Here is a 106,160-nt window from a genome sequence, read left to right as displayed (position 1 = left end):
CGCAACCGGATCGGAGAGCTGAAGCGCCAGCTGGAGGAGGTTACCAAACACCGCAAGCTGCACCGGGAGCGCAGACGCAAGTCCGGCGTGTACCAGGTAGCGCTGGTGGGCTACACCAATGCGGGCAAATCCACTCTGCTGCGCCAGCTGACCGCTGCCGATGTGCTGGTGGAAAATCAGCTGTTTGCCACACTGGACCCCACCTCCCGGACGCTGGAGCTGCCTAACGGCAAGGAAGTGGTGATAACCGACACCGTTGGCTTCATCCAGAATCTGCCCCATGATCTGGTGGCTGCTTTCCGCGCCACGCTGGAGGAGGCCAACGAGGCCGATCTGATCCTCCATGTGGTAGACAGTGCCATCGATATGCGTGAGGAGCAGATGAAGGTGGTGCTTGAGGTTCTCGAGGAGCTGGGCGCCCGCGGCAAGGAAATGCTTACCGTCTTCAACAAAATTGATCTGTGCCAGCCGGGACAGGTGGAGCTTTTGACTCCGGGAGAGGGAGATTTCATCCGGCTTTCCGCTTATAATCCGGCTGACTTGGAGCGGCTTAAGCTGCTGATTCAGGATAAAATGGCAGGAGGCCTCCATTCCTTCCGGATTCCCGCGGTTCAAGGGGACAAGATTTCTCTGGCTTACCGTCTGGGAACGGTAGTAGAGACGGAAGTGGACGGAGAGGACATGGTCATTTCCGTGGATGTGAATGCGCAGGATTATGAAAAATTCGGATATTTGCTGGCCGGATGCGAAGTGAATACAGGGGATATAGACAAGGGAGAGCAAATTGAAGGATGAATTTCACAGAGACGATCACCAAAGCTGCACAACAGGCAGAAATCAAGGCGGAAGCAAAGCTGAAGGAAATCGACAGGCTGATCGACGAAAACCAGTGGAAGGTGATCGAAGCTTTCCAGAAGCATCAGGTCAGTGATTTCCACTTTGCAGGCTCCACTGGCTACGGGTACAATGACCGCGGCCGGGAGGTGCTGGATCTGGTGTATGCGGATATTTTCGGGGCGGAGGCCGGATTGGTCCGGCCCCATTTTGTGTCCGGTACCCATACCATCTCTACGGCACTGTTCGGGTGCCTGCGTCCCGGGGATGAGCTGGTTTATATTACAGGACGCCCTTATGACACCCTCCATAAAGTAATCGGCAAACCGGCGGATGGGACAGGCTCCCTGCAGGATTACGGCATCCATTATGGCGAGGTGGCTCTGACGTCTGCAGGGAAACCCGACTGGGAGGCCATCAAGGAACGGCTGACCTCACGGACCACCATGGTGGGCATCCAACGCTCCCGCGGTTATGACTGGCGGCCCGCCTTCACTGTGGAGGAAATCGGGGAAATGGTGCGTTTTGTAAAAAACCTGTATCCCGGAATGATTGTGTTCGTGGACAACTGCTACGGCGAATTTACGGAGCTCCTGGAGCCCACCCAAGCAGGTGTGGACCTGATGGCCGGCTCCTTAATCAAAAACCCCGGCGGTGGTGTGGCATCCGGCGGGGGATATATTGTCGGACGGGCCGATTTGGTTGAGAAAGCGGCCTACCGTTTAACGGCACCGGGGATCGGCGGTGAGGTAGGCGCTACTCTGGGAACATTGCGCGGCATGTATCAGGGGCTGTTTCTGGCGCCTCACACCACGGGACAAGCCATCAAGGGCAGCGTGTTCGCATCGGCAGTTTTTGAGGACCTTGGCTTTGATACTCATCCCCGCTGGCAGGATACCCGGACGGACCTTATTCAAGCCATCCGGTTTACAGGCGCCGAGCATTTGATTGCTTTTGTACAGGGGATTCAGAAGGCCTCTGCCGTAGACGCCCATGTGGTACCGGAGCCGTGGGACATGCCCGGATACGAGCATCCCGTGATCATGGCTGCAGGAACCTTCATCCAAGGAGGCAGCCTTGAGCTGTCGGCAGATGCGCCGATCCGCGAGCCTTATATCGCCTATATGCAGGGGGGGCTTACCTATTCCCACGCCAAGCTGGGAGTGCTGTGCGCTCTGCAGAATATGGTGGAAAAGGGCTTGCTTCAGCTGGATTAACCATTGTAATTAAACCTAACACAACTTGACAAGTTCTTGTTATAGTGATACGATCATAACATAAAGTGTCACAGGGGTGATAAGGTATGAGTGATGACATCCGCAGGAATATGGCGCTTTTCCCCATTGGTATCGTGATGAAACTGACGGATTTAACCGCTCGCCAAATCCGTTATTACGAGCAGCACGAACTGGTTATGCCGGCCCGTACAGGCGGCAACCAGCGGTTGTATTCTTTTAATGATGTGGAGCGTCTACTGCAGATTAAGGATTTGATTGAGAAGGGTGTTAACATCGCGGGGATCAAGCAGGTGCTTCTGCCTGTGGACCAAACCTCCGAGGAAGCCACCGTATTAAACGAGCAAACGGAAGTGAAGCGCAAGGAGCTCACTGATTCCCAGCTTCACAAGATGCTCAAGCAGCAGCTGATGACCGGCGGCAAACGTCCCGGCCAGGTATCCATGATTCAGGGTGAGCTGTCCCGCTTCTTTCATTGATTCAGCCATATTGTACATAAGGGAGGAGAACTCGAGTGTATTCCAATTACACGAAAGAAGACATTCTTCGTATTGCCAAGGAACAGAATGTCCGGTTTATCCGGCTGCAGTTTACCGATCTTCTGGGCGTCATCAAGAACGTAGAAATTCCGTTAAGCCAGCTTGAGAAAGCGCTTGACAACAAGATGATGTTCGACGGCTCCTCCATTGAAGGCTACGTGCGGATTGAAGAGTCCGACATGTACCTGTACCCGGATCTGAGCACCTGGGTGGTTTTCCCTTGGGTGGCCGAGGACCGGATCGCACGGCTGATCTGCGACATCTATCTGCCGGACGGCCGTCCGTTCCCCGGTGACCCCCGCGGGATCCTTAAGCGTATGCTGAAGGAAGCGGAGGAGATGGGATATACCGCCATGAATGTGGGTCCTGAGCCGGAATTCTTCCTGTTCAAAACCGACGAGAAGGGCAATCCCACTACAGAGCTGAACGACCAGGGCGGTTATTTCGATCTGGCACCGATGGATCTGGGTGAAAACTGCCGTCGCGAGATCGTACTGACTCTGGAGGAAATGGGCTTCGAAATCGAAGCATCCCACCATGAGGTGGCTCCAGGCCAGCATGAGATCGACTTCAAATATGCCGATGCCTTGAAGGCAGCCGACCAGATTCAGACCTTCAAGCTGGTGGTGAAAACGGTAGCCCGTCAACACGGACTGCATGCCACCTTTATGCCCAAACCTCTTTTTGGGGTGAACGGCTCCGGTATGCACTGCCATCAATCCCTGTTTAAGGGCTCCGAGAATGCTTTCTACGATGAAAAGGACAAGCTGGGCCTGAGCATCGACGCCCGCTATTATATGGCCGGCATCCTGAAGCATGCCAAGGGAATGGCCGCCATCACCAATCCGATTGTCAACTCGTACAAGCGCCTGGTGCCCGGTTATGAAGCGCCTTGTTATGTAGCCTGGTCCGCCAGCAACCGCAGCCCGATGATCCGTATCCCGGCATCCCGCGGCCTGAGCACCCGTGTTGAGGTCCGCAACCCGGATCCAGCCGCCAACCCATACCTGGCGCTGGCCGTTATGCTGGCTGCCGGTCTGGACGGCATCCGCCACAAGACCTCCCTGCCTGCTCCTGTGGACCGGAACATCTACGTCATGACCGACGAAGAGCGGGAGGAGCAGGGTATCCCCAGCTTGCCGATGGATCTGAAGGAAGCCCTTGGCGAGATGATCCGCAACGATATCATCGTCAATGCGCTGGGCGAACACGCCACCGCATACTTCTATGAGCTGAAGGAAATTGAATGGGACATGTATAGGACCCAGATCCACCAGTGGGAACGGGATCAGTACGTGACGCATTATTGATGGAAAGAAGTAAGAAAAGGGCGAGCAGGATTCCGCTAGACGGAGTCCTGTTTGTCCTTTTTCTACTGAGCGCATGTTTCAACTCCCCTCTTTCGCGAGTATAGAAGGGTAAGGAGTGTGATCAGCTATGAACCCCATTGAATATGCCCAAGCCAAAGGCTGGGACAAAATCAAGGTCCATATTGAGCCCCAGCGGTACTCCGGTTTTGTTGACGGGAAGGATGCCATCGCTCCGGAGGAGCTGCACGACAGCGGCTTAAAAATGGAAACAGCCCGGTTGGCGAAAGAACATGAAGATAAGGAACGCGCAGTGTTTTGGGTGGACCTGGAGCAACTGGAGCCTACCAACCAAACCAATGTAGAGCTCACCATAGAACCGGCTAAATAAACACCCCGACGGGGTGTTTTTCTTTACTGAAGCTTGCATGAATCAGCTATACCGGCTATAATACTGAATAAACGTTCAGTATTATTCCGCAACCGAGGTGAGGCCGTACGTGAATAAGAAAAAGCTGCAAACCGAGCAGACGAAGAAGAAAATCGCCGATGCGTCCAGGGCCTTGTTTATTCAAAAGGGCTATAAAGCTACTTCTATTGAAGATATTGTGAAGGCTACCTCCTGCAGCGCCGGCAACATTTATTATCATTTTAAGAGCAAGGAAAGCCTGTTCCTTTATTTAATTGAGGATTGGAACCGGGAATGGGAGGAAACCTGGTTAGTTAAAGAGCCAAATTTTCCCACGGTGGTTGATAAGTTATACGGTTTGGCGGATCATCTGGCATTGGACCAGTTGAATCACCCTTTAACCAAAGCGATAGACGAATTCTACAACAACACCGAAAAGCCTACGGAAGTGGAAGACCATATTCATGAAATTGTCCAGGATTATCTGGCTTTTAACCGGCAATTGCTCCAGCGGGGGATCGATAACGGGGAGCTACAGGGGTTAGATCTTAACGGGCTGGCTGTTATTTTGGATAGCCTTTTTTTGGGGTTGAGTCAGCATACCCGAAACATGAGCCGGCAGGAAACATTGGATATGTACCGTCTGGCCATAGATGTTTTTTTGCGCGGTGTAGCCACCGCTTAATTTTTTGTGAAGATCTAGAATGAAAATTCAGTATGTTTCGTACATCTTTGGAGGAAAAACGTATGTCGATTATGTTGAAGAAACGGGGAGCCATCCTCATCCTGATGTTGAATCTGTTCCTGGTGTTTACCGGTATAGGACTGATCATTCCCATCATGCCCAAGTATATGGATAACTTGGGGATTACGGGAAGCACGGTTGGTCTATTAGTGGCGGCCTTTTCATTAACGCAGCTATTATTTTCGCCTTTGGCGGGACGTTTTTCTGACCAATTCGGAAGAAAAAAGATGATTGTGTCAGGGATGGTCCTTTTTGCTTTTTCGGAGGGATTGTTCGGATTGGCAAGCGATACGCTTCTGCTGTTCCTCGCCCGTATGCTTGGCGGCATCAGTGCCGCGATGATTATGCCTGCGGTTATGGCGTATGCAGCAGATGTAACAACCAACGAGGAACGTGCTGCCGGGATGGGGTATATTAATGCCTCAATCACCACAGGTTTTATTATTGGTCCGGGGATTGGGGGATACATCTCTGAATTCGGAATCCGGGTGCCTTTTTATTCCGCGGCAGCAGCCGGATTGGCAGCGGCCTGTATTACCTTATTCGTGCTTAAGGAATCCTTGCCGGAGCGTAAGGAGGAGGGTTCAGAAATTCAGAAGCCCCAGGTACGGAGCAGTTTTTTGAACCAATTGATGTCCTCCTACCGTGAACCCTACTTTTTAAGCCTCATTATTGTGTTTGTGCTTTCATTCGGTCTGGCGAACTTCGAAACGGTATTCGGATTGTTCGTCGATCATAAGTTTGGGTTTGGACCGAAGGATATTGCGTTTATCATTACCTTTGGTTCAATCAGCGGGGCAGTAGTGCAAGCAACAGCCTTTAGTTGGATATTAAACCGCTTCGGAGAAAAACGGGTGATTTCCGTATGTCTGCTTTTCGCCGGGATCTTTATTCTTCTGACCCTATTTGTCCATAAGTTCTGGCTTATTTTTGCCGTAACCTTTATTGTATTTCTGGCCATTGATATATTGCGGCCTGCAATCGGAACCCAGATGTCCATGCTGGCTAAGGATCAGCAGGGGTATGTCGCCGGCTTGAACTCCGCCTTTACCAGCCTTGGCAATATCGCGGGGCCCATTGTCGCGGGATTGCTGTTCGACTTGAATGTGAATTATCCTTACAGCCTGGCAAGCATTGTGCTGCTGTTGTGCTTTGGTTTGTCTCTGCGTGTCGGCCGTAGAGAGGTGCGCCCAACTGCCGTGAAGGTTTAAGCGCCCCGTTATGGCCAAGTGATAAAAAAAGCGTATCCCTTTGCGGATAACGCTTTTTTTACTTTTTGCTGGACTTCCTTTTTCTGCAATTGCGCCCCGCCTTTGAAATTTGGTATGATAAAACCCTTCGAGCCTTCTATGTGAAGAATCCGGTTGAAAATGAATGCGGATAATTTTATATTTTAAAAAACGACATAAATATGAAATTGGCACTCCCATTCTTGTCAATTTCGTGATATATTTACTGCATAGCATGTAATTGTCACGCAAAGTCAATGCATAAAATAATTGCATCGTGATTGCATTCCATTTGAATCGGGTGAAAACAATGTCGTATTCCATTTTAATCGTGGATGATCACCCTCTGATGGCTCAGGCGACGAAGGTTATGCTGGAGCAACTGGAGGATATTCAAGTCATCGGAATCGCCCCTACCGGCCAGGATTGTTTGAATGTGGTCGGTGATTTAAAGCCGGATTTGGTGCTGCTGGATTATTTGCTTCCCGATATGGCAGGCACGGATGTTTGCGAACTTCTGAAGAAGGAATACCCGGATCTCAAAATCGTGATCTTTACGGGGATGGAGACGGAGGCATTGCTGCCTAAATTCCTGGAGATTCATGCCAGCGGAGTGATCTCCAAAGGAATGAAGCAGGACACCATCAAGCATATTATTTACTGTGTGCTTGCCGGCAATGTGGTGATCCCCCAGAGCGGCCTGCAGCTGCTCAGCAGACAGCCTCTCACCACTGTAGAGGTAGAGCTGAATGCGGAAGAAGCGGCGATTATGAATATGATTATGAAAGGGTATACCCAAGAGCAGATTGCGGACCAGATTCATATGAGCAAACGGTCCATCGACAATTACCAGCGGAGAATTTATGATAAGATGGGCGTCCGCAGCCGGGTTCAAGCCATTGAGACCTTTGTCCGGTCCAAGTATTACAGCGGCTAATAGGGCATACATAAAAGCTTCCGCCTTCGGCAAAAGGGCGGGGGCTTTTTTCTGTGCAGCTTCTGTAGACCGCTTGGCGGGATTGATGATGTGCCGGAGGTTTTCCCGTGATGGGCAGTCGCGCTATAGGGCTGGGGGCAGAATTTGGGCGTGTACGAGGCATGTACGAAAATCTGACGGAACCCAGCGACCCTTAGAGGCTAAATTAAGCAATGGAAGAAACCTAACGGAACTCAGAAGCTCTTACAGGGCTATTTTGCCTGCTTGGGGAGCGAAATTGCTTTCTAACAGTCGCTAAGTTCCGTAAGAAATGTAGACTCGCGAATTTTCGCCTTTAAGTGCTTCTCAGTTCCGTAAGAGCTGTGGATGCCTTTCTTTTTAAAGCGGCAGTGAAGAAAATGGGAAGTTAGATGAACATTATAATGTAGAGAGATAGAAATACATTATTAAAAACGGAAAAATTGAAAACTATATAAAATATATTAAGCATTATGTACAATAAGGCTTAAAAAGGAGTGGGAGAAATGGATGCGATGGACCGGCAAATTCTTGATTTGCTGAAAACAGACGGGCGGATGAGTCATTCGGAGATCAGCAAGCATATTCATCTGTCTCTGCCTGCGGTGTCGGAGCGGATCCGCAAGCTGGAGGCCTGCGGCTGCATTGACGGTTTTACGGTGAAGCTGAACAGAGAGTTTATGGGGCTGGGGCTGTTGGCCTTCATCTTCATTACGCTGGAGCGACCGGAGCATATACCGGCATTCCAAGCTGCTATTCTGGAGGAGGAAGCGGTTCTGGAATGTCACCACCTTGCTGGAGAGTTTGATTATCTGCTAAAAACAGCAACAGGAAGCACCAAACAGCTGGAGGAATTGATTTCGCTGCGGCTGAAGCAAATTCCGGGTGTGATCAAAACCAATACCATGATCGCGTTGTCAAGCGTTAAGGAGGAGTAGCGGATGCCAAGCGTGTTGTTCGTAAAGAGCTTGCTTTTGGGCATATCCGTAGCCGCGCCAATCGGGCCCATCGGGATGATGGTCCTCCAGCGCACCTTGAAGCTTGGCCTAAAAAAGGGACTGGCTTCCGGTCTGGGGGTGGCCTTGGCCGACATGATCTGTGCCGCAGCCGTCAGCGCCGGTATTGCAGCCGTTCTTCTGCAGGCAGGGCCATTGGCCTGGACGCTAAAGCTTGCAGGCGGGATGTATTTGGTGGGTATCGGCTTACGTACTTGGAAAGCTGCTGCTGATTTGGCAGGAGAGGAGAAGGATCTGAAAGGGGAGGGAGCCCTGTCCATACTGCTGCTGACATTGGCCAACCCGGGAACGTGGATTGCCTACGCAGGCGCCTATGCAGCTATCCATTCAGATCTAGGCAGCGGTTGGGGGCTGGATTATGTGCTTGGTGTTGGTCTGGGCTCCGGTTTGTGGTGGTGCTTTCTGAGCTTCTTCGCCGGGTGGCTGCGGACCAAGCTGGACCGGGGGATGAAAAGGGTGATGTACCGGATTTCCGGCGCGATGATCATATTTTTCGGTCTTTGGGGAGTTTTTCAGCTTTCATAAAGCAGGGGCTGTCCATGCAGACGAAAAAGCCGGCAATTCCATCAGGAATGCCGGCTGTGCTGCGTTGGGTTCGGATTAATGAATATCCCGGAAGAGTCCGATCACCTTGCCTAATATGGTAACATTCTTCAAGCGGATCGGCTCCATGGTGGGGTTCTCCGGCTGCAGCCGGATATGATCCTTCTCCTTATAGAAGCGCTTGACGGTAGCTTCATCCTCTTCGGTCATCGCTACGACAATTTCCCCGTTATGGGCATTGGCCTGCTGCCTGACGATTACAAAATCCCCGTCGCGGATGCCGGCATCGATCATGCTTTCGCCCATAACGCTCAGCATAAACACCTGGTCGTCATGCACCATATGTGCAGGTAGCGGGAAGTAGCCTTCGATATTCTCTGTAGCCGTAATGGGAACGCCGGCTGTGACCTTGCCCACCAGCGGAACCTGCTTGATGGAGTGGGAGAACATCTCCAAACCTTCATCTTCACTCCCCAGTATCTCAATGGCCCGGGGTTTGGTCGGGTCGCGGCGGATCATGCCCTTCTTCTCCAGCCGTTCGAGATGTCCGTGCACAGTAGAGCTGGATGCCAATCCAACGGCTTCTCCAATCTCACGTACGGAGGGGGGATAGCCTTTATCGCGGACTTCATTCTTGATAAATTCGAGGATCGCTTGCTGCCGATTGGAAATCCTGCTCATTCTGATCACTCCAGTATGGAAATAATTATTAAAATTATAACACAGAACCGGAGTTCGCACAAACATAAGTTCGAATAGATAATTTACGAACATTTGTTTGTTTTTCGTTGACACAAACATTTGTTCGTGATATTCTGATTCCAGAACAAATGTTTGGGAGTGATGAGTGATGAAGATGAGTCCGAATCGGTTGATGAGACGATTGATTATGATGGCCGGGATTATAGTGTCCGTGTTGTCTGTTGCCATATTGCATGCTTATGCGGGGAATGAAGCGGAGGGGGAGCCTGCTCTCTCACAAGGCTACAGATCCTCTACAGCGGCTTCCCTTACCGTTCACACCGTTGCCTTTAAGCAGCCCTCTAAAACCGTCTATACAGTAGATGTATGTCCGGGAGATACCTTGTGGGGGATCGCGGCATCCCATCTGCCGGAGGGAGAGAGCGTACGTTCGTATATCAACAAAATTAAGAAAACGAACAACCTTAAAAACTCGGATATCCGGGCAGGCCAAATTCTTGTTCTTCCATAAAGAAAATCAACGTTACATACACAGTGTTACATTAGCCTTCCCGGAAGGAGGTTGGGGGTTATTCCCACCTCCCGGGGAAGGTTTCTTTGTGTTTTTTGCCTGACTCTTGACAATCCACGAGTGGAATGGCAAAGTTAAATAAGCTTGTATCGAAGGAATTCGGGCAACGATTTAAACAGATGGTCAACAGGAGGAGCAAAACATGGAAGAACTCATCCAGAGGATTAATGAATTGGCTCGCAAGGCCAAAACCTCAGGACTAACGGATGCAGAATTAGAAGAACGCAATGAGCTTCGCCGCAAATATATTGATTCCTTCAAAGCGTCCATGAGGGATCAACTGCAGTATGTCAAATATACGGGCGATGAAGAAACCAACGGTAAGGCATAACATCTCTACTAATAGAAGGGGTCGTCAACGTGTCGCGTAAATGGGAACGTATGGTCATTAAGAATCAGAAGACAGTAAACCGCAGCCGCAAAAAGAGCGGGATAGCCACAATTGAAGAAAGCAACCGTAAGAAGGATGCCGATGTGATTATTAAAGGACGCAGTTGGATGTTTGCCAGCCTGTTGGCTGTATTCGGCTTGTTCTATCTCATTACCTCGGCTGTGAACGGTGTTGCAATGAATGGAATATACTGGTTCACCGGAATCAGCTATGTCCTTCTGGGTGTACTGATTTACCTGGTCCGCAGACCGGTTATCGGGATCGGCAAAAGCTACATTACCGTCCGCCGTTTTGGCGGGGATAAGCGTATCGGTTCCGAAAGCATTGAAGAGCTGACCATGAACAACGGCCATATCATCATCCAACAGAAGAACGTCAAGAAAAAATATATCTACACCAAGCTTCAGCACCGCTTCCCCATGGACGAATTGAACGCCAAGCTGCGTGAGTTTGCCATCCGGGAGAGAGTTCCCTTCAAGGATGAAACCAAGTAACCTTTAGCGGAAGGAAGAGAGACATTGGCCTTAAAAGCTGTTTTGTTCGATTTGGATGATACCCTGCTGTGGGATGACCGCAGTGTGAACGAAGCGTTTCACGCAACCTGTATGGCTGCCGCAGAGAAATATCCGGCTATCCAGGCTTCGGAGCTGGAGGCCTCTGTCCGGCAGGAAGCCCGCGCCTTGTATGAAAGCTACGAGACCTTCCCCTTCACCAAGATGATCGGCATCAATCCGTTTGAAGCCTTCTGGGCGCATTTCTCTGAAGGAGAGCATGAAATGTTCCGCAAGCTGGAGCAGCAATCTCCCGCCTACCGGATTGAAGCCTGGACGAAGGGCCTATTTGGAATCGGTATCGACGATCCCGCATTGGGCAAGGATCTGGCAGAGCGCTTCCCAGTAGAGCGCAGAAAACGGCCTTTGGTATACGAAGAAACCTTCCGGCTTTTGGACGGCTTGAAGGGAAGAGTAAAGCTGCTACTGCTGACCAATGGCGCACCTGATCTCCAACGGGAGAAAATCGCAGGTATTGCCAACCTGGAGAGCTATTTTGACCATATTGTTATCTCCGGGGTATTCGGGGAGGGCAAACCGGCGGAATCCATCTTCCGGCATGCGGCAGAGCTTTTGGGCATTGAACCAACGGAAGGGCTGATGGTTGGCGATAAGCTGACTACCGATATTCTGGGCTCCGGACGGGTGGGTATGCCGAATGTGTGGATTAACCGTCACGGCATTACCCGCACCGATGAGATTGTGCCTACCCATGAGGTTGCCGATTTGGAAGAATTAATTGTTCTTATTGACTCTCTTCTTAAATAAGCTTAATTCTAAAACGCCGGCCGCCCCTGGGGAGTCTGGCGTTTTTGACCACATATTTCCGTTTATAAGGGCGGTTCCGGATGAACCCGGGCTTCGCAGCAGAGAAAGGGATGACTCTTGATTATGAAACCAACGCTTGAAGCACAGTTAAAGAAAAAAATTATGATTTTGGACGGCGCCATGGGCACGATGATTCAACAGGAGGATCTGACTGCTGCGGATTTTGGGGGAGAGGATCTGGAGGGGTGCAACGAGTATTTATGCGTCACCCGACCGGATGTGATCTCGAAAATCCATGACGCTTATTTTGAGGCAGGGGCGGATATCATTGAAACCAACAGCTTCGGCTCCACCTCCGTGGTTCTGGCTGAATATGGTCTGGAGGCCAGGGCGCGGGAGCTGAATCTGGAAGCGGCAAGGCTTGCTGTACAATCCGCCAAGAAATATACAACGGCAGAGCAGCCCCGGTATGTGGCGGGTGCTTTAGGCCCCACCACCAAAACCCTGTCGGTTACCGGAGGCGTTACCTTCGACCAGTTAACGGACAGCTACTACGAGCAGGCACTGGCCTTGATTGAAGGCGGCGTGGATGCACTCCTGCTGGAAACCTCCCAGGACACATTGAATGTCAAAGCAGGAAGCATCGGCGTCCGCCGGGCAATGGAGGATTTGGGGTTAACCCTGCCCATCATGATTTCCGGAACCATTGAGCCCATGGGAACCACATTGGCCGGTCAGTCCATCGAGTCCTTTTATATTTCGCTGGAGCATCTGAAGCCGGTTTCCGTCGGTTTGAACTGTGCCACAGGCCCAGAATTCATGCGGGATCACATCCGGACCTTGTCACAAATCGCCTCCTGCTCCGTAAGCTGCTATCCCAACGCAGGGCTTCCTGACGAAAATGGTCAATACCATGAAACCCCGGATACACTGGCCAAGAAGATGGCCGGTTTTGCCGAGCAAGGGTGGATCAATATCGCCGGCGGCTGCTGCGGCACAACTCCCGCACATATCAAAGCGATGGCGGAGTTATTGGCCCGTTATGCTCCCCGTGCCCAAGAGGGCTCCCATCCTTCCGCGGTATCGGGTATCGACACCGTGTATATTGAATCCGAGAACCGGCCGTACATGGTGGGAGAGCGGACCAATGTGCTGGGGTCCCCCAAGTTTAAGCGGCTGATCGCCGAGGGCAAGTTTGAGGAAGCGGCGGAAATTGCCCGGGCCCAGGTGAAGGGCGGAGCCCATGTCGTGGATGTCAGTCTTCAGGATGCCGAGCGGGATGAAGTGGCGGATGTGGAGCTTTTTATGCAGGAGCTGGTCAAGAAGGTAAAGGCGCCAGTAGTCATTGATACCACCAATGCCGCGGCGGTAGAGATCGCCCTGAAGTATACCCAAGGCAAAGCCATCATCAACTCCGTCAACCTGGAGGAGGGGGAGGAGCGTATTGAGAACATCGTTCCTTTGGTCCACCGGTACGGGGCTGCGCTTGTGTTTATGTGTATTGATGAGGACGGGCAGGCTGTATCCAGCGATAAGCGGTTCCAGGTGGCCAAACGAGGATATGAGCTGTTGACGCAAAAATACGGCATCGCCGCGGAGGATATTATTTTCGATCCGATGGTGTTCCCTGTGGGAACCGGAGACTCCCAATACCTGGGGTCTGCCAGCGAAACCATTGAGACGGTACGCAAAATCAAAGCAGCCTTTCCGGAGACCAAGACCATCATGGGCGTCAGCAATGTTTCCTTCGCCCTTCCTCCTGCCGGCCGTGAGGTGTTGAACTCCGTTTATCTTTATCACTGTACCAAAGCAGGCCTGGATTTCGCCATCGTGAACACCCAGCGGCTGCAGCGTTACCCGTCCATCCCCGAGGAGGAACGGAAGCTGACGGAGGACTTGATCTTCAACACCAACGATGAAACGTTGGCAGCCTTCGTGGCTTATTTCCGCGAGAAAAAAGTGGAGAAAACCGTCAAATCCTCCAATATGACGTTGGAGGAGCGTCTGGCTGCTTACGTGGTGGAAGGCACCAAGGAAGGGCTGCTGCCCGATTTGGAAATTGCTATGGGTACCTACAGCCCCCTCGAAATTATTAACGGCCCCTTGATGGCGGGGATGGAGGAAGTTGGCCGGCTGTTCAATAACAATGAACTGATCGTTGCCGAGGTGCTGCAGAGTGCAGAGGTGATGAAGGCCTCTGTTACGTATCTGGAGCCATTTATGGAAAAGAACGAATCTGCTGTCAAGGGCAAGATTATTCTGGCCACCGTTAAGGGTGACGTGCATGACATTGGCAAGAATCTGGTGGAAATCATCCTCTCCAACAACGGCTACCAGATTGTGAATCTGGGCATCAAGGTGCCGCCGGAGCAGCTGATTGAAGCGTACCGGAAGGAAAAGCCTGATGTGATCGGACTCTCCGGCTTGCTGGTGAAATCCGCTCAGCAGATGGTGACCACAGCCCAGGATTTGCGCAACGCGGGAATCGATGTGCCGATTATGGTAGGGGGCGCCGCTCTGACCCGGAAATTTACCAAAAACCGGATTGCTCCGGAATATGACGGAATGGTATTGTACGCCAAGGATGCCATGGACGGACTGGACCTGGCCAACAAGCTTAGTGACTCGGCTGAACGCGCCATTCTGGCGGAGGAGCTGCGCAAAGCGAAGGAAGCCCAATTGGCGGAGGCGGGCAAAATTGAGCAGGAGCTGCCTCAAGCCGTACGTGTACGGAACACCACCATTAACCGGGAGCTTCCCGTTTATCTCCCGCCTGATCTGGAACGGCATGTGCTGCGGGATTATCCCATCTCCCATCTGCTGCCGTATATCAACTTCGAAATGCTGCTGGGCCGGCATTTGGGTATCCGCGGCTCTGTGGAGGAAGCTCTTAAGAACGGAGAGCCCAAGGCGCTGGAGATTAAAGCTGTAGTAGACGGCATCCTGCAGGAGGCGGTCAAAAACGGCATTATCCGGGCCCAGGGGATGTACCGGTTTTTCCCGGCGCAATCGGACGGCGATACCATCCTGGTATATGATCCTGCGGATACGGGGAAAATATTGGAAACCTTCCAATTTCCCAGACAGGAAGTGGAGCCTTACCTGTGTCTGGCCGATTACCTCAAGCCGGTGGAAAGTGGCGTGATGGATACGGTGGGTTTCCTGACGGTCACCACCGGACGGGGAGTCCGGGAGCTGGCCGAGGAATGGAAAGGAAGCGGGGATTATCTGCGCTCCCACGCCTTGCAAGCTACGGCGCTGGAGCTGGCGGAGGCTTTCGCCGAGCGCATTCACCAAATGATGCGGGATGTGTGGGGGTACCCCGATCCGGCTGATATGACCATGAAGCAGCGCTTCGGCGCCCGTTACCAGGGCATCCGGGTATCCTTCGGCTATCCCGCCTGCCCCAACCTGGAGGACCAGGAGCAGCTGTTCCGGCTGATGAAGCCGGAGGACATCGGAGTGGAGCTTACGGAGGGCTGTATGATGGACCCCGAGGCATCCGTAACGGCTATGGTGTTCTCCCATCCCCAGGCGCAATATTTCAACGTAGAAAAAGTGCAGCGTTAGGCCGTGTTTGCAAACACACCCTAGTCTGCTTTTAAAAAGGAAACGAGAACGGAGCTGTGGGGTATGGAATTGGTTTTTTTGGGCACCGGGGCAGGAATGCCCTCGCGGCGCCGCAATGTGACCTCCATCGCGCTGAACCTGCTGGATGAAACCGGCGGGTTCTGGCTGTTCGATTGCGGGGAGGGCACCCAGCAGCAAATTCTGCAATCCCCGATCCGGCTCGGGCGGACGGACAGAATCTTCATCACCCATCTCCATGGTGACCATTTATATGGGCTGCCGGGTATCCTGACCAGCCGCTCGTATCAGGGAGGGGAAGGAACACTTACCCTGTACGGGCCTGTAGGGCTCCGGCAATTTACGGAAACCGTGCTGACCTTAAGCCAAGCCAAGCTGTCCTATGAGCTGGATATCGTGGAGATTGTGGAAGAAGGGATTATCGCTGAGGACGAGATGTTCCGGGTGGAGGCCAGACGCTTGAACCACCGGATTGAAAGCTTCGGCTACCGGATTGTGGAAAAGGATAAGGAAGGCAAGCTGGACGCCGCCAAGCTGAAGGAGCTGGGTGTCCCCTTCGGGCCGCTGTATGGAGCCTTGAAGCAGGGTAAGTCCGTTACACTGGAGGATGGCCGTGTCATAAACAGCGCGGACGTGGTGGGTCCTGCCGTACCAGGCCGGATTGTGACGGTTTTGGGGGATACCCTCAAAACGGATTCAGCCGTCGAATTGGCGAGAAATGCCGATGTGCTGGTTCATGAGGCCACCTTCGACCGGTCCAAGGCGGACATGGCCTCGCGGTTCCATCACTCCACTACGGAGGATGCTGCCCAAACCGCACTTCAAGCCGGCGCGCAGGTGCTGATCATGACGCATATCAGTTCCCGCTATGGGGAAGAGGAAACGGAAATGCTGCAGCAGGAGGCCCGGGAAATTTTCGCGAATGCATTTGTAGCCGAGGATTTCTGGTCCTACCGGATCCCTTACCGGATCACGATGGAGTAGGGTGATTGGCACCGAAACCAGCACTGAGCGGAAGCGGCAGGAGTTTTTCTCAGCTTTTTCATGAAAATAGGCTTATTGCTCATTGACGAAGCCCTTGTGAAAAGTTATAAATAAATATGTGAAAACATATAATGGCCTATTCTGGAGCAGGAGTTAACATACACATGAAATGGTTACAAGTAGAATCCTCCGGCCCGTTGTCCGGTTCCGTACATATTCAGGGATCCAAGAACAGCTCCTTGGCCTTGCTGGCAGCCGCCTGCATGTCCGGCGAACCTGTTGTTCTGCAAGGAATCCCTTACCTTTTGGATATGCAAGTGATCAAGAGCATAACAGCCTCCATCGGCATCCGTATGGAAAGCCGGGAGAACGGCGATATTTTTATAGATGCAAGCGGTATGCGTCACTCTGATCTGGACCGGAAGGGGACCTCGGCCTATCGGGCTTCCTATTATTTTATCGGCGCATTGCTGGCAAAAACGGGGAAGGTCACCATCGGGTATCCCGGCGGGGATAACTTTGTATCCCGTCCGATTGACCAGCATCTCAAAGCCTTGAAGGCCCTTGGGGCCACCATCGAATTGAACGAGGATCATTATGTTGTCCGGGCAACCAGACTGAAAGGAGCCTCCATTTTCTTCGATACCATCACGTCCGGCGCCACCATCAATGCGATGCTGGCTGCTGTGCTGGCCGAAGGCAGAACGGAGCTTCATAATGCAGCGCGGGACCCGGAGGTGGTGGATACCGCCAATATGCTGAACCGTATGGGTGCCAGAATTGTAGGTGCAGGCACGGATTGTATCCGCATTGAGGGTGTTCGGGAGCTCTCCGGCTGCACCTATTCCGTCATCCCGGATCGGCTGATTGCCGGAGCATTCCTGATGGCCGCCGGGATTAATGGGGGCTCCGTTACCGTCGAGGATATTATTCCCGAGCATCTTGGCTCATGCCTGGCGAAGCTGAAGGAAGTCGGTCTGGAGCTGGAGGTGCGTGATTCCAGCATTACCGCATACGGTGGAGGACTTTTGAAGGCTACCCGCATGCGGACCGGCATGTACCCTTTGTTTGCCACCGATTTGCAGCAGCCGTTAACCGCCTTGCTCTTATTTGCCCAAGGAAGAAGCATCGTATCGGATAAAATCTACCCCGAACGCTTCAGTCATGTGCCCCAGCTGCGCAGGATGGGGGCGCAGATTGAGGTGCGCTCCGGCAGCGCATTTATTAAGGGCGGGCAGCCCTTAACAGGCAGTCATGTCCATGCCACGGATGTCCGTGCCGGCACATGTCTGATTCTGGCAGGTCTGGGAGCCGAAGGGAAAACCTTCATCTCCGGCGTTGAGCATATTGAACGGGGCTATGCGGATGTCATCAGCATGTTCCGCACCCTGGGAGCCAAGGTGGAGCTTCTGAGCAATGCTGCCGCTGAAGCTGTTGTAAGCAGAGCGTAAGCTTTCGCGTGAATTTGTGGGCCTTCCCGGCAATCCGGGAGGGCTTTTTGTGCGTCAATTAATAGAGTTGTGGGCGTTGGAAAAATATGTGTAGCGGTAAAACGCAGGCTTTGGCCTGCCGCGGCAGGCTGACCGGTTAATCTTGAAGCATCTTGTCATCCGGCAGCGATATTTTGAAAAAATGTCGGAATCAGCACATCTAAATTCCAAATACTGTGAGAAATGATATTGACGCAAAAGACAGCGGGATGGTTAAATAGACATAGATCATTACTCCTTATTTTTTAGGACAATTTGACTAGGGCCTACATGAAACCCTAGGAGTCTGTCCGAAAAACAAAAGAGTGAAAAAATATTTATGAAATGACTGGGAGGGAAGGAGTGACTTGAGGGCGAGTTTTTTGGCGGCTTTGAACCCTTATGAGTTCCATTCCATCAAGGCCGACAAAACGTGTTTGAGCATCCAAGGCACTCCTTTCCGGTAAGGAATGAAACAAAGTAATATTTTTTCACTCAAATTAAACGTCGGACAGACTCCTATAATGCGAATGGAGGGATCGGGTGGCGCTGCGCAAAAGAATCGGCGACTTGCTCCTGGAATCGGGATTGATTACGGACGAGCAGCTGCTCAATGCGTTGAAGGAGCAAAAAGAGCTGAAAATGCGTCTTGGTGATGTGCTCATTTCCCGGAATTATATTACAGAGCAGCAGCTGATCGAAGTTCTTGAAGTCCAGTTGGGAATCCCTCATGTCCAGCTTTACAAACAAAAGATCGAAACTAAGATTATTAATATTATTCCCCAGCGGATTGCGGAGCAGCATCAGGTGCTACCCTTACGGACCGAAGGCAACAAGCTGATTGTGGCCATGGCCGACCCGCTGGATTATTACGCCATAGATGAGCTGCGGATGACCACCGGCTTCCGTATTGAGCCTGTGATTGCATCCAAGGACGAGCTGTTCCGGGCTATCCGGAGATATTACGGGCTGCAGGAAACCGTCGACCAGATCATGCAGAACCTCGACCAATGGGAAGGCGAAGACAAGATTCAACAGAATATGGACGCCGATTCCCCGGTGGTCAAGACGGTGAACCAGCTGATTTACCAAGCTGTTCAGACAGGTGCATCGGATATCCATATCGACCCCCAAGAGGACGGTCTGCGTATCCGGTACAGAGTGGACGGTATGATGAGAACGGAACGGATATTGCCTCCCCACATGCAAAATGTGATTGTGGCCCGCATCAAGGTGATGTCCAGCCTGAACGTGGCGGAGCGCCGCCTGCCCCAGGACGGGCGGGTGGAGATGGAGGTGGATTTCCGCAAGGTGGATATCCGGGTTTCCACATTGCCCACCATTCACGGCGAGAAGGTTGTGCTGCGGATTCTCGACCTGAGCAATGCTTTGACGGATCTGGACAGGCTGGGCTTCACCCAAGCCAATATGTCCCGGCTTCTGAAGGGAATCGGCAAGCCTTACGGCATTATCTTCATTTCCGGGCCTACAGGCAGCGGCAAAACCACCACCTTATATTCCACCCTGTCCCGCCTCAGCAGTGATGAGGTGAATATTATTACCATCGAAGATCCGGTGGAGTACCAATTAAACGGGATCAATCAGGTAGCGGTGAACCCCGTATCCGGGCTGACCTTTGCCAGAGGGTTGCGTTCCATTTTACGTCAGGACCCCAACATCGTGATGGTCGGGGAAATCCGGGACTCGGAAACAGCAGAAATAGCTGTTCGGGGAGCCATGACAGGCCACTTGGTACTTAGCACCTTGCACAGCAACAGCGCGGTGAACTCCATTACCCGTCTGATCGATATGGGCATTGAACCGTTTCTTTTATCCTCCTCCTTAAATACCGTAGTTGCCCAACGGCTGGTCCGGCGGGTATGCCCGGCATGTGCTGTAGAGGTAGAACCGACCCAGGAGGAACGGGCGGTTCTGGAGGAGTTCCGGATTCCCCATGCCACCCTTAAAAGAGGGCAGGGCTGCGGAGAATGCGGACGAAGCGGGTACCGGGGCAGACTGGCTATCCATGAGGTACTGCCGGTGAATGACGAGCTTCGCACCTTAATTCTGCGGAAGGGTTCGGATACGGAATACGCTGCTTTGGCGGCAAAGGCGGGGATGATCCCGATGATTGAGGATGGGTTACAGAAGGCGGCCTCCGGTTTAACCACAATTGCAGAGGTTTACCGGGTAGCCGGATTACATTAACCGACATTTTCACAAAAATTAAAATGGGCTTGACTATCTCTTAATATTGTCTGAATCCGGCTTCGGTATAATAGTTTCGGAGGGCATAAATGTGGCAATTGTCGATTATATGAAGCTGGCATACCAGCGCAACGCGTCAGACCTACATATTACAGTAAATGCGCCTGTTGCCTTCCGGATTCACGGTGAGCTGCAGTCCGCAGATGACCGGGTTCTCAGGCCCGAGGATACCCTGGCTATGGCTCGTGAGCTATTAACAGGAGAGCAGTACGAGGAGTTTTTGGAGCAGGGGGATCTGGATTTATCCTACGAGATTCCGGGTGTTTCCCGGTTTAGAATCAATCTTTACCGTCAAAAAGGGTATGCAGGGCTGACCATCCGCCTTATTCCTACCCGGATTCCGTCCGTGGAGGAGCTGGGGCTCCCCGGTATTGCAGTAGAACTGGCCCGTAAGCCTCAAGGTCTGGTGCTAGTTACAGGACCTACAGGCAGCGGTAAATCCACTACTCTCGCCGCCCTGATTGATGATATCAATGCCTACAGGCAGGAGCATATCATCACCCTGGAGGACCCTATCGAATTTCTTCATCCCCATAAAAAAAGCATCGTGAACCAGCGTGAGGTGGGGAGTGATACGGAGTCCTTCGCCAGAGGGTTGCGCGCTGCTCTGCGCCAGGACCCGGATGTGATTCTGGTGGGGGAAATGCGGGACCTGGAAACCATCAGCACCGCCATTACCGCTGCGGAAACCGGTCATCTGGTCTTCGGAACACTGCATACAGCGGATGCTCCGCAAACCATCGATCGGATTATTGATGTATTCCCGACAGGCTCTCAGCAGCAGATCCGTATCCAGCTTGCTTCGGTGCTTTTGGGCATCATTGCCCAGCGCTTGCTGCCTACAGCAGACGGGAGTGGACGGGTAGCCGCCATGGAGGTTCTGGTGAATACTCCGGCAGTAGCCAATCTGATCCGTTCTGAAAAGGTGCACCAGGTGCGGTCCATGATGCAAACCGGCAAGGCTCAAGGCATGCAGACTATGGATAATGCCCTGCGTGAGTTGATTCAGAGGCGCATCATTACAACGGAAGCAGCCAAAGAAGCGCTGTTTGGCTTCAGTGAGCTGAATTTGTAGGTGAACAAATGCCCAGATTTCGCTATACCGCCATTGAACGCTCCGGCAAACAAACCAGAGGGATGATTGAAGCCCAGCATAACAATGCAGCCATAACCCTGTTAAGGGCTCAAGGCTTGCGTATTACCAAGCTGGAAGACATGAGCCAAAGCATTCTCCACAAGGAAATCCGGCTGGGCTCAGGACCACGGATCAAGCCCCAGCATTTCACCATTTTTTGCAGGCAGCTGTCCAGCTTGTACAAGGTGGGTATTAACATTGTGGATGCGGTGCGGACCTTGTCCGAACAAACGGAAAGTAAGGAGTTCCGCGCCATATTGGCCAATGTGGCCGATGATATGCAGCGGGGCAACCAGTTTTCCCAGGCGATTACCCGTTATCCTACCGTATTCAATACCGTATTCGTTAATATGGTAAAGGCGGGGGAGGCCAGCGGTAATTTGGACGATATGCTGTTCCGGCTGGCGGTGTTTTACGAGAAGGAGCATTACACCCGGGAAAAGATTAAGTCCGCCATGGTGTATCCCATCATAATGGCCATTTTTACGGTCATCGTGGTGACCATCCTGATGGTGTTCGTTGTGCCTCAGCTGGTGGCGAATTTTGAGGCGATGGATTTAACGTTACCGCTGCCGACCCGAATTGTGATTGGAATTTCAGATTGGGTCCGGGAATATTGGTATCTGGCAGCCGCGCTGCTATCCCTACCTTTTCTTGCTATCCTTGCCATGAAGCGGAATGAGAAGGGGCGGTATGCCCTCGATTATGCAAAACTGAAAATCCCTGTATTCGGCAAGCTGCTGCACAAACAAGCCTTGTCTCGTTTCAGCCGGACCTTCTGCTCCTTGTTCGCCGCCGGGGTGCCTATGCTGCAGATGCTGAGCATTGTTTCCTCCGTAGTAGGCAACACGGTGATCGGCAAGGTGATTCTGAGCGCTAGAGAGGCGGTTCAGGGGGGCAGCTCCATTGCCGATCCCTTCCGCAAGTCATGGCTGTTCCCGCCCATGGTGGTGCACATGATGGCGGTGGGGGAAAAGTCCGGTGCGCTGGATTCCATGCTGGACAAGGTGGCGGACTTTTATGAGGCGGATGTGGACCAGATGTCGGACCGGCTAAAAGCCATGCTGGAGCCGATTATGATCGTGATCCTGGCGCTCATCGTGGGTACCATCGTGTTGGCTGTTATGCTGCCGTCCTTTACGTTGATCAGCAACTTGAAGTAGGCGGAGCCAGGAATGAACTTGTCATCTATGCTTTTTTCTACATATAGATGGTCTCATTCAAAATTATAAGGAGGAGCTTACATGCTAAAGAAATTATTCATGAAGCGGTTGGGCAAGAACCAAAAGGGCGTTACGTTGATTGAATTGATGGCGGTTGTAGTTATTCTGGGGATCATTGCCGGGGTTGCTGGTGCTGCGGTGACGGGGAGTTTCAGCAAGGCGAAAGATAATACAGACGAGGCTTCAAAGAGAATAATATCTGACGCAGTGCAAAGATATGTTCTGGAAACTAACCCTAGCCCAGCAGCTACAATTGGAATTGGTGATTTAGTTGCAAAAGGATATTTGTCAGCTACTCCGTCACCTAATCAGTCAGGAAAGAGTTTCAAAATAGAATACAACGCCAGCCCTAGCCCTGGAGCTTATAAAGTAACCATAGCAGACTAATAGTTTCTTAAACTGAGGTGCCCCCATGCTTATCATTCAAGCATTTGAGGCGTCGCCTCCCTATTTTTACACGGTGATGGGTATCCTGGGGTTATTCGTTGGCAGCTTCCTGAATGTGGTGGCTGCCCGGATTCCCCAGGGCCAGTCCCTTGTTACGCCGCCGTCCCATTGCGATAGCTGCGGACACCGGCTGGCGGTGCCGGATTTGATTCCCGTGTGGAGCTGGTTCCGCTCGGGAGGCAAATGCCGTTACTGTGGAGAAGCTTTCTCCATTCAATATCCGTTGTGGGAGGTTTTGACCTCCGTTATCTACATCTTGCTGGCCGTTACGCTTGGCCCTGTACCGGAGCTGATCGTGGGGTTGCTCCTGGTTTCGCTGCTGATCGCCATTTCGCAGACGGATTTACGTCTTTATTTGATCCCGGACAAGATTATTGTGTTTGGCATAGCGGCAGGGATTGTCCTGCGGATTTTTATCCACGATGCCCCTTGGTGGGACTATGTGGGCGGTTTTTTTCTGGGCGGCGGGCTGCTGTATCTGGCAGCGGTGCTTGGAGAATGGCTGCTCAAGAAGGAAGCCATGGGCGGCGGAGATATTAAGCTCTTGGCCATGTTAGGGATATACATAGGCATGAAAGGTGTGTTATTGACGATTTTTTTGGGCAGTGTGATTGGATTAATCATTATCCTGATCCTGCTGTTGACCGGAGTTATGAAGAACGACCAGCCTATCCCCTTCGGGCCTTTTTTGGCCATTGGCGCTTGTGTCGCCTACTTATGGGGAGAGTTGCTTGTGCAAGCTTACCTGAACTTATTAACCTGACGCCGAAAACAAGGAGTGACTCCATCCCATATGGCTACTTTCACAAAAATACTTCAATGGGTACGGCCAAGTGTTGCCAGCTTGGGACTGGAAATCACCGATAGCTATATTAAACTTGCGGAAATCCGGAGTGCCGGCAATAAAAAGCCTGTCCTGGCTGAAGGTGCTTTGGAGCCATTACCTCAGGGCACGGTGGTGGACGGTAAAATCCAGAAGCCGGAGGTATTGCGGCGTATTCTGGAGCAAACTATTCAACTGTATAAGTTCCGCGCCCGCAGGGTGCATCTGATCATCCCCAGCTCTTCCATTATGGTACGTTTTCTTAAGCTGCCCAATGTTCCCGACAAACAGCTGCGGAAGATTATCCAGTTTGAAATTCAGAATACCATTCATCTTCCGTTTCAAAACCCCTATTTTGATTTTATTAACCTTACTACTGACGTTTCGCTTCCGGTTCCCCTGAAACAGGATCAGGAGGTTACCTACCCGGACCCCGTGCATCCTCAACAGTCTTGGATGGAGATGGGTGCTTCCCAGGAGTCGTTGCTCCGAGACGAGCCTGTTTTCGAGGAAGAGGAGGAAGAGGAAGAGCAGGATGAGGCTGATGTGATGCTGATCGCGGCTCCCTCCGAGCTGGTGGATGAATATCTTACGGTGGTCAGGCAAAGCGGCTTACGTCCTAAAAGCATTGAAATCAAAGCCTTGTCTAGCTACAGACTGCTGGAGGCGGCGGAGCCGGAGCTTCTGCAGCAAACCATTTTGACCTTGGATTTGAATATGGACGCCGCCGATATGAGCATTTTTCATGAGGGCCAGCTGAAAATTACCCGGAGTGTTCCTGTCCGTTTTCAAGAGGACCAGGATTCACTGAACGGTATGCAGCAGCAGGAGCCTCATGTGGAATTGGCCCATGAATTGGAGCGCCTGATGAACTTCTACCGGTATACCCTGAATAACCGGACCCAGGAGTTTGCAGCTGTTGTCCTGACAGGGGAGATCCGGCAGCTTGCCCAAGTGTCGGAGTTTCTGTCGGACCGCCTGGGGATGCAGGTGATTAGTCCGGACAGCGGATGGCTGGAATCCGAGAAACCCCAGCTCCACAGCTGGGTGACCAGTCTGGCAATTCCCATCGGACTGGGCTTAAGGGGGAATCAAGGATGAAAGCCATAAACCTGATTCCCAAGCTTCCCTTTACCCAACAATATCTCAAACCGCTGTTGACCGGAATTATCGCATTCAGTGTGCTTAGTTCCGCGCTTCTGGTTATTGGTTATGCCGAATCCTCCCATACCTCGGGCAAGAATGAACGGCTGCTCCAGGAAAAGCAGGCACAAGCCGGCATTCTCATGAAGGAACGTGTGGTGGACCAGCAAACCCTCCAATATCAATCCTTGAAGGACAAGGTGGATGGGCTGAAAGGGGAAATCCGTGACTGGCAGCCTGTTTTTCAGGGCATCACCGCTTCCTTGCCTACGGCGGCCCGGATTCTGTCCATGGAAACGGATAATACGGGGAAAATCAAGCTGCATCTGGATATGAAGGATTTGAAGGATGCCGCCCAATACATGCAGCTTTTGCAGCAGCTGGAGCTGTTTGCCCATGTGACAGTGAATAGTGTCCAGAAGAAGGAGCTGGCTTACCCGGTTGCCGTAACCATTGTTTCCACCGGCACCACGGAGGCTTCGCCTTCTGCATCGGCTTCCTCGGATAAAACGCAAACCATGACCTTTGAGCAATATGTGAATATGTTTCAAAAGCCTTCTACCTCCGCTGCCGATGCCACTGAGGCGGATGAGCTACTCAACCAGCTGGATTGGATGATGAGCCAGAAGATCAGCAAGGAAATAAACGGCATTACACTGCCGGGCCGGACACCCCAGCCTGTAGCAACCCCTTCCGCCTCCGGGCCGATTACCAGACAGGATGTGGAGGATGCCCAGAAGAAGCTGGATCAAATCGCCAATGCCAAAGTGGCGGAGCCTTCGGCCCTAGCAGTGGCAGGCGCAACACCCGCTCCCAAAGTGCTTACTTTATATGACGTTGTGTTAGAGCTGACCTGCAAGCCTTTAACGAAGGAGAAGAAATAATGAGGAACAAGCGAAAAACCAAAAATATAGCCCAGGTTCCTCAACAGCTCGATTTTTCTTTTTTGAAAAGACCTGAGATCCAGCTAGCCTTGGCAGGACTTCTCGGATTGCTGTTCATCATCTTCAGCATTTCCGTGTTATATGTTCCCCAGTTGACGGAAGCCAGCCGGACTGCAGAAGAGCTGGAGGCGGCCAACCGGCGGGTGGAGCAATTAACCAAGGCGCCTGTTCCTGTCAAAATTCAGGAGGCAGATGTGGAGGCTCTGCTGATGCAGGTTCCGCTTCGGGAGAATACTGCGTCCATTCTGAATCTGATGCAGAGCTTTTCGGAACAGGCAGGAACGAAACTCAGCTATGTTACCTTCAAAGAAGTTACCGACAAGCAGGCACAATTGGAAACGCTGATTACAAAGGCCGCCGAAATCCAGCAAAACCAGCCTTCCTCTGGTGTCACGGTGCAACCGCTGGGCACTCCCGCACCTGCCGGACAGACCCAGCCTGTAGCCACTGAGCTGGCTTCCTTGACCTTTCAGGTGGAGGTAAGCGGAACCTACGGCCAAACCATGGATTTTCTCCATCAGCTGCAGCAGGGAAGCCGGTTGTTGGAGGTGGTGGACTGGAGCCTGAGCCAAACCTCCGCGTCTGCTGCTACGGGTTCACCTTCCGCAATGCCGACCAGTACCTCATCCTCACCGTCTCCCAAAGCCACACCCGGCCCTTCATCGGCGTTTATACAGGGGCCAATGCCGCTTGCGCTAAAATGCACCGTCCGCAGCTTTGTCGCTGCTGCATACCAGAATCAGCTGAAGGAGCCGCCGGGGCCGCAGGTATCACCGGGCACCCAGCGCACGGACCCAACCTGGTCGGATCAGATGCTGTATGAGCTGTTGGATAAGCAGCAGTAGGCCAACAAGGATGGATTTCAGTTTTTGGAGAGTAGGAGAGATAACCATGAAAAAAAAGCTTATGCTATTAACCATTGCGATTGGTGTTATGACATTCGGCGGAGTAGCCTGGGCGAACGGACAGTACCGTACCATTGAGGTGTTCTTCGAACGGATTCATGTGGCACTGAACGGACAGGAATCCGAGCTGAGCAAGGACTCTATCATCTATGACGGTTCGGTGTATGTACCGCTGCGGAGTGTGGGGGAGATGCTCGATGCAGAGGTCAGCTGGGATAATGAAAGCCGGACGGTGCATTTGGATTTCCTGAAGGACCGCAAGGAGGATGTGTATCAGGCGTCCACCCGCGGGATTTATCAATATATCGCATTGGAGCATAACCAGCTGCTGGGCAAAATGATTCAATATTTCAAGACCGATGACATGGATGGCATGAAGGGTGTAATCGGGGAATATGAGCATCTGGAAGAGGTAGCAACAAGTCTGCAGGATGAGAAGATGTCCGCCACTTTGGATAAAATGCAGGCCGCCATTGAAATGGTGCGCAGTGGCTGGGCCGATAAGAATGTGCGGGATTATTCCTTGGCCTGGACCATCTTTTATACCAATGCAGATGTGCTGAATAAGGATTTGAAGGACAAAACCTCAGAGGAAGCCCGGCTTCAGTTTGATGTGAAGCAAGTTGGGAAGTAGTTAGGAACAAAAAAAGGTCCGGAGCTTATTCGGACCAGTTTTTTGTATATATAGTGGAATTATAGGTGTACGACTCGATATCCTTGCCGCCGAACACCAGATTAACTTTAATTTCATGCTCCTGCCCGGGTTTTGTGACCGAAAAGGGCATGGCCGTTACACCTCGAGCTAATTCCATCACCTGCTGATTACTGTTGTTTTGGGTGGTCATGATGATCTTGCTGCCTTCGTATTTAAAGCTGGTGTAATCGGCGTCTGAGTTCTTGAATTCAAGCGTATTGCTGTCTATCAGCTTAATCGAGCTAAAAGCCTTTTTCCTGACGGTGGCGGCAACCTGCTCAGTGACCAGCCGGGCTTGCTCCTGGACGGATTGTTTTTCGGTCAGGTGGTTAAAGCCGGTGATGGAGGAATAAATGGCTGCCGAGATAACCCCGACAATAATAGAGGCGATAGAGATGGCTACAAGCAGCTCGATCAGGGTAACTCCTTTTTGATTGGGAAAAATGGCTCTTCTCAATGGTATCATTCCTTGTTCACCTTGTTATACTCCAGGTAGCTTTCCAGCGTATATTCCGATTGGAACATGGTTTCCGTAACATGGACCTTTACCTTGCGGAAATATTGGTTTAAGGGAAAAACCTTGCTTTCTACTGTTACGCTTTCTGGTACCGGATCTGCTGTTACTACAATGGCATAGGTGCCGTCCGTGCTGCCGGGATATTGGGTGTTGAAGGAAGCAGCAGTGGCCGTTGCGGCGTTGGCATTGCGGATGGCGGTCAAATTAATCGGTGTGCCATTGAAGGAAACGCTGGCAGTGGGAGAAGGAAGATTGGTTTTGATGAGCTCCATGACGCCCCGGGCAATAGCCACCGATTGGTCCCGGTTTTCCTCTGTTTTAGAATTGCGGTAGCCTTGTGTGAACAAGAGGCTGAACAGAAGCACAACAAACGCCAGAATGGCGGCGGAAGCAAGCACTTCAATCAGGGTCAGCCCGCGGGAATTCAACCTTCTCAGCATGTAAAAAGCACCAGCCCGTATCCTAGAATATCTTCATTGTATAGGAAAATAGTAAGGGAGGAAAGGAAAAATGAGAGGACTAATGTCCCGTATGCAGAATGAAAAGGGGAATACCCTGTTGCTGGTTTTGTTTCTGGTTTTTCTGTTGTCTGCCATTTCCGCCCCCTTGCTGTTAAGCCTTAGCCAAGGCAATGTGAACAACAAAAAAGGGGAACGGACCGAACAAGCCCAATACGCCGCCGAATCTGGCATGGCCATCGTTAAGAGAGTGATGGAGGAGGCTTTTTATGGGCAGGATATGGAGCTTAATCCCTTGCAGGTTGGAGAGATAATTAATGAGGTTAATAAAATTCCTTATATGAACACAGATCTGCTTGAGGTTTCTGTTGCCGGCCCTGAATTGAAATCTAAGGGAGATACCGGCTCCGGGATTCTGAACCGCAAACGAGTTTTAACCATGAATTATTTAGCACAGCAAGGCAATGATTCTGTCCCGGGAGTGTTCGGAAAGGACGTGGTTTCCCAATATAACCTCAACGGCTACCAGCAGGGATCTTTTAAGGAAAATACCGGCTTCCTGCATCCGTATCCTAACTTCCGCGAGGAATTTACCAAAACCTTCGCTTCATTGATGAAAAACCAGACGGTGGGGCAAGCGGTAGATGTGCAGGCCAATTCCAATGTGAATGCGGTTTGTAAGGCATACCCCGATATATTGGAGTGCAGCGGCAATAACATCAAAGTTCGAGATGTCAACGGCTCCGTCACCATCAATGCCAGCATTATCACCCCCGGTGATATTACGATTGAAAAGCGCAACGATATTGTCACCATCAAGGGTGAGTTGGCCGCAGGCGGCAGCATACGTGCCACCAATGATAACTTCGGGCTGGATGTATCCGGATCTATTTTCGCCAAAAGCTATATTGACTTTAACCGGACGATTAAACGTATCTATACCGGAGGCTCCATATACTCCCAATCCGATCTTACCTTCGGCCAGATCAACGATAAGATAGAGATTATGGGCTCCCTTATTGCCGATGGGAAAATCGAATTTTCCAAGGTTAACAACACCTGGATTCATAAGGATATCTCCACAAAGAAGGCGCTGATTATCTCCAACGGCATTAACAGCAACGGTTATGCTTTGACTGTAGACGGCTCCATCTATATTAATAACCCTAATGCCAGTGAAGGGGTGTTAACCGTCAGCGGCAACACAGACAAAATGGTGGTGGGAGGATCGGTTCTCAGCTCCGGCACCATCAAATTCAACGGGGTCATCAATAGCGGCGGATTAACCCTTACGAATGGGGCAATGCTGACGTTGGGCAATATTGAGTTTGGTGATCATGTCAATAATATGAATGTCAAACAAACGGTAGGGTGTTTGGGAAATCTCACCTTCCGATCAGACAGATATTTTAATAATAATCTGTATTTTGGAGGGGCCAGCATAGGCGGAAGCTATACATCCTCCCAGTACCAGCAGTCCAATCCCGGCTCACCTCATATTGTGATCAACTATAACCCTCCTGTTGCCGGAGGCGGACAGAAACGGATTCTGCAATTTACAAACTGGCAAGGCTCCAACTCATAACCGTTATTACCCGGGCAAGCGCAGGAACTGACAGCCCTCTTACCAATTCGTGTTTACTTGAGTGCTGCAGTCCGGAAATAGCGGAGTTCGGCGATTCAAGGCTCTTTTGTAGGCCCAGGCCTATGCGGAAGAGCCTATTTGGCGTAGGACTGTGCAGGAAAATGACAAAACCGATTGCCCACCGAACGTATATTCTGTACAATGGAAGCATCTGCCCAGTTGTTTATATAGGAAGGTGTGTTTGGGAAATGAATCCGTTAACAGGCAAAGCCTCATCCGTTGAGGAAACCATAGAATTATTGCGGCGGACGCCGGAGATTGCCCGCAATATTACCCACTGGCGCACGATTCCTCCCCGGGATGCGGTCTATGCGCCGTTTCCGGAATTGATTCACCCGAAGCTGCGCCAGGCGCTGCAGGAACGGGGCATCCTGGGTCTGTACCGCCACCAGGCGGATGCCTTCCAGGCTGTTCTGGACGGTCAGCATGTGGTGGCTGTTACGCCTACCGCCTCCGGCAAAACCTTTTGCTACAATCTCCCGGTGCTGAACCGGATTCTGTCCGACGATAGTGCACGGGCATTATATTTATTTCCCACCAAGGCGCTGGCCCAGGACCAGGTGGCGGAGCTGAAGGAGCTGGTGGACAGCATGGAGGTGGACCTGAAGGCCCACACCTATGACGGGGATACCTCACCGGCGGCCCGTACGGCCATCCGCAATGCGGGGCATATTGTGGTGACCAACCCGGATATGCTGCATTCCGCTATTTTGCCCCATCATACCAAGTGGGTGAAGCTCTTCGAGAACCTGAAATATGTGGTCATCGATGAGGTCCATTCCTACCGGGGAGTGTTCGGCAGCCATGTGGCCAATGTTATCCGGCGTCTCAAGCGAATTTGCCGGTTCTATGGCTCCCAACCTCAGTTTATCTGTGCTTCGGCTACCATCGAGAACCCGAAGGATCACGCGGAGCGGCTTATCGGGGAGAGTATGGCTCTCATCGACAATAATGGGGCGCCCGCAGGGGAGAAGCATTTTGTTTTTTACAATCCTCCCGTGGTCAACCAGCAGCTTGGCATCCGGCGCAGCAGCGTGCTGGAAACCCAAAAGGTGGCGGCGGCGCTTCTGAAGCATGGGGTGCAAACCATTGTTTTTGCCAGAAGCCGGGTGCGGGTGGAGATTTTGCTGACTTATCTACAGGATCTGGTGGCCCATGAGCTGGGAACCAAGTCCATCCGGGGCTACCGGGGCGGTTATCTTCCCAAGCAGCGCAGAGAGATCGAGCGGGGCTTACGCAACGGGGAAATCCGCGGGGTGGTCAGCACTAATGCCCTGGAGCTGGGGATCGACATTGGGCAGCTGCAGGCCTGTGTGATGAACGGTTATCCCGGCACCATCGCCAGCACCTGGCAGCAATCCGGGCGGGCGGGACGCAGGCAGGAAAGCTCTGTCACCGTGCTGGTAGCCAGCAGCAATCCGCTGGATCAATACATTATTGATAATCCAAAGTATTTCTTCGAAAGACCGCCTGAACGGGCCTTGATCTCGCCGGATAATCTGGTGATTTTAGTTGACCACATTAAATGTGCGGCATATGAGCTGCCTTTTGAGGAGGGGGAATTCTTCGGAGAGGAAGCCTTGGCGGATATTCTGGAATTCCTGGTGGAGGAGCGGATTCTGCACAAGGTGGACCGGCGGTGGTACTGGATGGAGCAGTCCTTCCCGGCCCATGACATTTCCTTGCGTTCTGCAGCACAGGAGAATGTGGTCATCATTGATATGACCTATGGGAGCAAGGTAATCGGGGAGATGGACCGGTTCGGCGCCATGACCCTGCTGCATGAGGAGGCCATCTATATTCACGAGGGTGTCCAGTACCAGGTGGAGAAGCTGGATTATGAGGAAAAGAAGGCCTATGTCCGGGAGGTCAGCGTGGATTATTTCACTGATGCCAACCTGGCTGTGCAGCTCAAGGTGCTGCAGGTCCACAAGGAGGAGCGTTCGGAGGGGCTGGTCCGGCAATTCGGCGAGGTTACGGTGAATGCCAAGGCCACTATTTTTAAGAAAATCAAGCTCCGCACTCATGAAAATATCGGCTCGGGTCCTATTCATCTGCCGGAGGAGGAGCTGCATACCAATTCCTACTGGTTTTCGGTGGATGAGGATGTTCTAAAGGGGAGAAACGCCCATGACCTGCAGTTTGCGCTGCTGGGAGTGGCGAATATTCTGGTTTCGCTGGCGCCGCTTTATCTGATGTGCGATCCCTCGGACATACGGGTGGTGCCCCAGGTGAGAGCCATCCATAACAAACAACCGACCATCTTCCTGTATGACCGGTATCCCGGGGGTATCGGGCTAAGCGAGCGGCTGTACGAGGTTCATGGACAGCTCCTGCGCCAGGCGAGGGACACCATTCAGCGTTGTGGCTGTATGAGCGGCTGTCCGGCCTGTGTGGGGCCGATTGAAGAGGTGGGGTTATTGGGCAAACAATTGGCGGGAGAGCTGCTGGGCCAGCTTTTGGATTCCCATGAGAAGGGGGAAGAAGGCGGCTTATGAGCGGATTGAAGGACCGGTTACGGCGTTATGTGGGTCAAAGCCCAAGTCAGGGACAAACCTCCGAGACGGAAACAGAGGCAAGCCGTGTTTTGGACGGGGAGCAGCTGGAGGAGCCTTCTGCTTTTGCGGAGGAGCCTTTGGGCCCGTTAGAAACGGTAACGGATGCGGCCAACCAGATGGTGGAGGCAGTTGAAGCTCCGCAGGAGGAATGGGAGGAGTCTTTAGGCGCCCAATGGGACCGGCTGGAGGCGGTGCTGGTCCATACGCAGGAGGGGGATTTTATCCGCCGCAAGCTCCACTATTCCGCTGACTATGTGCATGGCTCCTGCAGGCTGGCCGACTTGTATGGCTGTGCCGGTGAGTTAGGGGCGTTCGCCAAGGATGCCGAAGGACAGCCGGTCTCTGCGGAGGACATGGTCTTCTTCGATACGGAAACAACAGGATTGGGGCATGGCGCCGGCAATGTGGCTTTTATGGTGGGACTTGGCTATTGGCAAAACGGGACCTTTATTGTGGAGCAGCTGTTCATCCGCAATCCGGCAGAGGAGCTGGCTATGCTCAGCTACTTGAAAAAAAGGCTGGAGCGTTTCCGCTTTATGGTTTCCTATAACGGCAAATCCTTCGACTGGCCGCTGCTGCAAACGCGCTTCGTCATGCACCGGATGCGGTCGCCAGACCCGGAGCCTTTCCATCTGGATTTCCTGTACGCGTCCCGAAGCCTGTGGCGGCATACGCTGCCCTCCTGCAAGCTGGGGAAGGTGGAGGAGACGCAGCTGGATTTTGTGAGGGAGGACGATGTGCCCGGTTCGATGGCCCCGGCGCTGTACTTTCTGTATCTGGCGGAAAAGAAGCCTGATTCCATCGCCCCAGTTTTCCTCCATAACGGTTTGGATATTCTCTCCTTGGCCGGACTGGCGGTGCTGTTTGCGAAGGCGTTGAAGGGCGATTACAACGCTCTGAACCGGGTCCCGGAGGAGCAGTTCCGCTACGGTCTGTGGCTTTCCCGGATGGGCTGCTCCCAGCTGGCGGGGGTGAACATGGACCAACTGTATCTTCGTGTGATGTCGGGCGGAGAAAAAGGCGCTGCTTACCAGTACCTGGCCACACCCCTGGCGGCTTATTACAAACAATGCGGGCAATGGGAGCAGGCATCTGCTCTGTGGTGCAAAGCCATCGCTATCGGCAAGGAAACGCCAACCTCTTTGGGACCGTCGCTTATTCCCTATATCGAGATGGCTATGTATTGCGAGCACCGCCAAAAAAGCTACGAGGATGCTTTGCTTTATGCGGATGAAGCCCTTCTATGGGCAGAGGAAAAGCACCGGCTGCTGCAGGCTGCCTCGAAGCGGGCCTCCGGAAGGGCCAAGGCTTCCCGAAGAAAGCCTGGGGTGATCCCCTTGGAGGAGGAGCTTCTGGAGCTGGCGGGGGCCGCAGATAAGGCCGGTAAGCCGGATAAAGCAGGAGAAATGGCCAAGGAGCTGAAAAAACGGACGGAGCGGCTGCGCAAGAAGCTGCAGCGGTCGGGGCCGCAAACCCGGTACGCCGGTGAGGAACAGGCGGAGGCCTAATCAGGCAGGAGGAATAAAGCCCGCTGTGTGGAGCATGCTAATGAAATATATTGGCAAAACATCCCACGGAGGTTAAACATGCCTGAGCTGCCTGAGATGGAAACCTATCGCCAGCTGTTGATTCCGAGAATTGCGGGGAAAATGGTCACCGGTGTGCAGATCGGAAGAGAGAAATCCATTAATGTGCCCGTGGAGGAGTTTTCCGCGGCGGTGTTGGGGGTGCGGGTCCGGGGGATTTCCCGGCGGGCCAAGCATCTTCTTTTTCATATGGAGCAAAACCGGGTGCTGGTGCTTCATCTGATGCTGGGCGGAGCAATGGTATGGGGAACACCGGAGGAGCGTCCGGACCGGACGGTGCAGGTGGAGCTGGCTTTTGGCGAGCATCGTCTTTACTTTATCGGACTGCGGCTAGGCTATCTCCATCTGTATCAGGAGGAGGAGGCTTCCCGTCTGCTGCAGAAGTTGGGTCCGGAGCCCTTTGATCCGGCATTTACGGAAAGTAATTTCTGTAGTCTCCTAGGGAAAAAACGGGGGTATCTGAAAACTGCCCTTGTGGACCAATCCGTGCTGTCGGGAATCGGGAACTGCTATTCGGATGAAATCTGCTTCACTGCGGGGATTCTGCCCCAGCGCAGGCTGGAGAGCCTCGCGGAGGAGGAGCTGGTCCGGCTGTTCCATGCCATGCGGTCCACCTTGTCCGAAGCCGCCTCCCACGGCGGGTATATGGATGTTCCGTTATTTCAAGGCGATACGCTGACCGGAGGTTTCGATCCGATGTGCCGGGTGTATGACCGGGAGGGCGAGCCCTGTGTCCGGTGCGGAACGCTCATTGCCCGGGTGGATTTTGCCTCGAAGAAGTCATTCTCCTGTCCGGGATGCCAACATTAACAAAGAATGGGAGGGGAGGGTGCCTTGAAGATCGGCTGCCATATCAGTATCCGCCGCGGCTACCTGCAAGCCGCCAAAACTGCTGTCGCCTTGGGAGCGCAGTCCTATCAATATTTCCCCAAGAACCCCCGCAGCTTGACGTTAAAAAGCTGGGACCGTAAGGATGCCGCCGCGTGTGCCGCGTTTTGCCGGGAGTATGGCCTTGTCTCCATCGCCCATACCCCGTATCCGGTCAATCTGGCGGTGCCTCCCGGGGAGCTCCGGGATTTAACTGTACGGTCACTCTACAATGATCTGGAGATTGCCGAGGATTGCGGGAGTCTTGGGATCATCGTCCACTTCGGTAAGGGCAAGCAGATTAACGCGTTACAAGACTACCAAAATATACTACAATGTATAAATGAGGTTTTGGCCCGGTGGGAAGGAAACACATTATTCCTGCTGGAAAATCTGGCGGGTGAAGGCGGCAATATGGGTACGACCCTGGAGGAGCTGTGCCAGATCCGCAGGCTGTCCGATTATCCGGACAAAATCGGGTTTTGTCTGGATACGTGCCATTTGTTCGCCAGCGGGGTCTGGAGACCGGGACATATGGGGGACTGGACAGCAAAGGGAGAAGCCCTGGGTTATTTCGACGGCCTGAAGGCGATTCACCTGAACGACTCCCGCTATCCCTCCGGCTCGGGCAAGGACAGGCATGCTCCTATCGGGGGCGGACATATCGGGGCGGAGGAGTTCCGGCGGTTTTTTTCGTATTTTGGCCGGATGGATCTCCCCGGTGTATTGGAAACGGAGTCCGGGGCCGACGGCACACACCGGCAGGAGCTGGCCTTGGTTAAGCAGCTGATGATGGAAGGAGATTCGCCATGATCCATGTGTATATGGATGATGCCCGGCCCAGGCCCCAGGGCTTTACGCTTGCCCGGACGGGGGAGGAATGCCTGCTTCTTTTGGAGCTGGAAGAGGTAGGGCTGCTGTCCCTGGACCATGATATGGGGTTTGACCAAATGAACGGGCTGGAGTTGGCCAAGGAAATGGTACGAAGATCGTTGTTTGCCCGGGAGATTTACTTGCATTCCTCCAGCATGGTGGCCCGGTCGCAGATGTTTCAGGTCTTGTACCCTTACAGGCCGGAGGGCACCCGCATCCATACCGGCCCGGTGCCGGAGGACGTCCTGAGGCGGATTGCCGGAGAATGCGGGTAGGACCAAGTTTAAGAGGAAGTGCCCCTCAATTTGGCTTTGCCAAATTCGAGGCTCTCGAAACTTATCCGGCCTGCGGCAAGGACCAAGTTTGAGATAGAGAGGAGAACAACCATGATCAGGATGGAAGAAATCACATTTATCCGCAATAAACGGACCATACTGGACAATATCAATCTTGTTATGGAAAAAGGGCAGCATTGGGTCATTCTTGGCCGCAACGGCTCAGGGAAAACCACGCTGCTGGAGCTGATGACGGGGTATCAATTCCCCAGCTCGGGTAAGGTTCAGGTGCTGGGCCACCGCTATGGGCAGGTGGATCTCCGCGAGGTCCGGAAGGAAATCGGCTATATCAGCCAATCCCTGATTGAGCGTTTGGCCTTGAAGGACCCGGTGTGGGAGGTAGTGGCAACGGGTGAATACGCTTTTCTCCGGTTCTACCAGACCATTGACCCGGCGGTAATCGAAAAGGCAGAGGAGCTCCTCCGGCGGGTGCGGCTGCATCATCTGAAGGATCAGCCCTTCGGTACACTGTCACAAGGTGAACGGAAAAAGGTGGTGCTGGCCCGGGCCCTGATGGCTAATCCGGCGCTTCTAGTAATGGACGAGATGTGCTCGGGGCTGGATCTGTACGAGCGGGAAAAGCTGCTGCAGGATATCGGGGAATTGGGAGCTGAGGGGTCATCCTCCCGGATGATGGTCTATGTGACGCATCATCTGGAGGAGATTATTCCGGCCTTCACCCATGTGGCTCTGATCGAAAACGGCCAGCTGGTAGCCGCAGGTCCCAAAAAAGAGGTGCTGACGCCTGATTTGCTGAAACGGGCCTACGATCTGGAAGTGGATATAGAATGGAGCCATGGGCGTCCATGGGTCAAGGCATTATAATAGCAGAGCTTGCAGAAGGTATGGGCCGGCTGCAGGCTTTTTATTGGGTTTATTATTAATGAAATTAAATATACACAACATTAATCGATCAAAGTAGTAGCGTGCAAAGGGTGATAATCGGAAGAAGATGGAGTAGCGCGGTTGTTTGGTTGGTGGAGTGTGGTGCAGTGTAGAAATTGGGTCAGTGGCTGATGGTGCATTAAGGCTAATTAGCGGAGTATGGTGCGACCTAGGGATTTGATTTGTTGAAATGACGGAGCGGGAGGGGGATAGAAGGTGGCGCAGCAGCTGTAACGGAACTGAGAGGCTCTTAGAAGCAAAAATAAACGAAATTTGCATGGTAACGGAACAATGCGACCGTTAGAGTTACATTTAAGGGAAAAACAGCTGCCAATCGTCCTCTAAGAGCTTCTGAGTTCCGTTAGGATGCTGGGTAATCAGAAATTGGCGTCTAAGAGTCTCTGAGTTCCGTTGAGAAACGAAGGGGGATAACGGTAGTGTAGGCGGGAAGGGTATTGTGCCATTCGCACTCCCCCTTTTACCTATCTTGGCAAATTCCCGTTGCCAATTTGCTCCAAGGAAGGCTATAATCAGGACCATCACCATTTTTGCGAGGGGTGGGACAGTGAAGGAAACCTCCGGATTTTTGCAAGCTGGCAAACTGTTGGAGAACCGCTACCGGATTCTCGGGCTGCTGGGCCAAGGCGGCATGGGACGGGTGTATCTGGCCGAAGACGAACGGCTTCCCGGCAAAAAATGGGCCGTCAAGGAGCTGCGACCGGGCCCGGCCCAACGTGAGCTTTTGGCCAAGGAAGCCAGGATGCTGGCGGAATGCAGCCATCCCGGCTTGGCTGCCGTTACGGATTTTATCCCGGCGAATGCCCATGGTGTCTGTTATCTGGTCATGGAATTTATTCAAGGCCAAACGCTGCTCCAGCTTCTGCGGCAGGAGGGGCCATTAAGCTGGACACAAACGGCGAGTATCGGCATGGAATTATGCCAGGTGCTGGCTTATTTGCATGAGGAGCGGCCAGTTCCCATTATCCACCGGGACTTGAAGCCCTCCAATGTGATGCTGGACGGGAACGGGCGGGTCCGGCTTATTGATTTTGGCACAGCCCGGCATTACAGCCAAGGAGCCGATGCGGATACCGTCCGCCTGGGGACCTTTGGTTTTGCCTCACCTGAGCAGCTGGTGGGCCGGCAGACGGACGCCCGCACGGACTTGTATGCGCTTGGGGCGGTGCTGCATTTTCTGCTGGAGGGGGGAAACGGTCAGCTAAAGGATGGAATCCGGGGTGAACTCCCGGATGAGGTGCCGCCACAGGCTAAGGCGCTTATCGCCAAGCTTCTGGAGGATGAGCCGGCCAAGCGTTTCCAGCGGGCGGGTGAGGTGGAGGCGGCACTGCGTGCGATACGGACGCCGGGTGCTCCGGTAACAGAGATAAACCAGCAGCTGGCACAAGGAATGACTGTGGCAAAGACGGTACACCCACCTGTTATGCGGATCGTGGTGGGCGGATTAACCGTCGGCAGCGGAGCTACTTTTGTGGCTATGGCGTTGGCGCGCTGCCTGCATGCCCTGGCCCTGCCCCACACCCTGCTGGAATTGCCGGGAGCAGCTCCCGATCTGTACCACGTTTTGCTGGGTGACCGGCATATGCCCAAGGGATACCGGTATTGGACGGAAGCCGTTTGTTTCGGAACAGATAGCGGAGATGCGGGTAAACCATGGACTGCCGGGCATTCGGAATGGGCGCCGCTTGCCCCTGACCGTCCGCTGGAAAAGTGGGATAGCGACTGTGCAGAAAAGCTCATGGAGCGGCTTAACCGGCCGGTGGCTATTCTGGACATCGGGTCCGCATGGACCAACCCTGCCCATGACGCTGTGCTGGCGCAAGCCGATCTTATCCTTCTTGTTTGCGGTCCATCCCCCTTGCAGCTGAGTAGAGGAGAAGCCGCACGGAATTGGAGTTGGCTGGATAAGCTGAAGCAGAAGAGCTGCAAGGTGGAGATTATCGCCAACAAAGCGGTCAGCTTCAAGGGCCAGCAGGAATGGCTGGAGTCCTTGCCAGGTCGGCCGCTCTGCCAAATCCCCGAAATTGCGTCACCAACCGTGTTGGCTGCACTCTGGCAAGGGAAGCTGCTTGCGGACCAGCCTGCTGTTCAATCGGTGATAAGCGCGGCATTATCGCCCATTACCGGGATGATTCTCGACCAATGCGGCCATCCCGGCCAACGGAAGTCCTTATGGCGGCGGCTCCGAACTGGGAGTAAGCAGCACCGCTAAGCGTCACCGAACAGCTGGAAAAAAAGGGGTTGCATTCCTGTGTCTCTGTGCTATATACTCGTAATAACCTAATACATAACGAGATGCGGAAGCACCGCTGGCGTTTGGTTTTTTACGCCGGCAGTGTTTTTTTTGTGCTGTCCGGACAAGTTTTCACGGGAGGTGTAGCATTTGAAAAAATGTGCCGTGGGCCTTCTGTCGCTGGACAAGGAATACACGGAACGGCTGCTTGCCTATGTGCGATTGTCCGAATACCGGACGCTGGTGCATATGGTCTGGTACACCAGTGTGGACTATTGCCGGAAAATGTTGGCCGAGAAGGACAAGCCGGAGGTGCTGCTCCTGGACACAGGCAACTCTGCAGCCGGCTGGCAGGCGCTCTTGCAGCAGAAGGAATGTCCCATTGTGCTTCTGGGAGAGGAAGAAACCACCACCGGGTCCCAGGAAGCGGCGATGCTGGATAAGTATCAGCCTCTGAACCGTCTGTTGGATACCATCCTACACTTGGCGGAAAAACAATCCGGCACCAGGGGGCGGAGGGAAGCTGGCGGGGAAGAAACCTTTGTTCTGGGCGTATATTCTTCCACAGGGGGAGCGGGCAAAACGGTTTTTGCTTACACTGCTGCAGGATTGCTCAGCCGGATGGGGTTTCATCCCTTGGTGCTGACCCTGGAGAGCATCCCGTCCCTGTGCTGGAGAGTCCCGGGCAACGAGGATCGCTTTGGGAAGGTGATGTACCGGGTGGCGGGCGGAACGGAGGAAGGTCAGCAGGGGTTAGGACCGGAGCTGTCGGAGGATGCAGGCCGCAGGGTCAGATTCCTGCCGGGTGCCTCCAACCTGGATGATCTGGAGGAAATGGGACAGGAGGATGCCCGCAAGCTAATCCGTCTTGCCTCGCAAACTGTGGGTGTGAACCTCATTATCGTGGATTTGGACAGCAGTTTTCATCCCCGTATATGGGGTGCGTTGTCTGCTTGCCACCGGATCGCTTGGCTCATCCCTGACCACTGCATAGCCAGGGAGAAAGCGGAACGTCAGCTTCCCAGGCTGCTGGAAGAGATGCCGGTGCTCAAGGACAGGTTGTCGGTCATTCTGAACATGAGCGGCGGGCAGCCTCAGGACTTGCAGGGCGGCGCTATCCAGATCGAGGAGGTTCTGCCGCATCAGGAGGATTGGCTGTTTCTCCGTGATTGCCGCCACTTGGAGACCTCCACGGCATATGAGCAGCGCCTGCAGAAATGGTTTCTGTCTGTAATCCAGTCCCCAGCAGGATGGGCAGGTGCCAAGAGCTATGGATGAGGAGGCCATATTCCGCAGGCTGCGGCAGGAGGTAGGCTCAAGCATAGACTATTCCCAGAGTCTGTCCGACGAGCTTTTGATGAAGCGTATTGAAGAAGCGGTTTTTGCCTTGCCCCAAGAGCTTCCTCTTCACTTCCGGAAGAAAAACCGGCTGATCCGTAAAGTATTCTCTTCATTCCGGGGATTGGACATTTTGCAGCCGCTGTTGGATGATCCCGCCGTTACGGAAATTATGGTGAACAGCCATACGGAAATTTTCTATGAGCAGGACGGGAGAATCCATCCCTTTACGGGAGGCTTCGATGAGCCGGCCAGACTGGAGGATATGATCCAGTCCATTGTCTCCAAGGTAAACCGGACGGTGAACGAAAGCCAGCCCATTGTGGATGCCCGGCTGCCAGACGGCTCGCGGGTGCATGTGGTGCTGCCTCCGGTTGCGCTTAAGGGACCGACGCTTACCATCCGCAAGTTTCCCAGCCGTCCGTTGACCATGGAGGAACTAGTGAACAGAGCATCCATTTCTGCAGAAGCTGCCGACCTCCTGAGACTGGCCGTCCAGGCCAAATACAATATTTTTATCAGCGGCGGCACCGGGTCGGGCAAAACTACCTTCCTGAATGCTTTGTCGGGATGGATTCCAAAGGATGAACGGATCATTACTATCGAAGATTCGGCTGAGCTGCAGATCAGGCAGGTAGAGAATCTGGTTTCCCTGGAGACGCGCAATGCCAACACAGAGGGTAAGGGGCAGATCGGCATACGGGACCTGATCCGTGCCTCGCTGCGGATGCGTCCCAACCGGATTATCGTGGGTGAGGTGAGAGGCGGTGAAGCACTGGAGATGCTTCAGGCCATGAACACGGGCCATGACGGCTCCTTAAGCACCGGGCACAGCAATTCCAGCAAGGATATGCTAAGCCGCCTGGAAACCATGGTGCTGATGGGGGCATCCCTGCCTGTGCAGGTCATCCGCAGCCAGATTGCTTCAGCTCTGGATCTTCTTGTTCATCTCAGCCGGATGCGCGACGGCAGCAGGCGGGTGGTGGAGATCTCCGAGGTGGTGGGAATCGAAGGGGAAAATATAGAGACTGTTCCTTTGTTCCTGTTTCAGGAATCGCCATGCACAGACGCTGACAGCTCGATACATAAAAAAATACAGGGAGCCCTTTGTCCTACCGGTCATGTGCTGGCCAACCGGCAAAAGCTCCGGGATTCCGGGCTGGAGGCCCCGCCGGACAGGAGGGGGACAGCATGAAATTGCCCTTGGCCAAACCTAAAGGAAGACCTAAAGTCAGGTCCGCAAGGCAAAGATGGAGCAGTCCTGCGGAAGGCACCCTCTACACCGAATACCGGCTGTCGGTTGCCGAATACGCGATATGCTTCGCAGTTGGGGGAGTGGCATGCTTCAGCATCGGCTATCTCTTCTATCATTCTATCGCCGCCGGGCTGATGCTGGCTTTTGCCGCATGGGGGATTCCCGGACAATACCGCAGGATGCGTATACAGAAACAAATGAACGAGCTGCGTCTGCAATTCAAGCAGGGGCTTCATGCGCTGGTGACCTCACTTACTGCAGGCAGATCCATCGAGAATGCCTTTGCAGCTGCCGCTGTCGACCTGGGGTTTTTGTATAACCATCCCCAAACCTTCATTGTTGTGGAGTTTCACCGGATCAGCCGGAGGGTGACCAACGGGGAGGCTATTGAAAGGGCGTTGGAGGATTTTTGCCGCCGCTCCGGACTGGAGGAACTGACGCAGTTTCTGGATGTGTTCGTCACAGCCAAACGCACCGGCGGCAATATGGCGGATGTGATGCGGCGGACCTCCCAGATGATCGGCGACAAAATGGAAATCCAGCAGGAAATCGCCGTGCAATTGGCGCAGCGGCGTTTTGAGTCGAGAATTCTCGGTGCCGCCCCTCTTGGAGTGATTGGCCTGTTATATTGGAGCTCGCCGGATTATATGGAGCCGCTGTACGGCAATGCTGCCGGTGCAGCCATCATGACCGCCGGTCTGGCCATCATGCTTCTGTGCTGGTGGCTGACCGGAAAGCTAATGGAGATGAAGCTGTGAAGGTCTGGAATTTGCAAGCTCGGATACGCGACGGGTTGGAGAGGCTGCGGATTTATGAACGGTGGCCCTTATTATTCGAAATGATTCATGTGCGGATGGCGGCCTTGCATGGAGCCAACCGGGCAGCGGAGGCTTGCCGCAGCTTTACGGCGGAAACCGTAGTGCATCTGCTGGGATTAGCTGTTTTATCGGTGGTACTAAGCGTGGCCAGCGGCGTAATTATGATCCCGTTTTGCCTCTTGTTGATGGTGTTTTTTGTGATCTTTAGGGTGAAGTCCCTGGACAACCAGGTGAAGCATAAACGGCGGAGGATCGTGCTGGAGCTGCCTGAGCTGCTGAATAAAATCACCCTGCTGCTCCACGCTGGCGAAACGCTGCACCAAGCGATCCACCGCTCCTGCCAGCAAGCGGACGAGTCCCATCCTTTATATAAGGAATGGGTCAAGCTGTCCCGGGCCCTTAAGGACAACCGGCCCTTCATCATCGCTATGGAGGAGTTCAGTAGGTCCTGCGGTGTGCTGGAGGTATCCATGTTTTCCACCAATGTGCTGATGAATTTCAAACGGGGAGGCAGCGACTTCGCCTATTCTCTGGAGGAGCTGTCCCATACCCTGTGGGAGCGGCGGAAGGCGGCAGCCCGGACGATCGGAGAGGAAGCCTCTGCCAAGATGGTGTTTCCCATGGTGCTGCTGTTTTGCACGGTTATGCTGATTGTCGCCGCCCCTGCGGTTTTATCCCTGCAATAACTACTTTAAGGAGGGTTCCGGATGAAAAAGGGATGGATTCATATAAAACGGTTTTGGAACAATGAGGAAGGTTTGGGCACGCTGGAAATGTTGTTGATTCTGGCCATTATCGTAATCATTGCGATTGCTTTCCGCAAATGGATTGTTTCTTGGGTAAACCGGCTGTTTACCGAGACGAATTCGGATATCCAAAATACTAAAACAATTGTCCCCAATACGCCGTCGCCGTGACAACCCCCAGGGGTTTTCCCGTAATTCGTATACGCCGGTTTTGCCGGAGTGAAGCCGGCAGCTTTCATATCGAATCCACTCTGTTGATGCCGGTGGTGTTCTGGTTCACGCTGGCAATGCTGGGACTCGGATTCTTGACTTACCAAAAAGGAGATTTGCTCCAATCCGCCTACGAGTGGTCGGAGCGGTCCGCGTATGTTTGGAAGGATTCCCACAAGGATGCGGTCACCGGAACATTTGTGTATCAGGATATGGATGACGTGTATGCAGGCATGGTCTCCGAGGGTTTAGGATGGCTTCGCGCTTCCCTGGGCGGCTTCCGCCAAGCAGGGATTGCACTGCCGGAGCTTAAAGTAACAGGACAATCCCTTTCCGGCAGGAAGCTGCTCCGCTCCTCACAAGGATTGGGGGGTTATATATCCGGCGAAGGTGCCTATTTTAACCGTGTTCTGGAGGGAGAGGTGCGGGCGGATTGGTCCCGGGAGTGGGCATCATGGGTCCAGAATATTATGGCTCCCCAGGGCAGACGAATGCAGGAGGGGGCAGCGGCTTATGTAGCCGATCCGGTGGAATTTCTGCGGACGGTGGAGCTGGTGACCACCTATGCCTCCAAGCTGAAAAGCCGGTTTGCTACGCCGGAGGATGCTTCCAAGGCTTTGCGGCAATTGCTGCCCGGGGAGGCACAGCCGGTTGACATTCGCACCGAAGCGCAGGCTAAGGCATACCTCCAGCAATTGCTTCATGCGCCGAAAGCGAGATTATCTACTTCATACGGGGAGCGTTTCATTGATGTTCTGGATGCGGACGGCTTCGCCCACGAAGCGAAATATACAGTGAATAAAGCGGATACCGAGCTTCAAATCAAAAAGGATGCGGAATTGATCCGCTCCGGTCAAGTAAAGGGAGTAGTGTGGCATTTTTTTCTGCTTAAGAATAAGGGTAAATTCGATACCACACCAGCCCTTCTGCGGGAGCTGGAGGAGAACGGCATTATGGTGGTATACCATCAATAGACGGCAGGCCTGACGGGGTGAAGCAGTGGGGAGGTTTTGGAAGCATACAAACGGGTCGGCATCGGTGTATATGATGATTGTTTTGGTGCCGATTTTTCTGTTCCAGGCATTGTTTGCGGATCTGATCCGGCTGCAGCTGGCAGAGCGGGAGAATGAGCTGGCGTTGAAGGCGGCGCTGCGTTCGGTGATGTCCCGGTATGACCGTTCCCTTGCCGCTTATGGCCTGTTTGGGCTGAAGTGGGCGGAAAGCGGCAGCGTTCCTTTATACATGGACTATCTGACCCGGAATTTGGCCGGAGGGGAGGGCTACCGCTATCTGGATCTTCAACCGGACCGGATGAACAGCGGAATCGAGCCTGTGTACACGCTGGCCAATCCGGATGTGCTCAAGCGTCAGATTGTCCAGGAAATGAAGCTGAAGGCGCCGGTGGAATTCATTACGGAGCTGCTGGACAAGTTCCAAAAAACCAAAGCCGATAAAGCCATGAGCCAGGCTAAAATGTATGGTGACAGCATGCGGGAGCTGGAAAAGCTTCATTGGAAGCGTGAGGAGGCATTGGACAAGGCCTGGGAGAAGGCGCAGGCTATGCTGGGCCATGTGGAAGCGGCAGGTACTACTCTGAACGGCAATCTGAGCCGGCTGGAAACCTTGGCCGGGCAGATCGGGAACCGGACGGAGGAGCAGGTGCTGGCAGCGGTGTCCGATGCGGAGCGGATGATCCAATCCCTGAATGAACGCATCCGGCAGCTTCAGCAAAACATGTATTCCCTGTCCTTGGCTATGGCTTCACTCACCGGCAAGGAAGGTCCGGGAGCTGCTATGGCGTTGGGGCAGGCCATGTCCGCTGTTCAGACAGAGCTTAATGAAGCAAGCCGGCTTTTGTCGGAGGAGTCGGGCAGGCTTACCGAGCTGAAGAAGCTCCTTGCCGACATGGCCGAATATGCTCTTCTGTTTGGCTCCTCCAAGCAGCTTGTGGCCGCCACAGAGCAAAAGCTTGATGTGGATTACCGCGCTTTGTGTACGGCCCTAGACCAAGCGGAAGAACAGCAGACGAAATGGCTTGCCGAGCTGGAGCGCTACAAATCGGCGGGGACCGGTGAGAGTCATTTGTCGGAGGGGCTGCTGCTGCTTTCATCGGCCTATGATAAGGCCTACTTCTCCCGTTACAAAACGGAGGCTGCGCGTATTCCGGCGTCCCTGCACGGATTGGCCTTGCGCTGGGCGGAGCAGGCATGGTGGAACACCTCCCAGTGGGGTAAGGTGGCCGAAGAGCTTCAAGGGCTGCTGGAGCTTTCGGCCGGGTTCAAAAGCGGCAGGGCGGCGCTGGAAGCGGAACGGCAGGCCAGAAATCAGACGGACCGCAACGAAGAGGAACAGCAGCGCAAAAAAATAGGCGGCTCCTTGGCGGATATCCGCAAGGCTGTTACCGGCTGCAGCACGGGAAACGGGGAAATTGCCTTGTACGCCAAGCTCGGCGGTCCGGACAGCCTTACAGGGAAGTACAGTGTCTACAGCAAGCTGGCGGCGGCTTCGCCAGGCGTTAACCGGCCCGGCACCGATACGGATGCCTCCATGGGCCTTGGGCTGGATATCATCAGCCAATTCAGCGGACTTTTGACCGGTTTACGGGATGAGCTGTTTATCAATGAATACGCGTTGGATAAGTTCAACTACCGCACCTGGGGAGTGGGGGAGGCGGCACAGCAGCAGGGCGCCCCTGCCCGCTCCAATCCTGGGGGCCATCCCTTGGTCCGGCAGGAAGCGGAGTATCTGTTATACGGCTTTAACAGCTGCGATTTGAACCTGAGTGCCGCTTACGGCGAAATGTTCCTGCTGTTTTTCGGCATACGCACCGCCGAGGCACTGATGGATCCGGCTGCCGGTGCAGCCGGAGCGGTTGCACCTTTGGCCGCTCTGCTGAAAGCGGCAGCCGAAGGAGCGGCCAGGGCAGTTCAGGATGTGCATACCTTAACAGGAGGAGGGGCAGTTTCCTTGTTCCAGAAGCTGGGGGCTTTTAAGGTGACCTATAAGGATATGCTCCGGGTGATGCTCCTGCTGCATCCCAACCAGTCCTCTGTGCTGATTCGGATGCAGGCTCTGCTGGAGCTGAACACCGGCATAGATCTTACCCAAACCACCACCTATGTTCAGGGAACATCCTCTGGGAGTGTGAATGTGTGGTTTTTGCCCGGTGTTCTGAGGGCTATCGGGAAAACGGGGGCGGTCAGCCTGGACTTGGAAGAAGGGCGGTTCCGCTTCCGGCAAACCGCCGTATACGCCTATGATTAAACAAACGGAGGGCTCCATTACGGTTGAGGCGGCAATTGTGCTGCCGGCAATGATTGTTTTTGTAATGTTTATGGCCAGTCTGATCCATATTGCGGCAGTAGAGGTTGCTCTGCGGTCAGCCGTCTCCGAAACCGCCAAAAGCACCGCTGCCCACTGGGAGCCGGTGCGGATGGTCTACCGGGAAGCCAAAGAGCGGGCTCTATCCACTGGACCGGGTCAATGGGCAGGCGCAGTGGCGGACAAGCTCTTGGAGTCCCGTGCCGGATGGTCGGAGGCGGAGGAATGGGTGTTGAATTACGAAGCCCTGTTTCCTGATGTAGTGGGTCAACTGGTGCAGTGGGAGGTCAACAAGCGGGAAAGTCTGGAGCAGCGGGGGATCGATGCGGCGAATGGGGCTGTGGACAAAATCATGGACCCGCTTTTGTGCAAGGCCTTTGAACCCGTCCTCCGGCATTATGCCAACGGGAGGCTGCTGAAGGCAGACAAGCTGACCGTGGCGGCGGTGAAGCTCCCGTCCCTGGAAGAGGGGGGCAATGCGGATATGGTCATTACAGCGGGATATGCCCTCAAGCTTCCCGTACCCTTTTGGAATAAAACCCTTTATATAGAGAAAACCGTTGTGGAACGCGCATGGGTTGGAGAGGAATGAGAGCATGGATATCTTCGTTTGTATGTTGGGTATGGTGGCGCTGGCAGCAGGTTATACAGACCTGCGGCACCGGAAAATCCCCAATTGGCTTTCTGTGGCGGGTCTGTGCGGCGGGATGCTGGGGCATGTTTGGGCAGGAGGGCTGACAGGATTGGGTCGTTCGTTCGCAGGGGCAGGTCTAGGGTTTGCTGTTATGCTGCTTTTGTATATGTTTAAGGCGGTGGGGGCGGGGGACGTCAAGCTGTTTGCGGCTATTGGAGCTATTAGCGGACCTCTGCTGACATTTTCGACTATCACCTATTCCGTATTATGGGCCGGGGTCATCGGATTCGGGATATTGCTATACCAGCGTAGGCTCATCGCCAACGGAAAGGGGATGCTGCTTGCCGTTACCGGGTTCTTATTGATCCGGCAGAAGCTGGCCATAGATGAACGGCTGACTCTTCGCTTCCCGTTTATGGCGGCGGTCATTCCGGGAATCTGCACCGCCTTGTGGGAAACCGGCAGCAAAGGAGTACCTGTATGGATGCTGTAACTTATCTGGACATGACCTTCACAGCCGAAAAAGGGCAGGGCCGGTATTGGCTTCTGACCCATAAGGGAAACCCGGTTCCGGCGGCGGCACTGTCCCGTCTGGATCTGCGGATGCTGGAGCGGCACTCCATACCCCGCATCCTGCCTTTGGATGTGGAGGAAATGAACGCGGAGGCCAGGCTCCGCTACAGGCTTCCCGTAGGGCAGCCGCTGCAAAGCCGGTTTCAGGCCGGCGATGCGGATGCGAAGCTTCTTATAGAGGCGCTGCTGACCATCGTCACCACCTTGGCGGACAGCAGGGTGTACTTATTGGATGAACGCAAGTATGCCCTGCACCCTTCGCTTATTCTCATCGGTGAGGGCCCGCGGGATATCCAGATGGTGTATCTGCCGCTTCGGCATCTGGAGCAAAAACCCTCGCTCCGCCATGAACTGTACCAGCTTACGCTTCAATTAATAGAATGGGGCCATATTTCATTGGAAGAATGCAGTGTGATGGTGGAGTGCCTCAAAAGCTCCCTGTTCGAGCTGGAGGATTTTAAGCAGCTGCTGATTGCCCTGCAATTTTCTCCCGCCGGGCAGACGGGCACCTCCCAGCAAGCAGCGGCGGAAGAGTCCTATCCTGCGGATACGCCATGGCACAGCCCCCCGCGACCAAGTGCAACGGAGGAGCTGCGGCTGCAGACAGAGCTGCAGGACGACGGGGATACCCTGCGGTTCGAGCCAGCCCAATGGCGGCTATCCTCCGCTGCTGCACTGCGGCTGGCGCTTGTGCTCATGGTGGTGGCATGGGGCGCTGCCGCGGTATTTCCTTCGCCAGTTGTGATGGGTTCGGCGGGCATCGTGACGTTAGCAGGCATAATTCTTTATCTATGGAGCAAGCGCAAAGAAAAGGAAGAGCTTCTGACGGAGCCGGACGAGGAGCCGGACAGCTGGATGCCGCAACCGGCCCAGCCGTTCCCGAGGGAGCAGACGCTTGACTACAAGGAGCCGGAATCTGCCGCCGCACGCTCCTTCCAATGGACGGAGGAGCGGAATCGGCTGTACCGGGAAAACCCGGCATTAACTGTTTTGCTGGAGGAGTCCGAAGAGAGCGGACCTGCTGTGCCGCCGACAGAACTGCTGCTTCCGGAAACGGAGCTGCTCGCCCCTCAAGCGGTGCTCGAGCTGCTGGAGAATGAAGCCGTTGCCTCATCGCTCCTCGTCAGCCGTACCCGCTTTTCCTTCGGAAGGAGCCCGGGTGAAGCCGATTGTGTGCTGAATGCCTCCGGCATATCCCGGATCCATGGCGAGATCAGGCGGGAGGGGGAGCTGTGGGTGCTTTGTGATCTGGGCTCCAAAAACGGCACAAAGCTCAACGGCGAATCCCTTGCCCCTCACGAAACCTATCCCCTTAAAAACGGTGACAGGATCACGGCGGCTCAAACCCACTTGATCTTCCGCATCCGCTAGCCGCGTGGTATAATCCCCCTTAAGGATAATCCAAGAGGAGAGATGTGGAATGCTGCGCCATGTAGTGCTGTTCAAATTGGCTGATCCGGCCCCGGACAAGCTCCAGGAAGTGAAGGATAAGCTGCTCAGCTTAAAAGGCCGGGTACCCCAGCTGCTGGAGATCGAGGTTGGCATCGACGTAGTCCGTTCGGAACGTTCTTACGATTTGGCTTTGATTACGACCTTCGAAAGTCTGGATGACATGAATGCATATCAGGTGCATCCGTATCATGTAGAGGTCAGCAGCTACATCGCAACCGTGCGGCAAGCGGCGGTGGCCGTTGATTTTATTGTCGATTAACCGCAGAAAAAACAAGCTGGAGTCAGGTTTTGCATGCTTGTGTCCGATATCCGCCAGACGTCTTCCGGAAAGCCGGGAGGCGTCTTTTTTTCATTCATTTCCTTTCAAATTAATGTTTGACGGGGGGATAGGAAATTGTTATTATGTATTTATAATACTTAGTAAACGATAAAGTTTATAAATTAAATATTAATAAAAATAACCCAGATGAAGCCAGTTTCAATTTTTTTTAGCAAAAGTGTTTCATAAGATAAGAAGCTGGTTAATACCTAATTAAGGTATTTGAATAACGCAAGACCGAAGCAATTGGAAATATAAGACAACCGACCCTTGAAGGAGTGTGAGCCACCATGGCATCTCTAAAGCGCGCTAAAATCCGTGAAGAAGTATTGCAGGAGCTGTATTCCTTTCATCTGGTAGAAAAAGGCCGCAAGGCCATGATTCCGAAAACGTGGGAAGAGATGAATCCTGAGAAATTCTTCGCCCTTGAATACTTGGCTGAAAACCGCCTGATCCGGTTTCAATCCGAAGGCTCCCATTATATGGCCAAAATTACGGCGCAGGGGATTGCCGCATTGAAGAAGAAGAAGGCAGCGGCTGCTGCCCAGGCAGTTTCTTGATCTCCCATACAACAATCAAGCAGGAACCGGACGGGGAAGCCCACTATTCGGTTCCTGTTTTTGTTGTCCGTAGGAATTAGAGCCGATCTGGTGTACAATGAGAAGCTGGGAACCTTTTGAGAGGCGGGATACATTTTATGATAACGAAACCCTACATAAACTACATTGATGCCGATTATGTGCTGGCCATGCTGCAGGATTTATTGGCTATCCCCAGCCCCAGCGGCTTCTGTCACGAAGTGCTGCTCCGGGTGGAGACGGAGGCGGCCAGGCTGGGCTGGGCGGTGGAGCGTACACCGAAACAAGCCTGCATCATCACCATCCCTGGTGAAGAAGGAACAGGTACCCTTGCCTTAACCGCCCATGTGGATACTCTTGGCGCCATGGTCCGCGCCGTGAAGAGTTCTGGCACCCTGCGGTTTACCCCTGTTGGCGGTTACGACATGAACTCCATTGAGGGAGAATATTGTACGGTTCATACCCGCAGCGGCACCACCTGCACAGGCACAATCCTCACAACCGCACCTTCTGTCCATGTGTATAAAAACGCAAGAGACCAGAAGCGGGAGGAGGAAAATCTCGAGATCCGGCTGGATGCGCTGGTGACAAACAAGGCTGGAGTGACGGAGCTGGGCATTCGCAACGGGGACTATATCTCCTTTGATCCCAGAACCCGCATTCTGGAGAACGGCTTTATTAAATCCCGGCACCTGGATGACAAAGCGGGAGTGGCCTGTTTGTTCGGCTTGGCGGAGCTGATAGCCCGGACGGGAAACAAACCCCATAAGACGCTGAAGCTGATCATTACCTCTTACGAGGAGGTAGGACACGGTGCTGCGTACATGCCTTCCGACGTGGGAGAGCTGATCGCTGTAGATATGGGGGCGATGGGTGATGACCTGAGCTGCACGGAGCAGGATGTATCCATCTGTGCCAAGGATTCCTCCGGCCCTTACGATTACGCCATGACCACACGCCTCATCCAGCTGGCGGAACGGGACGGTCTGCGGTTTGCGGTGGATATCTATCCCCAATACGGATCGGATGCGTCGGCTGCTATGCGCGGCGGCAATAACCTCAAAGCCGCATTAATCGGGCCGGGCGTCCATGCTTCCCACTCTATGGAGCGTACCCACCGCGATGCCTTGATGAACACCATCTCGCTTCTGGCCGCATATGTGCTGGAGCCGGAGGATCAGCCGGAAAAGGAGCCGATTGCCTAAATGAATGTCCTTACAGCAGAAAATCTCAGCAAATCCTATGGCGTGAAGGTGCTGTTCAACCAGATATCCTTCAGCGTTGCCGAACGCCAGCGGATCGGGCTCATCGGCGTTAACGGCACGGGCAAATCCTCCTTGCTGCGGATATTGGCCGGGCTGGAAGCGCCGGATTCAGGAAAAGTGATCCAACCGGGCGGCTTCCGTATTGCTTACCTTGACCAGACCCCGGAGTTTACCGAAGCCATCTCTGTCTTGGACTATATCTTCCGGGGAGATCTGCCCGCCATGCGGATCATCCGCGATTACGAAGCTGCCTTGGCCGCCTTGGGTGCAGATCCGGAAAACCCAGAGAAGCAAAAGCGGCTGTTCACCGCCCAGCAGGCCATGGACGCTTCCTCCGCCTGGGAGGCGGAAACCCAAGCCAAAACCATCCTGTCCCGCTTGGGCATCCAGGATTATTCCCAGCATGTCAATGAGCTTTCCGGGGGTCAAAAGAAACGTGTCGCCTTGGCCGCCGCGCTGATTCATCCGGCGGATCTTCTGATCCTCGACGAGCCCACCAACCATATTGACAATGAAACCGCGGAATGGCTGGAGGGACAGCTGTCCAAGTATAGGGGAGCGCTGCTTCTGGTAACCCATGACCGGTATTTCCTGGACCGGGTAGCCAACCGGATCCTGGAGCTGTACAAGGGCAGCATCTATCCTTACGAAGGCAATTACGCCGTCTATCTGGAGAAAAAAGCGGAACGCGAAGAGATGCAGGCAGCTTCGGAGGATAAACGACGTAACCTCCTCCGCCGGGAGCTGGAATGGCTGCGCCGCGGCGCCCAGGCCCGCAGCACCAAGCAGAAAGCAAGAATTGATCGTGCGGAGGCCCTGCAGAAGCAAACGCCGGATGCTCCCCAGGAAGCGATGGAGATCCAGGTAACGGCCAGCCGGCTGGGCAAAAAGGTGCTGGAGCTGGAGAACGTCTCCAAAACCTACGGTTCCAAGACCCTGGTCAAGGACTTAAGCGCCTTGATTCAGCCCGGCGACCGCATTGGGATTATCGGACCTAACGGCAGCGGCAAAACCACGCTGCTGCGGATGCTGGCCGGGCAGCTTCAGCCTGACGGCGGGACCATCGAAACCGGAAGCACCGTCCGTATGGCTTATTATACCCAGGAGAATGAGGAGCTGGACCCCAACAAGCGGGTTCTGGAATATATCCGCGAAGCTGCCGAAACCATCAAGCTGGACGACGGCGTGACCGTCTCTGCCTCCCAGATGCTGGAGCGGTTTATGTTCCCCCAGGAGCAGCAATGGACCTACATCGGCCGGCTGTCCGGCGGGGAGAAGCGCAGGCTGTATCTACTCCGCACGCTGCTGGGAGAGCCCAATGTGCTGCTCCTGGACGAACCCACCAATGACCTGGACATTCAGACCCTGACCATTCTGGAGGATTATCTGGAGCAATTCCCCGGTACCGTAATCGCTGTTTCCCATGACCGGTACTTCCTGGACCGGGTGACAGACAAGCTGCTGGCCTTTGAGGGAGACGCAGAGGTATCTCCGTTCCTCGGAAGCTATTCCGAATATCTCGAAACCCGCAAGGAACAGGAAGCCGCAGAGCGGGAGGTATCATCGGTTTCTGCAGCCAAAAGCCCGGCTCAATCGACTGCCACTTCCCTAAGCGGAACCCAGTCCTCCCAAAGCCGTGCCCGCAAGCTATCCTACAAGGATCAGAAGGAGTGGGACGGGATCGAGGAACGGATTGCCGGGCTGGAGGAAGACCTGGAGCGCATCCGCAGAGAGTTGGCAGCGTCAGGCAGCGATTCCGCAAAGGTGCAGGAGCTGTTCCAGACACAATCGGATAAAGAAGTGGAGCTGGATGAAGCTATGACCCGCTGGACGGAGCTATCCGAGCTAGTGGAGGCCATAGAGCGGGAAAAACGCGGCTAGGACCTGTCTTCAAACCCGCTTGAGGGCAGCTTTCACCGTCTTTTCGCTCCTTGCTGCGTTACTTTGGCTTGACGTACCCTCCGGTACGCCTGCACCAAAGTGCCTTGCCTGGAACGAAAATCCAGCTAAATCTGCTCCCCTCGAGTTTGAAGACACACCCTAATCCGTAAAATTTCTTTTTTTCAGGCCCATTTTGTGCTACAATAAACTTTTGAATATATGACTATTCCTTCATGGATGAAAAGGCGGTTACGGACGGATGATTACAGTAAGCAATGTATCGCTTAGATATGGCAGCCGCGCGCTGTTTGATGAGGTTAATATCAAGTTTACACCTGGCAATTGTTACGGCCTGATCGGCGCCAACGGTGCCGGTAAGTCCACCTTCCTGAAAATTCTCTCCGGCGAGATTGAACCCAGCACCGGTGAGGTATCCATCGGCCCGGGCGAGCGTATGGCTGTCCTGAAGCAGAACCATTATGAATATGATGATGTTCAGGTTCTGAAGACGGTTATTATGGGCCATTCCAAGCTGTATGAGATTATGGTCGAGAAGGACTCTATCTATATGAAGGAGAACTTCTCCGACGAGGATGGTATGCGTGCAGCTGAGCTGGAAGGCGATTTCGCCGAGCTGAACGGCTGGGAAGCGGAATCCGACGCGGCAGAACTGCTGATGGGCTTAGGCATCGGCAAGGATAAGCATGACCTGCTGATGCGTGATCTGGACGGCAATGAGAAGGTCCGTGTCCTGTTGGCCCAGGCCCTGTTCGGCACCCCGAACATCCTGCTTCTGGATGAACCGACGAACCACTTGAACCTGGAATCCATCACCTGGCTGGAAAACTTCCTGGCCAAATTTGACGGCACCGTTATCGTAGTATCACATGACCGTCACTTCCTGAACCAGGTTTGTACCCATATCGCCGACATTGACTTCGGCAAGATTCAGATGTATGTGGGCAACTATGATTTCTGGTATGAATCCAGCCAACTGGCCCAGAAGCTCATGTCCGACAAGAACAAGAAGGTGGAGGAGAAGCGCAAGGAGCTGGAGGAATTTATCCGCCGATTCAGCGCCAATGCCTCCAAGTCCAAACAAGCCACCTCCCGGAAGAAGCAGCTGGAGAAGCTGACCCTGGATGATATCCGTCCTTCTAACCGGAAGTATCCGTACTGTAATTTCAAGGCTGAACGGGAAGCAGGCAAGCAGCTCTTGACAGTAGAAGGTCTCACCAAAACCGTCGGCGACGAGAAGGTGCTGGACAATATCAGCTTTACAGTCAACAAGGGAGACAAGATCGCTTTTGTCGGCCCGCACGGACTTTCCAAAACGACCCTGTTCCAAATTATTACGGGCGAGCTTGAGGCAGATGCCGGCTCCTTCAGCTGGGGCGTCACCACCTCCCAAGCTTATTTCCCCAAGGATAACTCCGAATACTTCGACGGATGCGACCTGACGCTGGTGGATTGGCTGCGCCAATATTCCAAGGAACAGGACGAAGGATTTATCCGCGGCTTCCTGGGACGGATGCTGTTCTCCGGTGAAGAAGCGGTGAAGAAGGCTAACGTGCTTTCCGGGGGCGAAAAGGTGCGCTGTATGCTGTCTCGGATGATGCTGCAGTCCGCTAATGTTCTGATTCTTGACGAACCCACCAACCACTTGGATCTGGAATCCATTACCGCGCTGAACAATGGTCTGGTGGACTTCGACGGCACCATGCTGTTCGTTTCCCATGACCACCAGTTCATTCAAACCATCGCCAACCGGATCATTGAGATTACCCCCAACGGCATGATCGATAAGATGATGACGACATTCGATGAATATCTGGAAAATGATGATGTGAAAAGCCAGCGGGAGAAGCTGTATTCCTGATGTTTGATCCCACTGTATTCGATAATGTGAAGGTTATGCTGGAGGGGGAGGTATACGACCGGGATCTGGCCGGCGCCATCCAGGTGGCCGCCCGGGAAGACCTGGTGGACCTTGCGTCTCTCTCCCGTACCTTCCGGATTGCCTTCCGCGCCAAACCGTCCGCAGGCCTGTATACGGCGTGGGTGGAGCTTTCATCCTCCCTGCGCAACATAGCAGCGGAGATTTTGGAGCAGTCTAAGGCAGAGGCGGGCTGCTCGCTTACAGTATCGTTTATCGCCAACATCCCCCATGCCAGAGGCGCCGAGGAAACAAACCCGCAATCGGTCTGTGCACAAGCGGATGCGGCGGTAAAAGCTGTATGGGGCGGGCAATATCAGCTGGAGCAGCAAGTGACCCATACCTATGGCTTCGGGAAAGAAACGGTCAGCCATACCCTCCGGCTTTTGTTCGGGCGGACATTTACGGAAGCGGTGATTGATGACCTTCCTGAGCTGGTTTCCCATACGATCAAAACATTAGAGCAATTGTCTTAATTATCACTGCCGACCTAGGAGGGATAACCTTGATCCAGATATTGTTCGTCTGTTTGGGCAACATCTGCCGTTCCCCCATGGCCGAGGCCGTATTCCGCAATAAGGTGGAGAAGGCGGGTCTTGCGGACAAAATCCGGGTGGACTCCGCCGGAACCGGCAATTGGCATACCGGCAAACCGCCCCATGAAGGAACCCGCGGAATCCTGAAGGAGTTCGGCATTTCCGACAAGGGGATTGCCGCCCGCCAGGTGAATGGGCAGGACTTTGGTCTGTACCAGTATATTGTGCCTATGGACGCCGCCAATGTAGCGGACTTGAAGCAGTTTGCACCGGAGGGTCATGCTGCCCGGGTGCTGCCTTTGATGGATTACGTGGAGGGACGGCAGCATACGGATGTGCCCGACCCTTATTACACCGGGAATTTCCAGGAGGTTTACGAAATGGTGGATGCAGGCTGCGAGGCGCTGCTGACCCATATCCGGCAAGCCGAAAACCTGTAGCTGACTTAAAACACACACCTAAGATTTCAATTGGAGGTAGCCAGCCTTTATGCTCCGCAAAGCGTCCGCATTCCTGATCATCTCCTTGTTCGGTTTGTTTTCCACCGCCTCGGTACGGGGGGTGACTTATGAGATTGTGATCTATGGAGGCGGTCCGCAAGCGGTCTCCGCCGCATTGACGGCTGTGTCCTCCAGCCCTCGGGCGGATGTGCTGATGATTGTGCCTGAACGCCAATTGGGCTCCACTATGACTGCCGGCAGGCAGAACCTGTTTGACCTGAACTATCATAAACCATCCAGCCTTCCACCGGGACTGCCTTCAGATTACACGGGCTCCCAGGGAGGCTCTTTGTACAGATTTGTGAAGGCATTGGGGGCTGTGTTTGCGCCGTCGGAGATGGAGAGCTATTTTGCCCGGGAAACTCAAGCTTCCGGGCGCATCCGGATCCTATATGAGACGGATATCACTCAGGCGGACCTCCAGGAGAGCTCCACCTCCCTGAAGGAACTGCACTTCCGCAAAATCCGCAAGGATCCTCAGGATGGCCGGTACCGGTTCAGCGGCACAGCTGCATCAGTGCAGGCTAAGGTGTTCATCGATGCCTCCGAAACCGGGCGGCTGCTGCGGCTCACCGGAGCGGGATACACCACCGGCCGGGAGGATACGGGCAAGGACCAGCTGCAAATGGTGGCGACCCTCATGTACAAGGTGAAGGGAGTGGACGCGTACGCCGCTATCGCCCCCAACAAAACGGCTAACGGAGTGGCCTATTCCACCAGAGGCTCCTTCCAGTTTTGGGGAGGGCGGGAGGTGTATACCATCCCGGAAATTCTGGCGTATGACAAGAACAGCCCCTACTTCAGGCTGAAGGCCTACAATGCCGGAGAGGATGGTTATTCCCATGTGGGCGCGGATACCTCCAAAACACCCTTTTGGATGAACCACATGATCATTTATAAGGTGGACGGGCGGAAGATGTGGCGGGACCGGGAGCTGGACAACGGACTGTATCCCGACTCTCCGGAACTGGACCCGGAGGAAGCACGGGAGCTGGCGCTGCAGGAGCTTAAGAAGCCCGAGTATTGGGAGATGATCCGCAAGCTGCCGGGGTTTGCCAATGTGGAGCCGGTGCTGGAGAACGGGGAGCCTGCAGCCGGTGAGATCCTGTACCTGCGGGAAACCATCCATGCCCTCAATAAACCGGGGGCCGGCAAGGCTCATGCCTTAACGGAAGCGGATGTGATGAAGGGCGGCCAGGACTTCTATGACAGGCGGATCGGGGTCGGGTTCTATAACTTCGATTCCAATACCTATCAGAAGCAGGAAGCGTTGACCAATCCGCTGCATGAGCCTTGGTACGTTCCTTATGAGGTGCTGCAGACTCCATATGTGGACAACCTCCTGCTGCCGGGATATGCGGCGAACATTGATTCCTATTCCTGGTCGGCCATGAGGGTCTATCCCAACCTGATCATGCTGGGGGATGCGGCGGGAACCTCCGCAGCGCTGGCGGCAGACGGCAGGATGGAGCTTGCTAAACCGGATATGGATTTGCTTCAGAAGGAGCTGCTGCGTCACCAGGCGATCCTGGAAAAGTGACCCGTTGCAATCAGATAAATATATGTTATAATGGCTATAGAAAACATATATGTGACATGCAATGATATCGTTTTCCACCAACAAGGAGGGAATCGCCATGATGAACCTGTTTGTGAAGGAAAAGGAAGCAGCACCGGAAGAGATCCGGAACCTGGAAAAGCGCGCAGGAGCCAGTGATGAGATCCAACGCATTCTGAAGGAAGACAATTCGGACGTGTGGTTGGACACGCCGACCAGCCTGTTCAATCTGTTCCCCCCGAAATATTAAAGCGGACCTCAGTACTATACGATAGGACGGCCCTTTTACTCCGGTAAAAGGGTCTTTTTTATGTTCATCCAACCCCAACACCGTAAAAAAGTATCCCTTAAAAGTGGAATCGCCACCGTTTTACCTGGCCTGTTTAGGCTTATACTCATACTGGTAGCCTTGCGTTTTGAAAACGTTGTATTTTCCGCTTGTCCACCCCATAATCAGGATATACGCCTTATTCCGACAAAAGACAACATTCACGAGCGGAGGTTTCCCGCATGAAATGGATAAGCCAAGCTCCCTTCCGCAATAAACTGATCGCCGCTTTTATGACCGTGACCCTGCTGTCCATTCTGATGACCGGCTATTTCTCCTATTCCATCACCACCGGCATCCTGGAGGACAACGCGCTGAAGCTGACCCAGGACACAGTAGCGAAAACCGCCCAAACGGTGGATGAAAAGCTTAGCAAGCTGAGCATGGTCATGATGACCTTCATGATTAGCCAGCAGTTCAAGAGCATGCTAAAGGATGTATCCGTGGGCAATGACAGCGAGTATTATACCCATTGGACCAACCTGGACAATGTATTTACCCAGGCACGGATTGCCGAGCCGTTGATTCAAGGTATCTTTGTTTCCACCCCCATGGGGGAGTTCTACCCCTCGTCCATGAACCGCAACAGGCAAGAGGATTTCCGTGATACGGATATGTATAAGCGGGTGGAGAGTCAAAAACGGACAGTTTGGATCGAAGGCCACGAGGACCCGCTTTTTTACGGCAAGCAGCGGGTGGTTTCCCTTGTGCTGGAGCCTATCGCCGAGATGACTTTGAAGGATGTTTATGTGGTGGTCAATATCAGGGAGGACGGGCTGCGCAAGCTGGTCGGACCGGAATCGGGGAACAGCGGCTCCCTCCGGTTTCTAATGAATGAGGATGCGGCTTTGATTTACAGCGAATCCGATCTGCTGGTGACGGAGACAGCCAAAAGTGAGCTGGTGGGGGAGATTACCCGCAGCGGCGTAAACGGCTATACCTCCTTCGACAAAAACGGGAGCACCTATCTGCTCAATTACGCTCGGCTTCATGTGAATGATTGGACCATCCTCGCCATTCAATCCAAGGATTATGTAATGAAGGATATGATTTATGTCAAATGGATGATTCTGTTCATCACCCTGGCCAGCTTCCTGGTCACCCTCTTTGTGGCCGGGGCCTTCACCCGGTATCTGCTGACTCCTCTGCACAAGCTCCAGAAAGTGATGAAGCGGGTGGAAAGCAATGATCTGACCGCCCGCTTCGAAAGCCGGCATGAGGATGATCTGGCTCAGGTAGGTTTCCGCTTCAACCGGATGCTGGACCAGATCGTGGTGCTGATTGACGAGGTGAAGGAGGCGGAGGCGGGCAAACGGAGTACGGAAATCAAGGCCCTGTCCGCCCAGATGGACCCGCATTTTCTTTATAACACTCTGAATGTGATCTATTGGAAGCTGAAGCTCAAGCAGGTGGACCAGTCCCAAACCATGGTCGTCTCCCTGTCGCGGCTGTTCCAGCTGGGGTTGAATAAAGGCAAGGAAATCACCACGCTGGAGAAAGAGCTGGAGCATGTCAGGCTCTATCTGGAGCTGCAGGCCTCCTGTTATGAGAATTTGTTCGAATACAGCATTCTGGTTAAGAATCCGTCCCTGCAGGAGCTGACTGTGCCGCGGATTATTCTTCAGCCGCTGGTGGAAAACAGCATTCTCCACGGCTTCTCCAGTATGGAAAGCGGCGGACGGATCAGCATTGAGCTGGATTCGGACCCATCCGCCGGCTGCTGGAGCATCCGGGTGGAGGATAACGGCTGCGGCATGGAGGAGGATGCCGTCCGGGCCATGCTTAGGGCGGAGCAGGGAAAGGGATATGCCATCGGCAATCTGATCCAGCGCCTCCAGCTGTATTATGGCGGGGAAGCGTGCTTTCATGTGGTGAGCCATCCCGGCCGCGGTACCGTGATTTGTATAAACATCCCGTTCAAGGAGGCTGGAAGTGATGTTTAAATGGAAGGACATCAGCATTTGTGTTGTTGATGACACCCGTACAGTAGTAGAAGGCCTGAAGGCGATGGAGTGGGAGCGGGAGGGCATCCGCTTTGCCGGTACGGCAGCCAACGGGGAGGACGGGCTGGAGCTGATCAAGGAAACAAAGCCGGATATTGTCATCACGGATATCCGGATGCCGCGGATGGACGGGCTGACCATGCTCCGGTCCATTCTGGAGCTTCAGGTAGCCTGTAAGGTCATTCTGATCAGCGGCTATACGGATTTTGAATATGCCAAGGAAGCCATTTCATTAGGTGCCTTTGATTTTGTGGTGAAGCCTTTTACCGAAGAGGACATTCTGGGGACTGTGCGCCGGGCGAAGGAGCAGATTGAGGAGGAGCGCTCCCGGGTTCTTTCCGTCCAGGAAATGGAGGGCAAGCTGCGGGAGAGCATCCCGCTCCTGCAGCAGGAGTATCTGGGGCTGCTGGTGCGCCACCGCACCAATTGGGAGCGGACAGCCCGCCGCTGGGAATTTCTGAACATCCCGCTGGACCCCGCCGGTCTTTGTGTGATGGCCTTGGAGATAGACAGGGTTCAAGAGCGTTCCGCGGATATGTCCGTGAATGAGGTGGAGCTGATGCGCTTTTCTCTGCAGAATATTGCCGAGGAAACGCTGCGGGAATATACGAAGTGTATCGTATTCCGCTCCAGCATGAACCGGTTTATTGCGGTGCTGAACATCCGGCAGGAGGACAATCCGGCTATTTGGGCGGAGGAGGTATGCAAGAATATCGAGCGTTTCACAAAATTCACTGTTTCGGTTGGTGTGGGCGGGAATGTGAAGGATATCGGCGGTCTGCCGGAATCCTATGTCCAGGCCGTCCAAGCTCTGGCCTGCCACATGTTTACCGACGGCAACGGCGCCTTGGGGTATTCCCAGATGCCACGTACGGACAGGCAGGCACCCTTGGCACTGGAGCAAAAGGACGAGCTTCTGCTGATGCTCCGCTCAGGCAACGGGGACCGGGCGGCCGACCTGCTGGCAGAAATGGCCGATTCCCTGCAGCAGATGACGCCCAAGCCCCATCCGGATTATGTGCAAAGTCTGTATGAGGAGCTGGCGGCGGCCGCAATCAGGACCTTCTATGAGCTGGTGCCGCTGCCTGAGCTGCAGCCTCTTATTAACAGCTACAAAACCCGAAGGCCGGAAATACCACTGGCTGGTTTGGAGCAGCTGATCCAGACGCTGTGCAGGGAAGGGGCGGAACTGGTTAGACGCCATCACGTCTCGGAGGGACAGGCCTTGATCTATAAAAGTGTCGACTTTATCAAAAGCCATCTGGACCGGGAGGTGCGGGTCAGCGAATGTGCCGCCTGGGTCCATTTGAGCCCCAGTTATTATTCCGGCCTGTTCAAGAAGGTAACAGGGATGACCGTGACCCAATTCGTAACGGCCGAGCGCATCGCCAAGGCCAAGGAAATGCTGATCGGCGGCTCCCAGGTCCAGGAGGTGGCCAACGCATTGGGCTATGAGGAGAGGCGTTACTTCAGCGAGGTATTCAAGAAAATCACCGGCAAAACCCCCTCGGAATTCCGCGAAAGCTATCATCCGGAAGGGGCGGAAGGGCGGGACAGTTTGTAGGGGGTGTCTGCCGAAGCGTGAATATTCAAGGGGTTCCATTCCTTACCGGGAAAGAAGTGCCTTGGAGGCTCAAACACGTTTTGTCGGCCTTGATTCGATTAGAATGGTAAGGTTTCAAGGCCGCCAAAAAACTCGCCCTCAAGTCACTTTTTCCCTCCCAGTCATTTCACTATGAATATTCACGCTCCGCGACGACAGTGGAATCGTATCCCTGCACAGTAGGTTTACCCCACTCCTTTCTAGCGGTCCGGGCCGTATAATCAAGATGTAAAGAACGCTATTCGACAAATAGGGGGATATGCACATGTGGAAAAAAGCCATCGGTTTAAGCCTCGGCGTGGCCTTGGCCGCAGGAGGATTAGCCGGATGCGGAGGAAACAACACCAAGGATTCGGCAGCCAGCACCGCTCCTACGGCAGGACCTAAGAAGGTCATCAAATATTGGACCGATGACCGGCACGACCAGGAATACATCAAGGAAATGATCAACAAGTTTAATACCACCAACAAGGATAATATTGAGGTGGAATTGACCGTCCTTTCGGAAAACTACGCCCAAAGCGTGGACGTGGCCTTCGCCGGCAACCAGGCGCCGGATTTGCTTCGCCTGAAAAGCGGCAATGCCGAAACCTTTTACAAAAAAGGCTACCTCGCCCCCTTGGACTCCTACATGACAGATGAACTCAAGGCCAAATTTAAGGATCTGCTGATCGACAAGGTCAATATTTTTGACGGCAAGCTGGTATCCCTGCCCAATACGGGCCTGACTCTGCGCCTGGTATACAATCAGGAGCTGTTCGAAAAAGCGGGAATTGCCAAACCTCCCGTTTCCCTGCAGGAAATGGTGGACGTCGCCAAGAAAATCACCGACATGGGTAAAAAAGACGGCATCTACGGCTTCGCCCTGAACTTTAAAAGTCCAAAAAGCGCCTTTGACCGTTCCGTCCGGGAAATCCTTTCCTTAAGCGGCTACCAAGGCCTCGGTTATGATATCAAAACCGCCCAGTTCGATTTCGGACCGTATGCAGAGGTTATGAAATACTTCAAGCAAATGTACGACAACGGCAGCATTCTGCCCGGCGCGGCAACCTTGGATATCGATCCCATGCGCGCCCAGTTCGCTGCAGGCAAAATCGGCATGTACCTGAGCTTCTCCACCGAACCAGGTGTTTATGTCGATCAATTCCCGACCAAAATCAAATGGGGCGGAGCCCTTGCACCGACTTTGGACGGCACCATCAAAGGTACCTCGGAGATCGTATCCGCAGGCACATGGATGGGCATTTCCGACAAATCGCCTAACAAGGATGCCGCTTGGACATTCATGAAGTTCATGTACGGCGACGAAATCCTGACCACCTATCATGAGAAGGGCTTCGGCATCGCTGTGGTGCCCAGCATTGCCGCCAAGGCCAAAAAGCCGGAAATCACCGGGATGGAGGGCTTCCTGGTAGGCAAATACGACTCCATGTGGCCGGTTTCCCCCAATGTGACTCCGGAGGGCGCCAACTATGCGGATACCTTCTTCAAGTACATGCTGAGCGGCGGGGATCTGGGCGCTATCACCAAGGATCTGAATACCCGGTACAACGCGGCATTAACCAAAGCAGCCGATAAGGGAGAGGTAAAGGTCAGCCCGAATCCGTCCTTCGACCCGGCCAAGCTGCAAGGCAAATAAAACAACGATTCTCCAGAATGAGAAATCAGCAATGAACGGTTCAAAAAGGGGCGGTCGGCGCACTTGTGGACGAACGCTCCTTTTTTGCACCCATATTCCGGTAATGAAGGAGGAAAAGAAGATGTCCAAATGGACCCGGCTGCGGGAAAACTCCCTGTTTCTTTTCCCCAGCGTCATCCTGACACTGGCTCTTGGCATCTACCCGCTGTTCTGGGTGCTGCGGTTTATGTTTTATGATTATGCAGGCTATGGCAACGCACTGTTCGTAGGTTTAGATAATTTCGGGCGGCTCTTCCGCGATATGGAGTTTTGGCAATCTGTAAAAAACACCTTTGTGTATGCAGGCGGTAAGCTGATCATCACCATTCCGCTGTCGCTCTTGTTGGCGGTTATCCTGAACGGCAAGCTCCGCGGACGCAATTTGCTTAGGGCCATCTATTTTATGCCGACGGTGATCAGTACCGCGGTTATCTCCGTTGTGTTCTATATCATCTTCAATTCCTACAACGGGATGGTAAACCAACTGCTGCTGAAATACCATGTGATCGACGCACCTGTGGATTGGCTTGGCCCCAAGTTTGCTATGGTGACGGTGATTATTCTCGCCGTTTGGGGAGCGGTGGGGAATTACATGCTGCTGTTCCTTGCCGGACTGCAGAATATTCCCGCCGACCTGTATGAAAGTGCCGCCATCGACGGCGCCAACGGGCCGCAGAAGTTCTGGTACATTACTGTGCCGATGCTGGGTCCGGTCATGCAGATGATTATTATGCTGGCCATTATCGCATCCCTTAAAGGCTACGAAAGCATTATGGTCATGACGGAAGGTGGACCCATCGGCAAAACCGAGGTCATGTACCTCTACCTGTACAAGCTGCTCTTCCCGGTATCCACCGGCTCCGTGGTCACCCAGCAGATCGGCTACGGCAGCGCCGTTGCGTTTGCAACTGCCATCATTGTGGGGGCGATCACCATGCTCTATTCCTATCTCAGCAAAAAAATGAACAACGTGTACTAGAAGGGAGCGGGTTATTATGAATGCGAAGCAAACCTCGGCTCCGAAGGTTCCCGGAGCATTCCGGCTGTTGGGCCATCTGATCAAATGGGCATTTTTGCTGGCTACCGTACTGTTGACTTTATTTCCCGTCTTAATGACGATCTTCGGCTCGCTGAAAACCAATGCCGAGCTGATGGGAGGCAGCGGATTGCTGCCCCAGCATTGGCAATTCCGCAACTATGTAGAAGCTTGGCAGCAAACCAATTTTGCTCGTTACACCTGGAACAGCGTATTCCTGAGCGTCACCTCCACCGTCGGCACTCTCCTGGTTGCCGCGATGGGCGCTTATGTGGTGGACCGGCGGCAGTTTCGCGGCAAGTCCCTGTATGTGGGCATGCAGGCTGCCACGATGTTCATTTCCGTCGGCGCCGTTGTGCTGCGTCCCCAATTTGACCTGATGGTATTGCTGAATCTGAACAAAACCCTGTGGGGGGTTGTACTGATTCTGGTCAGTGCCCATGCCAGTACCTTCTTCATCCTGCTGAGCTTCCTGAAGTCTATCCCGAAGGAGCTGGATGAAGCGGCCATGATCGACGGGTCCAGCTTTACCCGCAGCTTTTTCGTTATTATTTTGCCGCTGCTGACGCCGGGGTTAGGGGTATCGGGGCTGTTCGCCTTCCGCCATGCGTGGAATGAATACATCCTGCCGTTGGTATTCACTATGACCAATCCCCAAATGCAGACTCTGACGGTAGGCCTTGCCAACCTGCGGTACGGCTCCTCCGCCGCCATGCAGATCCATCTCATGATGGCCGGCGCCTGTCTGTCCATTCTCCCCATGCTGGTGGTTTACATTCTCGCCAACAAATCCTTCATGCAGATGAATGCAGGCTCGATCAAAGGGTAAAAAGAGGGCTGCCTACCGGCGGCAAACAACAGGACTGCCTGATGAAGGCAGTCTTTTTGGCGTTTCAGCAGGGGTACAAGACGGAGCGGGGCTGGTAGCACCTGCCCGGAAAACATGATATCCTAAAACAACAAGCAGCAAGACTTCAACGTACGAAAGGGGAAGAGCCCTTGAACCGCGATTTTATATCCATCCCGGCGATGGAGGGGGAATTGAAGCTTTCCCACAAAAAGCAGGGTTATGGCTATACCGTCACCACCCGGGAATTTATTATTCAAAAGCCCCATGCCAACTATTATTTGCAGCTGTCGGATATATTCAGTATTCTTCCTTCCGATCCATACGGTTTAAAGCCTCTGCGGCATCTCCCCGATTGGCCGGAGCAAACAGGGCTGGTCAGTGTGGCACCGGGTTCGCGACATTACCGGATTATGGTCCGGCGGGCCGTGCTTCATAACCGCAGCGGTATGCGGAATTTGGCATCCTGCGATTTTATTCTGCCCTTGGACGAGCGGATGTTCCGGGCCCTCGTGTCCTGGTCGGGACTGGACCCCATTGGCGGCGGACCTGAGGCTTATCACGGGGGAGGCTGAATCCATCATGGTCAGAGGAAGATTTGCACCTACGCCGTCCGGACTTCTGCACCTGGGGAATGCGGCTGCCGCACTTCTGGCTTGGCTGCACATACGCGCCCAGGACGGCCAATTTGTTCTGCGAATAGAAGACATAGACGGGCCCCGTTCGAAACCGGAGTTTGCTGAGCGGATTCCGGAGGATCTGCGGTGGCTGGGTCTGGATTGGGAGGAGGGACCGGATACGGGCGGGCCTTACGGTCCTTACATACAAAGCCGGCGGCTGGAGATTTATGCGGAGGTCCTGGAGATGTTGAAGCGGATGGGACATACATATCCATGTTATTGCAGCAGAGCGGAGCTGACAGCCATCGCCAGTGCACCCCATGGACTGGCTTCCGAAGGCCCGGCTTATCCGGGAATATGCAGGAAGGCAAGCAAGGAGGAGCTGGCAGAAAAGGCGTCGCGCAAAACCCCTTCTATCCGGTTTGAGATCCCTGAGGAGCCGCTGGTGTTTGTGGATGAAGCGGTTGGGGTACAGCATGTGCCTGCAGGAGCAGGAGGAGACTTCATCGTGAAACGGGCGGACGGCTTTCTTGCGTACCAGTTGGCGGTAGTAGCCGATGATGCCGCAATGGATATCACGCATGTGCTGCGGGGATACGATCTGCTGGACTCTACGCCAAGGCAGATTTGGCTGTATGAGGCGTTAGGGTGGCAGGTTCCCCGGTTTGCCCATGTGCCCCTGCTGCTGGGTCCGGACGGCAGCCGCCTTGCCAAGCGGCATGGGGGTATTACTTTGGCGGATATGCGGCAACGACAAATCAGGCCCGAAACAGTCATTGGCCTTATCGCGCATGCGTATGGCCTGCTGGACCGTTTCGAGCCTGTAGCCGCCAAGGACCTGATCCCCTTGTTTTCGCTGGACGCCCTTCCCAAGGAAGCGGTCCGGCTGGCAGAGGAGGATTTGGCGGCGGTTATTTCCGGGGGAGACTGATGTTTAGTCAGCTCATGGCCGCTTCCGCTCCGGTTCCGCTCCGGCAGCGGATATAAGCCCGCTTCAGCCGCTGCATGCCTTCCCGTATAACCTCGGGTGCGGAATGGCTGAAGTTAAGGCGGATGGTCCGGCTTCCCCGTCCGTCTGTATGGAAGCCGGTTCCCGGCACAAATGCGACCCCTTCCTCCACAGCCAGGCGGAGCAGCGCCTCCATATCCACTTCTCCGGGCAATTCCAGCCACAGAAACATGCCGCCCTTGGGTGTGCGGACCTTAATTTCACTAAAGGCGGGGTCGGTTCGTAATACCTCCAGCATGGCCTGCATCCGGGCAGCGTATTCCAGGCGGATGTGCCGGATATGCCCATCCAGATCGAATGCTTTCAGAAGCTCCGCCAAAGCCGCCTGGTCCAGACAAGAGGAGTGGAGATCGGCGGTTTGTTTGGCCTTGGCCAGCTGCCGGATCACCGTTTCATCCGCTGCTGTCCAGCCGATGCGCAGGGCGGGAACCACCGTTTTGGAGAAGGTGCTGGTGTAGATCACACCCGGGAAGCCGGTCTCATCCGCCAGAGCTTTGATGGAAGGGGGCAGCGCTTCAGCTTCAAAGCTAAGCTCACCGTATGGGTCGTCCTCGAGGATCATGGTTTCGTAACGGGTACAGAGAGCAAGGATTTCCTTGCGCCGCTCCAGGCTCCAGATGGCCCCGGTGGGATTGGCGAAGGTGGGGATGACGTACAGTAGCTTAGGCTGATGGTCGCGCAGGGTGGTCTCCAACAGATCCGGACGGATGCCGTTCTCATCCGTATCCAAGCCCAGTATGGTGGCGCCGGAGCTTTGGAATACCTGGAGGGCCGCCAGATAGGTGGGGTTTTCGGTAATGACCAGATCGCCGGGCTCCAGGAGAATCCGGGCGGTCAAATCGATGCTTTGCTGGGAACCGGAGGTAATGAGCAATTGGTCGGGGGAGGCTGGGATCCCCTTTCCGGCGAGGCGTTGGGACAGGAGCTGGCGAAGCTCCGGCAAACCCTCCGTCAGCCCGTACTGCATCACGCGCCGGTCTGCGAATACGCGGGAGAAGGCGCTTTTTAGTTCTTCTGCCGGAAACAGCTCCTCAGCGGGCAGTCCGCCGGAGAAGGAGATAATGTCCCGGCCTTGGGTCAGCTTGAGAATATCCCGCACGGCGGAGGAGGTAAACCGGGACATACGGGATGCAAATCGGAATTCCATGGAATAATCACTCCTAAGGGTAGTTGAAGAGGTTGGGTTCTTTTACATTACATAAGGTTTGTTGTGATGATGATGGCGATCATTTATGGCATAGTCAGTTATTGCTAATAATGTAGCATATGAATGTTGCTAAGGCAACATAAATATGATGCTATAGCAACAAATTTGGGCTGTTCGTTGGGAGATGAGGGAAAGTGTGGGGGTTGGAGTAACATTTTTGTGGAGTTATTGTACCGCTGATTTTTTAACGGAAGTGAGCGCGCTTATTTCGGTGTATTTGCCCATTTTGAAAACCTAACGGAAGCAGGAACCTCTATTTCCCTGTGGGCAGGTGTTTTATGAGTAAAATGGGGCTAATAAGCGCTGTGGTGTCCGTTGGCTGATGCTCAGCGATGGTGCCAGACTAGTTGGAGTGCTACAATGTTCTAGCTTACCGCAGCAGCTTGTCTCAACACCTATAATAGATGTAGTCACTCGAGGAGGGAGGTTTACGATGCATATACTCTGGGTTGAGGATGAGGAGGAGCTGCTGGCAGAGGGCGAACGGTTTTTGCGGGGGGAGGGCTGCCGGGTTTCTGAAGCCCGCAGCGCCGAGGAGGTGCCGGCCCTTATAATGCTGGAAAAACCGGATCTGCTGCTGGTGGATTGGACGTTGGCCGGACGCGAGACGGGGCTGGACCTGTGCCGGCGCAATGACCGGGAGTGGCAGCTGCCGCTGTTGATGTTAACCGCCAAGGGGGATGAGTTCGACCGGGTGCTGGCTTTGGAGCTGGGGGCAGATGATTATATCCAGAAGCCCTTCAGTCTTCGGGAGCTGCTGGCGCGGATGAAGGCGGTGCTGCGCCGGTCCGGGAGAGGGGGAGCCAACCGCAACGGAGGCGAGGCGGAGGCTGCTCCTGCACAAACTGATCCTGTCCTGCGAAGAGGACGGCTGACGGTCCGCCCGGAGCAGTATCAGGCGCTGCTGGACGGGGAGCTGCTGGAGCTTACCCGCACGGAGTTTGCGCTGCTGGAGCGGCTGGCCCGGCGGCCGGGGAGAGTGTTTACCCGGGCTCACCTGATGGAGGAGGCACTGGGGGATACATATGTCGGCTTTGAGCGCACCATCGACAGCCATATCCGCAATCTGCGCCGGAAGCTGGGGGATGATCCGGCCCACCCCGAATTCATCCAGACGATTTATGGGGTGGGGTATAAGTTTAATCCCGGTTCGGATGAGAAAACGGGAGTAGACGTATGAGGAAAATGGCCAAGCCATTCCCGGAGCGTGCCCGGATTCCCATGATGCTGGCGGTGATCGGCATCCTGACTGCCTTGTTGACGGCGGCGTTGTTTCACGAGTCCTCCGACGGCGAGGAGGAAGCGGAGCGGCTGGCACTGTATTGGAGCCGGTACGTGAGTCTGGCTCTGGGTGCCGGCGTGAGCCCGCAGGCTCTGGAGGTGCAGCTCCGCCAGGATGCCGGAGCTTATCCGCTCCCAAGCGGCTTCCGCCTGACCGTCACCGACGGGACGGGCGCGACTATAGCCGCTTATTCGCGGTTGGAGGCTGCCCCGCGGTATGCGGCAGCCAAGGCTTTTGTGGCCGGCGGCGGCCCAGCCGGCATGGTCAGAGCGGAGACAGCGGCCGGGCAGGAACCGGCCGTATGGCTCCGCTCTGTAGGGGCCGGGGCCGCCGCGGCGCTATTGGCGGGCCCGGCCCTGTGGGTGCAGCGCCGGCGCTGGCGGCAGCGGCTGGCGCACTGGGCGGACCGGGCGGCTGACGCTGCAGCGGCCGCCCGGTCCGGCAGTGATACGGCAGCGGAGCATCTGCTGCCGGAAGAACGGCGGCTTGCCGGCAGTATAGCGGAGGCCGGCAAGCTGGTCAATCAATTGCAGACGGCCAGGCAGACGATGGTGGCCGAGGTGGCCCATGAGCTCCGCACTCCGTTATCTGTGCTGCGGGTAGCTATGGACAATGCCTTGTACGAAAACCGGCCGCTGCCTCCGGAACGGCTGGCTGTTCTGTCGGAGCAGATTGCCGCTATGACCAGGCTGGTACAAGACCTCCAGGATCTTTCCCTGGCGGAGAACGGGACGCTGCAGCTGGACAAAAGCTGGTTCGAACCGGCGGCAACCGCCGCTTCCATGGCTGAATTACTGGAGCCGGAGGCGAACGAGAAGGGGATTACTATTTCACTCCGCGCGGACTACAGCATCAGGGTGTACGCGGATGAACGGCGGATCCGCCAGCTTTTGCTGAACCTGTTGGGCAATGCCCTGCGCCATGCGCGAAGCCGGGTTGAGCTGAATGTTGCTTCAACGGCTGGAGAATGGGCCATTACTGTCCGGGACGACGGTTGGGGAATTGAAGCCGAGGAAGCGGAGCAGTTGTTCCAGCGCTATTACCGCAAACGTACTTACGCCGACGGAAGTCCGGCACCGCGGGGAATCGGTCTGGGCTTGGCGGTTGTAAAAGGTATCGCCGAGGCTCATGGGGGCACCGCTTCGGTATCCAGCCGTTTTGGAGAAGGGGCTGTCTTCATGGTGAAGCTGCCGCTGTTCCGGGAGTAGGAGTCTTTTTGCGGAAGAAACAGATGATGAATGGGAACCAAGTAATTGAAGCGAGTGTAATTCGACTTGGTGGGTACACAATCAAACCGATAATGCCTGTGAAAAAATCCCGTATAGCGCGATATAGCAGGATTTGTCCGTTTTAGGGTAGCATTCAACGCGGCTATGCTGAAGACCTCTGCTTATGGAAAGAGGAGTTGAAGTTTGCCGTAACGGAACTATGAGGGTCTTACAGTGTTATTTGCATCCTTTTGGGATTCTTACGGAACTATAAGACTCTAAAACGCGGAAAAGCCGGGGTTGGACTGCTAAAAATCCTTCTAAGAGCCGCTGAGTTCCGCTACAGCTGAAAAAGTCAAAAAAGTATGTTTAAGGTCGTTTAAGTTTCCGTTACATCTGGAAAAGTCACAAAAAGTATGTTTAAGGTCGTTTAAGTTTCCGTTACATCTGGAAGCAGGCCAAGGTTTGTGAGGCTATCTGTATCGCTTCAGCTGAAAGCCAGCTAATCCAGCGGGAGTGAGGCCAGCTGAAAGGAAACGTTGACCTCAGCTCTCCTCATAAATCTGCACAACTTCTGCACAATGTCTCGACGATGGCTTCACATGGGGTTGTTATGATGAAGGCATCACCTGCCCCGGGCGGGAGCGGAGAGGAGAGCTTTCATTGATAAAGGCAGAGCAAGTCAACAAAACCTACGGTGCAGGCAGGGAGGCAGCCAAAGCCCTGCGCGAGATCAGTCTGGAACTGGGCAAGGGAGAGATGGCCGCGGTGACGGGACCCTCCGGCTGCGGGAAAACCACCCTGCTTCATGTGCTGGCCGGCTTGGAAACGCCGGACAACGGAACGATCCGGTTGGAAGGCCAGACCATAAATACGCTGGATGAAAAGGCATTAGCCGAGGTCCGGCTGCGCAAAATGGGCTTTGTGTTCCAGTCCTATCATCTGGTACCTGTGTTGAGTGCGGAGGAGAACATCCGGCTGCCCTTGCTGGCAGCGGGAATGAGCCGGAAGGAGGCGGAGGCCCGTTCCCGGGAGATGCTGGAGCTGGTGGGACTCTCCAACAAAGCGGGAGCCTATCCATCCCAATTGTCCGGCGGGCAGAACCAGCGAGTTGCCATTGCCAGGGCGGTGGCCGGAAGGCCGGGCATTCTGTTTGCGGACGAGCCTACCGGCGCCTTGGATTCCGAGACGGCCGAACAGATTATCGGATTATTGGAAATGCTGAACCGCCAATACGCCATGACCGTACTCCTGGTCACCCACGATGAGCGGCATGCCCTGCGGATGCCCCGGCAGATCCGGATGTTTAACGGCCGGATTGTGGAGGATGGGGGGCAGCCAATATGCTGAACCATAGCCTGGCCTGGCGAATGGGAGCTTTATATCTGCGCCGCCAGCTTCGCCAAACGCTGCTCAGCGCACTGGCGGGAGCTATCGGTGCGATGCTGATCACCATGTCCATTTTTCACTACGGCTCTGTCCGCGCCAGCGGCGAAGCGTGGTTGAAGGAGCATTTTGGCCCGGTAGACTGGGCGCTGGTGCCGGCCCAAACGGGGATCTTCACTCCCGAGGCAGCATCCAAAATCACTGGAGGCGGAGCACCGTCTGTTCTGCCTTACCGCTATCTTCCTGCCGTGTCCGCCTCGGCAACGCTTTATTCCGAGGAGCATGCCAGTGCGGATGCCCGGTCCGTGTCCCAAACGCAGGTGCTGGGCTTCGAGTGGAGCGAGGCGGCTGTTTTTGACCCGGCAAACCCGCTGTGGAGCTCCCCTTTAAAGCCGGGAGAGGCCGTGTTGGACGAACAAACAGCAGGGCAATTGGGGATCAAGGCCGGGGACGCCGTATATGTATCCGGCAAGGACGGGCAGCGCCGCGGGTTTGTGGTCCGGGAGACACCGGCACCGGCAGGCTTAAGCGGCTACCGTGGCGACGGCGCCCGCCTAAGCGGCACCTTGCTGCTCCACAATGATGACGCCCGGCAGATCGCGGGGGTAGACGCCGGGGAAGCCAATCTCATTCTGGCCAGCCGGATCAATAAGTCGGATAGTGTTCAAGGAATGAGCATCCTTCCCGAACAGAACGGCTTGTATGACATCCGCTATATCAAGATGAACGCAGAAGGGATGGCGGAAAGCAATTTGGTTGCGGTCATCCTGATTATCAGCATGACAGCCATATTCTCAAGTGCGTTTTTGTTGAGGCAAATCGTCCTTATGCTGGCGGAGTCCCGGACGGAACTGTACGGTGTACTGCGGGCTATTGGCCTGAACCGCGGACAGGTAAGGAGCCTGTTTCGAGCGGAGGCTCTGTTATTAGGCGTTTGCTCAGGTGCAGCCGGAATCCTTATGGGGCTAGCCGGAGGTTATGCCATGGTGCAGATTATCTATGGGACTAAGTTGGCGCAGGAGCTGGGTGCGTCAGGTATTCCGGTACACCCGGGTATGCCCGCACCGGTGCTGGTTGGGGGAATAGCGGCAGTGCTCCTCTACCAGCTGATACTGGTGCTGGCGGCCAGCCGCAGCGCAGGAGCAGGCAGCATCGTGTCGGCACTGCGCGGCGTGAACCGGGAGAGCCGGGTTTCCCGGCGTAAACCCGGGGAGGTGTTGGGAGCGCTTTTGGCCATCGTTCTGCCTTGTGCAGGTATTGTAGGGCTGCATGTCTATATGGCACTGGCATGGAAGCCGGGACAAGCCGACTCGCAGAATGTGCTGGGTTTCGCCGGGATATGGCTGATGGCGGTAGCTGCGCTGGTGCTGCTGGTGCAAACTTGTCTGATCGGAGCGGGAAAGCGGCTAAGCACCAAGGCAGGTCCGTCCGTACTGCTCGCTGTGAAATACGCCAGCCAACGGCGGGGCCGCTCATTTACCGTTATGCTGCTGTTTGCCGTGGGGATGATGACCATTACCTTTACCTCCGGGCTGGGGGGACTCATCGTGGGCAATATGAATCCCAATCAGGGTGTTCGCACCATAATGGGCTATGACGGTTTAGTTCCTTATGAATCGGCAGCGGAAAAAGAGACGGTGGAGCAGCTACTGAAGGAGGACGAGGTTCTGAACCGGCTTGTTTCCGACTCTGCCGACGTGAAACCGTTGATGGTTGCACCGCTAATAAACGGCGGGAATAACCGGCATAGCCAGGCCATGATTCCCGTCCGCCCTGACCTGCTGACCAACGGAAAATGGTCCCTGTCCGCCCGGGCGCCGGAATTTGCAGATGATGAAGCCGCTTGGAACAAGGTGATGTCCGATCCCGGATATATTGTGATGCCGAATCATTACCGGGATTATGGCGGGGCGCAGTCGGAAACCTATTGGAAACCGGAAAAGCTGTTTAATCCGGGGGACAAAGTAGAGCTCGGGTTTTTCCGTAGCGAAAGGGTGGCTGAGGGCGCAGCCCCTGATCTTACCATGACGTTTACCATTGCGGGGTTTGCCGACCCTAATACTGCTGACAATGTTGCTGTCCAATATGCATATGCAGCCTCTTATGTACATCCTGAAGTTTGGGGCAAGCTGCAGGATTACCACCATCCGTGGGGAAATCAGACCCATTTGGGCCTGCTGCTTCTGAAGTTTGATCGGACACAGCTGGAGCAGGATGCCCAAATTGCCCAAAGACTGACCTCCGGCGGAGCCGGAAAGGTGATCATTCCGTATCTGGACAGCTGGCGGGAATACAATGCCAATAAGCGGCTGGTGGATGGCTTTATCGGATTCGCCGCATTATCCTCGGCCATCGGGCTTTTGGGCCTGGCTGTGCTGCAGAAGCGTTCCATCCATGAACGGCAGCGGGAAATCGCCATGCTGAGAAGTGCAGGTGTGCCTTCCCGGCTCCTGCGTCGGGCATTTTTGCTGGAAGGAAGTTTGCTGGGGGGAATGGGTCTGCTGGCCGGATGGGGGATCGGTCTGACCGGCGCGCAAGGTTTTATCCGATTGCTCCAAAGTGATCTCAGGCCATGGCAATCGGCGGTTCCAGTCCAATTTCAGTGGGGTCTCCTCGGAGGCGTCATGGTCGTCATGATGCTGCTGGCGGTTCTGTTCCAGCTTTCGCCGGCCCGCTCCGCGCTGCGCGGTTCACCCGCGGATACCCTGCGCAAGGCGGATGTTTAGCTCAACTAAAAAGGGCGCCGAGCGCCCTTGAATACCGGGAAACCCAGGTCATTCGGATGGCTTTGGGTTTCTTTTTCTATTACTCGGTGCCTGGCTGCCGGTTGGTCCTATCCTCTTCTTCAAACAGGGTCTGCATGTTCCGGTCCAGCGCATCCATAACCCGCCAGAAGGCTTGCATGTCCTCTTCCTCTATGGAATGGCGCAGCTTGTCCCGAACATGGACGGCGGAGGGCAGGCAGGCATCAAGGAGCCGGCGGCCTTCCTCGCTAAGATGCACCTCGCTTTTGCGCTTGTCCGTATGGTCGGCGCGGCGGGAGATGAGATTCTTCTTTTCCATGGTTAACAGGATCCGCGTCATGTTCGGACGGTCGTCCATGATACTGTCCCCCAGTTCCGTTTGGGATTGGGGGCTTTTGACTGCCAATTTATTAAGGATAAACCACTGCTCCGGCGTCAGGTCAAAGCCGCTCTGCTGGAAGGTTATATAATGAAGATGGCGGATCAGGCGCGAGGTCCGGTACATCCGGAAGGCCACCGTTTCTTGAATGGGGACAAAGGAAGAGGTCGACTCCTGCATGATGACTCCTTTTTGGCTTGCTGAATTTGAATTACCCCTAGAATAGGCCGGAAACGCCGCTGCTGTCAAATTCAGGTTTGGACGGGGAAAATGACGGTTTTGTTTCAAAGGAAAGAAGCCCGGTTATAATGGTTGCAAATATCCCGGCATTTGTGAGATTCTTATGGATGACCATGGACTGCCAACAGGCCAGTCCCGAACAGAATTTGCGACCAGGAGTTGTTTTATGGAGGCTATACCAACGGTACAGATTCTCGGCTTGCGCATGTCCCGGCAGGCCAGAACCAATTTTCAGTGGGATTTTATCGCAGCAGCCCTTTTCAGTCTTTTTAACGTGGTGTTCAATCAGTTCTACATCCCTATTGCCATCCGTGGAGGGGCAACGGACTTTCAGGTCGGGCTTTTAAGCGCGGCACCGGCTGTGGGGCTGCTGTTTTCTCCTATCTGGGCCAGCATGGCGGAGCGGCGCAGGGCCAAGTATTTTGTCACCTTCCCCAATATCATCGGACGTCTTCTGATATTTATCCCGGCTCTGTTCACATCACCATGGGTGTTTGTGGGCATTGCAATGGCCTATCAGTTTCTGCAGGGCATCCAGGCGCCGGCATATGCCACCTTGATGACGCAGATTTATCCTGCCGATATCCGCGGGCGGATTATGGGCTATGTCCGGGTAGCTATGGGGCTCCTGATGATTCCGCTGGCCTTTACCGTGGGCATCTGGATTGACCGTGCTGGAAGCTTCTACCCTCTTCTGATCGCAGCCTTAACCGGATCGGTGTCAATGGTTATTTTCAGCATGGTGAAGGAAGAGCGTCTGCCTGACCCCTTGGCTGCCGCCCGCAAAAGGGTCCGCTTCCGGGACCAGTTCACTGTTCTGCGGAATAACCGCCCGCTGGTGCTGTTTCTGATTGCCACCACCTTTTCGGGCTTTGGCAATATGCTGGCCAACCCGCTGTATAACATCATCCAGGTGCAGCGTCTGGAGCTGTCCAATATGGACATCGGGATTGTGCGGATCTGCTACTTTGCCCTTTTGCTCCTGGCGTATTTCTTTATGGGAAGAGTGATTGACCGGTTTGGCCCCAAACGGGCGATGATCATCTGTATCGGCTGCCATGTGATGTGTACGCTTTTGTACGGCATATTCGGGACCTATCCGGCCGTGCTTATGGCCAGCGGACTGCAGGGTTTTGCCGATGCCACCTGGGACCTGGGCTGTCTGGCTTATGTGTTCCGCCTGGCTCCTGGCAAGGAGGGCGTTGTGTTTGGACTGCACCTGATGCTGTTCGGCATCCGGGGCACCATTGGACCTCTGCTGGGGACAGGATTGAATGGGGTGCTGCCCATTGAAGCCATCATCCTTGCAGCCAGCTTCTTCTGTCTGTGCGGGTTTTTGACTCTGGTTTTGGCGAAGGAAAAAGGAAAGGATCCCGCAGAGCTTGAACCTATGTAAATCTCATCTCTATTCCGTTATTCCATCCCGTTGCGGCCCGGCATGATGCTGTGCAGTGCGGGTTTTTGCTTTTGGAGGCGCCTTTGTTGCTTTTTGGATGCGGTCAAGGTATTGTAAAGGACGAGAGATGTTACAGGGGGAACCGCTCATGGAGTTGAAGGTATTGAATGCCCGCATGGAATTTACCGAAGCGGACGGATATGTCGGCAAGGTGGCGTTTGAAGTCGAAGGCCACAAGGAGCCGTATGAAATTGTGCTGCAAAGCAAAAAAGGGAAAGAGTGGAGCTATGGTCTTTTCTTTCTGAGCCAGCCCGGAGACGAGGATCAGATCCTCGAGGTGGAGGATTGGCTGGAAGAGGACGACGATGCCTATTACAGTCTGATTGATGCGGCGAAGCAAGCGCTGCCGGCTTCAGGAGGTTGAATATGTCACATCCCGAACAGGCGTATTTGGATAAATTTTTTCCCAATGGGCATGAGCTGCCCCAGGACAGGCTGATTCCGGCAATCCTGAGCCAGAACGGCCGGACGGAAATGATGTTCCTGGTTAAGTCTGGGGAGCCCCAGGCGGGACTGCTGGCACCGGAACGTGATGCCTTGATGTCCCATACAGATATTTCCGTACAGCTGATGGATACTCCGGATCAAAAAGGGGTTCCCGATCTGCGTATCGGTTTGGAGCTAACCTATCCCGATGCCGTGGTCCGGTTCCATGCGGTGATTACCGACGAAACCGGACAGAAGCAGGCAACGCTGGCAACGGCGCTGCTTCAGGTGCGGCGGATCGCTTTCTTTTTTACGGATGCGGGCATGCAGTTTATTTCCTTCAAGGCCTTCGATTGGCAGCCGGAGGGAATGCCCCACCTGCAGAACATTATGACCGATATTAATCGAAAAGGAACGTGTACATGAGCGAAATGCCTTTTGCATCATTGGGAATTTCCCAACCTTATATCAAGAAGCTGCGGGAAGAGGGGATTGTGACGCCCACTCCGATTCAGGAGGCGGCCATTCCGGTTCTCCTCACCGGCAAGGATCTGATTGCCCAGGCCCAGACCGGTACGGGTAAAACCCTTGCGTTTGCGCTGCCGCTTCTGGAGGGTTTTGACCCGGAGTATCCCCATGTCCAGGGGCTGATTATCACCCCTACCCGTGAGCTGGCGCTGCAGATTACCGCCGAGCTGAAAAAACTGGCTCCTCTGGCAGGCGCCCATATTCTCGCCGTGTACGGCGGGCAGGACGTGGAAGCCCAAAGCCGCAAGATGAAGGGCAATCCGGCTATTGTGGTGTGTACGCCGGGACGTCTGGTGGACCATATGCGCCGGGGCAACATCGATTTGGGCCGGGTACGCAAGCTGGTGCTTGACGAAGCGGACCAAATGCTCCACATGGGCTTTCTGACGGATGTGGAAGGCATTATCCGGCGTCTTCCCAACGCCAGACAAACCATGCTGTTCTCTGCCACTATGCCGGACCAGGTGAAGGCCTTGGCCCGGAATTATATGAAGCAGCCGGAGGATGTGCGGATTCAAGGCAAGCAGGTGACGTTGGAGGAAATCCGCCAATTTGTGGTGGAAACTACGGACCGCGCCAAACAAGCCACTTTGTTCCGCATGCTGGAGGTTTACCAGCCGTTCCTGGCGGTGATCTTCTGCCGCACCAAGCTCCGTGCCAGCAAGCTGGCGGAAGCCATGAAGGATAAGGGCTTCAATGTGGACGAGCTGCACGGCGACCTGACCCAGTCCAAGCGGGAGCAGGTTATGGAGCGTTTCCGCAAGGCCGATCTGCAATATCTGGTGGCGACGGATGTAGCCGCCCGGGGTCTGGACGTGGAAGGGGTTACCCACGTATTCAACTACGACATTCCCCTGGACCCGGAATGGTATATCCACCGTATCGGCCGCACCGGCCGGGCCAAACAAAGCGGTACCGCCATTACGCTGGTGGCGGCTAAGGACCGTGGTCTGCTGGAGAAGATTGAACGGGGCATTCACATGACCCTGAAGCGCCGGAGCATGGAGGAGTTTAACATCCAGGGTTCGGGGATGATGGATGAGGATTATGATCCGCTGGAGAGCGGAAGCGGCAGGAGCGGCGGCGATAGCAGTCGCAAGCGCAGCGCTTCCGGCGGCGGAGCCCGTCCGGCAGCGAGTCGCGGCCAAGGCGCGCGCAGTGGCGGAGGCGGCAGTCGAAGCGCAGGCGAATGGGCCCCGCGGCGCGGCGGCAATGCGGCCGCCGGGCCGAAGGAAGGCGGCCGCCGGAGCGGCGGTAAGCCGGAGCGCAGCGGCGCGTGGAGCGAGGCGAAGCCAGCCCGCGGTGGTGCCGGCGGCGAAGGCAAGCCGGCGTACCGCGGCGGCAGCAGTGCCGGGGCCGGCGAAGGCAAGCCCTACCGCGGCAGCGCAGAGGGTAAGGCGAAGCCATACCGCAGCGGCACAGGCGGAGGCGGCAACGCCGGCGGCGGGTTTGGCGGCAGCCGTGGCGGCAAGCCATACGGCAGCGGCAAACCGTCCGCAGGCGGGCGGCCGGCGTCTGGCGGCAGAAGCGCCGGACCGGCCAGAGGCGGCGAACGCCGCCCCGCACCGAAGGGACGCCGTCCGTAAGCGGCGCGGCGCACAGACGGAAGAGACCGGCAGGGGAGACCCTCCGGTCTTTTTGCTGCGTTGTTCCCTAAGTCGGTTGGAAAACCATCTAAGGTCCGCTTTTCACCGAAGTTGTTGCAGAGTTGTCACGAATTGGACTGGAATGATGTGGCGGAATTGATAAGATAAGTGTAATGTCCCCGACATGACAAGGGAAGCTAACGGAACTCAGCGGCTCTTAAACCATAAAACGAGACTTGCTGCGATTCTAACGGAACCCAGAAGCTTTTAGCGGGTGCCTAGGCACATAAATGGCGCCAAATCCTCTGCTAACAGTCACTCAGTTCCGTTAGATTGGAAGTGGGCCCATTTTTTCCCTCTAAGGGGAGCTCAGTTCCGTTAGCGTCTATACGCGGAAAATGATGAGGTGGAGAATCGTGATTGACAGGAAGACCATGGTACAATTTACGGCGCTGACATTTGCTATTGCCATTCTTGTGTCAGGTGCGTTGATTGTGCTTGGGCCATTCGGCTACAAGGTTCACAATTGGGTTTACTCGATACAGGATTTCGCAATGAACATTCCTTTTGCCATCTACATTTTGTCTCCTGCGATTGCCTCATTTATCATTCTCAAGAGAAATCACAAAGTCACCAATTTGATGGATTGGCTGAAAACGGTTTTTTACGTCAAAAACAAAATTTTTCCTTATTTGTTCGTTATAGCAGGTCTTGCGCTTTATTTTGGAATTCATCTTGCGGTTTCAGGCCGCATTGAATTGGCGCTTCCGTTTTATGCGTTTTTCCTGTCCCTGCCCGGTAATCTGATTATTGGAGGTTTGGAGGAAACGGGATGGTCGTACATATTGCTACCAGGGCTTAACAAAAAATATGGCTTCGTGGTATCCTGCCTTATCGCCGGGGTCATTTGGAGCTTTTGGCATATCCCGCTTTTCTTCATTCCGGGGACAAATCATGGAGAGGGACTAATTAACTTTTGGATGTTCGTTGTGCAGCTTATGGCGTTCCGGTTTTTCTACGGGGCCATCTACCGGATCTCTGGCAAAGGCGGTGTGTTCATGTGTGTTTTATTCCACACTATGTTCAATGCAGCCTCCCCTCTCTTCGGCACTATGACCATGACATGGGCGGGAACCATCGCCGCAAATGCCGCGTTAGTTCTTATATCCATTTGTACCGTTGCGATTTACGATAGAATTGCAGGGGACGCAGGATCGGCCATAGGGCTGAACGGACAGCGCCTGCAATAAGGAGCATCAGCTTCATTACCAGTTGTTACCCGTCACCCGTTTCATTGGAGTGCTTAGTCGTTAACGGACTATAGAGGCGTTATTTCGAGAAAAACGGGCATTTTGCCAATCTAACGGACCCATGTTCCGTTATATGGATGAAAATGATAGTTTTCCAGCTGATTCTGGCTAAATAACGGCTCCTCAGTCCGCGAAAATCCTCCAAACGCGAAAATACGGAAAATAGCGGCTGCTGAGTCCGTAACGTGTTACATAACGGGAGAGCGCAATGTGTGTCGGTAACGAGGGAGTGTAACGTGAGTCCATAACGAGGGAAAGTAAGGTGAGTCCGGAACGCGGGTCCGGAACGTGAAAGTGGAAGAAGAATTCCGGCTCCAATTGGGTGATGTCAGAGAATAAAACTCGAAAGAGAACCCCAGCCTCCGCGGGAAGCGGCAGTCCGGGGTTCTTTAAGATGTTCAGTTCTGTTCCTTTAAGCTATCCAGTTCCGCTTCTTAAAGCTGCTCGGTCCCGTTCCATAAGCTGTTCAGTTTCGTTTCTTGTAGTTGTCCGACTTCGTTCCTTTAATGCGGACGCGTGTTTACCTCGAGAATCCAGACGGTGCCGCCTTTGTCGATGCCGAAGTCAAAGCCCAAGGCCCCGATACCGGCATACTTCGCCTCCAGAAGTGCGGTGCCGCTGCGGGCTACGCCCACCATAGTGGCAAATTTGTCCCGGGCCAAGGAGGGGAAGGTCATTCGCAGCGCCCGGTTGCCGCCTACCATGGTGCCGCCCCGGCATAAATTGGTGACGAACAGCCCGGGTCTGGCAATACGCGCTACCACCGCCCGGATGCGCCAGCTTCCGTTTTCCTTCACCAGCTTTACCCGGTAATCCAGGGGTTTGCTTTGGATGGTCGAAAGCCGGATTCCCTGCTGCAGCATATACGCCCGTTTGCCTCGAATGCCCGCCAGAATCCGCTCCAGCCCGTCCAGATTCGGCGTTTGCCGGACCGTCGCCCCGTATTGGAGCCGGTATCCGCCGCCGGACCCCCGGGAAATCCGCACCACCCCGCTGCCGCCCGTACCCACCACCGGTTTGGCGACAATAAAGGAGTATTGCCCCAGCATTACCCCCAGATGTTCTTTGGAGTAACGGCGGGTATCGGGAATATGCTTGGCTACCCCGCTGTGGGCCTTGAGGATGGCGAACTTTGCCCATTTATCCGCAATTTGCTTCATTGATTACCTCCTGTCTGGAAATGATCATGCCATTTCCGGTTCTCATTCCCACTATATTCTCCACGTCCGCCAATTTCCCGGACCAGCTGCCTAATTATGGTTGACGGCATGATAAATTTGTGCATGTCCGATTACCTTCCACACAATACAAAAATGTTCCAATAAATTTAACCAAATTTCGAATTTTTCAGAAACATGTTAATAAACATAACATCAAGTGGTTGATCTTTTAAGGGAATGCGTGTAATATAACGGTAATCTTCACATGTCTAATAAACATAGACGGAATAAAACAGAAAAAGAGGGGAGGTTCGGCATGATTGAATTCAAGAACGTGAACAAATATTTCGGCAAATTCCATGTGTTGAAAAATGTGAATCTCACGATCCAGAAGGGTGAGGTGGTGGTGATTATCGGTCCTTCGGGCTCCGGGAAAAGCACGGCGCTCCGGTGCATCAACCGCCTTGAGACCATAACCGACGGCGAGCTGGTGGTGAACGGTGTCCCGCTTCATGATAAAAAAGTGGACATCAATGCCTTCCGCCGTAACATCGGCATGGTGTTCCAGCATTTTAACCTGTATCCCCATAAGAAGGTCATCGACAACATTGTGCTGGCTCCCACCAAGGTACTGGGCGTATCCAAGGAAGAGGCGCAGAAAACAGCCATGTTGTACTTGGAGAAGGTCGGTATTGCCGAAAAAGCCCAAAGCTATCCCTCGGAGCTGTCCGGCGGGCAGCAGCAGCGTGTGGCCATAGCCCGGGGGCTGGCGATGAATCCGGAGCTGATGCTGTTCGATGAACCCACCTCTGCACTGGACCCGGAGATGATCGGGGAGGTGCTGGACGTCATGCGTTCCCTGACGCATAACGGCATGACCATGGTAATTGTCACCCACGAAATGGGCTTTGCCCGTGAGGTAGCGGACAGGGTGGTCTTTATGGATCAGGGGCAGATAGTGGAGGAGGCACCGGCCGCCGAGTTCTTCGACAATCCCAAGGAGGAGCGGGCGCAGCTGTTCCTGGGCAGACTGCTTCATCATTAACGGTTTTTCGGTTATCCAATATACATAAAAGGGAGACGATTTCGATGAACAAGTGGAGAGGGTTTCATATTGGATTGGCACTCATGCTGCTCATGATGCTGGTGCTAACTGCCTGCGGTGAAAAAACGGAAGAAACCGCCGCATCCGCAGCACCCAGCGCCGGAACGGCAAGTACGGCTGCTGCCGCATCGCCGGAGGCGAAGATTGACAGCAAAACCATTGACGCCATCAAAAAACGCGGTAAGCTGGTTGCCGGCGTGAAGTTCGATACCAACCTGTTCGGCCTGAAAAATCCGTCTACCGGCAAGGTAGAGGGCTTCGATATCGATATTGCCAAGGCTATCGCCAAGAAGATCCTTGGTGACGAAAACAAGCTGGAGCTGAAGGAGGTTACCTCCAAAACCCGGATTCCCATGCTGCAAAACGGTGAGATCGACCTGATTATCGCCACCATGACCATTACCGAGGAGCGGAAGCAGCAGGTGGAATTCAGCGACATTTACTTCATGGCCGGCCAATCCATCCTGGTGAAGAAGGGCAGTCCCCTGAAGAGTGTGGCTGACCTGAAGAAGGGCGACAAGGTTCTTGCAGTGAAGGGCTCCACCTCGGCCACCAACATCCGCCAGAAGGTGCCGGATGCCACCATTCTGGAGTTTGAGAACTATCAGGACGCATTCACTGCTCTGAAGGCAGGCCAAGGCGTTGCGCTGACCACGGACAATGCCATTCTGTTCGGCATGATGAAGCAGGATGCCAACTACGAGGTTGTAGGCGGGACCTTCACCGATGAGCCTTACGGAATCGCTATGCCCAAGGGTGACACCGGCTTTGCGGGCGTAGTTAACCAGCTTCTGGGCGACATGAAAAAAAGCGGCGACTACGACAAGCTGTACGAATCCTGGATGGGTGTGAAGCCGGCCAAATAATGCCGGTACGTCAAAAGGGATAGGTGGCTTGCCGCTTATCCCTTTTGACACATCTGCAGTTAGGAGAGAAGCGCTATGGCAAAGTTCGATATTGATGTGTTGTTCAAACACTGGGACCGTTTCTTCGAGGGTTTCGTCAATACCATCCAGATCAGCCTGATCGCGTTAGTGGCCAGCTTTTTATTGGGAGCGGTCATTGCCGTGATGCGGATTGCCCCGGTTAAGGCATTGAATTGGCTGGGAACAGGCTTTGTGGAGTTTATCCGCAATATCCCCCTTTTGCTGGTGGTGTATATTTTTTATTACGGGCCTGCCTCCCTGGGTGTGCCTTTGGACGGGTTTGTGTCGGGAACCTTGGGTCTGACGGTATATACAGCCGCTTTTATTGCCGAATGTATACGGGCCGGTATCCAGTCCATCCCCAAGGGACAGAGTGAGGCTGCACGGGCTACAGGTCTGACGTATAACCAGACGATGTTCCATGTGATTTTGCCCCAGGCTATTAAGATCGCAACTCCATCTATGGGCAACCAGTTTCTGAACCTGGTGAAGAATTCGTCTATCCTGGCGGTCGTCAGCGGAATGGATCTGATGTATTATGCGGACCTGATCAATTCGGATACTTTTCTGCCGTTGACGGTTTATTCCCTGGTGGCCTTGTTCTATCTGGTGCTGACCGTTCCCTTAAGCTTCGGCATTCATTATCTGGAGCGGCGTTTTGCCAGAAGCTCATAGAGAGGAGGACGCATCATGGATTTTATAGGAGCTTATTCGGGAGATAACCTGTCTTTTATTATGGAAGGCTTTTGGACCACGGTCTGGATCTCGGTGGTAGCGATCATCCTTAGCTTTGTACTGGGTCTGGTGCTTGGGGTGTTGCGGTATACCCGTATTCCCGGCGTGTATCATGCGGTTGCGGTTGTGGTGGATACCATCCGGAACCTGCCCTTATTGCTGCTTATCTTTTTCGCGTATATGGTGCTCCCGCAGCTGGGTATCAAGCTGGGGATCTATTGGTCGGCAATCCTGGCATTGACGGTATTCGAAGGGGCGATGATTTCGGAGATTGTCCGGGGCGGTCTGACCTCCATCAACAAGGGCCAGATTGAAGCGGCCCGCTCCTCAGGCCTGAGTTACATGCAAGCCCTGCTGCATATTACCCTGCCCCAGGCACTTCGGCGGATGTCCCCGCCTATGGTCAGCCAGTTTATTTCCCTGCTCAAGGATACCAGTCTGGCGGTGATTATCTCGCTGCCGGAGCTTATGCATAATGTGCAGATTGTCAACGGGCAAAAATTCGCCTATGCCATTCCGACCATGCTGCTGGCCGCTGTTTTGTACTTTACCGTCAATTATGTGCTCTCCATCACTGCCCGAAGGCTGGAGGCCAAGCATATCTAACTCTTCCCATTACCTTGTCACAACAAAAAGCTTCGCACATGAAGCTTTTTTTGTTTTCTTTTTGAACCGGAAGGGGATTGGCGCAAAAAGTCGAATAGAACATAGATAGTATACGCTGTTCTTTGCGGAGAACGGCAGGCAGTATCAGATCAGTCGGGAGGATTGGCAGAAGAATGAACAGCATTGTGGTCAAGGATTTGGTGGAAAAATTCGGGCTGGAGGTACTGGCGGGACCTTCCCAATTAAACCGGGCGATCCCGAAGCCGGAGGTTCATCGGCCGGGATTGGAATTCGTGGGTTATTTTGATTTTTTTTCCCAGGATCATATCCAGCTTCTCGGACAAAAGGAAATCAACTATTTACATACCTTATCGGAAGAGGAACGGAATGTCCGCATCGGCAATATCGTCAAGTATCATCCGCCTTGCTTCGTGGTCACATGGAACCAGGAGGGGCTGAAATATCTGATCAAATATTGTGAGGAGGAGAATATTCCTCTTCTGCGGACTCCTCTGCGCACCAAGAAATTCCAGGAGCTGGCCAATTCCTATTTAGGCAAGCTGATGGCGCCGCAAATGACAGTACACGGGGTCTGTGTGAACGTGTCCGGCATCGGCATTCTGCTGCGCGGCAAGTCCGGCGTAGGCAAAAGCGAAACCGCCCATACCCTGATCCGCAGGGGACACAGGCTGGTGGCCGACGATGTGGTGGTCCTCAAAAAAACCGGGCCGGAAACTCTCCTCGGCACCCACGACGGCAAAACCAAGGAATTCCTCGCCCTGCGCAGCATCGGTCTGATTAATGTGTCCCGCCTCTACGGGCGCAGCGCCTTCCAGGATGAGACCCGGGTGGTGCTGGACATTGAACTGACCAAGTGGCAGGACAATGCCCTGAACAATGATCTGGAGCTGGAAACCAAATTTACCGAGTATATGGATATTGCCATTCCCCATATCGAAATCCAACTGCAGCCCGGCCGCGATGTTGCGGGTCTGGTTGAGGCTGCCGCCAACAACTGGTACTTGCGCCAGCAGGGATACAGCGCCATGAATGACTTCCTGAAACGACTGGAGATGGACGAATGAGCCTGCAGCCTGCGCAAAACAGCATGAAAGCCCCCTTGTTCCGCGATCCCATCTATGACGGAGCGGCTGATCCGGTGATGGTGTGGAACCGGGAGCTGAAGGAATGGTGGATGGTGTATACCAACCGCCGGGCGACGGCGGAGGGTGCGGGAGTAGCTTGGGTGCACGGCACGGATTTGGGTGTGGCCGTGTCCCGGGACGGCGGACAAAGCTGGCTGTACAGAGGCATCCTGGAGGGGCTGGATGTGGAGTGGGGCCGCAATACCTTCTGGGCACCGGAAATCATCTACAATAACGGGTTATACCATATGTACGTCAGCTATATTCAGGGGGTTCCCATCCAATGGGCCGGCCACAAGCGGGAAATTCTCCATTATACCAGTGCCGATCTGCTGGCGTGGCAGTTCGAAGCCAAGCTGGCGTTAAGCTCGGACAGGGTAATTGACGCCTGCGTGGAGGAGCTGCCCGGCGGTGGCTTCCGGATGTGGTACAAAGATGAGGCCAACGGCTCCCATACCTATGCCGCGGATTCGGAGGATTTGTATACCTGGCGGGTAACAGGACCGGTTATGGAGACCCATGCTCATGAAGGGGCCAACGTGTTTTCCTTGGGCGGCTCCTACTGGATGATAGTGGATGAGTGGAAAGGGCAGGGGGTTTACCGCTCGGCGGATCTGGAGCATTGGGAGCGGAACGGGCAGATTCTGGCCGAGTCCGGCAGCCGGGAGGATGACCGGGGATTCGGCTTCCATGCGGATGTTGTGGCGGTGGGAGAACGGGCCTGGATTTTCTACTTTACCCATCCCGGACGGGTTCCGGGTGTGGATAATGGATATGAAGGCAGGCGCAGCTCTATTCAAGCGGCTGAATTGGTGGTAGAGGATGGCCAACTGGTTTGCCGCCGGGACATTCCGCCGGTCTGCCTGCCGGTTCCGGAACAATCTTAAAAAACTAGACGAGGAGCTTGAAACATGATTCGTTGCATCTATCGGGCGCAGTTGAAGGAAGGACATGAAGAGGAAGGGCTGGAGCTGTTCCGCCAGCGGCTGAATGCCGTCCGCAGGGATATGGCAGACGGGCTGTTGATGACCCTCACCGGGCACCGCTGGAAGCGTTCTGTATTCCTGTATTATGAATGTTTGAATGAGGCGTTTCACCCGGACAGATGGTTTGCCGGTATGGAGCAGGTGCTGGAGGCTTGGCCGGGGGCAGACAAACCGAGAAGCTGGATCCAGATGATCGATGTGTTCCACTTTAACGCGCCGGAAAGCCCGGAGCATTGGCGGCGGAAGGCGCCTGTGGAGCGGAGAGTGGGCAGAGTGGCGCATCTGCTTCCGGAGATGATGGCCAGCTATATTTATTACCACTACCAGCTTCAGGAGGAGCATGCCTTCTTCGGTCCCAAATATGAGATTATCGCCATGCATGAAAATCTGCTGTTCGGCTATCAGGAGTTTCCCGCTGTGGTGGAGGAGCCCGTATTGCCGCGGAAGCTGAACACCAAAGGAACTCCAGCCACCTGGACCGATTCCCGGATGGATCTGCATTTCCAAGCGTGGGAGGATGGGCATCTGTATTTCAAGCCGGTGGAGACGCTGTTTGCGTTCTATGAAACGGAGGAGCAGGTATGAGTGTGACGATTGCCCAAGCTACAATCCGTGAGCTGGATGAAGCAGCCGTTTTGTTCGATGAATACCGGGTGTTTTACGGTCAGGAAAGCGATTTGGAGGGAGCCAAGGCTTTCCTGTTTGACCGTTTGGAGCATGGGGAATCCGTTATTTTCTTAGCCAGGGATGAAGCTGACGGAACGGCAGTAGGCTTTATGCAGCTCTATCCGTTGTTTTCCTCCGTCTCCATGAAACGCATCTGGCTGTTGAATGACCTCTATGTGCGTGAATCCCACCGCAGTAAGCAGGTAGGCAAGGGTCTTCTGGAGGCTGCGCAGGAATTTGCCGTTCTCACCAAGTCCAAAGGGCTTGAAATCGCTACCCAGGTGACCAACCTGCGGGCTCAAAAGGTATATTTGGAGCACGGATATGTGCAGGATGAGGAATTTTTCCACTATTATATGCTGGTATAGGGGAATCCTGGGCAGGGAGGGGGCGGCATTATGTTGGGGGTTGAGCATTACACGGTCTTTTTATTATCGGGGCTTCTGTTGAATATGACACCGGGCAGCGATACCCTGTACATCTTCGGCAGATGTATGTCCCAAGGGAAAACCGCAGGTATGATGTCCGTGTTCGGCATTATCTCGGGGGCTTTTGTGCATACGGCCTTTGCCGCCTTCGGGTTGTCCGCCATTCTGATGCACTCCGCTTTGGCCTTTAACCTGATCAAGTGGATCGGCGCTGCTTATCTGGTTTACCTGGGGATCAAGTCTATCCGCAGCAGGGAAAATCCTGCCATGGAATCGGGTGTTATGCCCAAGGAAGGGCTGCGCAAGATTTATCTTCAAGGCCTCCTGACCAATGTGTTGAATCCCAAGGTGGCCTTGTTCTATCTGGCTTTCCTGCCCCAGTTCGTCAGTGCCGACCAAACCTACGGCGCACTCCCGTTCCTGATTCTCGGGCTGACCTTCATTACAACCGGGACACTGTGGTGTATGCTGCTGGTGGTGGTATCCGACTTCATGACCAAGTGGCTGCGCCAAAGCCAATTCGGCAAATACCTGAACAAGGTGACGGGCGTCATTTTTGTGGGGTTGGGACTGAAGCTGCTTGGAGCAAGCCGCACATAAGGAAATGAAGGGTAGGCAAAAGCAAATACCGGATAACGGCCCCAGGTCCGCTTTCCGGTATTTTTTTCTTGTGATGAGGTTTGGATGTGTTTCGTATTAAATGCCGTTGTTGCGGAAATATTGCAGGGAGATTCTTATGCTGTCCAGCGGGGACCCGGTAAACTGCTCCTGCTCCACAATGTAATATTGGATGCCGGCTTCTTGGGCCAGTGAGAACACACTTTTGAAATCCACAACCCCGTTGCCCACCTCGGTATCATCGCGTCCGTCGCCGAAGTCCTTGATATGCACCAGGGGAACCCGCCCGGCATATTTCTTGATATATTCAGCAGGGGATTTACCGCCCTTATGAACCCAGCCCAGGTCAAACTGCATGGTGAACAGTTCTGCCGGAATGCGGGCCAGCATCTGGTCGATGATGGTTTCACCGTTGACGGTTTTGAATTCGAAGGCATGGTTATGGTAGCCGTATTGCAATCCGGCCTCCTTCACCAGCTCCGCGGCCCGGGTCAGGAAGCGGATACGCTCGTCCAGCTCCTCTTCTGTCGGCACCTCGGAGAAAGGGGACCAGGGAGTGATAATATGCTTCAGTCCCAGCTCCTGGGCATATTCGATCTGCTGCTTCAGTCCTTCCTCCATTAACGCCATATCGGTAAAGTTGATGCCAATATGAGCTGAAGGCGCTTCCAGACCGCATTCATCTAATACCGCTTTCACTTCCTTGGCCGAAAAACCGAAAAATCCGGCAAATTCCACAGCTTCATACCCGATTTCCGCTACCTGGCGGATCGTTCCCAGAAAATCATCTTTGGTTAAATCGCGAAGCGTGTACAGCTGCAGTCCTACCTTGGGATTCGCCATTCCCTTCACCATCCGCTCTTATGTTTAAAGTTTAACGTTTACCCCTCCAGTATAGTGAAGCGCTCTCCAAAAACCTAGCAGCATTCTTGTGGTGTTTATATGTGATTTTGTCCTGAAGGCAGGAAACCTGCTATAATAGGCTGGAATAGGGTAGAAACCGAGGTGATGGCAATGGTGAAAAAAAGAAATGCGCAGAACGCCGCCAAATCCAATGAACGCAGCGATGCCCCCGCAACCCTGAAGGATCTTCTGGATGCCGGTACTCTCAGCAAGCTGAAGGCGCAGGCGGAGGAAATGAAGGCGGAGGAAGAAAAACGCCGGCTGGAGCAGAAGGAGCGGGAGGAAGCGGCCAGGGCTGCAGAGAAAAAACGCCTGGAGAATGACTTCGAGCATCTGCTGAACAACAGCAAGCTGGATTGGCGCAAGCATAAATAACCGCCATGCAAAAAGACTGTCCGAAAGGGCGGTCTTTTTATGAATTTCCATAAAATAACAGGCAGGTGTACGGATGACAGACAAACGTGTGCTGGTCATTGATGACGAATGGAATATGCGCAATCTGCTGCGAATCTATCTGCGCAAGGAGGGGTATCAGGTTACGGAGGCTTCATCGGGCAGGGAGGGGCTTGAGTGCCTTGGCCGGGAGGCTTATGACCTGGTGGTGCTGGATATCATGATGCCCGACATGGACGGTTGGCAGGTGTGCGCCAAAATCCGGGAGGGTTCTGTGACACCCGTCCTGATGCTGACGGCACGTTCGGATACCCGCGACAAGGTCAACGGCCTCAAGCTGGGGGCGGATGATTATGTCACCAAACCCTTCGAGCCGGAAGAACTGCTGGCCCGAGCGGAAGCGCTGATTCGCCGTTCCCGGCAGCAGCCGGTATCCGGAAATCCGACCAAACCCGTTGTCCAGGTCGATATCGGGGGACTTGCGGTTTATCCGGAGGCCCGGGAGATCCGCATTCACGGTTCATTGGTGGAATTTACCCCGAAGGAATTTGACATGCTGGCTCTTTTGGCCAAAAATCCGGGGCGGGCCTATTCCCGGGATTCCCTGGTGGAGCTGTTGTGGGGGTACGATTTTTCCGGGGAAACCAGGGTGGTGGATACCCATATCAAGAATATCCGGGAGAAAACGCAAAAGGCGGGTTTATCCTATAACCCTATCCAGACGGTGTGGGGGTTGGGCTATAAGTTTAATCTGCCTGGTCCCGGAGGCTCCTATGAAAAGCATTAACCGCATCGGGCTGAAGCTTGGCGCGGTTATTGCAGCCTTGCTGTTGCTGGTGATCCTCGTTCTGGGTTTGGTCATCGACCGGGTTTTCACGAATTTTTACCATAACCGGATGAGCGGGGATGTTGATGAGCTGGCCCGCCATTTTGCGTCCATGGCCCAATCCCATGAAAGCGGGACGGACGAGCTGATCCACATGTTTGCCGAATTTTCCAATGTGTCCATTTCCATGACGGATATGGAGGGTAAACGTACAGCGGAGCTGGGTAAGCTGAAAATCGCCGACACCGGATTTATTAAGCCGCAAGCCTTGCAGGCTCTCCAGCAAGGGCAATCCTCCGCTTCGGAATACACAGATTCCTGGGGAGAACGGTATTTTGTTTCGGTTTATCCGATTAGAGAAGGGGAGCATGCCGGAGCGGCGCTGTTTGTGCTGTCGTCTATGCGGACAATGGATGAGTCATTGGGACAGGTGCGATTTCTGATCGCTGTTTCCGCTGCCGTTGCCTTTGTCCTTGCCATCGCCTTCAGCTACGTTGTTTCCCAGATTATGTCCCGGCCTTTGGTGCGGATGGAAAAAGCGGCGCGCTCGATTGCCCGTGGGAATCTGGAGGAAAGGCTGACGGTAGGCTCCCGGGATGAAATCGGTGCCTTGGCCGAAGCCATTAATGATCTGGCCCGGGATTTGCAGCATATCCGCGATACCCGTCAGGAGTTCTTTGCCAACATCTCTCATGAGCTGAGAACCCCCATTACCTATATGGAGGGTTATGCCAATGTGGTCCGCGAGGGGCTGTATGAAACGGAGGAGGAGAGGCAGCAGTTTCTCGGGATTATCCAGCAGGAGGCCCGTAAGTTGAATGTGATGATCCATGATCTGTTCGAGCTGTCCAAGATGGAGGAGGGTAAAATTGATCTTACACCGGAGCGGCTGGACATCGCTGGCTTGGTTAGTGACTGTGTGCAAAAAGCCCAGTTAAAGGCCAGAGGGAAGCAGCTTCTCCTGGTGCAGGAGATGAATAGCCCCCTCCCGGATGTACAAGGTGACAGCTTGCGGCTGGAGCAGGTAATGACGAATCTGCTAGACAATGCCATCCGGTATACGGAGGCCGGGGAGATCAAGGTAAGTGTTGTCCCTGTGAACGGCTTTGTGGAAATTGCAGTCCAGGATACGGGAATCGGAATTCCCGGGGATGAGCTGCCCTATATTTTCGAACGCTTCTACCGTGTGGAGAAATCCCGCTCCAGGGAATACGGCGGTACCGGCCTTGGACTGGCGATTGCCCGCAAGCTGGCGGAGCTTCACGGCGGAGAACTGCTGGTTTGGAGCAGACCTGGAACCGGGACCCGGTTTACTCTCCGGCTGCCTGCCGCCGATACCTGAATTTCAACTGTAGGCACATGGTTTCTACATAATTTGCCCGTACAATTAAGCCAGTCCTGCTTGGGTAAACGTGTGATGTAACACACCGGCAAGGACGAATGCGCATGGTACGGGAGGACATGTTATGTTGATGAAAAAAACTGTGATTATGACCATTGCAGGTATGCTGCTTATGGCCGGAGCTGCGTTGGCTGACGGGACGTCGGGTGTCGTAGACCACACAGAGCACGGCAGCGGGCAAGGCGGAGAGAGCCATGATATGGGGCATGATACGGATTCCCACGGAAGCCACATGAAAGCCAAGTCTTCAGATGACTCCGCTTCGGAACACAATGAAACCTCCGCATCAGGGAGCCATAGCCACGGCAACGAAGCGGATCTTGTGGAGACCCCCGCCAATGTACGGGTGCTGGGCAGCTTCGCCGCGTTGAACGGCGCTTTTTTCATTATCGGCGCCTGGAACAAATTCGGGCCCAAACCGGAGCGGATGGAGGGGCAGCAACATGAATAATCTGCTGCAATTTTCATCCCTGAAGCGATTCATCCAGAGCCGGTGGTATCCCGGTTTGTTCCAATGGGCAGCCATGCTGGTGTTTGCCGTGATTGTGGTGGAGCTAGTGGCGGGAACTGTTAACCCCAGCCGCAACTTCGGCACCTCTATGACCTGGGTGCTGTGGTGGCCGGCCATTCCCGTATTGTTCCTGGTTCTGGGAAGGTTCTGGTGCGCTGTTTGCCCCTTCGGCAAGCTTAGTGACCTGGTTCGTAAGGCGGTTGGCGCAGAACGGCCCATGCCCCGTTTTTTAAAGAAATACGGTATCTGGTTCATCGACTTTTTCTTTATTCTGATCACATGGTCCGACCATATCTGGGGGATCGTGGAGTCACCCCGGGGTTCGGGGTATCTGCTTCTGCTGCTGACCACTATGGTGGTGGGGACGTCGGTTTTTTATGAGCGGCGGACCTTCTGCAAGACCTTATGCTTTTTGGGCGGGCTGGCCGGCAATTATTCCCGCTCCGGTATGTTAGCCCTACGGGGAACACCGGAAATATGTAAAGGCTGCAAAACCCAGTCCTGCTACAGGGGCAACGAAAAGGCGGAGGGCTGTCCTATGTTTGAGTTTGTGAAAACCATGGACAACAGCGCCGACTGCAACCTGTGCGGCAATTGCGTCAAATCCTGCCCTAATGATTCCGTCCGCATCTTCCTGCGCAAACCCACCTCGGAGCTATGGGGGATTGGGAAGCCTAGAATGGAGCACGCCTTTCTGGCAGCAGTCATCATGGGCATCGTTTTCGTTCAGAACATCACCATGCTGGAGATCTGGCAGCAAATCCTCGGCGTCATCGGGAAGGTAACCGGCACTGCCAATTATAATGTGAATTTTACGGTGGCCTTTATCTGCTCCATGCTGATACCCATCGGTCTATTATGGTTGGCGGCGCGGCTTACCGCAGGGAGCAGCCAACCGAAGGATGCGGTGATGAAAAATTTTATCCGCTTCGGCTATGCCATTATTCCGCTGGATTTGGCAGGTCACCTTGCCCATAACCTGTTTCACGCTTTTACCGAGGGCAAGGCCGTCTGGTTTAATACCACCGGTCTGTTCGGATATCCCATGAGCGGGGATTTGGCGTTTGCCTCTACTGGAGTTGTGCAGCTGCTGCAATATCTGGTGGTTGTGCTGGGCCTGGCCGGTTCCGTCTATGCGGTTTACCGGATCGGAGGGAGAGCTTCCTGGCGCAAGCTGCTGCCTTATTACGCCCTGATGCTGCTTTTGGCTGCTATCAATATCTATTTGTTCTCTTTGCCTATGATGCACCGGGTATAAGAAAAACGGCGGCTCCTCCAATTGGGGAAGCTGCCGTTTTGGGCTAATCCTTTAGAGTAAACGTCAAATTCCCTCGTAGTAGCTGTATTCATACCGAGCAGGTACACATGTGGGGAACGGATTCACATCGGCAATGGTAAACACCGGATAATGCTTTAAGGCAAACTGGGTATGATACAAATATTCCATCAGCAGCAGCTCTCCGTTTTCAATTCCGCACAAGATTCCGCTGGTTCCGGTCCCGTTTTGCATGGATACACCTACCGGACTCCCCACAAGCGACGCCGCTTTCATCTGCCAAGGCATAGACGGATTCCTCCCTAGATTAATAGCCGGTTTGCCCCGTCAGGGCTGACGGCAATGGCACTATAGCCTATGCAGGCGGTAGCCTCAAGGTGACCCGGATTTGCGTTCCAGCTGCCGTCATGTCATGATGGAATTGGACAAGAATGGGAAAAAGGAGCGGAGAATCGTGCTGCGCAATGCGAGAAAAGAGGATGCCGCCGGAGTTCTGCCCCTGATGATGGACGCTATCGGCGACATCGCCTACAGTCTGACGGGCGAGGAGAGCCCGGGGGAAGCCATGGCAGTGTTGGAGGAATTCTACTGCCGTGAAGGGAACCGGCTTAGTTATGAGAATGTTACCGTGCTGGAGAAAGAGGGGCGGGTGGCTGCTTTTATGCTGGCTTACCATGGCAGCAGAGCGGAGGTGCTGGACAGGCCGCTGAAGGCCAGGCTGGAGGCCAGCGGCAAATCGGCTGCAGCCATCGTCTGCGAAGCCGGATCGGACGAGTATTACCTGGACAGTCTGGCGGTCCATCCGGATTTCCGTGGGCAGGGTCTGGGAACGCTGCTGCTGGAGGAATTCGGCAGATTGGCCGCACAGGCGGGATGGGGAAAGCTCAGCCTTCTGGTGGAGGAGCATAATGGAGGCGCGCGGAAACTATATGAGCGTTTAGGATATGCACCGCAGGACGCCCTTATGGTCGCCGGGCACCGGTATGACCGGATGGTGAAACAGGTTTAGCAGGTTCACGGGGGGCGGGGACTCTAACGGATGCAGGAGCCTCTATTCCGACCCAAATCAGGATGCCGGATTTCTAACGGAAGCAGGTGCTCTTAGTCGGGCAAATGAACCGTCTTACCCCGAGTTTTTCCGGAAATAGCGTCTCTGGCCGCCGTTAGTCTGAATCTGGCTAGTCAGGATCCTGTCCATCGTCTAAACTTGTAACAAATTCGTACCAATTGAATCATGACATCTGTAAGGTGCAGCGGTAATATTGAAGGAGCATTGCAAACGTGTGCTAAGGAGGAAATACCTACTATGTCCCATCCCGAATGTATGTATTGCAACCATGACGAACGCCTGGACAAGCTGATGATCGAAATCGGACAGCTGTCTGTTTCCACACTGTACCTGTTCCGCGAGCAAACCTACCGCGGCCGTGTACTGGTGGCCTTGAACGGTCACGCCCGTGAAATCTTCGAGCTGCCGGAGGATACCCGCAATAGCCTGGTAGCCGATGTGGCCAAAGCCGCAAACGCGGTGCAGCAAGCCTTCAATCCCGGCAAGGTGAATTATGGCGCCTATGGCGACACCATGCCCCATGTCCACTTCCACATCGTCCCCAAGTATGAGGGCGGCGAGCAGTGGGGGACTACCTTTGTCATGAATCCGGCTCAAACCTATCTGTCGGATGAAGAATATGCCGGCCTGATCAGCGAAATCAAGAAGCATCTGTAAGCGGCGGCACAAAGCCAAAAAGAGCCTCGGGGAATCCCTCGGGGCTCTTCTGTGTTGGTGGCAGGTCAACGGGACCTTATTCGTCTACTTGTTTGATCACCCTCGCCGGATTGCCGCCGATCACGACGTTGTCCGGGACATCCTTGGTAACCACCGAACCGGAGGCAATCACCACGTTGTTGCCGATGGTAATGCCGGGGTTAATCACTACGCGGCCGCCGATCCAAACATTGCTGCCGATGGCGACGGGTTTGCCGAATTCGGCGCCAGTATTGCGGAGGTCCGCCTGCAGGGGATGGCCCGCGGTGTAAATATGGACACTGGGTCCAAGCAGGCAGTTGTCCCCGATGCGGATTTCGCAAACGTCCAGGAACACACAATCGAAGTTGGCGTAGAAATTCTCGCCTACATGAATATTGTAGCCGTAATCACACCGGAAGTCGGGCTCAATATAAATCTGGCTGCCTGTGGAGCCCAGCAGATCCTTGAGCAATGCCTTCCGTTGTCTGGTTTCGGATTCGAGGGTCTGGTTGAACAGCCGGGTCAGCCTCCGTGCTTGGAGCCTGTCCTGGGTCAGCACTGGATCGGCCGCATTATAAAGCTCTCCGGCGAGCATCTTTTGTTTTTCGGTTTTGACGGACATATGGATGTTCCCTTCCGTGAAGTGTTTAACAGCTTCTATTTTACCACAAGAACCGGCAGATTCCTCGGAAGGGAAAGGCGATTTCACCGATTTGTGCGTTCTCTTAAAAAATTATATTTCCCCCAAAATATATTTTCATCAAATAGCTTGGAAAATCGGTAACAACGGTTACCGATTTTTTTATTTGGATTTATTATAATCTGATTAACCAATAGATGATCCAAAGAAGCTTGCAGGCAGGTATGTGAACAAATTCACGTAATTAACCGCCGGTTCAAAAAAAGCTTCGGGAAAAATGGAGAGGAGCCTAACCATGACTGCAAATAATAATCTCCGTAAAGAAAAACTGGTTCTCGTCGGCAACGGAATGGCCGGCATGAACGTGATTGAACAAATTCTCAAGCTCCAGCCACAGCAGTATGAGATCACCGTGATCGGCGAAGAGCCTCATCCCAATTATAACCGGATCCAGCTTTCCTATGTGCTGGAGGGCAGCAAAGCCCTGCCGGATATTATTCTTAACCCGATCGAGTGGTATGCGGAGAACCGGATCCGCCTGTTCACCGGCACCAAGGCTGAGCACATCGATACTGCTGCCAAGCTGGTGCGGCTGGATAACGGAGAGGCTGTGGAATATGACAAGCTGATTCTTGCTACCGGCTCCAAGCCGTTTATTCTTCCGGTGCCGGGTGCGGACAAGGAAGGGGTTGTAGGCTTCCGCAGCATCCAGGATTGCGAGGACATGATGCAGGCAGCCAAGTCGTACCGCAAAGCGGCTGTAATCGGAGGCGGTTTGTTGGGTCTGGAGGCAGCTCGCGGCTTGAAGGAGCTGGGCATGGAGGTTTCCGTCATCCACCTCATGGACCGGCTGATGGAACGCCAGCTGGACCCGGTTTCCGCAGGAATGCTGAAGTCCGAGATGGAAGCCCAAGGTTTATCCTTCTTCATGCAGGCGCAAACCTCGGAGCTGCTGGGAGACAGCCGTGTAACCGGAATCCGCTTCGCTGACGGCAGTGTGCTGGAGACGGATTTCGTCGTGATGGCTGCCGGGATCAAGCCCAATGCCGAGTTGGCCCAAGCCAGCGGCATTCCCGTGAACCGCGGCATTCTGGTCGACGATTATATGCGTACTGAGTTTGAAGGCATCTATGCCGTAGGAGAATGCAACGAGCACCGCGGCATGTGCTATGGACTGGTGGCTCCGCTTTATGAGCAAGGAGCCGTATTAGCTAAGCTGCTCTGCGGAATGGAACCTTCTCCGTATACCGGTTCCACCGTTTCCACGAAACTGAAGGTATCCGGTGTGGATGTATTCTCTGCCGGTGAATTCCTGGATGCGCCCGGCCTGACTGCCTTGACTGTTCATGATCCCTGGAAAAAAATCTACAAGAAAATCCTTCTTCGGGGTAATGCCGTTGTCGGCGGAGTGCTGTTCGGTGATGTGGCTGAGTCTGTGCGTCTGGCCCGCTGGACTGCCGAGCAGGCGGAGATGACAGAGGACATCCACCAAGCCTTGATGGGAGGCGGCGGCTGCTGTGGCGGCGGCAGCAAAACCAGCGCGGTAGATGCCATGGCTGACAGCGATATTGTCTGCGGGTGCAGCGGCGTAACCAAAGGCGTGATTTTGAACGGTATCAAGAACGATGGCTGGGCCAGCGTGGACGAAATCAAGCAGCATACGGGAGCTACCCGTTCCTGCGGCGGCTGCAAGCCGATGGTAGAGGCGCTTTTGGCCTCCGCGTTGGGAGCCGATTACGCAGCAGGCGCCCCTGCTAAGGCAGGTATCTGCGGCTGCACTGATAAGAGCCGGGAAGAAATCGTAGCGGCTATCCGGGAAAAAGGTCTGCATTCTGTCCGTGAAGTCATGAACGTGTTGGAATGGCATGAGCCGGAAGGCTGCTCCAAGTGCCGGCCGGCCTTGAATTACTACCTGGGCATGATCTGGCCGGAGGAGTACGAGGACGAACGGGAATCCCGGTTTGTCAATGAACGGCTTCACGCCAATATCCAGAAGGACGGCACCTTCAGTGTGATCCCGCGGATGTATGGAGGTGTAACCAGCCCTTCGGAGCTGAAGAAAATCGCCCAAGTGGCAGAGAAATATGATGTGAAGATGGTCAAGGTAACCGGCGGCCAGCGTTTGGACCTGCTGGGTGTGAAGAAGGAGGACCTACCGAAGGTATGGGAGGAGCTGGATATGCCTTCCGGTTACGGCTACGCCAAGTCACTGCGTACTGTAAAAACCTGCGTCGGCAACCGCTTCTGCCGCTTCGGCACCCAGGATTCCATCGGGGTAGGCATCGAGCTGGAGAAGAAATTCGAACGGCTGTGGATGCCGGCCAAGTTCAAGATGGCGGTTAACGGCTGTCCCCGTAACTGTGCGGAATCCGGGACCAAGGATTTCGGCGTAGTAGGCAATGACGGGGGTTGGGATATCTTCGTCGGCGGCAACGGGGGCATTAAGCTGAGGGGAGCCGATCTTCTCTGCAAGGTCAAAACCGATGAAGAGCTGGTAGCCATTTGCGGCGCGTACATCCAGTATTACCGGGAAACCGGCAAGTTCGGTGAACGGACCAGCGAATGGGTGGAACGGATTGGTCTCGACGTTATCCGCGAAGCCGTTGTAGATAACCTTGATTCCCGTCAAACTCTTGTGGAGCGGGTGGAGCTGGCCCTTGCCCAGGTGGAGGACCCCTGGATGAAGGTGCGCACCGACAGCGGCCTGCAGCAATCTCTGTATGAGAATGTGGCTGTACACCAGTCGTAAGATCGATTTTGAACAAAGGGGAGAAGAGATATGGCAGAGATGACGTATGTGGAAATCGGCCCCGTGGAGCGGTTTCCCAGCCGGATCGGAGTCCGGGTGCAAGCAGGCGAAGAGGAAATTGTCGTGTTCCGTCTGACAGACGGACGGATCGTGGCGCTGGAGAACCGCAGCCCTCACCGTAAGGGCGGGATTATCAGCGAAGGTATGGTCAGCGGCGAGTATCTGTATGATCCGCTGTATGATTGGAAGATCAGCCTGTTGACAGGGGAAGTGCAGGCTCCCGATAACGGCCAAGTGAAGGTCTATCCCGTGTTGGTGGAAGCGGGCAAAGTCAGCATCGGAATGGACAGCCGATAAAAGGGGGCAGCGCGTATGTACCGTGAATCGATTGAAACGGTAGTGGATTCGGCTTTAAAGCGCAAAAAGCTAATGGATGAAAGCCTGCTGCGGTATCTGATTGCCGCGGGTCTGGCCGGCGCCTATGTGGGACTTGGTATCATTCTGATTTTCTCCGTAGGGGCGCCGCTTTTTGCCATCAAATCCCCCGTTACCTCATTGGTGATGGGCGCCAGCTTCGGCGTAGCGTTGACCCTGGTTATTTTTGCAGGCGCGGAGCTGTTTACCGGGAATAATATGATCTTCACTCTAAGCTCGCTGACAGGGGCCACCCGCTGGCGGGATACCTGGAAGAACTGGCTCTGGTGCTTCCTGGGCAATCTGATCGGGGCGATGGTGCTGGTGATGCTGGTCAAGGGCTCCGGGCTGTTCAATGGCATCAAAGCGGATCATTTGCTGATGGCTACGGCCGCCAAAAAAATGGCGATTCCCTTCTGGCAGGCTTTCTTCCGCGGCATTCTCTGTAACTGGTTCGTCTGCCTGGCCATCTGGACCTCCATGCGGGCGAAAAGCGATTCAGCCAAGCTGATCCTGATCTGGTGGATGCTCTTCGGCTTCATCGCCTCCGGCTACGAGCACAGCATTGCCAATATGACGGTGCTGGGGCTGGCTCTGGTCCTGCCCCATCCGGAAACCGTATCCCTGGCCGGCTGGTTCCATAATATGGTTCCTGTCACACTGGGAAATATGGTGGGCGGCATCGTTTTCCTGGGGATGATGTACTGGTTCATCACCCCTGTCCGCATCGGATCCAAAAAACTGGATGCTTAACCGGCACAAGCTCTTCCGACTGTGGAAGGGCTTTTTTTCCATAATAAAGAAAAGGGAGTTTTCTTGACGGCGCACCTGGGAAAGGATCATAATAGAGGAGAAAAAAAGGAGGGATAAAATGGAAGCGACTGTTGTAGCAAAGGATCAGTTGCAATTGGCGGTGCTCAGGGCTGAGGGGACGTTTGCGGATTTTCAGTTGGGCAAGGACGTGAGACGGGCATGGCAGGAGCTTCAGGCCGCGCTAGCGGATCACAAATCCCTGATTGTCAACGACTCCATCGGATATGTTATTTATCCGCAGTGGGGCCTGGAAGGGCAGGGCAATGGAGACAACCATACCCTGTGGGTAGGCGTGCAGGTGAAAAGCTTCGAGGACCTGCCGGCGCAGGTAGAGCAGGTGACAATTCCCTCCCGGCGTTATGCGGCTGCGCCGTGTGTGGGAGGCAAGGAGGAGATGTACCGGATGTACGGGGAATTGCGGGAATGGGCCATCCGTCAGGGCTGTACCATCGACAATTCCGAGGGTGCATGGACCGTGGAAGCCAACCGGTTGAAGCCTGTGAACCCGTTCGAAATGCCGGCGGAGAGTATCGAAGCTTTTGATTTCGATATTCTTTATGCCATTAAATAGTTTGGTTAACTACATTAAATAGATTTGTGTAAGCGCTTGATTATGTGGGTAAGATCACGTATTGGCCGGCCTTACGTTGGGAAGCAGCAGCTGATAAATGCTCTTTTTGGAACAGAAAAGCCTGTCCGGCCTTTGATGGCTGAACAGGCTTTTTAATTTGCAGAAGGTCTAACTTTAACCGGGTAATCGGGTGTGTTAACGGACTGAGGAGACGTTATTAATACCAATAGCCGGCTTATGTTATGCTTCGCGGACACAGAAGACCATATTGATGCATCCGGCAGCCTTAAGGAGTCGTTTTTGGCCATTTAGCGGAGCGTCAGTCCGTTAAGATGATAAAACGCCGTTTTTGCTTGAAATAGCGGAGCCTGGGTCCGTTACCCAAAGAGATGGCGCACTATCAATTGTCAAATCCGTGGGGAACAGGCCGGCTTCATTAATTGGCGGCCAGAATGCTCTCGATTTTCTCCAGAATCTCCGGTGCCAGAGTGATGCCGGAGGCAGCCGCGTTTTCTACCACCTGCTGCGGACGGCTGGCTCCTACCAGAGCACTCGCTACGTTAGGCTGCCGCAAAATCCAGGCCAGCGCCAGCTGCGCCACGGTAATGTTCAGCTCCTTGGCAATAGCGGTAAGCTCCACAACCTTGGTGATTTTCTCCTCGGTCAGCCCCTTGCGCATGTTCTCCAGCTTAGCAGCCCGGCTGTCTGCGGGAATATCCGACAGGGAGGTGTACTTGCCGCTTAACAGGCCTTGCGCCAGCGGCGAGAATACCACCTGGCCGATTCCCTTGGACTCGCCCAGTGGAATAATATCCTTTTCAATATACCGGTTGAACATGTTGTATACCGGCTGGTTCACCACAATGCGGTCCAACAGGTACTTGTCCGCTACAGCCAGCGCCTCGGCCATCTGAACGGCGGTCCATTCACTGACGCCTGCATACAGGATTTTGCCCTGGGTCACCAGATCGTCGATGGTGCGGAGGGTTTCCTCCACCGGGGTTTCCGGGTCGAAGCGGTGGCAGTAGTAAACATCCACATAATCCGTGCCCAGACGACGGAGGCTGGCATGCAGCTGCTCAAACACATGCTTGCGGGACAGGCCGCGGTCATTGGGGCTGTCGCCCATCGGCCAGAACACCTTGGTCGCCAGAACGTAGCTTTCTCTTCTATAAGTGCGGAGCGCATCACCTACAACCTTTTCCGCTTCTCCACGTTCATACGCATTGGCCGTATCGAAAAAATTGATTCCCAGCTCATAGGCTTTATGGATGGACTGCACCGCATTTTCCTTCTCCACATAGCCTCCGTAGGTCAGCCAGCTGCCCAGACTGATCTCGCTTACCTTTAATCCGGTTTTGCCCAGTTTGCGGTATTGCACGGAACATTCCTCCTTCATAGTGATCGGCATACTCTTCCATCCTAGCCCACTTGTCCCCATTTTAAAAGTACTGAAATGATTATAACTAGGTTACGTTGAGGTAAGTGATGGGTGTATGCTTCTTATCTGAGGAGTGGAAGCCCGCAAGGGGACATGCTAAAATGGGCAAGAGGTGAAACTTGTCCCATGGCACAGGATGAATGTTTTGATATTTTCGATGAACATATGAACCCTATTGGAATGGCAAGCCGCAGAGAAGCCCATGAACAAGGGATGTGGCACCGGACCTTTCACTGTTGGGTGCTTCGCAAGGGAAGCTCCGGCTGGGAAATTCTGCTTCAATTACGGCATAAGGACAAAGACACGTATCCCGGGCTTTTGGATGTATCCAGCGCAGGACACCTGCTGGCCGGTGAGCAAGTGGAGGATGGGGTGCGGGAACTGGAGGAGGAGCTGGGGATCGGCGTTCCTTATTCGGAGCTGTTCTTTGCAAGTGTATCCGCAGATGAAACCTTTTTGCCTGACGGATGGATTGACCGGGAATTCTCCTATATCCACCTGTATGCCTGCGCCCTGCCTTTGGAGGCGTATAAGCTGCAGCCGGAGGAGGTATCCGGTCTTTTGGCTGTTCCCGTCGAGGAATGGGAGGCCCTGGTCCGGGGGAATGCGGAATCCGCATCCGCACACGGCATCATATACGATGAATGGGGGCATTCCCCGCAGAAAGTCGGACGGCGGATTACCTTGGAGGATATGACTCCCAATTCGCAAAGCTATTACGATAAGCTGTTGGCAGGGATCGGGCAGTTGACCCGGGGGAGGAACCGATGAAGCTCATCTATGGAACGGGGAATCCCGCCAAGCTGAAAACCATGAAGGAGATGCTCCGGGGAATGCCGCTGGAGCTGGACGGATTGAAGGAGGCGGCCGCGGCGGCAGATACACTTCTCCCTGAGGTGGATGAAAGCGGCAGGGAGCCGTTGGAGAATGCGCGGATCAAGGCGCTGGCGTATTACCGTGCACTGGGGCAGCCGGTTTTTTCGTGTGATTCGGGCTTATATATTGATGGTCTGCCCCAAGAAGAGCAGCCGGGGGTGCATGTCCGCCGGGTTAACGGCCGGGTGCTGACCGACGAAGAGATGATCCGGCATTATGCGGACTTGGCCAAAGCACACGGAGGTGCGGTCAAGGCGCGTTACCGGAATGCCATTTGTCTGGTATGGGACGAAACGCACCTCATCGAGTATGACGGGGATGATCTGGCGGGGTCCGCTTTTCTGTTGGTGGACACGCCGCACCCGGCCCGGGATGTCGGCTTCCCCCTGGATTCCATATCCGTGGAGATTGCAACGGGAAACTATTACATGGATATGCAGGATGAGCATAACAGCGTGTTTGAAGAGGAGATCAGTGCGGCTTTCCGGCAATTTTTCGCCAGCAGTCTTTCCGGTCTGCAGAATATTCCAAGAAAGCTTGAACAAGCCGGAAAATGAAGCCTTCTCCCGAATATAGTAAGAGTGTAAGGAGAAGGAGGAATCATCATGCAATTTTTTGCTGACCGTTATCAACTATCCGAACCATGGAGCAAAGCCGCCGACGGATGGCTGGCCGCTGCACGTGACCCGAAGCTGGGCCGCGAGGTGCTTCTGTGGCGGACGGTTGTGCTAAGCGATGTCGAGAAGGAGGAGCTGCTGCGTCGTTTGGGGGCGGCAGCCCGTTATTCCCATAACCGGTTTATGCACATACTCGATGTATCGGTTACCGGAACCGAGGTTTATGCTGTATTGGCCAAAAAGGAAGGCTTCCGGCTATCCGACCGGATTCATGCTCTGGGCTGGAACAGCCGGGACATACTGGAGCGGCTCAAGGAGCTGATTCCCGCTATCCGTGAGGCGAAACGGGAAAGGCTGCCGGATTTTGCGATCACCGCAGATAATCTGTGGCTGGATCATACGGGCAGACTCCAGATCATTCAATATTGGCTGGCCGCACCGGAAAAAGAACGGGATGTGTACGGGTTTGCCACTTTATTGTACCAGCTGTGCACCGGAGGCACCGAAGGGCCTGCATCCATGCGGGAGTTCCAGCAGGCTATAAGCCATCGTTTGGATGGTTTGCCGGGGGGCACTTCCCAGGCAGCTGCGGATTGGGCCAGCTCGGCATTTTTGCCGTCTTGCACACTGCGCCAGATAGAGGAGGGACTGGAGCGGCTGTTAACTCCCCGGCAGGAGAAGAACGTTGCTGCGGAGCAGGCTGGTGTCGGAGCCGCAGCAACCCACAACCGCAGCAGGAAAAAGGCGGAGGAGCCTGCTAAGCCCGCAAAAGAGCCTGTCCGGCAGTATACGGCTCCGGCTGCTCCAACTGAGGATGAAGAAGAGGAGGAGGTTTCTCCTTCATCCCGGCTGCGGCCCTGGCTTATTTTCAGCGGCATTGTGATGCTTATCGGCTTTCTGGGTGTATTTGGAGTCTGGTTTGTGACCCGGCCACCCTCGGCTGAAGCGCCTGCCCCCACGGCAACCACTGCTCCGGCAGCAGGAAGCGGGGGAGCTTCCGCCTCTGCCAACGGTTCTCCCGGCAAAGGAACGGCCTCCTCGGCCAAACCTCCGGCAGGGGCAGCCTCCGCCACTCCGTCAGCTTCACCGCGGGTATCCCTGTCGCCTAGTACGGCATCGGGGGCGAATCCGTCTACGGCAGCCGGCCAGTCCGAGCAAACCACTGTCCCGGCTCTAACCGGCAAAACTCTGGAGGAAGCCTCCCAGGCAGCCCTAAAAGCAGGTATGCGTTATGAGTATCTCTTGGAAAACGGAGATGCGGCCCAAAACACTGTACTCCGCCAGGAGCCCGCTGCGGGAACACCGGCCGTTAAAGGAGATAAAGTTGTGTTTTGGGTCAGTAAAGGGAAACCACAATAATAAGCAACATAATAAATATTATGTAAACTAAAATATGGATTCGACTGGAGGGTTACCG

The 106,160-nt window shown here is 54.2% G+C and carries 102 protein-coding genes and 1 pseudogene; 93 read left to right on the top strand and 10 right to left on the bottom strand.

The window, feature by feature from the left end; all coding sequences use genetic code 11:
* The 10 genes from hflX to ACI1P1_RS00470 form a co-directional block, all read left to right on the top strand.
* Positions 1-795: GTPase HflX (gene hflX, locus ACI1P1_RS00515; protein ID WP_416214396.1), on the top strand; the 795-nt coding region annotated here is incomplete at its 5' end.
* Positions 792-2,051, top strand: a complete 1,260-nt coding sequence (locus ACI1P1_RS00510) for a methionine gamma-lyase family protein (RefSeq protein ID WP_416214395.1) — start codon at positions 792-794, stop codon at positions 2,049-2,051. The genes hflX and ACI1P1_RS00510, both read left to right, overlap by 4 nt.
* 86 nt (positions 2,052-2,137) lie before the next feature.
* On the top strand, positions 2,138-2,548 hold the full coding sequence (locus ACI1P1_RS00505; RefSeq protein ID WP_416214394.1) for a MerR family transcriptional regulator: 411 nt from the start codon (positions 2,138-2,140) through the stop codon (positions 2,546-2,548).
* 35 nt (positions 2,549-2,583) lie between these two features.
* Entirely contained in the window at positions 2,584-3,918 is a 1,335-nt protein-coding gene (gene glnA / locus ACI1P1_RS00500) for a type I glutamate--ammonia ligase (protein WP_416214393.1), read from the top strand.
* Positions 3,919-4,045: 127 nt separating this feature from the next.
* The gene (locus ACI1P1_RS00495; RefSeq protein ID WP_416214392.1) at positions 4,046-4,306 is read left to right on the top strand and encodes a hypothetical protein; all 261 of its coding nucleotides are present in this window, start codon (positions 4,046-4,048) and stop codon (positions 4,304-4,306) included.
* A 109-nt stretch (positions 4,307-4,415) separates the two neighbouring features.
* Complete coding sequence (locus ACI1P1_RS00490; protein WP_416214391.1) at positions 4,416-5,009, top strand: TetR/AcrR family transcriptional regulator; 594 nt, start codon at positions 4,416-4,418, stop codon at positions 5,007-5,009.
* Between the two features lie 62 nt (positions 5,010-5,071).
* Entirely contained in the window at positions 5,072-6,280 is a 1,209-nt protein-coding gene (locus ACI1P1_RS00485; RefSeq protein WP_416214390.1) for an MFS transporter, read from the top strand.
* Between the two features lie 328 nt (positions 6,281-6,608).
* Positions 6,609-7,235: a response regulator gene (locus tag ACI1P1_RS00480; RefSeq protein ID WP_416214389.1), complete on the top strand. Its 627-nt coding sequence runs from the start codon at positions 6,609-6,611 to the stop codon at positions 7,233-7,235.
* Between the two features lie 524 nt (positions 7,236-7,759).
* A complete protein-coding gene (locus ACI1P1_RS00475) occupies positions 7,760-8,191 on the top strand; it encodes an Lrp/AsnC family transcriptional regulator (RefSeq protein ID WP_416214388.1) in 432 nt (143 codons plus the stop codon).
* Between the two features lie 3 nt (positions 8,192-8,194).
* Positions 8,195-8,794 (top strand): LysE family translocator, encoded by a 600-nt coding sequence (locus ACI1P1_RS00470; protein WP_416214387.1) that lies wholly within the window; start codon positions 8,195-8,197, stop codon positions 8,792-8,794.
* Between the two features lie 75 nt (positions 8,795-8,869).
* On the opposite strand, the gene lexA is transcribed toward ACI1P1_RS00470, so the two are convergent.
* Complete coding sequence (lexA, locus tag ACI1P1_RS00465) at positions 8,870-9,493, bottom strand: transcriptional repressor LexA (protein WP_416214386.1); 624 nt, start codon at positions 9,491-9,493, stop codon at positions 8,870-8,872.
* Between the two features lie 169 nt (positions 9,494-9,662).
* Here lexA and ACI1P1_RS00460 point away from each other — a divergent pair, with 169 nt between their 5' ends.
* From ACI1P1_RS00460 to ACI1P1_RS00385, 16 genes are all read left to right on the top strand, one after another.
* The gene (locus tag ACI1P1_RS00460) at positions 9,663-10,025 is read left to right on the top strand and encodes a LysM peptidoglycan-binding domain-containing protein (protein WP_416214385.1); all 363 of its coding nucleotides are present in this window, start codon (positions 9,663-9,665) and stop codon (positions 10,023-10,025) included.
* 202 nt (positions 10,026-10,227) lie between these two features.
* Positions 10,228-10,416 (top strand): DUF896 domain-containing protein, encoded by a 189-nt coding sequence (locus ACI1P1_RS00455; protein WP_416214384.1) that lies wholly within the window; start codon positions 10,228-10,230, stop codon positions 10,414-10,416.
* Between the two features lie 29 nt (positions 10,417-10,445).
* A complete protein-coding gene (locus tag ACI1P1_RS00450) occupies positions 10,446-10,970 on the top strand; it encodes a hypothetical protein (RefSeq protein WP_416214383.1) in 525 nt (174 codons plus the stop codon).
* Positions 10,971-10,994: 24 nt separating this feature from the next.
* The gene (locus tag ACI1P1_RS00445) at positions 10,995-11,795 is read left to right on the top strand and encodes an HAD family hydrolase (protein WP_416214382.1); all 801 of its coding nucleotides are present in this window, start codon (positions 10,995-10,997) and stop codon (positions 11,793-11,795) included.
* Positions 11,796-11,918: 123 nt separating this feature from the next.
* Positions 11,919-15,365 carry a methionine synthase gene (gene metH / locus ACI1P1_RS00440; RefSeq protein WP_416214381.1) on the top strand — a complete coding sequence of 1,149 codons (3,447 nt, stop codon included), beginning with the start codon at positions 11,919-11,921 and terminating at the stop codon, positions 15,363-15,365.
* A 63-nt stretch (positions 15,366-15,428) separates the two neighbouring features.
* Complete coding sequence (rnz, locus tag ACI1P1_RS00435) at positions 15,429-16,367, top strand: ribonuclease Z (RefSeq protein WP_416214380.1); 939 nt, start codon at positions 15,429-15,431, stop codon at positions 16,365-16,367.
* Positions 16,368-16,531: 164 nt separating this feature from the next.
* Positions 16,532-17,818 carry a UDP-N-acetylglucosamine 1-carboxyvinyltransferase gene (murA, locus tag ACI1P1_RS00430; protein WP_416214379.1) on the top strand — a complete coding sequence of 429 codons (1,287 nt, stop codon included), beginning with the start codon at positions 16,532-16,534 and terminating at the stop codon, positions 17,816-17,818.
* A gap of 561 nt (positions 17,819-18,379) precedes the next feature.
* Positions 18,380-20,044: a GspE/PulE family protein gene (locus tag ACI1P1_RS00425; protein ID WP_416214378.1), complete on the top strand. Its 1,665-nt coding sequence runs from the start codon at positions 18,380-18,382 to the stop codon at positions 20,042-20,044.
* Between the two features lie 109 nt (positions 20,045-20,153).
* Positions 20,154-21,179 carry a type IV pilus twitching motility protein PilT gene (locus tag ACI1P1_RS00420; RefSeq protein ID WP_416214770.1) on the top strand — a complete coding sequence of 342 codons (1,026 nt, stop codon included), beginning with the start codon at positions 20,154-20,156 and terminating at the stop codon, positions 21,177-21,179.
* Between the two features lie 8 nt (positions 21,180-21,187).
* Complete coding sequence (locus ACI1P1_RS00415; RefSeq protein ID WP_416214377.1) at positions 21,188-22,402, top strand: type II secretion system F family protein; 1,215 nt, start codon at positions 21,188-21,190, stop codon at positions 22,400-22,402.
* Positions 22,403-22,483: 81 nt separating this feature from the next.
* Complete coding sequence (locus ACI1P1_RS00410) at positions 22,484-22,849, top strand: competence type IV pilus major pilin ComGC (RefSeq protein WP_416214376.1); 366 nt, start codon at positions 22,484-22,486, stop codon at positions 22,847-22,849.
* A gap of 25 nt (positions 22,850-22,874) precedes the next feature.
* A complete protein-coding gene (locus ACI1P1_RS00405) occupies positions 22,875-23,672 on the top strand; it encodes a prepilin peptidase (protein ID WP_416214375.1) in 798 nt (265 codons plus the stop codon).
* Between the two features lie 30 nt (positions 23,673-23,702).
* Positions 23,703-24,833, top strand: a complete 1,131-nt coding sequence (gene pilM, locus ACI1P1_RS00400) for a type IV pilus biogenesis protein PilM (RefSeq protein ID WP_416214374.1) — start codon at positions 23,703-23,705, stop codon at positions 24,831-24,833.
* Positions 24,830-25,759 carry a PilN domain-containing protein gene (locus ACI1P1_RS00395; RefSeq protein ID WP_416214373.1) on the top strand — a complete coding sequence of 310 codons (930 nt, stop codon included), beginning with the start codon at positions 24,830-24,832 and terminating at the stop codon, positions 25,757-25,759. The genes pilM and ACI1P1_RS00395 overlap by 4 nt, the downstream gene beginning before the upstream one ends.
* Positions 25,759-26,664 (top strand): hypothetical protein, encoded by a 906-nt coding sequence (locus ACI1P1_RS00390; RefSeq protein WP_416214372.1) that lies wholly within the window; start codon positions 25,759-25,761, stop codon positions 26,662-26,664. The genes ACI1P1_RS00395 and ACI1P1_RS00390 overlap by 1 nt, the downstream gene beginning before the upstream one ends.
* Before the next feature lie 46 nt (positions 26,665-26,710).
* The gene (locus ACI1P1_RS00385; protein ID WP_416214371.1) at positions 26,711-27,358 is read left to right on the top strand and encodes a stalk domain-containing protein; all 648 of its coding nucleotides are present in this window, start codon (positions 26,711-26,713) and stop codon (positions 27,356-27,358) included.
* 25 nt (positions 27,359-27,383) lie between these two features.
* On the opposite strand, the gene ACI1P1_RS00380 is transcribed toward ACI1P1_RS00385, so the two are convergent.
* Both ACI1P1_RS00380 and ACI1P1_RS00375 read right to left on the bottom strand, forming a co-directional pair.
* Complete coding sequence (locus ACI1P1_RS00380) at positions 27,384-27,884, bottom strand: PilW family protein (protein WP_416214370.1); 501 nt, start codon at positions 27,882-27,884, stop codon at positions 27,384-27,386.
* The gene (locus ACI1P1_RS00375) at positions 27,881-28,375 is read right to left on the bottom strand and encodes a type IV pilus modification PilV family protein (RefSeq protein ID WP_416214369.1); all 495 of its coding nucleotides are present in this window, start codon (positions 28,373-28,375) and stop codon (positions 27,881-27,883) included. Before ACI1P1_RS00375 ends, ACI1P1_RS00380 begins: the two co-directional genes overlap by 4 nt.
* 70 nt (positions 28,376-28,445) lie before the next feature.
* Here ACI1P1_RS00375 and ACI1P1_RS00370 point away from each other — a divergent pair, with 70 nt between their 5' ends.
* From ACI1P1_RS00370 to gluQRS, 35 genes and pseudogenes are all read left to right on the top strand, one after another.
* A complete protein-coding gene (locus ACI1P1_RS00370; RefSeq protein ID WP_416214368.1) occupies positions 28,446-29,978 on the top strand; it encodes a hypothetical protein in 1,533 nt (510 codons plus the stop codon).
* Positions 29,979-30,226: 248 nt separating this feature from the next.
* Positions 30,227-32,536, top strand: coding sequence for a DEAD/DEAH box helicase (locus ACI1P1_RS00365; RefSeq protein ID WP_416214367.1), 2,310 nt, complete (start codon positions 30,227-30,229; stop codon positions 32,534-32,536).
* A complete protein-coding gene (locus ACI1P1_RS00360) occupies positions 32,533-34,104 on the top strand; it encodes a ribonuclease H-like domain-containing protein (RefSeq protein WP_416214366.1) in 1,572 nt (523 codons plus the stop codon). Before ACI1P1_RS00365 ends, ACI1P1_RS00360 begins: the two co-directional genes overlap by 4 nt.
* 78 nt (positions 34,105-34,182) lie before the next feature.
* A complete protein-coding gene (locus tag ACI1P1_RS00355; RefSeq protein ID WP_416214365.1) occupies positions 34,183-34,992 on the top strand; it encodes an Fpg/Nei family DNA glycosylase in 810 nt (269 codons plus the stop codon).
* A gap of 24 nt (positions 34,993-35,016) precedes the next feature.
* Complete coding sequence (locus tag ACI1P1_RS00350; RefSeq protein ID WP_416214364.1) at positions 35,017-35,862, top strand: deoxyribonuclease IV; 846 nt, start codon at positions 35,017-35,019, stop codon at positions 35,860-35,862.
* Complete coding sequence (locus ACI1P1_RS00345) at positions 35,859-36,197, top strand: cyclic-phosphate processing receiver domain-containing protein (RefSeq protein ID WP_416214363.1); 339 nt, start codon at positions 35,859-35,861, stop codon at positions 36,195-36,197. The genes ACI1P1_RS00350 and ACI1P1_RS00345 overlap by 4 nt, the downstream gene beginning before the upstream one ends.
* A gap of 111 nt (positions 36,198-36,308) precedes the next feature.
* Positions 36,309-37,082: an ABC transporter ATP-binding protein gene (locus tag ACI1P1_RS00340; RefSeq protein ID WP_416214362.1), complete on the top strand. Its 774-nt coding sequence runs from the start codon at positions 36,309-36,311 to the stop codon at positions 37,080-37,082.
* Between the two features lie 646 nt (positions 37,083-37,728).
* Positions 37,729-39,372 (top strand): protein kinase domain-containing protein, encoded by a 1,644-nt coding sequence (locus ACI1P1_RS00335; RefSeq protein WP_416214361.1) that lies wholly within the window; start codon positions 37,729-37,731, stop codon positions 39,370-39,372.
* 171 nt (positions 39,373-39,543) lie between these two features.
* Positions 39,544-40,671 (top strand): P-loop NTPase family protein, encoded by a 1,128-nt coding sequence (locus tag ACI1P1_RS00330; protein WP_416214360.1) that lies wholly within the window; start codon positions 39,544-39,546, stop codon positions 40,669-40,671.
* The gene (locus ACI1P1_RS00325; protein WP_416214769.1) at positions 40,664-41,926 is read left to right on the top strand and encodes a CpaF family protein; all 1,263 of its coding nucleotides are present in this window, start codon (positions 40,664-40,666) and stop codon (positions 41,924-41,926) included. The genes ACI1P1_RS00330 and ACI1P1_RS00325 overlap by 8 nt, the downstream gene beginning before the upstream one ends.
* The gene (locus ACI1P1_RS00320; RefSeq protein ID WP_416214359.1) at positions 41,923-42,744 is read left to right on the top strand and encodes a type II secretion system F family protein; all 822 of its coding nucleotides are present in this window, start codon (positions 41,923-41,925) and stop codon (positions 42,742-42,744) included. The genes ACI1P1_RS00325 and ACI1P1_RS00320 overlap by 4 nt, the downstream gene beginning before the upstream one ends.
* Entirely contained in the window at positions 42,741-43,490 is a 750-nt protein-coding gene (locus ACI1P1_RS00315; RefSeq protein ID WP_416214358.1) for a type II secretion system F family protein, read from the top strand. The genes ACI1P1_RS00320 and ACI1P1_RS00315 overlap by 4 nt, the downstream gene beginning before the upstream one ends.
* A 21-nt stretch (positions 43,491-43,511) precedes the next feature.
* On the top strand, positions 43,512-43,721 hold the full coding sequence (locus ACI1P1_RS00310; protein WP_416214357.1) for a Flp1 family type IVb pilin: 210 nt from the start codon (positions 43,512-43,514) through the stop codon (positions 43,719-43,721).
* A 134-nt stretch (positions 43,722-43,855) separates the two neighbouring features.
* Complete coding sequence (locus tag ACI1P1_RS00305) at positions 43,856-44,734, top strand: hypothetical protein (protein ID WP_416214356.1); 879 nt, start codon at positions 43,856-43,858, stop codon at positions 44,732-44,734.
* A 70-nt stretch (positions 44,735-44,804) separates the two neighbouring features.
* The gene (locus ACI1P1_RS00300; RefSeq protein ID WP_416214355.1) at positions 44,805-47,024 is read left to right on the top strand and encodes a hypothetical protein; all 2,220 of its coding nucleotides are present in this window, start codon (positions 44,805-44,807) and stop codon (positions 47,022-47,024) included.
* Positions 47,017-47,673, top strand: coding sequence for a TadE family protein (locus ACI1P1_RS00295; RefSeq protein WP_416214354.1), 657 nt, complete (start codon positions 47,017-47,019; stop codon positions 47,671-47,673). The genes ACI1P1_RS00300 and ACI1P1_RS00295 overlap by 8 nt, the downstream gene beginning before the upstream one ends.
* 4 nt (positions 47,674-47,677) lie before the next feature.
* Complete coding sequence (locus ACI1P1_RS00290) at positions 47,678-48,208, top strand: A24 family peptidase (RefSeq protein WP_416214353.1); 531 nt, start codon at positions 47,678-47,680, stop codon at positions 48,206-48,208.
* Positions 48,196-49,659: an FHA domain-containing protein gene (locus tag ACI1P1_RS00285; protein WP_416214352.1), complete on the top strand. Its 1,464-nt coding sequence runs from the start codon at positions 48,196-48,198 to the stop codon at positions 49,657-49,659. The genes ACI1P1_RS00290 and ACI1P1_RS00285 overlap by 13 nt, the downstream gene beginning before the upstream one ends.
* Before the next feature lie 49 nt (positions 49,660-49,708).
* Positions 49,709-49,999 carry a Dabb family protein gene (locus tag ACI1P1_RS00280; RefSeq protein ID WP_416214351.1) on the top strand — a complete coding sequence of 97 codons (291 nt, stop codon included), beginning with the start codon at positions 49,709-49,711 and terminating at the stop codon, positions 49,997-49,999.
* A gap of 350 nt (positions 50,000-50,349) precedes the next feature.
* Positions 50,350-50,619 carry a hypothetical protein gene (locus tag ACI1P1_RS00275; RefSeq protein ID WP_416214350.1) on the top strand — a complete coding sequence of 90 codons (270 nt, stop codon included), beginning with the start codon at positions 50,350-50,352 and terminating at the stop codon, positions 50,617-50,619.
* A gap of 137 nt (positions 50,620-50,756) precedes the next feature.
* On the top strand, positions 50,757-51,842 hold the full coding sequence (locus ACI1P1_RS00270; protein ID WP_416214349.1) for a M42 family metallopeptidase: 1,086 nt from the start codon (positions 50,757-50,759) through the stop codon (positions 51,840-51,842).
* Positions 51,843-53,783, top strand: coding sequence for an ABC-F family ATP-binding cassette domain-containing protein (locus ACI1P1_RS00265; protein ID WP_416214348.1), 1,941 nt, complete (start codon positions 51,843-51,845; stop codon positions 53,781-53,783).
* A gap of 259 nt (positions 53,784-54,042) precedes the next feature.
* The gene (locus tag ACI1P1_RS00260; protein ID WP_416214347.1) at positions 54,043-55,662 is read left to right on the top strand and encodes an ABC-F family ATP-binding cassette domain-containing protein; all 1,620 of its coding nucleotides are present in this window, start codon (positions 54,043-54,045) and stop codon (positions 55,660-55,662) included.
* Complete coding sequence (locus ACI1P1_RS00255) at positions 55,662-56,195, top strand: hypothetical protein (protein ID WP_416214346.1); 534 nt, start codon at positions 55,662-55,664, stop codon at positions 56,193-56,195. The genes ACI1P1_RS00260 and ACI1P1_RS00255 overlap by 1 nt, the downstream gene beginning before the upstream one ends.
* A gap of 29 nt (positions 56,196-56,224) precedes the next feature.
* Entirely contained in the window at positions 56,225-56,695 is a 471-nt protein-coding gene (locus tag ACI1P1_RS00250; protein WP_416214345.1) for a low molecular weight protein-tyrosine-phosphatase, read from the top strand.
* A 49-nt stretch (positions 56,696-56,744) separates the two neighbouring features.
* Positions 56,745-58,295 carry an FAD-dependent oxidoreductase gene (locus tag ACI1P1_RS00245; protein ID WP_416214344.1) on the top strand — a complete coding sequence of 517 codons (1,551 nt, stop codon included), beginning with the start codon at positions 56,745-56,747 and terminating at the stop codon, positions 58,293-58,295.
* Positions 58,296-58,392: 97 nt separating this feature from the next.
* Positions 58,393-58,563, top strand: a complete 171-nt coding sequence (locus ACI1P1_RS00240) for a hypothetical protein (protein ID WP_416214343.1) — start codon at positions 58,393-58,395, stop codon at positions 58,561-58,563.
* Between the two features lie 260 nt (positions 58,564-58,823).
* Positions 58,824-60,584: a cache domain-containing sensor histidine kinase gene (locus ACI1P1_RS00235; RefSeq protein WP_416214342.1), complete on the top strand. Its 1,761-nt coding sequence runs from the start codon at positions 58,824-58,826 to the stop codon at positions 60,582-60,584.
* A complete protein-coding gene (locus ACI1P1_RS00230) occupies positions 60,577-62,208 on the top strand; it encodes a response regulator (protein ID WP_416214341.1) in 1,632 nt (543 codons plus the stop codon). The genes ACI1P1_RS00235 and ACI1P1_RS00230 overlap by 8 nt, the downstream gene beginning before the upstream one ends.
* A 304-nt stretch (positions 62,209-62,512) precedes the next feature.
* Positions 62,513-63,886: an ABC transporter substrate-binding protein gene (locus ACI1P1_RS00225; protein ID WP_416214340.1), complete on the top strand. Its 1,374-nt coding sequence runs from the start codon at positions 62,513-62,515 to the stop codon at positions 63,884-63,886.
* Positions 63,887-64,007: 121 nt separating this feature from the next.
* On the top strand, positions 64,008-64,904 hold the full coding sequence (locus tag ACI1P1_RS00220) for a carbohydrate ABC transporter permease (RefSeq protein WP_416214339.1): 897 nt from the start codon (positions 64,008-64,010) through the stop codon (positions 64,902-64,904).
* A 97-nt stretch (positions 64,905-65,001) separates the two neighbouring features.
* A pseudogene (locus ACI1P1_RS00215) lies at positions 65,002-65,094 on the top strand (carbohydrate ABC transporter permease); the annotation flags it as partial.
* On the top strand, positions 65,077-65,790 hold the full coding sequence (locus ACI1P1_RS00210) for a carbohydrate ABC transporter permease (RefSeq protein WP_416214768.1): 714 nt from the start codon (positions 65,077-65,079) through the stop codon (positions 65,788-65,790). The pseudogene ACI1P1_RS00215 and the gene ACI1P1_RS00210, both read left to right, overlap by 18 nt.
* Positions 65,791-65,960: 170 nt before the next feature.
* The gene (locus ACI1P1_RS00205; RefSeq protein WP_416214338.1) at positions 65,961-66,383 is read left to right on the top strand and encodes a hypothetical protein; all 423 of its coding nucleotides are present in this window, start codon (positions 65,961-65,963) and stop codon (positions 66,381-66,383) included.
* 7 nt (positions 66,384-66,390) lie between these two features.
* A complete protein-coding gene (gene gluQRS / locus ACI1P1_RS00200) occupies positions 66,391-67,359 on the top strand; it encodes a tRNA glutamyl-Q(34) synthetase GluQRS (RefSeq protein WP_416214337.1) in 969 nt (322 codons plus the stop codon).
* 7 nt (positions 67,360-67,366) lie between these two features.
* Here the strand turns inward: gluQRS and ACI1P1_RS00195 are convergent, their stop codons facing one another.
* Positions 67,367-68,584 carry an aminotransferase-like domain-containing protein gene (locus ACI1P1_RS00195; protein ID WP_416214336.1) on the bottom strand — a complete coding sequence of 406 codons (1,218 nt, stop codon included), beginning with the start codon at positions 68,582-68,584 and terminating at the stop codon, positions 67,367-67,369.
* 493 nt (positions 68,585-69,077) lie between these two features.
* Between ACI1P1_RS00195 and ACI1P1_RS00190 the strand changes: the two genes are divergently transcribed.
* The 4 genes from ACI1P1_RS00190 to ACI1P1_RS00175 all read left to right on the top strand — a co-directional run bounded on the left by ACI1P1_RS00190 (position 69,078) and on the right by ACI1P1_RS00175 (position 75,246).
* Complete coding sequence (locus tag ACI1P1_RS00190; protein WP_416214335.1) at positions 69,078-69,824, top strand: response regulator transcription factor; 747 nt, start codon at positions 69,078-69,080, stop codon at positions 69,822-69,824.
* On the top strand, positions 69,821-71,134 hold the full coding sequence (locus ACI1P1_RS00185) for a sensor histidine kinase (RefSeq protein WP_416214334.1): 1,314 nt from the start codon (positions 69,821-69,823) through the stop codon (positions 71,132-71,134). Before ACI1P1_RS00190 ends, ACI1P1_RS00185 begins: the two co-directional genes overlap by 4 nt.
* A gap of 663 nt (positions 71,135-71,797) precedes the next feature.
* A complete protein-coding gene (locus tag ACI1P1_RS00180; RefSeq protein WP_416214333.1) occupies positions 71,798-72,484 on the top strand; it encodes an ABC transporter ATP-binding protein in 687 nt (228 codons plus the stop codon).
* Positions 72,478-75,246, top strand: a complete 2,769-nt coding sequence (locus ACI1P1_RS00175; RefSeq protein WP_416214332.1) for an FtsX-like permease family protein — start codon at positions 72,478-72,480, stop codon at positions 75,244-75,246. The genes ACI1P1_RS00180 and ACI1P1_RS00175 overlap by 7 nt, the downstream gene beginning before the upstream one ends.
* A 79-nt stretch (positions 75,247-75,325) precedes the next feature.
* Here the strand turns inward: ACI1P1_RS00175 and ACI1P1_RS00170 are convergent, their stop codons facing one another.
* On the bottom strand, positions 75,326-75,823 hold the full coding sequence (locus ACI1P1_RS00170; protein WP_416214331.1) for a MarR family winged helix-turn-helix transcriptional regulator: 498 nt from the start codon (positions 75,821-75,823) through the stop codon (positions 75,326-75,328).
* Positions 75,824-76,049: 226 nt separating this feature from the next.
* Between ACI1P1_RS00170 and ACI1P1_RS00165 the strand changes: the two genes are divergently transcribed.
* The 5 genes from ACI1P1_RS00165 to ACI1P1_RS00145 all read left to right on the top strand — a co-directional run bounded on the left by ACI1P1_RS00165 (position 76,050) and on the right by ACI1P1_RS00145 (position 81,129).
* On the top strand, positions 76,050-77,279 hold the full coding sequence (locus tag ACI1P1_RS00165; RefSeq protein WP_416214330.1) for an MFS transporter: 1,230 nt from the start codon (positions 76,050-76,052) through the stop codon (positions 77,277-77,279).
* A gap of 148 nt (positions 77,280-77,427) precedes the next feature.
* Positions 77,428-77,703 (top strand): hypothetical protein, encoded by a 276-nt coding sequence (locus tag ACI1P1_RS00160; RefSeq protein ID WP_416214329.1) that lies wholly within the window; start codon positions 77,428-77,430, stop codon positions 77,701-77,703.
* Between the two features lie 2 nt (positions 77,704-77,705).
* The gene (locus ACI1P1_RS00155) at positions 77,706-78,191 is read left to right on the top strand and encodes a hypothetical protein (RefSeq protein WP_416214328.1); all 486 of its coding nucleotides are present in this window, start codon (positions 77,706-77,708) and stop codon (positions 78,189-78,191) included.
* On the top strand, positions 78,188-79,879 hold the full coding sequence (locus ACI1P1_RS00150) for a DEAD/DEAH box helicase (RefSeq protein WP_416214327.1): 1,692 nt from the start codon (positions 78,188-78,190) through the stop codon (positions 79,877-79,879). Before ACI1P1_RS00155 ends, ACI1P1_RS00150 begins: the two co-directional genes overlap by 4 nt.
* 401 nt (positions 79,880-80,280) lie before the next feature.
* The gene (locus ACI1P1_RS00145) at positions 80,281-81,129 is read left to right on the top strand and encodes a CPBP family intramembrane glutamic endopeptidase (RefSeq protein ID WP_416214767.1); all 849 of its coding nucleotides are present in this window, start codon (positions 80,281-80,283) and stop codon (positions 81,127-81,129) included.
* Positions 81,130-81,692: 563 nt separating this feature from the next.
* Here the strand turns inward: ACI1P1_RS00145 and ACI1P1_RS00140 are convergent.
* Positions 81,693-82,349 (bottom strand): YheC/YheD family protein, encoded by a 657-nt coding sequence (locus ACI1P1_RS00140; RefSeq protein WP_416214326.1) that lies wholly within the window; start codon positions 82,347-82,349, stop codon positions 81,693-81,695.
* Positions 82,350-82,665: 316 nt separating this feature from the next.
* Between ACI1P1_RS00140 and ACI1P1_RS00135 the strand changes: the two genes are divergently transcribed.
* The 9 genes from ACI1P1_RS00135 to ACI1P1_RS00095 all read left to right on the top strand — a co-directional run bounded on the left by ACI1P1_RS00135 (position 82,666) and on the right by ACI1P1_RS00095 (position 89,546).
* Positions 82,666-83,394 carry an amino acid ABC transporter ATP-binding protein gene (locus ACI1P1_RS00135; protein ID WP_416214325.1) on the top strand — a complete coding sequence of 243 codons (729 nt, stop codon included), beginning with the start codon at positions 82,666-82,668 and terminating at the stop codon, positions 83,392-83,394.
* A 44-nt stretch (positions 83,395-83,438) separates the two neighbouring features.
* Entirely contained in the window at positions 83,439-84,320 is an 882-nt protein-coding gene (locus ACI1P1_RS00130; RefSeq protein WP_416214324.1) for a transporter substrate-binding domain-containing protein, read from the top strand.
* A 75-nt stretch (positions 84,321-84,395) separates the two neighbouring features.
* Entirely contained in the window at positions 84,396-85,055 is a 660-nt protein-coding gene (locus tag ACI1P1_RS00125) for an amino acid ABC transporter permease (protein ID WP_416214323.1), read from the top strand.
* 15 nt (positions 85,056-85,070) lie between these two features.
* On the top strand, positions 85,071-85,721 hold the full coding sequence (locus ACI1P1_RS00120) for an amino acid ABC transporter permease (protein WP_416214322.1): 651 nt from the start codon (positions 85,071-85,073) through the stop codon (positions 85,719-85,721).
* A 173-nt stretch (positions 85,722-85,894) separates the two neighbouring features.
* Positions 85,895-86,806, top strand: a complete 912-nt coding sequence (gene hprK, locus ACI1P1_RS00115) for an HPr(Ser) kinase/phosphatase (RefSeq protein ID WP_416214321.1) — start codon at positions 85,895-85,897, stop codon at positions 86,804-86,806.
* Positions 86,803-87,753: a glycoside hydrolase family protein gene (locus ACI1P1_RS00110; RefSeq protein WP_416214320.1), complete on the top strand. Its 951-nt coding sequence runs from the start codon at positions 86,803-86,805 to the stop codon at positions 87,751-87,753. Before hprK ends, ACI1P1_RS00110 begins: the two co-directional genes overlap by 4 nt.
* 24 nt (positions 87,754-87,777) lie before the next feature.
* Positions 87,778-88,437 carry a hypothetical protein gene (locus ACI1P1_RS00105; RefSeq protein WP_416214319.1) on the top strand — a complete coding sequence of 220 codons (660 nt, stop codon included), beginning with the start codon at positions 87,778-87,780 and terminating at the stop codon, positions 88,435-88,437.
* Positions 88,434-88,886 (top strand): GNAT family N-acetyltransferase, encoded by a 453-nt coding sequence (locus tag ACI1P1_RS00100; protein ID WP_416214318.1) that lies wholly within the window; start codon positions 88,434-88,436, stop codon positions 88,884-88,886. The genes ACI1P1_RS00105 and ACI1P1_RS00100 overlap by 4 nt, the downstream gene beginning before the upstream one ends.
* Positions 88,887-88,916: 30 nt before the next feature.
* The gene (locus ACI1P1_RS00095) at positions 88,917-89,546 is read left to right on the top strand and encodes a LysE family translocator (RefSeq protein ID WP_416214317.1); all 630 of its coding nucleotides are present in this window, start codon (positions 88,917-88,919) and stop codon (positions 89,544-89,546) included.
* 96 nt (positions 89,547-89,642) lie between these two features.
* On the opposite strand, the gene ACI1P1_RS00090 is transcribed toward ACI1P1_RS00095, so the two are convergent.
* The gene (locus tag ACI1P1_RS00090; protein ID WP_416214316.1) at positions 89,643-90,407 is read right to left on the bottom strand and encodes a sugar phosphate isomerase/epimerase family protein; all 765 of its coding nucleotides are present in this window, start codon (positions 90,405-90,407) and stop codon (positions 89,643-89,645) included.
* A 171-nt stretch (positions 90,408-90,578) separates the two neighbouring features.
* Here ACI1P1_RS00090 and ACI1P1_RS00085 point away from each other — a divergent pair, with 171 nt between their 5' ends.
* The 5 genes from ACI1P1_RS00085 to ACI1P1_RS00065 all read left to right on the top strand — a co-directional run bounded on the left by ACI1P1_RS00085 (position 90,579) and on the right by ACI1P1_RS00065 (position 94,857).
* Entirely contained in the window at positions 90,579-90,842 is a 264-nt protein-coding gene (locus ACI1P1_RS00085; RefSeq protein WP_416214315.1) for a YqkE family protein, read from the top strand.
* Between the two features lie 73 nt (positions 90,843-90,915).
* Positions 90,916-91,647: a response regulator transcription factor gene (locus ACI1P1_RS00080; protein WP_416214314.1), complete on the top strand. Its 732-nt coding sequence runs from the start codon at positions 90,916-90,918 to the stop codon at positions 91,645-91,647.
* Entirely contained in the window at positions 91,634-93,028 is a 1,395-nt protein-coding gene (locus tag ACI1P1_RS00075) for a sensor histidine kinase (RefSeq protein WP_416214313.1), read from the top strand. Before ACI1P1_RS00080 ends, ACI1P1_RS00075 begins: the two co-directional genes overlap by 14 nt.
* Positions 93,029-93,152: 124 nt before the next feature.
* Positions 93,153-93,539: a hypothetical protein gene (locus ACI1P1_RS00070; RefSeq protein WP_416214312.1), complete on the top strand. Its 387-nt coding sequence runs from the start codon at positions 93,153-93,155 to the stop codon at positions 93,537-93,539.
* A complete protein-coding gene (locus tag ACI1P1_RS00065) occupies positions 93,532-94,857 on the top strand; it encodes a 4Fe-4S binding protein (RefSeq protein WP_416214311.1) in 1,326 nt (441 codons plus the stop codon). The genes ACI1P1_RS00070 and ACI1P1_RS00065 overlap by 8 nt, the downstream gene beginning before the upstream one ends.
* A gap of 63 nt (positions 94,858-94,920) precedes the next feature.
* On the opposite strand, the gene ACI1P1_RS00060 is transcribed toward ACI1P1_RS00065, so the two are convergent.
* Positions 94,921-95,163, bottom strand: a complete 243-nt coding sequence (locus tag ACI1P1_RS00060; protein WP_416214310.1) for a hypothetical protein — start codon at positions 95,161-95,163, stop codon at positions 94,921-94,923.
* Between the two features lie 100 nt (positions 95,164-95,263).
* Here ACI1P1_RS00060 and ACI1P1_RS00055 point away from each other — a divergent pair, with 100 nt between their 5' ends.
* A complete protein-coding gene (locus ACI1P1_RS00055) occupies positions 95,264-95,884 on the top strand; it encodes a GNAT family N-acetyltransferase (protein ID WP_416214309.1) in 621 nt (206 codons plus the stop codon).
* A 297-nt stretch (positions 95,885-96,181) separates the two neighbouring features.
* Positions 96,182-96,601, top strand: coding sequence for an HIT family protein (locus ACI1P1_RS00050; protein ID WP_416214308.1), 420 nt, complete (start codon positions 96,182-96,184; stop codon positions 96,599-96,601).
* 76 nt (positions 96,602-96,677) lie between these two features.
* Here the strand turns inward: ACI1P1_RS00050 and ACI1P1_RS00045 are convergent, their stop codons facing one another.
* Complete coding sequence (locus tag ACI1P1_RS00045) at positions 96,678-97,244, bottom strand: maltose acetyltransferase domain-containing protein (protein WP_416214307.1); 567 nt, start codon at positions 97,242-97,244, stop codon at positions 96,678-96,680.
* Between the two features lie 313 nt (positions 97,245-97,557).
* On the opposite strand from ACI1P1_RS00045, the gene nirB reads away from it, so the two are divergent.
* The 4 genes from nirB to ACI1P1_RS00025 all read left to right on the top strand — a co-directional run bounded on the left by nirB (position 97,558) and on the right by ACI1P1_RS00025 (position 101,809).
* Positions 97,558-100,011 carry a nitrite reductase large subunit NirB gene (gene nirB, locus ACI1P1_RS00040; protein ID WP_416214306.1) on the top strand — a complete coding sequence of 818 codons (2,454 nt, stop codon included), beginning with the start codon at positions 97,558-97,560 and terminating at the stop codon, positions 100,009-100,011.
* 30 nt (positions 100,012-100,041) lie between these two features.
* Positions 100,042-100,368, top strand: coding sequence for a nitrite reductase small subunit NirD (gene nirD, locus ACI1P1_RS00035; protein WP_416214305.1), 327 nt, complete (start codon positions 100,042-100,044; stop codon positions 100,366-100,368).
* 15 nt (positions 100,369-100,383) lie between these two features.
* A complete protein-coding gene (locus ACI1P1_RS00030; protein WP_416214304.1) occupies positions 100,384-101,178 on the top strand; it encodes a formate/nitrite transporter family protein in 795 nt (264 codons plus the stop codon).
* A gap of 118 nt (positions 101,179-101,296) precedes the next feature.
* Positions 101,297-101,809: a GyrI-like domain-containing protein gene (locus ACI1P1_RS00025; RefSeq protein WP_416214303.1), complete on the top strand. Its 513-nt coding sequence runs from the start codon at positions 101,297-101,299 to the stop codon at positions 101,807-101,809.
* 436 nt (positions 101,810-102,245) lie between these two features.
* Here ACI1P1_RS00025 and ACI1P1_RS00020 read toward each other — a convergent pair whose 3' ends face one another.
* Positions 102,246-103,190 carry an aldo/keto reductase family protein gene (locus ACI1P1_RS00020; RefSeq protein ID WP_416214302.1) on the bottom strand — a complete coding sequence of 315 codons (945 nt, stop codon included), beginning with the start codon at positions 103,188-103,190 and terminating at the stop codon, positions 102,246-102,248.
* Positions 103,191-103,376: 186 nt separating this feature from the next.
* On the opposite strand from ACI1P1_RS00020, the gene ACI1P1_RS00015 reads away from it, so the two are divergent.
* The 3 genes from ACI1P1_RS00015 to ACI1P1_RS00005 are packed head-to-tail and all read left to right on the top strand — an operon-like array spanning position 103,377 to position 106,102.
* A complete protein-coding gene (locus tag ACI1P1_RS00015; RefSeq protein WP_416214301.1) occupies positions 103,377-104,021 on the top strand; it encodes an NUDIX hydrolase in 645 nt (214 codons plus the stop codon).
* The gene (locus ACI1P1_RS00010) at positions 104,018-104,683 is read left to right on the top strand and encodes a non-canonical purine NTP pyrophosphatase (protein ID WP_416214300.1); all 666 of its coding nucleotides are present in this window, start codon (positions 104,018-104,020) and stop codon (positions 104,681-104,683) included. Before ACI1P1_RS00015 ends, ACI1P1_RS00010 begins: the two co-directional genes overlap by 4 nt.
* Before the next feature lie 48 nt (positions 104,684-104,731).
* The gene (locus tag ACI1P1_RS00005) at positions 104,732-106,102 is read left to right on the top strand and encodes a PASTA domain-containing protein (RefSeq protein WP_416214299.1); all 1,371 of its coding nucleotides are present in this window, start codon (positions 104,732-104,734) and stop codon (positions 106,100-106,102) included.
* Positions 106,103-106,160 lie beyond the last annotated feature (58 nt).

Source organism: Paenibacillus mesotrionivorans, from assembly GCF_046098205.1.
GTDB lineage: Bacteria > Bacillota > Bacilli > Paenibacillales > NBRC-103111 > Paenibacillus_AR > Paenibacillus_AR mesotrionivorans.
The sequence above is the reverse complement of the archived record's forward strand: the minus strand, read 5'-3'. Positions and strand labels throughout refer to the sequence as shown.

What these genes read in the sequence shown, in the direction of transcription:
- ACI1P1_RS00010 (WP_416214300.1), top strand. Translation starts at nt 104,018, where the DNA reads ATGAAGCTCATCTATGGAACGGGGAATCCCGCCAAGCTGAAAACCATG.
- ACI1P1_RS00475 (WP_416214388.1), top strand. Translation starts at nt 7,760, where the DNA reads ATGGATGCGATGGACCGGCAAATTCTTGATTTGCTGAAAACAGACGGG.
- ACI1P1_RS00235 (WP_416214342.1), top strand. Translation starts at nt 58,824, where the DNA reads ATGAAATGGATAAGCCAAGCTCCCTTCCGCAATAAACTGATCGCCGCT.
- ACI1P1_RS00090 (WP_416214316.1), bottom strand. Translation starts at nt 90,407, where the DNA reads ATGGCGAATCCCAAGGTAGGACTGCAGCTGTACACGCTTCGCGATTTA.
- ACI1P1_RS00355 (WP_416214365.1), top strand. Translation starts at nt 34,183, where the DNA reads ATGCCTGAGCTGCCTGAGATGGAAACCTATCGCCAGCTGTTGATTCCG.
- ACI1P1_RS00320 (WP_416214359.1), top strand. Translation starts at nt 41,923, where the DNA reads ATGAAATTGCCCTTGGCCAAACCTAAAGGAAGACCTAAAGTCAGGTCC.
- ACI1P1_RS00495 (WP_416214392.1), top strand. Translation starts at nt 4,046, where the DNA reads ATGAACCCCATTGAATATGCCCAAGCCAAAGGCTGGGACAAAATCAAG.
- ACI1P1_RS00300 (WP_416214355.1), top strand. Translation starts at nt 44,805, where the DNA reads ATGATGATTGTTTTGGTGCCGATTTTTCTGTTCCAGGCATTGTTTGCG.
- ACI1P1_RS00030 (WP_416214304.1), top strand. Translation starts at nt 100,384, where the DNA reads ATGTACCGTGAATCGATTGAAACGGTAGTGGATTCGGCTTTAAAGCGC.
- ACI1P1_RS00085 (WP_416214315.1), top strand. Translation starts at nt 90,579, where the DNA reads ATGGTGAAAAAAAGAAATGCGCAGAACGCCGCCAAATCCAATGAACGC.
- ACI1P1_RS00150 (WP_416214327.1), top strand. Translation starts at nt 78,188, where the DNA reads ATGAGCGAAATGCCTTTTGCATCATTGGGAATTTCCCAACCTTATATC.
- hprK (WP_416214321.1), top strand. Translation starts at nt 85,895, where the DNA reads ATGAACAGCATTGTGGTCAAGGATTTGGTGGAAAAATTCGGGCTGGAG.
- ACI1P1_RS00120 (WP_416214322.1), top strand. Translation starts at nt 85,071, where the DNA reads ATGGATTTTATAGGAGCTTATTCGGGAGATAACCTGTCTTTTATTATG.
- ACI1P1_RS00245 (WP_416214344.1), top strand. Translation starts at nt 56,745, where the DNA reads ATGCTCCGCAAAGCGTCCGCATTCCTGATCATCTCCTTGTTCGGTTTG.
- ACI1P1_RS00310 (WP_416214357.1), top strand. Translation starts at nt 43,512, where the DNA reads ATGAAAAAGGGATGGATTCATATAAAACGGTTTTGGAACAATGAGGAA.
- ACI1P1_RS00125 (WP_416214323.1), top strand. Translation starts at nt 84,396, where the DNA reads ATGGCAAAGTTCGATATTGATGTGTTGTTCAAACACTGGGACCGTTTC.
- ACI1P1_RS00470 (WP_416214387.1), top strand. Translation starts at nt 8,195, where the DNA reads ATGCCAAGCGTGTTGTTCGTAAAGAGCTTGCTTTTGGGCATATCCGTA.
- ACI1P1_RS00370 (WP_416214368.1), top strand. Translation starts at nt 28,446, where the DNA reads ATGAGAGGACTAATGTCCCGTATGCAGAATGAAAAGGGGAATACCCTG.
- murA (WP_416214379.1), top strand. Translation starts at nt 16,532, where the DNA reads ATGAAATGGTTACAAGTAGAATCCTCCGGCCCGTTGTCCGGTTCCGTA.
- ACI1P1_RS00070 (WP_416214312.1), top strand. Translation starts at nt 93,153, where the DNA reads ATGTTGATGAAAAAAACTGTGATTATGACCATTGCAGGTATGCTGCTT.
- nirB (WP_416214306.1), top strand. Translation starts at nt 97,558, where the DNA reads ATGACTGCAAATAATAATCTCCGTAAAGAAAAACTGGTTCTCGTCGGC.
- ACI1P1_RS00175 (WP_416214332.1), top strand. Translation starts at nt 72,478, where the DNA reads ATGCTGAACCATAGCCTGGCCTGGCGAATGGGAGCTTTATATCTGCGC.
- ACI1P1_RS00100 (WP_416214318.1), top strand. Translation starts at nt 88,434, where the DNA reads ATGAGTGTGACGATTGCCCAAGCTACAATCCGTGAGCTGGATGAAGCA.
- ACI1P1_RS00270 (WP_416214349.1), top strand. Translation starts at nt 50,757, where the DNA reads ATGATAACGAAACCCTACATAAACTACATTGATGCCGATTATGTGCTG.
- ACI1P1_RS00360 (WP_416214366.1), top strand. Translation starts at nt 32,533, where the DNA reads ATGAGCGGATTGAAGGACCGGTTACGGCGTTATGTGGGTCAAAGCCCA.
- ACI1P1_RS00225 (WP_416214340.1), top strand. Translation starts at nt 62,513, where the DNA reads ATGTGGAAAAAAGCCATCGGTTTAAGCCTCGGCGTGGCCTTGGCCGCA.
- nirD (WP_416214305.1), top strand. Translation starts at nt 100,042, where the DNA reads ATGGCAGAGATGACGTATGTGGAAATCGGCCCCGTGGAGCGGTTTCCC.
- ACI1P1_RS00135 (WP_416214325.1), top strand. Translation starts at nt 82,666, where the DNA reads ATGATTGAATTCAAGAACGTGAACAAATATTTCGGCAAATTCCATGTG.
- ACI1P1_RS00265 (WP_416214348.1), top strand. Translation starts at nt 51,843, where the DNA reads ATGAATGTCCTTACAGCAGAAAATCTCAGCAAATCCTATGGCGTGAAG.
- ACI1P1_RS00455 (WP_416214384.1), top strand. Translation starts at nt 10,228, where the DNA reads ATGGAAGAACTCATCCAGAGGATTAATGAATTGGCTCGCAAGGCCAAA.
- ACI1P1_RS00480 (WP_416214389.1), top strand. Translation starts at nt 6,609, where the DNA reads ATGTCGTATTCCATTTTAATCGTGGATGATCACCCTCTGATGGCTCAG.
- ACI1P1_RS00365 (WP_416214367.1), top strand. Translation starts at nt 30,227, where the DNA reads ATGAATCCGTTAACAGGCAAAGCCTCATCCGTTGAGGAAACCATAGAA.
- ACI1P1_RS00420 (WP_416214770.1), top strand. Translation starts at nt 20,154, where the DNA reads ATGAAGCTGGCATACCAGCGCAACGCGTCAGACCTACATATTACAGTA.
- ACI1P1_RS00230 (WP_416214341.1), top strand. Translation starts at nt 60,577, where the DNA reads ATGTTTAAATGGAAGGACATCAGCATTTGTGTTGTTGATGACACCCGT.
- ACI1P1_RS00345 (WP_416214363.1), top strand. Translation starts at nt 35,859, where the DNA reads ATGATCCATGTGTATATGGATGATGCCCGGCCCAGGCCCCAGGGCTTT.
- ACI1P1_RS00415 (WP_416214377.1), top strand. Translation starts at nt 21,188, where the DNA reads ATGCCCAGATTTCGCTATACCGCCATTGAACGCTCCGGCAAACAAACC.
- ACI1P1_RS00045 (WP_416214307.1), bottom strand. Translation starts at nt 97,244, where the DNA reads ATGTCCGTCAAAACCGAAAAACAAAAGATGCTCGCCGGAGAGCTTTAT.
- metH (WP_416214381.1), top strand. Translation starts at nt 11,919, where the DNA reads ATGAAACCAACGCTTGAAGCACAGTTAAAGAAAAAAATTATGATTTTG.
- ACI1P1_RS00260 (WP_416214347.1), top strand. Translation starts at nt 54,043, where the DNA reads ATGATTACAGTAAGCAATGTATCGCTTAGATATGGCAGCCGCGCGCTG.
- ACI1P1_RS00065 (WP_416214311.1), top strand. Translation starts at nt 93,532, where the DNA reads ATGAATAATCTGCTGCAATTTTCATCCCTGAAGCGATTCATCCAGAGC.
- ACI1P1_RS00195 (WP_416214336.1), bottom strand. Translation starts at nt 68,584, where the DNA reads ATGGAATTCCGATTTGCATCCCGTATGTCCCGGTTTACCTCCTCCGCC.
- ACI1P1_RS00050 (WP_416214308.1), top strand. Translation starts at nt 96,182, where the DNA reads ATGTCCCATCCCGAATGTATGTATTGCAACCATGACGAACGCCTGGAC.
- lexA (WP_416214386.1), bottom strand. Translation starts at nt 9,493, where the DNA reads ATGAGCAGGATTTCCAATCGGCAGCAAGCGATCCTCGAATTTATCAAG.
- ACI1P1_RS00210 (WP_416214768.1), top strand. Translation starts at nt 65,077, where the DNA reads ATGGGAGGCAGCGGATTGCTGCCCCAGCATTGGCAATTCCGCAACTAT.
- ACI1P1_RS00280 (WP_416214351.1), top strand. Translation starts at nt 49,709, where the DNA reads ATGCTGCGCCATGTAGTGCTGTTCAAATTGGCTGATCCGGCCCCGGAC.
- ACI1P1_RS00220 (WP_416214339.1), top strand. Translation starts at nt 64,008, where the DNA reads ATGTCCAAATGGACCCGGCTGCGGGAAAACTCCCTGTTTCTTTTCCCC.
- ACI1P1_RS00340 (WP_416214362.1), top strand. Translation starts at nt 36,309, where the DNA reads ATGATCAGGATGGAAGAAATCACATTTATCCGCAATAAACGGACCATA.
- ACI1P1_RS00505 (WP_416214394.1), top strand. Translation starts at nt 2,138, where the DNA reads ATGAGTGATGACATCCGCAGGAATATGGCGCTTTTCCCCATTGGTATC.
- ACI1P1_RS00165 (WP_416214330.1), top strand. Translation starts at nt 76,050, where the DNA reads ATGGAGGCTATACCAACGGTACAGATTCTCGGCTTGCGCATGTCCCGG.
- ACI1P1_RS00130 (WP_416214324.1), top strand. Translation starts at nt 83,439, where the DNA reads ATGAACAAGTGGAGAGGGTTTCATATTGGATTGGCACTCATGCTGCTC.
- ACI1P1_RS00255 (WP_416214346.1), top strand. Translation starts at nt 55,662, where the DNA reads ATGTTTGATCCCACTGTATTCGATAATGTGAAGGTTATGCTGGAGGGG.
- ACI1P1_RS00170 (WP_416214331.1), bottom strand. Translation starts at nt 75,823, where the DNA reads ATGCAGGAGTCGACCTCTTCCTTTGTCCCCATTCAAGAAACGGTGGCC.
- ACI1P1_RS00110 (WP_416214320.1), top strand. Translation starts at nt 86,803, where the DNA reads ATGAGCCTGCAGCCTGCGCAAAACAGCATGAAAGCCCCCTTGTTCCGC.
- ACI1P1_RS00285 (WP_416214352.1), top strand. Translation starts at nt 48,196, where the DNA reads ATGGATGCTGTAACTTATCTGGACATGACCTTCACAGCCGAAAAAGGG.
- ACI1P1_RS00290 (WP_416214353.1), top strand. Translation starts at nt 47,678, where the DNA reads ATGGATATCTTCGTTTGTATGTTGGGTATGGTGGCGCTGGCAGCAGGT.
- ACI1P1_RS00325 (WP_416214769.1), top strand. Translation starts at nt 40,664, where the DNA reads ATGGATGAGGAGGCCATATTCCGCAGGCTGCGGCAGGAGGTAGGCTCA.
- ACI1P1_RS00380 (WP_416214370.1), bottom strand. Translation starts at nt 27,884, where the DNA reads ATGATACCATTGAGAAGAGCCATTTTTCCCAATCAAAAAGGAGTTACC.
- ACI1P1_RS00410 (WP_416214376.1), top strand. Translation starts at nt 22,484, where the DNA reads ATGCTAAAGAAATTATTCATGAAGCGGTTGGGCAAGAACCAAAAGGGC.
- ACI1P1_RS00015 (WP_416214301.1), top strand. Translation starts at nt 103,377, where the DNA reads ATGGCACAGGATGAATGTTTTGATATTTTCGATGAACATATGAACCCT.
- ACI1P1_RS00460 (WP_416214385.1), top strand. Translation starts at nt 9,663, where the DNA reads ATGAAGATGAGTCCGAATCGGTTGATGAGACGATTGATTATGATGGCC.
- ACI1P1_RS00160 (WP_416214329.1), top strand. Translation starts at nt 77,428, where the DNA reads ATGGAGTTGAAGGTATTGAATGCCCGCATGGAATTTACCGAAGCGGAC.
- ACI1P1_RS00080 (WP_416214314.1), top strand. Translation starts at nt 90,916, where the DNA reads ATGACAGACAAACGTGTGCTGGTCATTGATGACGAATGGAATATGCGC.
- ACI1P1_RS00140 (WP_416214326.1), bottom strand. Translation starts at nt 82,349, where the DNA reads ATGAAGCAAATTGCGGATAAATGGGCAAAGTTCGCCATCCTCAAGGCC.
- ACI1P1_RS00190 (WP_416214335.1), top strand. Translation starts at nt 69,078, where the DNA reads ATGCATATACTCTGGGTTGAGGATGAGGAGGAGCTGCTGGCAGAGGGC.
- ACI1P1_RS00275 (WP_416214350.1), top strand. Translation starts at nt 50,350, where the DNA reads ATGGCATCTCTAAAGCGCGCTAAAATCCGTGAAGAAGTATTGCAGGAG.
- ACI1P1_RS00390 (WP_416214372.1), top strand. Translation starts at nt 25,759, where the DNA reads ATGAGGAACAAGCGAAAAACCAAAAATATAGCCCAGGTTCCTCAACAG.
- ACI1P1_RS00485 (WP_416214390.1), top strand. Translation starts at nt 5,072, where the DNA reads ATGTCGATTATGTTGAAGAAACGGGGAGCCATCCTCATCCTGATGTTG.
- ACI1P1_RS00295 (WP_416214354.1), top strand. Translation starts at nt 47,017, where the DNA reads ATGATTAAACAAACGGAGGGCTCCATTACGGTTGAGGCGGCAATTGTG.
- ACI1P1_RS00155 (WP_416214328.1), top strand. Translation starts at nt 77,706, where the DNA reads ATGTCACATCCCGAACAGGCGTATTTGGATAAATTTTTTCCCAATGGG.
- ACI1P1_RS00240 (WP_416214343.1), top strand. Translation starts at nt 58,393, where the DNA reads ATGATGAACCTGTTTGTGAAGGAAAAGGAAGCAGCACCGGAAGAGATC.
- ACI1P1_RS00075 (WP_416214313.1), top strand. Translation starts at nt 91,634, where the DNA reads ATGAAAAGCATTAACCGCATCGGGCTGAAGCTTGGCGCGGTTATTGCA.
- gluQRS (WP_416214337.1), top strand. Translation starts at nt 66,391, where the DNA reads ATGGTCAGAGGAAGATTTGCACCTACGCCGTCCGGACTTCTGCACCTG.
- ACI1P1_RS00005 (WP_416214299.1), top strand. Translation starts at nt 104,732, where the DNA reads ATGCAATTTTTTGCTGACCGTTATCAACTATCCGAACCATGGAGCAAA.
- ACI1P1_RS00395 (WP_416214373.1), top strand. Translation starts at nt 24,830, where the DNA reads ATGAAAGCCATAAACCTGATTCCCAAGCTTCCCTTTACCCAACAATAT.
- ACI1P1_RS00095 (WP_416214317.1), top strand. Translation starts at nt 88,917, where the DNA reads ATGTTGGGGGTTGAGCATTACACGGTCTTTTTATTATCGGGGCTTCTG.
- ACI1P1_RS00060 (WP_416214310.1), bottom strand. Translation starts at nt 95,163, where the DNA reads ATGCCTTGGCAGATGAAAGCGGCGTCGCTTGTGGGGAGTCCGGTAGGT.
- pilM (WP_416214374.1), top strand. Translation starts at nt 23,703, where the DNA reads ATGGCTACTTTCACAAAAATACTTCAATGGGTACGGCCAAGTGTTGCC.
- ACI1P1_RS00025 (WP_416214303.1), top strand. Translation starts at nt 101,297, where the DNA reads ATGGAAGCGACTGTTGTAGCAAAGGATCAGTTGCAATTGGCGGTGCTC.
- ACI1P1_RS00145 (WP_416214767.1), top strand. Translation starts at nt 80,281, where the DNA reads ATGAGGTGGAGAATCGTGATTGACAGGAAGACCATGGTACAATTTACG.
- ACI1P1_RS00510 (WP_416214395.1), top strand. Translation starts at nt 792, where the DNA reads ATGAATTTCACAGAGACGATCACCAAAGCTGCACAACAGGCAGAAATC.
- ACI1P1_RS00105 (WP_416214319.1), top strand. Translation starts at nt 87,778, where the DNA reads ATGATTCGTTGCATCTATCGGGCGCAGTTGAAGGAAGGACATGAAGAG.
- ACI1P1_RS00185 (WP_416214334.1), top strand. Translation starts at nt 69,821, where the DNA reads ATGAGGAAAATGGCCAAGCCATTCCCGGAGCGTGCCCGGATTCCCATG.
- ACI1P1_RS00375 (WP_416214369.1), bottom strand. Translation starts at nt 28,375, where the DNA reads ATGCTGAGAAGGTTGAATTCCCGCGGGCTGACCCTGATTGAAGTGCTT.
- ACI1P1_RS00405 (WP_416214375.1), top strand. Translation starts at nt 22,875, where the DNA reads ATGCTTATCATTCAAGCATTTGAGGCGTCGCCTCCCTATTTTTACACG.
- rnz (WP_416214380.1), top strand. Translation starts at nt 15,429, where the DNA reads ATGGAATTGGTTTTTTTGGGCACCGGGGCAGGAATGCCCTCGCGGCGC.
- ACI1P1_RS00385 (WP_416214371.1), top strand. Translation starts at nt 26,711, where the DNA reads ATGAAAAAAAAGCTTATGCTATTAACCATTGCGATTGGTGTTATGACA.